Raw genomic sequence first — 115,343 nt, 5'->3', positions numbered from 1 at the left:
CGGTTGTGCCGGTTATCCCTGTTAAGCCTGACACCATTGTTGCTCAGGCTAATCCGGTAAATCCAATGAGACGGGTAATAAAAGCAGATCCGGAAAAACCTGATTCATTAACAAATTATGGAAATCAGGTAAATCCTGCCAGGAGGACAAGACCGGCAAATCCGGTAAACAGGGATACTGTTGTAAGCACGGCTAAAAAGGTCATTAATGCAGAGACTGAGAAGCCCGTTGTTCCAGTCAGTCAGCCCAAACCTGTTGTTGCTGATAAACCGGTTAATCAGACACCGCCTGCAAATCCTGTTAGTCAGCCAAAACCGGCAAATCCTGTTCCAGAAACTAAACCGGCAAATCCTGTCAGTCAGCCCAGGCCAGCAAATCCTGTCAGTCAGCCAAAACCGGCAAATCCGGTAAGCCAGCCTAAACCTGTTGTAGCGGAAAAACCGGTAGCGCAGGAGAAGCCGGCAAATCCTGTAAGTCAGCCAAAACCATCAAATCCGGTCAGTCAGACCTATCCTGCAAATCAGGGAACTCAGAATTATCCTGCACCTGAGGCTAGCAGACTTCCGAGTTATCAGAGGTACGCCGGATCATCTTCAGGAATACACAGAAAATGGTATTGCGGGATTATCGAAGCCGGTTATGGACTCGGTGTAGGTGATTACGGAATCAATAATTTCAGGCTGAACTTTATAAACGGATTTAAAATTGGCAATTCCTCTCTTGGCCTTGGAATTGGGTACCGTCGTTATTTCACTGATAATAACACTGCTCCATACCTGGTTTCAAATAAATCTGAAGTGCCTGTATTCATTGATTTCAGAACACATTTCTCCGACAGGAAAGTTACTCCATACTTTGCACTCGGATTGGGTGGTAGTGCCAGTGCTGATACTACTATATCAGGTAAGGATAGATTATTTTTTACTACCTCTGGAGGAGTCTGGTTTAATTTGTCTGACAGATTTGCGGTTTTTGCAGGAATTGCATATGAGTTGCAGAAACTGGAATTCTCAGATACTAATCCATATACAGGCAATTACAGGAAAAATTCAAATTCAATAAGTCTGAATATCGGGATTGCTTTTTAGTCTTCGTTAAGTTCCTGAAAACCATTTCCTGAACTCGGAAACACGTACCCTGCTGATCAGAATCTTTTCAGGTATTGATACCTTTAGATTGACTGATAGTCTGTTATTGAACCAAAAGTCAACTTCCCTTATCGAATTCCGGGAAATAATGAACTGTCTGTTAGCTCTGAAAAACTCAAAGGGATTGAGCTCGGCAGCCAGTTCATCCATAGTATTATCAAGCACAAAAGTGCCGTCAGGAGTAATAGCCTTAACCAGTCCATCCTCAATATGAATATAGGCTATATCTTTTGCAAGTAAGGGTATCAGTCTGCTTCCTTTTGCAGGAACAAGAAAATGAGTTTTGTACTGCTTCCCTTTGGTAAGGGAAGTTATCAACTGCTGAATGTCAATCTGCCCTGAAGGCTCACCTTTCATGCGTTTCAGCTTTTCCAAAGCCTTTTCTACTTTCTGACGTGTGATTGGTTTTAACAGATAATCGATACTGTTTACATTGAAGGCCTTAATAGCGTACTCATCATATGCCGTTGTGAAAATGATCGGGCATAAAATGTTAACTCGTTCGAATATTTTAAAAGCGGAGCCATCGGCCAGGTGAATATCCATGAACACTAGTTCAGGCTGAGGAGAGGCCTCAAACCACTCTATAGTAGCCTGAATAGTATCGAGTACTGTAATAACCTGAATGTCTTTTATATCAAGCAGGATCCTTTGCAGGTGATCTGCCGCAAGGGTTTCATCTTCAATTATTATCGCTCTCATGAAACAGAAGCTTTAATCAGAGGAATTATCACTTTAAACTCATTATCTTCCTGAAGAATCTGTATCTCTCTTTCGCCCAGAAGCTGAAACTGCCTGGTCAGATTGGTTAGTCCGATCCCGGTTCCGTCTTCCTGAGTGAGTTTATTCTGTACCTGGTTTCTGACAACCAGTTCGGCATTCCCTGTTGTTTCAATGAAAATTGTAAGCGGTTTCTTAATGCTTATCTCGTTGTGTTTTACGGCGTTTTCGACCAAAGTTTGTATTGTAAGCGGAGGTAACTCCAATTGCAGGTACATTTCCTGAATATTTGTGTTGATTTTCAGGTTTGGTCCATACCTCATCTCTATCAGAAAAAGGTACGATTCGGTAAACTCAATTTCCTCACTAAGAGAAACTGTTTTTTTCTTATTGCTCTGTAGGGTATAGCGGAGCACCTGAGAGAGGTGATTAACATATTCTTCTGCAGTGTCGGGAGACTTTCTGATGAGAGTATTAATACCGCTCAGCGTATTGAATAGAAAATGAGGACTTAGATTATTTTTTAAAGATTCAAACTGGCTTTCCAGACTTTCACTTCGCAGTTTTTCAATTTCAAGTTCGTATGACTGCTTCTTATAAATCAACCGGATAATGAAGATGGACCCGAGTACTAAAGCTGCGCTGAAGAAATTTCTTAGAAGAAGTTCGTCATGATGATTACGCGAATCTCTTTCAAAGCCTATGAATGGTTTAATGCCATTGAAGATGAGAACAAGTACAACAACAAGTAATGAACTCAATAAAACAGCAGTCAGGATATTTGAAAATTTCATATCCCTCTGTCTTGAAAAAGGCCTGAGGATGTAATAGTTGAGTGTAAACAACAGGAAGGCAACAATGAAAGTGTTCAAAAACTCAATTGCTGCAAGACCGACATCAAATCGTTCTCTTCCGTGACCGTCGTTATCATCAAAAAAAACAGAGAGCAGAAGCGGAAAATGGATTGTCGAACAAATCACCAGCGACAGCAGAAATGCAATACCAAAATATTTCCTTGTTAAACCTGATTCCATAATTTCCAAAGGTATTGAATTAAGGTAACGGTTATGAGAAAATTAGCGTCAAGCATACAAAATAGCTTATGAAACTACAATTTCAATTCTTAAGCTGTATCTCCTTAATGGGTCTGTCATTTCGCCACTGTTTTGCATTTAAACACCATTCCTGTACTCTTCAATTCGTACATATGACTGTTCATTTGCCTTTTTATTCGCTTCATTAAAATATTCTGAAACCGGATTGTGTGTTTGCTTTAGTTTTGATATATAATGTCAAATGCAAAAGACGTGTTTTTAGCAAAAGTTGAAATTTAACAGATAAATCAAGAAAAATGAAAAGGAACTTTAAATTAATGCTTTTCTGCCTATTCCTGCCATCAGTGTTCATGGGATCAGCAATTGCTCAGGAAAAGGAAAATCCTTCTGATACATTAAGAAAGGGAGCCATAAAGATCTTCCTCGATTGTCAGAGTTGTGATATAAACTACACACGTGAACAATTAACCTTTGTGAATTTTGTCAGGGATGTCAAAGAGGCTCAGGTATATATACTGATAACCCAGCAAAACGCAGGCAGCGGAGGTTCACAGTTTACATTTAACTTTCAGGGACTTGAAAGATTTAATGGGAAGAATGATACACTGGTCTATACAAGTAATCCGGACGAAACAACTGCAATTGTCAGGGAAAAAAAGACTAATATGCTTCAAATGGGACTAATGAATTATGTAGCAAGAACTCCGTTATTTAACGAGATTGAGATAATTCATAACTCAGAGCTCGGGCAGGAAGAAGTAACAGACAAATGGAATAACTGGGTGTTTTCGCTTTCTACAGAACCTCAGTATCAGTCTGAAGAATCAGATAAACAACTTGATTTGAGGAACAGTATTGAAGTAACGAAAGTTACCCCGGATATCAAGATTGAAATAGAAATGGATCAGGAGTATAGCAAAAGGAGGGTCATAGATGAAGATGGAGAAGAAAATACCTATGTTTCAAATCAATTTCAGGGTGATAATCTTATAGTTAAAAGCCTGGGCGATCATTGGTCGGCTGGTGCAATGCTGAATATAGGATCCTCTACAAGGGAAAACTACGACCTCAGGACTGACTTCCTTCCGGCTATTGAATACGATCTTTTCCCTTATTCAGAAGCCACTCACAGACAATTGAGGTTTTTATATAGTGCAGGGATTCAGTACAATAATTACACAGATTCAACTATCTATAACCTTACAAGCGAGAACCTTTTTAAGCAGGAGCTCAATATCGCATTCCAGGTCCAGAAGAAATGGGGATCAATTAATCTCTCATTGCAAGGTTCGAATTATTTCAATGATTTTTCAAAGAACAGAGTTGAACTGAATTCCAATGTTAACCTGAGGATATTCAAGGGGCTGACATTACAGATCTCAGGAGGTATAGCACATATTAACGACCAGGTTAACCTTAAAAAAGGAGACATATCTGAAGCTGACAGATTGCTAGAACTAAGAGAGCTTTCAACTGAGTACAGGATACGAGGAGGAATCGGATTGAGATATACCTTTGGTTCAATTTACAATAATGTAGTCAATCCGAGGTTCGGTTTCGGTGGCGGTGGCGGTGCACCTCCGCCGGACCATGATTAATCCGCAGAATTTTTGCTGTCAGCAATAGCTAATTATTTATCAGGTTTCTTATAAGTTGGTTTAATTCAGAATCGGGATGGTTAATTATTAACTGTCCCTTTTCTGTTATTACTTTTCTTATCAGCGAGGTGAATTTCTGTTTATAAATTTGTAGATTTGATTTATGGTATTTTAATACCGGAAATGATCAATAGGTAAATCATTTAACAACAGGAAATTATGAAAAAGTTATTTGGAGTAGTCATCAGTCTCTTCTTTTTACTGCCTGTAAACCTGCAATCACAAGGTTCTCAACAGGATATTAAAGGAAGTAAAGATCATCCAATGATATCGAGAATGCCTGATTTCTGGATTTCAGAGTATAAGGAAAGCGAATTTGACAGCTATAAATTCATTGGCGGGGATAAGAAACCTTTAGTTATCGAAGGTCATAAATACTCCATATTGTACAAGCTGAATAATGGGGCAACAGATCCAGGAGCATTGAAAATAGGAAGAAACATGCAGGATGCCCTTAAAAAAATAGGTGGGAAGATTATCCTTGATGACAGCTTCAACAAATTATCGACAATCGTTGTTCAAAAAGATAATAAGGAGACCTGGATTGAAGTCAGATGCTATAGTGGTATTATGTTCCGGCTTACAATAGTTGAGAAAGAGATTATGCAGCAGGAAGTGGTTGCAGACGCAAATGCTATGGGTGATGACATTAATAAAACTGGGCATGTTTCCGTTTATGGAATTTTCTTCGATAGCGGAAAGTCAGAAATAAAGCCGGAGTCGGATAAAGCTCTGGAACAGATATCACTTCTTCTTAAGGATAATGCAACATTAAATCTTTATGTAGTCGGACATACAGATAATGTCGGGACAATAGATTCCAATATGAAACTTTCGAAAGAACGCGCCGATGCAGTTGCAAACATCCTGACTTCCAAATATGGCATTTCCGGGGCTCGTCTGAAATCATACGGTGTAGCCTCATTGGCCCCGGTGGCATCAAACGATACAGAAGAGGGCAGGGCAAAAAACAGAAGAGTGGAACTGGTAAAACAGTAGAATCAGCGCTGAATCCCCCCCGGGGCCGTCACTTAGAAAATCGGCACCTGCGGCCCCGGACGCTTGGCTGTTATAAAATCTATATGAGAAAAATAAATATTTTGATTTCTGCAATTATTTTAACTGTTGCATTGTCGTGCAACAGTAACAAAGAGTCAAAGAAACAGGCATCTGCTATCAGGCAGGTATGGAGTGTTGAGCAGGCTCAGAAATGGAAAGACCAGGCTGGCTGGCTCAGAGGCTCAAATTTCAATCCGAGTACAGCCATAAACCAGCTTGAGACCTGGCAGGCGGAATCATTTGACACAGTAACTATTGACAGGGAGCTTAAATGGGCTTCAGATATAGGAATGAACTGCATGCGGGTCTACCTCCACCATGTTGCATGGGAAGTTGACAAAGATGGATTTAAGGGAAGGATGGATAAGTACCTTAAGATAGCTGACAGTCACGGTATCAAAACAATTTTTGTTTTTTTTGATGATTGCTGGAATCCGGAATATCAGGCAGGAAAACAGCCTGAACCGAAACCGGGTGTTCATAATTCAGGCTGGGTTCGCGACCCGGGAGACCTTCTTTACCGCGATTCCACTCTTATGATTGTACTGGAAACATATGTTAAGGATGTTCTTACCACATTCAGAAACGATGACAGGATTGCCTTGTGGGATATGTACAATGAGCCCGGAAACTCAGGATATGGTAACAAATCGATACCACTTCTTGAGAAAGCTTTTGAATGGGGCTGGGAAGTACGACCCTCACAACCTCTTTCCTCAGGGGTATGGAGTTTACGGCTATCAGATTTGAATAAAATCCAGATTGAGAATTCGGATATAATAACATATCACAACTATGATAGTCCCGAGAAACACTTGAAAGCTATTGATACACTAAGGCTTTATGGTCGTCCACTGGTATGCACCGAGTATATGGCCCGTCGTAATAATAGTCTGTTTACAAATATTATGCCTATTCTTAAAGAGAATAATATCGGGGCAATAAACTGGGGATTGGTTTCCGGGAAATCAAATACCAAGTATGCATGGGATGAGCCAATACCTGATGGATCAGACCCCCCCTTGTGGTTCCATGAGATTTTTCGTCCTGATGGCACTCCATACAAACAGGAGGAAGTCGATCTGATAAAGAGTCTTACATTGAACAGGTAAAAGAATCACTTATGATCAAAGTATTAATAATAAGTGTTATAACTACACTTATTTTTTCCTTAACTGGTAATAAACTTCTGGGTCAGGTTGAACCTATTACTTTTCAGGAGGAAGGAAAATACAGCAACCCTGTTGTTCCATACAGCCTGCCTGATCCTACAATAATCAAAGCTGCTGATGGTTTCTTTTACCTCTATGCCACCGAAGATATCCGCAATACACCAATTCACAAATCATCCGACCTGGTAAACTGGAAGCTTGTCGGAACGGCATTCACAGCTGAAACCCGTCCGACATTTGAACCTAAAGGCGGGATCTGGGCCCCTGATATTAATATTATTGATGGCAGATATGTTCTGTACTATTCAATGTCGGTTTGGGGTGGGGAGATGACATGCGGCATTGGAGTGGCAGTAAGTGATAAGCCTGAGGGTCCGTTTAAAGACCTGGGAAAACTGATACGGAGCAATGAGATAGGGGTTCAGAATTCGATAGATCCGTTTTATATTGAAGATGAAGGCAGGAAATACATTTTCTGGGGCAGTTTTCATGGGATCTATGCTATCGAATTAAGCGAAGACGGCCTGGCACTAAGACCAGGCGCAGAAAAGATACTGGTTGCAGGTTCGGCATACGAAGGGACATATATTCTTAAAAAAGGAAAATATTATTATCTGTTTGCTTCAACCGGAACCTGCTGTGAAGGAGTAAAAAGTACATATAAAACCGTTGTTGGACGGTCCAGCAAGCTGTTTGGTCCATACCTCGATAAACAGGGCAAAAGTATGAACGACAACTTTCATGAGATTCTGATCGGGGGGAATGAACGTTTTGTCGGGACCGGTCACAATTCGGAAATAGTTGAGGATCAAATGGCTAAGACATGGATCTTATACCATGCAGTTGATAAAACAAATCCTAAAGGCAGAGTCCTCTTACTTGATGAAGTTAAGTGGAAGGATGAATGGCCATACGTTGAAGGAAACAGTCCGGCTCTCAGCTATACAAAACCAGTATTTACACAGATCTCTTTGATATCACCGGCGTCAAGAGCAGATAAAGCATTTGATGCCTGGTATAAAAACTTTGATATAGAATCAGTTAAGGGCTTTTTCTGGGATAATGCCGAAATGATGGAAGTCGTTCTGGATGCTTATGAGGTTACTAAAGATCCAAAGTACAGGACAATGTTTGAGGCAATGTATAAAAACTTTGTTGCAAAAAATGGTGCCGACTGGCAGAACAACAAGTACAACGATGACATTGCATGGGCTGTTCTGGTGAGTATAAGAGGCTATCTTCTGACTGGTAACACAACTTATAAGGAGAGAGCGAAAGATCAGTTCGATAAAATGTGGACAAGGGCATTTACCAACTCTTATGGCGGAGGACTCCTCTGGTATCATACAAAAACTACGAAAAACTCATGTATAAACGGACCCGCAATGGTTGCCTGCTGTTACCTTGCGAAAGCAACAGGAGACAGTACCTATTATGATAAAGCAATCGCACTGTATACCTGGTCAAAGCTCTATCTGTTCGATGCCGAGACCGGTAAGCTAAATGATAATGTTGATCTGGATTTAAAGACCGGGCAACTCAAGATCAGCACCTGGAGTTCAACTTATAACCAGGGGACATATCTGGGTGCCGCCACAATGCTTTATAAATACACAAAAGAGAACAGCTATTTGACAGAAGCACAGAGAATTGCACTTTACATCAGGGATACGATGTATAGCAAAAATGTAATGAATAATGAGTATAACGGAAATGATCTTCCCGGATTCAAGGGAATATTTGCACGATATGCAAGAATGTATACTGTTGATTTAAATAAAACAGATCTTGTAGAATGGCTTCATCTGAATGCTGAAACAGCCTGGGACAACCGTAACTCTCAGGATCTTATACATACCAGATGGGCGACAAAGACAGATGAAACAAAACCTGAATCTGCTTTCGGATGTTCAACTGCAGTATCACTTTTTATTAATGTCCTTCCTTTCACAACAATCGAATAATTAATCAGGTTCGGTTACTGAATCTTCAATTCTGACAGTTCACCACTGACTTTGGTTGGTTCACTGATTTAATTCTGGCTGATGTTAGTTCAGAGCTTATTTTTGGCGGATAACCAAAGAAGTTATTTATTATGAATTCCATTAGTAAAATCGCCAAAGGTTTAATCGATATAGTTACGATAGTGGCAATGATCGGATGCTGGGTCACAACAGAGAGTGTAAAGGGACACAGGGGCGGATCCAGGAGCGAACAGGAGATAGCGAACAGTTTTTCATGGGGTACATTACACAGTATTTTTTCTATAGTATTTAGCCTTCTGATTATCATTCATCTTTTCCAGCACTGGAAATTCATCAAAGGGATGGTCTTAAAGAGTCTTTACTCTAAGAATATTGTTACTACGATAACCTTAATAACATTTATTGTGACAGTTGTGAGCTTCCTGGTTTACCTCACAGGATTTAACGATTCAAAAGGTGAATTTCATGGTACAGTCGCCAATATATTTCTGATTTCCGGCTGTGTTCACCTTGTTCTCAATTTAAAGAAGTTCCTTTCCCTTTTTGAGGGAATATTAATCAGGGAAGGGTCCTTATTACATGATTATATTACAGGTATTTATACCCCGGGATTTGAAACTGTATTAACTTCTCTGTTTAAACGGGATGATAAGTTAAACAGGTAACCTGATGGCTAATCTATTCGTGGAATAAACAGGGTTTGTTTTATGTCTATCAAAAGAATTAAGATTGTTAATTAATAAAAGTATCGTATGGAGACCAAAGAAAAAAAATCATTTGTTCATTACATTCGTCTGTTTCACAGGTATCTGGGATTCTTTTTTGTTGGATTTGTAATAATATATGCAATGGCTGGGATCTCACTTATTTTCAGAGATACAGACTTCCTGAAAAAAGAAAAAACTGTTAAGACAACGGTGCCTGCTGATACTAAACCTGCTGATCTGGGTACTGCGCTCAGGTTGCGGGAATTCAAAATACTAAAAACTGAAGGAGATATAGTATATTTCCAGGGCGGAACATTTAATACAGCAACCGGAACTGCTGAAATGACTGTTAAAGAACTTATTTTCCCATTAAACCGGTTTGCGAATATTCATAAAACAGCCAGTAAAAATCCATTTCACTGGGTTACTCTGGCCTTCGGAATTGTAATGTTATTTCTTGCTGTTTCATCTTTCTGGATGTTTAACGCTAAGTCGAAGGTTTTCCGTAATGGTTTATATGTTATACTGGCCGGATTTGTTTTTGCGATATTACTTTTACTATTTTACAAGTAGAAAAATTCCGGCATTATTCACCTTAAGAAGAATAAAATGTCAAAAAAAAGTATTGTTGCACTGGTACTGACAGCTGTAAGTATTCTTACAGCAGCAGGTCAGTCTAAGGATCCATTGCTTTTCCCGAAAGATAACTTTACAGTTGAAACAAAGATTGTCAGGACAAGTACCGGTGATAAGCAGGTTACATACAGATCTTATTTACACATTCCGTATGTCGCTAACCCTGTTGACAAGGATTATCAGAGCCTCAATGTAAATGTCCCGGTTAAGGTTGATGAGATAACTGTCGATGCCGGTAATGCTCCTATACTTTTCAATATAGGAGTAGGTGGCTATATGTCGGTAAATAATGCACGAACAGGAGGAGCTGGTGGTCCTGGCGGACAGGGCGGTCCGGGAGGAAGTACAGGAGTGAGCGGCAAGGCTGATCTGGCACTCGCTGCAGGATTTGTGGTTGTATCTCCGGGATGCCGCGGACGTGATAATAAAGCCCCTGATGGTACCTATTACGGAAAGGCGCCTGCAGCAATTGTTGACCTTAAGGCAGCAATCCGTTATATACGTCATAATAAAGGTGTAATGCCGGGCAATCCTGATTGGATTATTTCAACCGGGGTGAGTGCCGGAGGAGCTCTCTCTGCACTTCTGGGTGCTTCCGGAAACAGTCCGCTCTACGATTCATACCTTAAAGAGATCGGTGCTGCAGATGCAAAAGACGATATTTTTGGCAGTGCCTGTTTTTGTCCGATAACAGATCTCGAGCATGCCGATGGTGCTTACGAATGGATGTATGGAACGACTCCGGGAAGATCAGGCCTTGCTGATCAGGAGCTTTCAAAACAACTCAAAGCCCTTTATGCTGAGTATCAGGTCTCACTGAAACTACAGGGTAAAAACGGCTTTGGAATACTTACTGCAGACAATTACGATAAATATCTTCTTCAGTATTATATGATCCCATCTGCCAATAAGTATCTGAAATCACTTACTGAAGAAAAACGCAATGAATATCTGGCGAAGAATACCTGGATCACCTGGAGTGATAACGGAGCTTCATTCTCATTTACTGATTATGTTACACATGTTGGAAGAATGAAAGGGTTGCCTGCTTTTGACGATTTTGCGATGAAGCAGCCGGAGCCGGTTTTGTTCGGAAATAAGAACACAGATGCCCGACATTTTACAAATTTCAGTCTGAGGCAGGCTTCAGGTAATAAGAATGCAGAGACAGAAGGAGAAGTAAAAACACTTGTGAACCTGATGAATGCCATGTATTTCATAGGTCAGAACAGCAGCAGCTGCACAAATAACTGGTGGTTGAGGCAGGGTACCTCAGATAATCATACATCTCAGACGGTTATTGTTAATCTTGCCACAAGTCTTGAGAACCAGAAAAGAAATGTGAATACCTTTTTGTATTGGGATGCAGGGCATGGCGCCGATCAGGATGCTGAGGAATTCATAGCATGGATGTCAAAGCTGACTGGGTTTTCTGTATCTGGCAAAGCCGGTAAGTAATTACTCATTTTTATGCAGGGTTGACAGTGATAATATCTAACAAATTGTCTTATTTTTAGGATAATAAGTTAATAGATTATCACTATGACAAAAAGAAGGGACTTTATTAAGAAGAGCGTACTGGGCTCTGCTGGTATTGCTATTGGCGGCATGGGGTTCAGTTCAAAATCTTATAATTCCATTATTGGTGCCAGCGAACGCATTAATATCGGAGTTATTGGTATCAGAAACCAGGGTACCGTACACATAAATACATGGTGCAGCTTAAAGGATAAGCAGAATGTGGTGATAAAAGCGCTTTGTGATACTGATGAAAAGCTTTTCGATCCGGGTTCTAAAATCGTTTTTGATAAGACCGGTCTTAAGCCTCTGACAGAATGGGATATCCATAAGGTACTCGATGACAAGGAAATTGACGCAGTGTCGGTAGTCGTTCCCAATCACTGGCATGCATTAGCCACAATATGGGCCTGTCAGGCAGGCAAGCATGTTTATGTGGAGAAGCCGGCTTCGCATAACATATGGGAAGGACGTAAAATGATAGAGGCAGCACGTAAATATAATGTCAGGGTGCAGGTTGGATTTCAAAGCCGTTCGGGAATTAATATGCAGCAGGCATTAAAATTCCTTCATGACGGAGGTATCGGTGAAGTTTATATGGCCAGGGGTCTTTGCTATAAACTGCGTGATTCATATGGCACTGCAAAAGACAGCATTCCTCCCGATACATTTCATTATGACCGCTGGCTGGGACCGGCAACTTATCGCCCGTACAATGAAAAAAGAAGCCATTACTGCTGGCACTGGTTCTGGGATACCGGAAATGGCGACACAGGCAACCAGGGCCCGCATCAGTTTGACATTGCCCGTCTGGGACTTGGTAAAAAAGAACACCCGGTTTCAGTCTATTCAGCAGGAGGCATATACGGTTTCAGAAAAGATGACCCTACTCCCGAAAACAGAACACCGGGAACAATGGTTTACGGAGGTGTTGAGGCATACGGGCATGATAAGTCGATGCAGGAAACTCCGAATTTACAGACGAGCGTGCTTAAATATGCCGACGGCAAGATACTCGAGTTTGAAACCAGGGGAAGGTATACAAATATGGAATCAAGTTCGGATATATCTGTTGGCAACATCTTCTACGGAACAGATGGATATCTTGAAATAAAAGATGAATCCGCCAGACCCTGGAAGGCTTTCCGAAAACGGGAGAAAGAGCCTTTTGCAGGTACCACCAAGAATCCTGAATCAGACAAAAAAGATCAGGATATAATTGCAGATCACTTCTCTAACTTTATTGAGGGAATACGCTCGGGCAATAATGAAAATCTAAGATGCGATATCTCTGAAGGCTTTTATTCAACAGCACTTCCTCACCTTGCAAACATATCTTACAGGCTTGGACGTGAATTAAAGTTTATCGGGGATCAGGAAAAATTTGCCGCTGATCCGGAAGCTGATAAATTGCTTACAAGAGAATATCGCAAACCCTATGTAGTTCCTGAAATAATATAAATATAAAGAGTATCTGCTATGTTTAGATCTAAATGGATTCTGAGTTTTAAAATAGTGATAATAAGTGCACTAACTTTAATCTCATTTGCCGTAAATGCTAATGTTGTCAATCTTACCACGGAATACACCAAAACTCCGATCGGGATAGATGTTGCTGCCCCGAGGTTTGCATGGCAGATGACTTCGATGCCAGGCGAAAGAGGTCTTTTTCAGACTGCTTACCAGATCGTTGTAAAGGATCCGGGCAATAAAGTTATATGGGACTCCGGAAAAGTTACCGGCAGAAATTCTGTTGGTATCACCTATGCCGGACCAGAACTAAAACCGGCAACCCGTTATGAGTGGACTGTAACAGTCTGGGACCAGAAATCCAAATCCTCATCTGCTTCATCGTGGTTTGAAACCGGACTTGGCAGAAGTGGTTGTGAACTGGGAGCATGGAGTGGAGCAACCTGGATTGGCGGAGGCAATGAAGACCTTGTTTTATACTCCCCTTACCTGATAATTTTTAACGTGAAGTATGGGATTGCAATTGAACCCGGTAGCACTAAAGCATCATTTGTCTATGGAGCCAACGATCCTCGACTGATGGATAAAAATATGAATATCTATCAGGTTGAAAAGAAACGAAATGAGAGTTATTTAAAAGTGGAGCTTGACATCTCAGGCGTTGATGGTTCTGAAACCGGAATGGCCAGGTTTAACATCTACAGGGCTGGTTATAAGGATACAGATTCTCCTGAGAAACCAATCAGGTCATTCGATATTAAGACTCAATTCATAAATATTGCAAATAAGAATCAGGAACACAAGGTTCAGTTCTCAAGCGTTTTTGGACAGATTTCCCTGACACTTGATGGCGCTCAGGATTTTATAGTTGTGCCTGCCGCTCCTGCTAATCAGGCTTCAACTCAGGCAGGACCTCCTCAATTTGGTGGGCGTCAGACGGGTGCTTCATTTAATCTTAACCCTGTCGGAAGTGGCGGCAACTATATCCCTTACGGGATGCTGTGCGAGATGGGATTCTCTGCAGATCCGGGTCAGCGGGCCACGTTTTCTAACCTTGTGGTAAGCAATAACCGGTTCCCTAACAACACTCTTTTCGAAGAAAACCTGTTTAGTCTGCCATATACAGGAATTTATTCAGAATACACTAAGGATGCCACCTCAGGCGTTAAGGTCTCCGGTGGAAAGTGGGTTATCGATGGCGGGGCTAATGGTATCCTGATAACAGCAGATCCCAGCCGGAATTCAGCACCAATGCTTCGCACTGAATTCACAACCAGCCTCAAAACTATAAAAGATGCAAGGTTGTATGTTACTGCCAGAGGTATTTATGAGGTATTCATTAACGGGAAGAGAGTAGGGGATGACTATTATAATCCCGGACTGACTCAATATAATATTACTCACCTCTACCAGACTTATGATGTAACAAATCTCATTACAAGCGGCGATAATGCAATTGGTGCCATGCTAAGTGAAGGATGGTGGAGCGGTCTGCTCAGCTTCGGTAATATATGGAACCACTTTGGCGACAGACAGTCGCTGCTGGCAAAGCTGGTTATAACATATGCAGATGGATCAACCTCTTTAATTACAACTAACCCAAAAGACTGGAAATTCTATAACAAGGGTCCTGTTCTGTTCAGCAGTCTCGATATGGGTGAAGCCTATGACGCCACAAGGGAAGCTGCAACTGAAGGCTGGACAACACCAGCATTTGATGACAGCAGATGGAAGAGTGCTGTTGCTGTATCAACTGATGGTACAGCATTTAGCGGGAGTTCGACAGAAAGAGATGGTACAGTGACCAGCTTTGACTATCAGAATTTTTCACTTACCGGACAGATCGGAAATAATGCGGGAATCTTTAAAGTGGTACCTGCACAGAGTGTTAAAGAGGTGCGCAAAGGAGTTTTTGTTTATAATATGGGGCAAAACATTGTAGGTGTTCCGAAAATAACAATAACAAATGGCAACGCAGGAAGAAAACTAATTCTGAGGTTTTCTGAAATGCTTTATCCTGATCTGAAGGAATCAGGTAACAATGTTGGAATGATCATGACTGAAAATTACAGGGCAGCACTGAGTCAGGATATTTATACAATGAAAAACGGAGCACAGGTATATCAGCCAAAATTCACATCCCACGGATTTCAGTATATTGAGATTACCGGTATCGACAGTCCGCTTCCGCTGGAAGCTGTTCAAAGTGTCGCGATCAGCTCAGTAAGAGAACTTTCTGCCGATTATTCCACATCGAATCCCAAGGTCAACCAGCTATGGTCTAATCTTGTATGGTCCAATATCGATAATTTCCTTACGATACCCACCGACTGTCCGCAGCGTAACGAGCGCATGGGCTGGTCAGGCGATCTCAACGTTTTTTCACGCACTGCCACTTATGTTTCGAACAGTAACCAGTTCCTGAGGAGGCATATGTTCGCCATGCGCGATGTCCAGTCGGCAAAAGGAAGATTCACCGATGTAGCTCCGGTTGGCGGAGGATTCGGAGGTGTGCTATGGGGAAGTGCTGGCATCGTTGTTCCCTGGGAGTCCTATCAGCAATATGGAGATATAGGAGTGCTGGCAGAACATTATCCTGCAATGGTAAGGTATATGGATTATCTTGAGACCACAATAGATCCGAAAACAGGTCTCAGCTCTGACGGCGCATTAGGCGACTGGCTAGGACCACAGAATAATCAGCTTGGACAACAGTTTCTTGTGACAGCATATCACGCTTATGATTTGGAGATTATGTCGAAAGTAGCTGAAGTTCTTGGTAAGACGGAAGATGTTACAAAATTCAGAACCTTATATGATAAACGTAAGGAGTTCTTTAATAAGACTTTTGTAAGCGCCGATAAAAAAGCCCTTGGGCTTATTGGCGGCAGGGGAGGTTTTGGCGGAGGCGGAGCAACTTCTGCACAACCTGAATTTAAAGTAGCTGATGTTCAGACTGCCTATTCGGTTGGTTTGGCAATGAACCTGTTTAATGAGGAGAATAAACCCTATATGATAAAAAACCTTGCTGCTGCAATCGGGCGCGAGAATAAAGATGATGGTGGAATTATGCGTCCCACTAACTCACTTATGACAGGTTTTATTGGTACAGCATGGATCAGCAAGGCTTTATCTGATAACGGTATGAGCAACCTAGCTTATAAAATCCTGCAGAATAATCAGTATCCTTCGTGGGTCTATGCAATCGACCAGGGAGCAACGTCGATCTGGGAAAGACTTAACGGATATACAGTTGAGAATGGCTTTGGCGGCAACAACAGCATGAACTCCTTTAATCATTATTCCTTCGGAGCTGTAGGGCAATGGATGATGGCTTATTCGCTTGGTATACAGCGTAATGAACCAGGATTCAGAAACTTTATACTGCAACCTGAACCAGATCCGACCGGGCAGATGACATGGGCTAGAGGCTACTATGATTCAATGTACGGGAAAATCAGCAGTTCCTGGAAAAAGGAGAATGGTGTGCTCACATATGAAGCAACAGTTCCTGCAAATACGACTGCTACTCTTTCACTTCCTGCTTCATCAGAAATAGGAATAAAGGAAAATGGTAAGCCGGTTAAGAAGGTGAAAGGAATTAAATTTCTGAAATATGAAAATGGGAAAGCCTATATAGAACTCGTATCCGGCTCGTATAAATTCACTTCTGAACTACAATAAACATTTTATATAATAATTAATATTTTAATCATGAAAAAATCATCGGTCACAAACTTTTGTTTTACTGTAATACTCCTTTTTTCCCTTATTGGAGTCAGCTATTCCCAGGCAACTTCATACACAGTTACTCTGGATAAACCTGTAAATGGAACTGTTAATGTTGATCCGCCTCTTCCTGCCGACGGGAAGTACCCGGCCGGAACTGTCCTCACCTTAACTGCTACACCCGATAAAGGATTCGTTATAGATGCTTTATTCCATATAGTAGCGAACGGACGCGGAACTTACCAGGAATCGATGAGTTCACCCTTCAAAGTAACGGTGGACAAAGACAAACGTATTGGTGCTTCATTTATTGAGAAATCAGCAGTTGATCATATCAATGTAATACAGGATGTTGTATATGCGAAACCGGGTAAAACAATTGAAATATGATGTTTATTCACCAAAAGGAGCAAAGAACCTTCCATGCATTATTATAATTCATGGCGGTGGCTGGACATCCAATACTGAGGATATAATGCGTGGTCTGGCAAGGGAACTTACCAAAGGCGGAAAGTATGTTGTATTCAGTATCGACTACCGTTGGGCGCGCAAACTCGACGGGGATCAGACAAATAATACAATGGCTAATCTGATTGAGGATGTCTACGGGGCAATTGCACATATCAGAGAGCATGCTGCAGAGTATGGCGGTGATCCTGATAAGATAGGTCTTACAGGCGACAGTGCCGGAGGTCATCTTTCGGCTGCCTGTTCAGTTATGGCAAATAAGATTGGAGACGGAGGATTTGGCAAAACAGCAGGTGTATTTGAGTTTATGCCGTCGTATCTGCCAAAAAATAAAACAGTCGGACAGCTAAGAACCGAGATGATGAATGCGATTAAGGCTGCTGCCCCTAGTTATGGTGTGTTTGGTGGTACTATGTTAAATACATTCTCAGAAGATCCTGCTGCAAATGACAGCTGGAGAGAAGCAATTTCCCCGATTAATAATATCCCCGATGCAAAAGAGAGATCAGTTCCCCAGTATCTTACACGCGGTACTAATGACGGATTGATAAGAGATGAAAATGTGAAAGCTTATGTTGACGCTTTAGTAAAGGCGGGCCAGACTGTTGAGTATGTTCAGGTCGGTGGTGCCGGTCATGCTTTCTTCGACTGGAAGCCTGATGAAAGGACTAAAGCCACCTTTATAAAATATGGTGTTTATTATGCTGCTGAAATGAAAGCATTCTTCAATTCAGTGTTTTATAATTAGAGAATATCGGGGATTCCTGCTGAAAGCCAGGGATCCCTCGCCGAAGCTCGGGATGACAAGTCATTTTTGGGTCATATAAGAAAAGAAGTGGCGATTCGCATGGATTTTCTCATTCTTAGGAGTTTTTCAGCGAATCGCCACTTCTTTTCTCCTTCATACCCAGATTCGTGTGTCATCCCGAGCCTCAGCGAGGGATCTCATTGAATGAGCAGGAATCATGGAACCATACTTACCCTCATTCCACAAAACTGTGGAGTCACTTTGAGCCTCAGCGAGGGATCTCATTGAATGAGCAGGAATCATGGAACCATACTTACCCTCATTCCACAAAACTGTGGAGTCACTTTGAGCCTCAGCGAGGGATCTTACTGATTGATCAGGAATCACATGGCCATACTTTCACCCATGCCACAAACCTGCGGAGTCACTCCGTTCCTCAGCAAGGAATCTCATTGAATGAGCTGGAATCATATAACTATCGGGGGATTTCTTAAAAGAGATTTTATTTTATTGACTTGATGAATTCACCTGCAGACATTACAGGTAATTTACTCTCTTTAAAATCGTTCTGATTTCTCGTAATTATAATATCCTGATCGTTTTCAATAGCTGTAAAGTATTGAATGGCGTCCTCAAAGTCACGAAACTCTGAATTGAGGGCCAGGTCCGTTATTTTGTCGTCAAGAGAGAGTACCTGAACAAGAACTTTGAAGGTTCTTAAAATATTTCTTACTTCAATTTCAGGATTCTGTCTTGATAAAATATAGTGAGCATCAGCAATGCAAAGTGAAGAAATTGAAAGCTTTATTTTTTTCTTGTCGGCAAGGGAAAATAGTTTTGCAGCCTCTGTATAAAAAGGCGTTCTATTTGCCAGAAGATCAAGAACTATATTGGTGTCGAGAAATAGTTTTTTCATGAATATTTTCTATTCAGGTAATCCGTACGATCCTTCTTATAATCATAATCTGCGGGAAGTGAAATTACTCCACTAAGACTTTTTACCAAAGGTGTGATCTCAATATCATCAGAATCAGGTTTTGTAACGGAGTCAAGATAAGATTCAATCATTTTTGAAAGACTGGTCTTGCGATGCTGAGCGTATCTCTTTGCCCTGGATATTACGTCATTATCAAGTTTTATCGTAAGTTTTGTGTCCATCATATTTATTATATATCCGTACAAATATACAAAAAATGTACGTATAATACAAATTTAGAGATTTATTAAATAAACAAAGGGTATTTGCAAATAACCATAATGATCTGCAAATACCCTAAGAATTTTATAAATCCGAAATCTCGAATAATTATTTCACAAACGAAGCTTTCATAAGATAATCAGCACTCTGTTTGATTCCTTCGAGTGATGTCTTAAGCATCTCAGCCTGAGCAGCCGGATCCATAGCTGGTCTTCCCATACCAGGAGCACCAGCCTGGCCTGCTGGTCTTGCCTGTCCTGGAGCACCACCCTGCTGACCTGGTTGTCCTGCAGGTCTTGCCTGACCCGGAGCACCGCCCTGAGGAGCTGCCTGCTGACCACCGGTAGCCTGTCTCTGCTTGTTCTGTTCCATTCTGGCCAGATTGGCTTCGAGCTGTTCTTTGGTCATTTTTGATTCCATTTCAACAAACCAGTCCTCATAACCATTTGCATAGAACTGCTTGAAAATAGCTTCATAATTTAATTTTCCGCTCTCGCCGACAACATATTCGTCTTTAATATGTAGAACTTTGAAACGGTTAGGATACTTTTTCAGATATGCAACAGGATCCTGTCCTCCAACCATAATCCAATAAACATCAAGCTGGAAGAATACTTTGTCGGGATCAGTATTGGCAATAAGGAAATCCTCATATAACTGACCTGTATTTGCTAATGTTGCGAACTCCGCATTATGGTTATGATAACCGAATTTAATGCCCCTTTTATTTGCCTCAGCGCCTATTTTATTCATCAGATCGCACTCTGCTTTTACGCCTTCAACAGTAAAAGCCCAGGTATACATGGGAAATACAACATATTTGCATCCCATTGCTTTATGATCATCAAATACCTTACTCCATGCTGCAACTGTTCCTTCAACATCTTTTACATCAAATTTGGCACGTGCATGGCTTGAAATGATATCAATTCCGTACTTCTCAGCAAGGGCAGCATACTCAGCAGGTGTTTTTCCTGCAACAAGACCTGTACCTGCATTGTAATTGGAAATTTCCATAACAACATATCCATCATCGGCCAGCGACTTGAATGAACCCTCAAGGTCAGACTCAAGTCCTTTAACAGAATATGTGGCTATTCCCAGGTGCTTCTTAGTCTGAGCATTCGATGTAACCGATAGCATCAAAACTGCTGCCAAAACCAAACAAGTAAATTTCTTCATAGTGTTTAAAAGTTTATTAATAATCCATTTTAAGAAAAACAGTAACTAACATCCGTTATGTTATACATAGGGATGATTGCAAATGTATTATTATAAAAGTATCACTCTTATTTTTTTAAGGTTCTTTAACTATAATTACTTTAGGAATTATCTTAAAAAAAATTGTTAAACTGATTCAATATTATTCAAATAGACTAAATTTAACCAATAACCGAAAATATTTATGAAAAAGTATCTTATAGTATTAGTTCTCCTGGCTATTATTCCACTAACCATGAGTGCTCAGTCTGCTAAAAGTATGCAGACAACATTGCCTCAGATCAGGCAGAACGGGGCGGTTAAGCAGATGTTCGTTGACGGCAGGCCATTTATCATGCTTTCAGGTGAATTGCATAACTCCAGTGCTTCAAGCATTGAGTATATGAAACCAGTCTGGGACAATATGAAAGCTATGCATCTTAACACTGTAGTGTCTACAGTGAGTTGGGAACTACTTGAACCTGAGGAGGGCAAGTTCAATTTTGATCTGGTGGATGCACAAATAGTGGAGGCTCGTAAGAGGGATATAAGACTAGTAATAATCTGGTTTGCATCATGGAAAAATGGCAGTTCAAATTATGCTCCTATGTGGGTCAAGACAAACCCGCAAAGGTTTCCGGTACAGGCCAGAAAAGCTGTAGCTTCCGGAAGAGGAAGCATATTCATTGAAAGAGACAGAACTATGCCTTTGAGCCCACTGGGCGAAACATCCATGCTTGCTGAAGCTAAAGCTTTTCGTGCACTTATGCGACATATCAAAGAGGTTGATCCTCAGCATACAGTTATAATGATGCAGGTTGATAACGAAATGGGCCTTCTCGGCGACAGCCGCGATCGTTCCAGTCTCGCAGATGCAGCATGGGCGAAACCAGTTCCGGCTCAGTTATTGAATTACTTTACAAAAAATAAGGCTACTCTTCTTCCTGAAATGCAGGAAGTATGGGGCCGCAATGGATATAAACATCAGGAACGTGGGCTGAAGTGTTTGGTCATGATGAGTGGGCGGAAGAGGTTTTTATGGCCTGGTATTATGCAGTTTATATTAATAAGGTTATTGTAGAAGGAAAAGCTGAGCTGAATCTTCCAATGTATGTTAATGCATGGCTTGGACCCCAGCCGGGCTCGGTTCTTCCGGGTGACTGGCCAAGCGGAGGACCGGTTGCAAGGGTAATGGATGTATGGCGTGCAGGGGCTCCTGCCAATGACCTTCTGGCACCTGATATATATGTTCAGGATTTCAAGGGCGTACTCGCTGAGTATTCGAGATCTGGTAATCCATTATGGATCCCGGAAGCAAGGGATCAGACCGGCAATCTTTTCTGGGCTGTCGGCCATCATTCTGCTTTGGGCTGGGCTATCTTTGGGATAGATGATCTCAATGAAAAGAGCCAGGTGGCAAAAGCATATGATCTGTTGGATGAAATGTTACCACAACTTGCAGCCTGGCAGTCCGAAGGCAAAGTGGATGGCGTGCTGCTTACTGAAGGTGAGGATAAACAGGTTATATCAATGGGTGGTTACACAATAACAATTTCCAGGCCCCGGCAATATGGATCAGCACCAGCAGCGGCAAATGTGCAAACCCCATTGGGACTGGGGGGCGTTACATTAAACAGCCGCGCCATGCCTGATGATACAAGACCGTTCGGTATGGTTATCAACACCGCACCTGATGAATTTCTTTTTGTCGGATCAAACTTTGTTCCATCATTTGCTGCAGATCCCCAGGAATCTGGTAAAGTTGCTATAGGGTGGATTGACGAAGGAACGTTCGTAACCGGTAATTGGATCGCAGGACGTCGTTTGAACGGCGACGAGGGGCGGCCTTCTTTAGGAAGCGGTAAAATAGAAATGCTTAAAATAAAAGTATTTAAGTATTAGTATCTTTAAGTTTTCTGACAACCCTGCCAAAGGGTGCAAGCAGAGTATTCCATGGTATCTCTGAAAGAACCATAAGGATAAGTATGTCAGGACCGAAGTAAGTTGTCGCCAGAACAATTGCCAGTCCGTTATTCATATATGCTGCAGTTACCGACATTGCAATTCTGCTATCCAGGTTGTCCCTGTAACTTATGAAATAGCCGATGGCGTGCAATATGATGAAAACAATATAAAGTATTACTGTTTTCCATATTAAGCTGACAGGATTATCGAGTATTATATTTCTCTGCGATGCAATAGCAACATAAACAAAGACAAAGAGCAGTATCACATTTGCAGATGTAAAGAAATGCTGATGCCTCTTAACTGTTGCCGGAAAATATCTCTTTGTGATCTGTGCCAGGAAAAGGGGAGTGAAAACCATTATTGCTATATCCCTGAGCATAAGGAATTCGTTTATATCAAGATTTTTGGTACCGATCATCCAGAACAAAAACGGTACCGTGAAAGGGGCAATAAGTTGTGTGACAAGAACAATGCTCATTGCAAGCGAGATATTCCCTTTAAGGATATCTGTGAGTGCAGGAGAAGAGACACCGGCTGGCATAGCTGTGAGGAGGAGAATACCAATAGCCAGTTGCTTGTCGAAAATATTAACTGCTAAATAAAAGAGGACCGGGATAATAATCATATAGACTAATGCAATGAAGATCATCCTTTTATAGTCCCTCATTTTCTCGATTATCTCGAGTGCGTCTATTTTCAGAAATACAAAGAACAGCATTAATGAGAGCAGGATTTTTGGCAGGTATTTCGGCGTTTCAAAAGGAAGAGGATTCCATAATCCGAACAAAATTCCAAGAATAAGGAAGATCCAGAAATGCTTTTCAATAAACTTGCTTATTCTCATTAGTGATCTCTGATCCGGTATTCCATCTTTACGGCATGCAAAATTATAACAATTATCAAAGTATTTATTACGAATTTCGAACAAATTGTCAGTACCGAAGACCGAAGTCAGAAGACCGAAGACCGGAGACCAAAGACAGAAATATCCGGTTATTTTATTTAAGTTAGCAACATAAATATTCAAAAATCATTGGAAGGATTATTTGATTACAGCCTCTGGGGATTATTCCTGGCCAGTTTTCTGGCAGCAACTGTTGTGCCTTTCAGTTCTGAAGCCTTACTCTCTTACCTTATCATTAGCGGAACAGATGCTTATACGGCTGTCCTGGTGGCTTCTGCCGGAAACTGGCTGGGAGGAATGAGCAGTTTTGGTATTGGTTATCTGGGTAAATGGCAGTGGATTGAAAAATACCTGAGGATAAAACGCGAAAGGATTGAAAAATGGCACAACCTGCTTTATAAACGGGGTGCAATCTTCGCATTCTTTTGCTGGCTTCCGGCTGTAGGTGATGTTATTGCTGTGGGACTTGGCCTGTTACGAACCAATATCTTTATAACTGCAATATCTATGCTGGCTGGTAAATTTCTGCGGTATGTGATATGGGGCTGGCTGACCGGATTAGTATTCTGATATTGACCAGATTATAATATTCCATTTGGCGCCGGAGCCGAAAAAATTATCTCTTATTTTTCCAGAATATTCTTCAGGTTAATGAGACCTTTTTCAAGATCTTTTCCCAGCATTTTCTTAAAGATCGGTGAGAACAGAGACATTGGAAATTTAGAGGGACTGTCAAATATCCACGTAACAGTTGATTCATTATCGCCCTGGTTTGTGATCTCAAATTTTGTTTTACCGGTATTTTGCATCGGACGGGAAAACCTGATTGCACATTCAATAGACTTCCCTTCCTTAATGGCTGTGATTTCCTGTTCCCCTGCACCTACATTCTTCATTGTACTGTCCCAGCTGTAGAGAAAACCAACTGTCCCATCAGTTCCTTTATGACTTTTTTTCATATTGGGATCAGCCATATTCCAAACACTGAAATTGTCCTGATTTTTTGTCATTTTAAGATATTCAAAAACCAATCCGGAATTCCTGTTTATTCTTATGGATTTTTCGATTCTCATGATATTGTTTTTAAATTTTTATACTTCGTTTAGCAGCCGATCTGCCCTGGTTTTGCATGTTCATAGTTCCACCATAAAGCAGGTGACCATGCAGATTTGCCTGTTCCATTATTTAGCATAAGCAAAATTTTTGGTTTTGTGGCAAGTGTTCTTTCGTTTGCAGTTTTCTTTGAAGGTTCTTTCTTCCCGTCGGGTTTGTAACCTGAAAGAATGGCAACTGCCAGTAATAGAGTCAGAGAGAATAATATTCGTTTCATAGCTAGTTGTATAAGTTATTAAATGTCATTGAAGAGAGATACATCTTGAAGTTCTCTTTTTACACAAACAATTCTGACTTATAAAAGTTTATCGTATTGTAGAGAATTTACAACTGGCAGTTAACTGTAAAAGTAAAAAAGTATCCTTCTCAAAGCACGATTCAGGTTGCATCCTAAAGATTATAATTCTCCTTAACCAAATTCATTAAGGAAACTGCTTCTTTATTTAGGTCAGTAATTAAAATATTATAGTTTATCAATGAACTAAGATAGTATATTACCTGATTATAAAACTGGTTAATCTTTACGGGGTCATTTATAAGTAATTCTACATTTTTCTGATTCTGAATTGAATCGATTGGATAAGCTCTGAGATATTTAAAATTCATAATTTCTTTTTCATAATTCAGGATCTTATTGAACTCGTCCAAACAAAACCCGGTGTTATATTTAACATTATCTGATGAGCTATAGTAATTCACGATACTGTCAGATATGGCAATATTACGGATAAGTCTTAGTCCTCCTGTTGATTTTAGCTGACTAATAGTCCTGTCTGAAATTGTGAAGAACGTTGCGGAGTTTAAATATTTTATCGCGAAAAAGTAGAAGTCATTTATAAAAGTTTCTCTATTTGGATTTTCAAGTACCAGCAATAATGAGTCAATCCCGGTGATTTGCTTTTTGATACTTGAATTAACTTCCCGAATCTGAATGGTGTCAGAGACCAGATCATTTATCAGACTCTCCATGTACTGCTTTTCTCTTTTCCTTTCAGACTGATCCTCACTTAGATTGTTTACAAAAAAACCTAAAGTAACTGCCAGAAAGAGCATGAAGAAATCGAAAAAGTAGTCTTTAACTTTCTTTTTTAAATTGCCGGTTTGTTTTTGGGGAACTTTTTTGTCTTCTGTTTTTGGATCGACTGAGTTTTCCATAAGAAGTTAATTTTTAGATAGGTATTGGGATATCACATAACGAAGCTATTGATAATATTTTATATTTCAGCTTATTGATTCAAAAAACCTGAGGATAGCATCATTTGTAAATTCAGTTCAATTCTCAATTATGTAAGGGCAGAAAATCTCAAAATCTGTATTAAGTTTAGCTTATCTAATCTCATCTGTCACCTATCTTATAATGGACAGTATATTGCACCTTACGAACCATCTCGAACCTGGAAAACAGGTTAATCAGACCAAGCTTTTTCTCCCTGTCGTCAAAATATGTCCATTCATCAATAAAGTGATAATCTTCAGACCATTCTTCAAAATAGCGACTTGTTGGTATACCAAATGTAAAAATTGCACCACCCTGCATACCCAACTGCCGTTTAAATTTCCATTGCATATAACGGCTTTTCATTTTATCAACCCAGTATCGATTTGTTACCTCACATACAAGTTCAGCACCTGTCAATTCATGATTGATAATTGACAGTAGTGTTTTTATATCATTCTCTTTCAGGTACATAAAAACACCTTCAGCGAGAATAAGATAAGGACCACCGGTTTTTACAATTCGGGACCATTCCGGATTCAGGATTGAGCCTTCAATAAAAACACGTCGTGAATTTTCCTTCATAAATCGACGCCGTAACTTTATTACTTCTGGGAAATCAATATCGAACCATCTTAGCTTACCGTTATCTATCCGTTCAAACCTTGTATCCAATCCGCATCCGATATTTATAACTGTACCTTCGGGATACTTAGATAAAAAATCTAAGGTGTATTTGTCAAAACGTCTGCTTCTAAGAGCCATTGATGCAGCCAGAAGTGAGTTGTATTTGTTATTCAGAATTTTTTTATGAACCGGATCATGTGAGCCAATAATTTCCTTCTTGATCATATTTATCATTTCTACCGCCTTCGTATCAATGATAATTGGATTCCTGCTCAAAGTTTCACGAGCTCTTGCATTAAGAGTTATAAGCATTGTCCCTGAAACATCCAGTAAAGAATTATATGGATTTTCCATACATTATCCCTGTATTATTTCATATTCAAAATCAATTATTACATTACCTTTTATCATTGCCCAAACCGGACAATATTTGTCTTCAGCCAGCTCAATAACCTTCTTCAAATCAGCTTCATTAACATCCGGGGATTTTATATGAATATTCATTAAGATACTCTTAAATCCTGTAGGATGGCCTTCGTTCCTTACACCATTTGCAGTAATTTCAAATCCTGAAATTGTTTTCTGCATCCTTCTAAGGAAAAGCAACATCGCACTTCCCACGCAACTTGATAAACTCAATAATAAAAGTTCGAGTGAGGTATATCCCAGATTATCTCCTAATGGAGGAATATAATCGATAGAAATCGGGCTATTCCCTTCTACTATGCCTGAAAAATTAAGCTTATCGTTTATAAGTTTTACCGATGCTGATAGTTGTTTCGACTTGTCTGTCATACTATTAAATTTAATAGAATTGTTTATTAATGAGAGAAATCAATTTAAGCTTTGAACCATGTTACATGGCTTGAATTACAACCATGGAATTTTTACAGTCTGGGTATATTCATCCCATTCTTTACCAAAGATCTTCGACAGGATTTGCTCTTCTTCAGGTGAAAATAATCTCGAACCAATATATACTATTATTCCTATAGGTATACCTAACCAGCTATTACAGAGTATGCCTGCCCACGGGAGTACAAGCAGTGCTACGCCTGCATATAACGGATGTTTTACTAAAGAATATGGTCCTGTTGTTATTAGCTCTTTGCGGGGTATTTTGGTAACTATTAAAAAGACTGACCATGCCCAGTTGATTATTCCAGGAAACAAAATAATAATTGAGATAATTGATAAAGTTGCTGACGGACCGCCAACGGTAAAATAGGAGGGATACAGAATATTCAGGATCAGACCAATTGTTAAAAAGGGGAGGGTAAGAAGTCCGATTTTTCTTCCGTTACCCACAAGTACTTTTAGTTTCATATAAATCTATTTTTTCGTTGATTTTTGATAATAGACGTAAATAAAACCGGGATGCTGCTATTTGTGAATTTTTATTTTCGACCTATAACTCTCCCACTTCGATACATTTTTTTAAATCATTTAAGAATCGAACCATGGGAGCGCCATCAATTACATCGTGGTCAGCTAAAATAGTCATATTCAGAATTTCTCTGATTTTAATTTCGTTGCCGGTTACGACAGGCTTTTTTAAAACGGAACCTATTCCAAACGACAGAGGATGAACTGATTTATGAATAAACCAGCCTTTTATCTCTCCCATCATTCCAACTGAAGTAATAGCAACATTCCCCATTTTTCTGTACGCAAACTTTGGGTTTCGAAGTATGGTTTTCCAAATACTCCTTCTGAGAAAACCAGGCAAAAAGTAATATAGGTCTTCAGCCAGAGTTGATTTCTTAGTTAAAACTATGTCGTTATCAGATAATTCCTGATTTTTTGCGTTTTCAATTTCTAATGTAATATCTGCGGCACTCTTGTTATTTGTTTTTTCCAGAACAAGAGGAATTGGCACTCTTCTGTCACCTATCTTTTTTTCTACCAGTATTGAAATATTAATATCATTAAAGATTATAAGCTTTCTTTTGTTGTAAAGGAATGCTGATGCTTCGGGATATTTCTGTAATACGCTGCTAATTGCCTTAATTAACCATCCGTTAAAGGACACATTAATGCCACTTCTTCTTAGTTCTTTTAGTTTCTTTCTGCTATCTGTAACATCGAATTCGAGCAGAGCACTAACATGATGTTTTTGAAGGCCAATCGAAAAAGTATCAAATGTTGCAATCCGCGATTTTGGGATAGTCCTGTAACTAAAAGAAGTACTCATTATTAAATATTAAATATCAGGCTGGTATCAAAATTATAAAAGAAATATTTCTTTTCTTTTAGTATAGGGATTTTTTCGGCTCTAACTTAATTTATTCTGAACCAATCGAAATCCACTGAACCGCCCGGGGTTTTTGTAGCGTAGTTGAACAGACCAAAACGATAGCCCATAAAGTGAGGCATAGAATATTCCATTTTCAGGGCTGTTCCTATCGGCTTCCATGTTTTACCATCGAGGCTGTAGAAGAAATGGGCTATATCGGTCTTATTCCTGAAATCGCATTCCGCTTTCAGGTAAATGGTCTTCTGTAACAGAGGAACAACTTCCGCTTCAACAGGCTTACCGGTCTGGGCATTGATCATCACTATTGATTTTGTTCCATTTGAATATTTAACACCCACAATCCCGAATTTTTTCTGAAGAAGGGTAAGTCCGGCGACATCACCCTCCTTCATATTAGATACATCCATACAGGTTGAACCGGAACACTGAGGTCCGAATGTACGCTGTGTAAGTGTGTTTCTTGCATTAACTAGGATTGTATCAATCCGGCCAGTTGTAAGCCGGAGATAACCCTTGCGCTTGTTTACTGACCACAGACTATTGTCAGGATTATGGTTCCACTGCCAGACAAGGGGAAGTGACAGATCTCCTTTTTTACGGTTGAATTCATCAGATGCAACAATGCCCGGGATCAAACCATTGTTTGCAGGAAGATCAAGTGTATCAGGCACTTTCCCGTCTACCCCGATTACAGGCCATCCATCTTCCCATTTCAGCGGAATAATATAAGGGATACGTCCCACTGAGCCATAATCGCGGAAAAGATACGCAAACCACCTGCCATCAGGTGTGTCAACAAGCCCCCCCTGGGCAACACCAAGATCCTGAAAAGCAAGTTTCCCTTCCCATGGACCGGTTATTTTGTCGGCACGGTGAATGACAACGGTTCTCATTCCGCCTCTGGGCCATGTTATATTAAAGAGAATATACTTGCCGTTAACCTTGAATAACTGCGATCCTTCTCCAAGTCCACTGTCTTTTCCTGATGGTAAACTTGAGTTTTCTATTATAACCTGATTTGTTCCTCCGGGTTTTACTCCTGATAAATCAGCGTTAAGCTCAACAAGAGTAAGCTTTTTATTACCAAAGATCAGGTATACACGTCCGTCATCATCGAAGAACAGTGTGTTATCATGAAAACTCGGACTGAAAGAAGATTCTTTCCATGGACCTTTTTCAATATCCTGCGTTGAATAAATATATGTCTTCCCCGTTGTCTGGGCAAAAGTTGAAACATAAAAAGTACCGTTGTGATAACGGATACAGCTGGCCCACGACCCTTTTCCGTAGGCGTTTCTGCCGTTGCTGAGGGTCAATGCATCAACAGTGTCGAGAACATTATAGGCATAATTTATTATTTTCCAGTTGATGAGATCTTTTGATTTCATTATAGGCACACCGGGTGCCATGTGCATTGTTGTGCTGCTCATATAATAGGAATCTCCGACACGAACAATTGAAATATCGGGGACATCGGCAAAGATTACAGGGTTTTGTTGTTGCTGTGACTGAGAATTGATAGTTGGAAGCAGCAATGTCGCAATGAGTATGAGTGTCCCAAAACAGTTCTTCTTCATGATAATCAAATTTTAAAGCATAAAAAAGTATAGAATTTACGGAATCTCAATTTCTGAAGGATCATCAGAACTCTCTTTTATAAACCACTGATCATCTGTAAACTGATCGCTGGTGATCCTGTCGATAGGCACCTTCATATATTTCCCTTCAGCAGAAACAGCTATGTCGCCGTTCGGGAGAACAATTTCTCCTGTACCTTCAAAAGAACGGGTTCCTTCACTTGTGACGCGTCCCACTATTTTCAGTTCCTGGCCAAGCGGGATAGGCTTCCTGTATCTCGTTTTAAGTTCGAGTGTCACACCCCATAGCTGTTCCTCTTTTCCGTTGCAGATAGATCTTGCAATTGTTTCATCGAGGATTGTGGCAGCTATTCCTCCGTGCATGCGTCCCGGATAACCCTGGTGCTGTTCGGAGGGATTGATAAAAGCAACAAGTTCATTTGCATCGGTTTCGAAGAACCTGGCATGAAGCCCGAAATCATTTCTCTCACCGCAGACAAAACACATTTTTGAAATGTGCTGTTTTCTCAGGACTTTATGTTTCATGTTACTACTATCGGTATAAAAAATAACAATTAAAGAAATTGAAGATTTTTACAATATTAGCAATTATGGAAAGAATATCCTCTGAAATTAGCTTACCGGAATTTGGTAAATTAGAAAAGCCCCGATAAATCGAGGCTTTTATTATAGTTCTTAAACATTGGGTTCCTTTTCAGGAAATCACTGAGCAACTTTTACACACATCAGCCTGCTCTTGTCCCTTACAAGTAGCATACCGTTTGAGAGTGCCAGAGGTGCCCAGTTCTGAGCTGCGCCACCCGTTCTTGAAGGGGCAGCTGTCTGATCTGTGCCTGTAGTTTCTGCCGGTTTCAGAACCTCTGCTGTTGCGAGAGGCTTGAATCCTTCAGGTGATGGTTCTATCACATAGAGGCTTCTAATGCCGTCTGTAGCAAGAATAACTCCGTCGGCAAGGATCATGCTGCCCTTATCGAAAAGTGGTTCACGCATCGTTTTCCACATAATCTTACCATCTTCACTCATACAAACAAGGCCATCCTTACGTTCATTGTTTGTAAACTGAGCATAAAAGTAACCATTGTGGAAAATGGGTGGTTTTGTGTGCTCACCAAATTCTGCAGTCTTATAGAGTTCCTTTACATTGAATTTGTCGCCTGTTTTCTCAATCTGTATCATTGCAGCACCAGCGTTGTATCCGCCAACAATCAGGATCCTGTTTTTACCTGCATCAAATGCACTCGATGAAGGAATCCAGCAACTCCAGTTTGAATAAGTCCACAGTACTGCTCCGTTTTTCGGATTAATACCAACAACATTGCTCGGTGTCGCAGTGGCACCACGACCACTTGATGCTGTAATCATAACAACCTGATCTTCGCCGTTGATCTTTGCAATTGAAGGACTAACGAATCCGACTGCACCAAGATTAGCTGTTTTCCAGATTACATCACCTGTAAGTTTATTATATGCAACTACTCCTGCTTCAGGAGCCTGCGATGCTATAATCAACATATTGCCGTAGATTAATGGGCACTGGGCAATTGCCCATACAGGGAATTTGCCTCCGCCCTGCAAACCACTGAATCCACCCTCAGATTTACTTGCTGGCTGACCGCCAAAGTCAGTCCACACATTTTTAATCCAGACTGGTTTGTAAGTTTTAATATCAAAGCAATATAAATCTCCGTTATGGCCGCAGGAATAAACATATTTATCATCTACTGCCGGGACACTTCTTGAGCCGGGGAATTCAACAGACATCGGAGCTTCATATGCAAACTTCCAGATCTCTTTCCCGGTTTTCATATCAAAACAACGCATAATATCTCCTGTTTTGTCATCCCTGTCTAATAAATAGGCTTTGCCATCTTTAATAACCGGACCACCATAGCCGACTCCAATACTGGCTGTCCAGAGGACTTCTGGTCCTGTCGCAGGCCAGGTGCGCAATATTCCCTTCTGGGGTGATGTGCTGTTTCTATCAGGACCAAGGAACTGAGGCCAGTCCTGAGCGAAAAGATTTGAAATGCAGGCGAATAATACTACTGCGGTGAAGATCAGGTTGAATTTTTTCATAGTTATAGTTTAAAAATTATTATGTATTTCACTGAATGTTTTATTAAAAGTATAAATCAGACCAACATTCCAAAGGAGATCATATTCAGCCGGGATATTTGATTTCAGGGGTTTATTTATCAATGCCGAGACAGAAAGCGGAAAGTTCTTCTTACTTATTGAGAATGTTCCGTTTAAATACACTCCATCCTTGTCATCCATTTTCAGGTAGTATATTTCCGGACCAATCCTGGCAATAGTATTCTTTGCAACAGGGATGTTTGAAATACTTGGTCTGATAGAGAACATGTAAGTGTTTCTGGTTATAAATTTTTCTATACCACGTGTATAGAAAAGATACATTCCAGCCCCCAGATATTTATTGATTTGATAGTTAGGAGCTATTGCACCTGCCAGATACCTTGTTGTTCTTATAATTTCCTGTGAAGTTCCGGTGGATGTATAAGAAATGATGGACTTATAAGATAATGAGTGATTTGCATGAAATGTCACTTTAAACTTATCACCGATAGATCCGTAATATCTCAACCAGAAAACCATTGCCCATGGTTTTCCTTCAAGGGAATATCTAAACTGGGGTTCAAAAGTCAGTTTTCTTCCCATTTTCATGTCAAATACAGCTGCAGGCTTTCCCAGAGTCAGATTCGGGATTGTAGAGATCCCTTTACTTTGAATAGTAACTGCTCCACCAAAATTATATGTTTTGGCAGTTGTGCTGTCTGAGTTCTGGGCTGATAAAATCCAGGATAAACTGAACAGATACAGAATGACAATCATTCTGTACCTGGTATTATATTTTACGTTAACCGTCATATTCTTTTAAATTGTGCAACATGCATACGGGTTAAATACCATTTGGTTGAAGTTTATCTCCCATTTTCACTGCCTTTTCAATAACGTCAAGTCTGGCTTTCCTGGGATCAGTTTTGCCTACAGGTTTGCCATCAGACTGGATATCAAGGATCATGTTCGTTTTGGGAGTGTAAACAGGCCATTTAGGCAGACCTTCAGCATTAGGATTGCCGGTCTTTGCGAAGTTTACCCAATAGGCGTTCATAATCCTGGCGACCTCCTTATCCTCCGGTGGCACGGTTGCCCCCTGCGGAGCTCTGAGATTTTCAAACACATATGAGACGTCGGTTCCATGTCCGGGGCCAAACCGCATCCTTTCCTTCATGGCAGCAGGTACGTAAGAGAATAGAAAAATGTAAGCCTTATCGCCCCTGTCGGCAAAAGCACTTGCTGTAAAGCGGGCAGGCTCTGCCCATACCTTGTCAGTATTAAACTTTGTTTGTACCTCAGCGAATTCTTTTTTGCCATCTGGATCATAGGCAGCTTTTGCCTCGTCTTTTAGTTGTCCGAAAAGTGAAAACAGTTCTTCTTTTGAACTGCTTGCATTAACAAATGGTCCCCCTATTTCAGCACTGTTACACCCGATCATCAGAGGAACATGTGCCTGTCTGCCAGCCTTATATGCACTTTCGGAAGTCTCTGTAACAAATTTGCCGTCGAGTATAGGTCCTGAATAGATCCGCGGACCACCTTGTCCGTCATTTTCCTGTCCGCCGTCAACAATCTCTTCAACTTTCAGTGCACGAAGTTTGGCCAGTGCAGCGGCATCTGTACCCTCGATGCCATGTTTACGGGCAAAGTTTATTCCGATCGTTTCAGCTGAAACAGGGTAGTATGGAGATGCATTTTCTTTGCTGATAGGTCTGCCAATCAAAACACCGTCGCGGCCACCGCCGGAATGGCTGATAGCCTTATGGAAAAGTCCTTTTGCATCAGGAATTGTTAAGAGTGAATGTATTGAAACACCACCTGCTGAGAAACCGAAGATTGTTACATTTTTAGGATCTCCCCCGAATGCTGCGATGTTTTGCTGTACCCATCTGAGGGCCGCTATCTGATCCATAAATGCGTAACTGCCCTTGGGTTCCTCGGGATGCTCCCTGCTAAGTGCAGGGAATGCAAAATGACCGAGACGTCCCAGACGATAGTTTATGGATATAAGGATAACTCCTTTACTGGTAAATGTTGCACCTGAAAGTCCAGAGCCGTTGCCTCCCACAAATGCACCTCCATGGATCCAGAACATAACCGGCAGTTTTGCGCCCTGTTTGGCACCAGACGGTCTCCAGATATTAAGAAACAGGCAATCTTCCGACGAGCCCTCAGCAATTGTTCCGGCACCCCTGGGAAAACCTGCCTGGGCACAATTTGGTCCATATTTGGTCGCATCACGCACTCCCTGCCATGGCTCCACAGGTTGCGGCGGACGCCAGCGGAATTCTCCTACCGGAGGGGCTGCATAAGGAATGCCTTTAAAGCTTTCCACATCGCCTTCTTTTACACCTCTTACTGTTCCGTAAGCTGTGCTCACAGTTGGTGATCCTGTCGGAGCTGTTGTTTCAGCTTTCTGTTGCGCCTGCAACGTAAAGCTTATTATTATAGCTAAACCAACTATTGCTCTCTTCATATTGATAATTATTAATTAGTTACATAACTGAATAAGTATTTTGAGGTATCTAGTCCAATCCTTTTTTCTTTAACCAGGCAGACATTAAGTCAGCTATCTCAACATTGTTTAAATCTGAAAACGGGAAATGGGTATTGCCTTTTACCCCGATTTCAGGCAGATGAACCACTGTTACATCGCCGCCATGTTTGTTAACTGCATCTCTCCATAATCTGGCCATTTCAAGTCGGGCCCGCCATCCGTCCTGTCCGGTATTATTCATTGGTTTTTTGGGAATGAAATCACCATAGTAAACAATGATAGGTATTTTTGTAAGCTTCATAAAGTCTGTTAATGGCACTCCCAAGGCGGCCAGGGTTCCTCCTGCCATCGGGATAGGAGCAGGAACTTCACCTTCAGGAAAAATAAAGCCGCTTCCCGGTTCGTAAGAAACAATTGCTTTTATATTTTGATTTTTGATTACTGTTGCCCAGCCCATGCCGCCTGAATGGGAATGTGTTACAAGAATAGCCGGACCGATCTTATTGAATAGTGCCGATACGGCCTCTGCATTGACACTAATATCAATTGGACCGATGTTGGGCACCATCTGACGAAAATACTGATTCAGTGTCTCTGGGTCACGGGCAAACTGAACGCCTTCAAAATAGTCTGGCCAGATGCCTATACGAAAAGTACCAAACCACCCCTGCTCGTCAGGTGTTGGCTGAATGTTTGCTTCAGCTGTGCTGCGGCCGGCATTACCTCTTCTTGGCTGATCAATAAGATAAACACCGAAGCCTCTTCGAAGAAAAATATTCTGATAACCTTCCCGTCCGTCAGGTGTCGTCTCCCATGTTTTGGAAAACTGTCCGATACCATGCCACATTACCAGCGGATATTTGCGTGCTTCAACGGGAATCTGGTAGAAAACATATGCATGGTCACCGTGAAGGGTTTGTCCTGACGGAGATTGATTGTATTGATCGAAAGTTCCGGGATTGGTAACCACTGTCCCTCCAACGGCGAAACTGCCCTGTTCACTTATAATAATTGGATTCGTGGTCTTTGATTTCTGGCCTGTAGCCGGCAGTAGGATAGTTAATGCCAATATTAACTGGGCAGATTTTAAGAAATTTGGTTTCATTGTCATATTTACTAAATATGTTCTGGTTTGGTTCTCTCCAAATCATTTTACAAAGTTGAGGCAAATCTGAGGGGTTGACTTATACAGATTACTGTTTATTGTACCCCGATTACTGATTCTGATATTCAGAGGTATCCTGTTATATAAATTGATGTAGATTTGTATCAAAATAACTTTACAATGGATGAATTACTGATAATTGAGAACTTTTCTCAATTCAATACCCACAGAGGATACAAAATGCTTCATCCCCTGGCAAATATTGTTGATTTCGCCGACTCAAAACCAATCAAAAATGCAAGGGTGCATATTGATACTTACAGTGTTGCACTTAAAGAATCGGTTTGTGGAGACATAAAATATGGTGGTAATTATTACGATTACCAGGAAGGAACACTTGTATTCATGGCACCAGGTCAGGTGGTTGGCATTGACAATGATCCGGAGAATTTTCATCCCAAAGGCAGAGGTTTGTTCTTTCATCCCGATTTGTTAAGAGGAACCTCCCTTGTGCGCAGTATCAAGGAGTATACATTCTTTTCCTACAGTTCTAATGAAGCATTGCATATATCTGACCGGGAAAAGCAGTTGGTAAATGAGGTAATGAACAAGATAGAGTATGAATTAAATCAACCTATCGATAAGCATAGTAAAAGGCTGATTGTTAATAATATCGAGTTACTTCTCAATTACTGCATGAGATTCTACGACAGGCAGTTTATAACCCGCAGCGATGTAAATAAGGATATTCTTGTAAGGTTTGAAAACCTGCTTGATGATTATCTCAGATCTGAAAAGACTCAGACTATTGGTTTGCCAACAGTAAAATATTGTGCCGATCAGCTTCATCTTTCTCCGAATTATTTCGGTGATCTGATTAAAAAAGAGACCGGGAAAAGTGCCATTGACCACATTCAGCTGAAGCTTATAGAAATAGCCAAAGAAAGGGTTTTTGACACAAGTAAATCCATCAGTGAGATAGCCTATGAACTTGGATTTAAGCATCCCCAGCACTTCAGCCGTATGTTTAAGAATGAAACGGGACAGACACCGAATGAATACCGGTCGCTGAACTAGTAATCCGGTAATGGAGGACTGAGGAAGGACGGGGAGAAGAGGAGAGGGGGAGACTGGGAGACTGCAACTTTTAAAGGAATCTAAGATCAGGGCAATTTTAAATCATTTACGACTGTCGTCATATCCTCATTGAAAGATACTGTCGAATCAATGTTTTCTGCCATGCCATCAAAGTGATCCCTGTTAAGCCTGATAAGAATGGCATCAGGATTAGTATGGACCATGGCTTCAAAAGGGTACCGTATTATTCCGGGTGTATTGTAACCAACACCAAGCTCAATAAATACAGTTGATTTACCTTTCGTACCGGATATAAATTCATTATAGTTATCCTGTGATTTATACCATTTACTGTCCTGAACAAAATAATTATCCTTCCTAAGATTGACTTCCATATGTCCTCCGCAAACCGGACATTTTGGAACGAGAGATGATGGAATCCTGCAATCTATAGTCTCTGAAAGCATTTGTATTACAACCGTTTCATTGTAATACAACTTATCATGGCAGGCCCTCTCACACTGGAAGTATCCATAGTTACCCTGGACCTCAAAGAACCTAGAGTCCTCAACTCCTGCTTTCCTGAACTGCCCTTCAACGTTTGTTGTGATAGCAAAGTAGTCTTTAGAGGAGATTAACTCCATAAGCCTTAAGTATAGGTCCTTAACAGGTGTTTCAAACAGATTCAGGCTGATATGTTTTGCCCAGTAGGCCCATTTTTCTTCCTGGGTTCTGAATGGATAAAAGCTGGAGGTATAAAGATCCTTCATCCCGTATTTTTCAATGAATGGTTTAAAGTTCTCCGAGAACCTTTTTCCATCGTACTCTATCCCGGCAGCCGATGAGAGACCTGAACCAGCTCCAATCACAAGCTTTTCTGCTTTTTGAATTGACTTCGCTGCCTTTTCTACTCTCCTGTTATATCCTTCATTCATTTTTGCTTGCACTGTAAAAGTTTAAAGTAGATAGAGTAATCGGGATCTTTGAACACATTAAAAACAACAGCTTCAATTCCAGTGGCATGGTGTGAATTAAAGTAATCCCGGACCGTCGTGACTGCAATTTCTGCCGCCTGCTGATTCGGGAACCTGTATTCGCCTGTGGAGATGCAGCAAAAAGCAACACTCTTCAGATTGTTTCTATCAGCCAGGTTCAGACATGACCGATAACAGTCAGCCAGCTGATATTCTTCCTTTTGAGTCACTCCTTTACTGCCAATAATCGGTCCGACAGTGTGGATTACAAAATTTGACGGAAGATTGTACCCTGATGTAATTTTTGCTGATCCGGTTGGCTCAGGATAGCCATGAGTTTTCATTAATTCATTACATTCCAGTCTTAACTGAATCCCTGCTGCCGAATGTATAGCATTATCTATGCAGGAATGCAAAGGCACAAAACATCCAAGCATCTTACTGTTTGCGGCATTTACTATTGCATCAGTTTTAAGTCTTGTAATATCTCCCTGCCACAGTCCGATCCTTTTGTCGATAGGAGATACAATAACCTGGTTTATTTCGACTATCCCCTTTTCAAAAAGCTGAGATTGCAATTCCTTGTCCTGAGCTTTAAGTAGTTCTTCTGGTATCGGATCAGCTGTCCGGAGATTCATAAGGGTACGCATAAGTTGCCTTCTTCCAATCAGGTCTGATGGGATAATCAACTTACCATATCTGTGATATTCCCCTAGTAGGTAATTAAGCAGTTTATCAATGTTTTCCAGTGCCGGCATTAATTACCGCTGTTTTTAATAAATAGTCCGGCTCCCATGTCAGCACCCATTGTACCGGGTATGAGATGCAGAAAGTTACGTTTCGTTTGATCTTTTTCTATTTGCAGCGAACCTTCCTTTTTGATAATTACATCATTACCATATTTCAGTCTTTTCGTATCGGTAGGTTCTCCATAACCAAATGCTCCTCCTCCTTTGTTTACCAGGGAGTTATATCCAACAACAATTGAATTGGTTATTGTATAAGTTCTGTTTTCATCCCTCCCTACTTCCCAGAAGACATTATTGTTGCTGACCACATTATTATAGTATTTGAAATCCTCAGCTACAGTCCATGACCACACTGCTGCTCCATAGTTGTCGATCATCAGGTTGTGGTGCATTTCGCAACGCTCAGCCGGTTTGTCGGAGAACCAGAATACAACAGCATCCTTGCATTTGTAAAATACACAATGATCCACTACAATTCCCTGTCCGCTGGCTAATACTCCAAGATGATTCGGAATTACAAGTTCATCACCAACAAACAGACATTGAGTAATTCTCAGATCATCAAGATTTCTCCCTTCTCTCACGATAGGATAATTTCTTCTCACCATTCCTTCCTTTGGCCGTTCATGAACCGGTGTACCAAGTACTCTTAAGCCCCGAATTGTAACATAACTTGTTTCAATCTGGATCCCGTAAGAGGCACCTCCTATTGGATCCTGTCTTCCGTTAGGTTTAAAATCAAGAGGCATGGTTGACACAATAACAGGCATCTTTCCCGGATTCCAGTTTTCATCGTCCGGTAAAAGAGTTGCCCTTATAGTCAGTCTCTGATCTTTTGAAAAATGCCAGTTCACCGGATGAAATGTCACAGTAGCTGTAAGCCCGTAAATTCCTTCCGAAAGATAGATTGTAACAGCTCCAGTTCCATTGGATTCATTTACTCTTCTTGCAGCCTCTTTCAGGGTTTTCAGTGGTTGTTCCTTTGACCCTGCGTTCTGATCTTTCCCTGTATCAGGGTTAATATAGATGTCATTTTGTTGTGCTTTAGCAACAGTACTCATTACAAATGCCATAAGCAATATAATGATTAATGATTTTAATGTTTTCATGCGACAGATAATTTTTAAGTTTTATATTCTGACAATCACTTTTCCGTTAGCTTCGTTATTTTCCATAAATGAATGTGCCTGACCAATCTCATCCAGTGAAAATATTTTTGAGATAACGGGATGGAGTTTATGTTTGTTCAAATGTTCTAATATATCATATATTTTAACCTGCGTGGGATAATTACTGAAAAAGCCAGTCAGATAAACACCGGAAGGAATATCTTTTATAGGGTCAAAATTATTTAAAAATCCTTTTCCCCCCAATACTCCGGTGGAGCATATGATTCCATGATGCCTTACCAGTCCGGTTGATTCTTTAAGTGTTGCCGGACCGATCAATTCAAGTACTTTATGTACCCCATGCACATACAAACTTAAGAGCTGATCTTTCAGACTCCCATCATCGATCAATACGCTGTCTGCGCCCTGTTCTGTCAAAAGCTCACATTTATTTTTATCCCTTGTGGTAGCAACTACTTTAGCATTAATGCTTTTGGCAAGCTGGATTGCTGCAAGTCCAAGAGCACTTGACCCTCCCCGAATTAAAAGAATTTCTTCTGACTTAAGCTGAAGACTGTCAAACAGTGATCCCCAGGCTGTAAAATATGTCTCAGGAACGGCTGCCAGTTCTTCCCATCCGATCTTTGTCTCGATTCTGAATACATTTCTGAATGGGACCAGAGTGTACTCCGCATAACTCCCATCGAAGCTCCTGCCCATTCCCCCCATTAAAGCTACAATCCTCTGTCCTTTAATTAAATTACTGTCTGAAGGATCAGCAATTTCCCCGGCACATTCAATTCCCGGGATACGGGGCAGTTTTATATATGGTGCATCGGCTTCATACGCCCGCATAATGAGTTCTGAGCGATTCAGTCCGAATGCTTTTACTTTTATAAGCACCCATCCCTGTTTTACTTCCGGGACAGGAACTTCACTTATTTTTAGTTCTTCTGGCGAACACGATCTGTATAAAACGATTGCTTTCACATTGATGTATTTTTAACTGGCAATCTTTTTCCAGCATTGAGGATCTGTACCGTAAAAATCACCAGTATAACCGTAGGTTACAGCAGGACAGCCCCTGCAGAATCTTTTTAATTCGCAGAGAGAACATTTCTCAAACTTTGAGTAATCCCTGTATGAATCCATTCTTTCGCCGAGGAATATATCATATAAATTTTCAGTGAATACATTACCGATATTGCTCTCAAAACGCCGGCATGCATAAACGTCCCCTTTAGGAAGAATTGTGAGGTGACAATTAGCACAGTTGCAGCCCTCATAGACTACTTCCTCATTAAGGTTTTCAGGAATCCTGAAGAGTCCCTTCTCATGTAAAAAAAGAGTCCACAAATGATCTTTAAGGTTGAAACTTGTTCCGCTATCTTTGTATTGTTCAAACTTCTGCCAGCAAATTTCGAGCAGTTCCCGGTACTTTTCGGGTGTCAGGTGAGTGCTTTTTTCAAAGCTGGTTGGTGCATACCTGGCAAATGCAAAAACATTGACTTTATTTTCAACAACCAGGTCGATAATACCAGGCATTTCTGATGCGTTGATTCCAGAAACAGTTGTCATTATGGCACTTCTGATCCCTGCTTTATGAAGGCACTTTATTTTTTCTATTGTTATGTCGAAGGAACCTTTTTTTCTCATTGCATCATGAGTCTCCCTTAATCCGTCAATAGAAAGCTGATACCTCTCGCAACCGTGATCTTTCAACTTTTTGCATACTTCATCGTTGAGGTGAAAAGGGTTTCCAAGTATGGTGAAAGGAATATTATATGACCTGAACAGTTCCATTATGTCCCAGAAACGGCTGTGCAGTATCGGATCGCCACCAGTTATATAGAAATATGGTAACCGATTGGTCTTTTTGCACATATCCAGACAGTTTTTAAAAACAGATTCAATCTGTTCCCATGACATTTCTTTCAGCTCTGTATGCCTGTTCTCCGAGAAGATATAGCAATGCTGACAACGCTGGTCACAACTGTCTGTGATGTGCCACTGAAAAGCGAAATATTCCATTTCAGGAACCGCAGGATGAAGTTTTTGGTTTGCTGTCACCGTCACCGGCTCCACATGCAGAAGGTTTTGGCTCACTATCACTGGCACCACATGCAGAAGGTTTTGGCTCACTATCACCGGCTCCGCAAGATGATGGTTTTGGTTTGTCATCTTTTGAACCGCAGGAGGAACCACAACTTGAAGAATTCATTTTAGCACTACCGGAAGCCAGGTAGCTCTGGGCAGAAGTACGTGAAACATATTCACTATCACCTGTCCATCCTTTTACTTTGTTTAGATTGCTCATATATGTAATTTATTTGGTTATTATCGGCAATATTATGACAGAAAGATGCAATGTGCAAAGGGGTATCTTACGAACCTTATAGGTTAGAAATGTTGATTATCAGAATTTTACGAGCCTGATTTTAATATTATTTATACTGATTCTTTTATAGAGTAATAACTTAATTGTATTATTACTCTCTATTTGAGTATAACATTTATATTTGCACTATAAAATGTATTGTTATGAAAGAACTGGATCTGAAATTTCCGACATGTCCGATAAGAAATGTATTAGGCCGGTTTGCAGACAAATGGTCTTTACTGGTTTTATGCAACCTGCAAGCGCATGATAAGCTGAGATATACAGAAATAAAAAAATCCATCCCCGACATTTCACAAAAAATGCTGACAAGCACACTTAAACAGCTTGAACAGGATCATCTGGTGAAACGTAAAGCTTATGCTGAAATTCCTCCCCGGGTTGAGTATTCTCTTACAGAACTCGGATTAAGTCTGATGCCTATAATAGGGCAGATGATAGATTGGGCCCAGGTGCATTTTGAGGAGGTCACGAAATAAAATGTGAGAGAAGATTCACTCACCATCTCTCACATTAAATCTTTATAAATCTCAAGGATTATTGAATCCGGCTGATATATCTTTATTATTTAATATATCTTAATCCTTCGTCATAATTGAACAGAGCATAACCTTCTCCTTCCATGTAACCCGGAACATCTTCCTTCTGATTTGTAACAGCTTCATCTGATACAGGCGTTGAGAATGGCATTTTGCCTGATGGATTAAATTTGCCGGTTATAACATCAAGGAGGGCATCTGATGTAGTTCCGAAAGTAGCAAGCACCCCTATAATGTTTTTTGTCTTATCGTTATACACTTCATTTATTACCCAGGGATTGGTGTAATTAATTACAAGCACAGTCGGTTTTTTTGCTGTTAATTTATTAACATAAGGAACGTCAACTCCGCATTTGGAAAGTGATAGGGAGATAGGTGCCCCTGTGGATCCGAATAGTGCATTTCCAACCGGCTGAAGCCAGAGTATGAGTGCATCAGCTTTTGCAGGTGTATCTACAAATTCAACATCATATTTGTTGTCATTTGTCAGATAAACATTCGGGACTTCTGATACAGGTCCCCTGGCATTTCTCTGAAGCGACTCAAAATATATTTTTGTTTTTGGTTTCACCGGCAGTGCATCCTTCTCATTCCTGAGCAGGACAATCGATTTGCGCTGAGCCAGTGCGGCTCTTTCTTTGAACATGTCATTATTGACAATCTTCTCTGCATTATCAACATCAACATATGGATTCTCAAATAGGCCAAGGGTAAATTTTTCTTTTAAAAGAAGCAATACTGAGTTGTCGATATAACTGATATCTACCATCCCGGTATCGATAATGTGGATCAGCATAGCAGGATCAGATTCGCCTGAAAAAATGTTAACGCCTGCCTCAATTGCTTTCTTGTAGCGTTCCTCTTTCGTAAGGTTCTCAACTCCCCATGCCATTCCCGTTAAAGGACCTGTATCTGAATTAATGATTCCTTTGAATCCCATCTGAGTTCTGAGGACGTCGGTTATTACACCTTTGTTGAATGCAAATCCAACTTCTTCAAATTCAGTTCCTGAAGGAAGAGAATAGTACGGCATTATTGATGAAGTCCCTGCATCTATCGCAGCCTGGAAGGGGATAAGGTTGTTTTTGAACATTCCTCCCGGGTAGACTTCTTTTTTACCCCAGTCGAAGTGTGAATCCTGTCCGTCATCACCTGAACCTCCGCCCGGGAAGTGTTTTGTTGTTAGTGCCACTGATGAAGTTCCAAGGGTATCACCCTGAAATCCTTTTACAATCTGGGTAATCATATTGGCAACCCATTCTGCATTTTCGCCGAAGGTGCCATTCACTCTTGACCATCTTGGTTCGGTAGCAAGGTCAGCCATATACATATAACCTTTTCTAAGTCCTACTGCAGTCCATTCCTGACGTGCTATATCTGCAAACTCCCTGGTAAGGGGAAGATCGCGCATTGCTGACAGGCCAAGTTCACCCGGCCAGGAAGAGAACACTGTTGTTCCCACACTTGTTCCGAGCGATGCATTGGTTGTTATATTATTTCGCGGATTTGATGTAATAATTGCAGGGATCCCCAGAGGCTCGCTTTCGCAGAGTTCCTGAAGTTTGTTTGCCCATTCAGCTGTAATGCGGGCGCTTTCATTTGACCTGAGAATAAAATGGCGGTTATGAAATTCTGTTACTACCTTTTTTGTTCCACCTCCTGTGGCACCCATGGCTGCAATTCGTTCACCATTTCCTCCTGCTGCTCCCTGACGACCTCCTGCCGGTGGTCCTGCCTGTTCTCCTGCAGGTGCTCCCTCTCTGTTCCTGTTCTGTCCGAAGCCACCTTCACCACCGCCCTGTGAACGGCCGCCGCCTTCTGTCAGATCGCTGGCTTTCAGCTTTCCTTCCGATGCTTCAGCTGCCCTGGTACCCACCATATTTAGTGAGTTAATAAGCATAAATCCGGCCTTTTCTTCAACAGACATTTTTGACAGGAGATCCTTGCTTCTTTCTTCAGGAGTCAATCTCCAGTCCTCGTACTTGTCGAGATTTCCATTTTTGTTAAGATCTTTGAATTTAAGACCTCTTTTTTCGATTATTGAAACCGACCTGGTTCCCAGTACAGGCTGAGGTTTAATATCTTTTCCACCGGTACACGAAACAAACGCTGCCACCATAAGGCAGACAACAGAAATTGAATAGATTTTTTTCATGATCAGAATAGGTTTTTAGATAGACAGGAAACAGTATTGATTTATTCCTGATTAACCTGCAAAGTATTAAAATTATTTTGGATGTTATTTATTTCAGCAGAAAATACTTTCCGAAAGAGGTTTGAATTAAAATTTCATTATCCTCTTCCTGAACAACAGAATAGAACTCAAAGTCATAAGTATTCCGATGCCTGATAATATAAATATTTTTGGAAGAATTGCTTCCAATGGCAGGTTCCTCCAGAAGATATCATAAAATCCCTGGATACCCCAGTAGTTGACACTGAGGAAAGCAATCTTCTGAAGAATTACCGGCATTATAAACAGGGGGATCATACTGCCTCCTATCGCCGACATTATCAGAATAATTATTGTGCTGAGATTCTGGGCCTGCTGACGTGTTTTTGCAATGGCAGCCAGAAAGACTCCTAGACCGGAGACGGCAAAAGCCGTGGCAATTATCATCAGGATAAGCGCCGGAATGTTGATGCTCAGATCAAGGTTAAAGACGAGCCAGGCAAACAGGAACATTGCAGTGAGCTGCAATAGTGAAATAAAAAATGCAAACAGCATTTTCCCATAAAGTATTGAACTGACCTTCAGCGGTGAATAGAGCAATCTGTTTATGGTTCCGTTCTCCTTTTCTTCAAGTATGCTTGCTCCCACACCTGCAACGCTGAAGAGCAGCATTAGTATTGCAGTGCCTGCAACAGCCTGTATCAACCCAAGTTTAATATCATTTTTTTCGCCCACAACTGATGTCCACTTCAGACCTACTGCACTTTTTTTATCATTCATTGCACTTCTGATTATATTCTGCTGCAGGATCCCGATTTCCATTTCCCGCGACCTGTCATACAGCAGTTCAATCTGAGGTGCCTTCCCTGATGCCAGGGAATCCTGAAAACCTTTGTAAATTATTAAAGCTCCTGCATACTTTCCTTTAATAACCAGGTCCAGAGACTTCACAGTGTCTGACACAACAGTTTTTATGTCTTCGAGAGAATCTATCCTGTTAATTATCTCTTTTGAAGAGGTTGTCTGGTCAAGATCGGAAACCAGCAAGCCAACAGGCTCTGATCGGCCATCATAGGCACCGATGCTGCCATAAGCGAAAGCAAACAGGGTTATCAGAATAACAGGTAGCAGAAATGTCAGAATAACAGAACGCTGATCGTGGAAAAAAAGTGTAAGGTCTTTTTTGAATAGCTTAAACATAACTTAATCTCTTAGTTCTTTCCCTGTTAATTTCAGATAGATAGATTCCAGATTCGTTCCGCGTGTATAAATTCTTTCGATTACTCCGCCTGCATCCTGAATAAGGTTAGTCATCTTCGAAATTTCATTGCTGATATTCTCACAGTCTATTTCAAGTGTCTTTGTGGTACTGTCAAATCTGATCAATGGATTTGCTGTCAGAATAATGGATAAAGTACTGTCATTGAAGTCTGCCAGTTTTATTGTCAGAAGGTCTTTTGCATCACTTATTTTCCTTAGCTCTTTAAGTGTGCCCAGAGCTATTATACGGCCTACATCAATAATGGCAATCTTATCACAGAACCGCTCGGCTTCTTCCAGATAATGAGTTGTGTATATTATTGTCATCCCATCATTATGCAATCTCTCTATGACCTCAAAAATATGATTTCTGTTCTGGGGATCGACTCCTACCGTAGGCTCATCCAGAACCAGGATCCTGGGATTATGCAGCAGGGAACAGGCAATATTGATCCGGCGCTTCATTCCCCCTGAAAAGGTCTTAATCCTGTCATTTTTTCTGTTTACCAGATCCACTATCTCAAGGGTTCGGTTGACATTATTTACAAGCACCTGTTTCGGGATATCATATAAACCTCCCCAGAACATCAGATTCTCGTAAGCGGAAAGCTCCTCATACAGGGCAATTTCCTGCGGGACGACACCCATGATAAGCTTTATCGTATCACCATCATTATTAATGTTGACCCCGTCAATAATAACATCACCATTATCGGGCTTAACCAAAGTGTTCAGAATATTTACAATTGTTGATTTGCCGGCACCGTTTGGTCCCAGTATCCCAAAGATCTCCCCTTTATTGATACTGAAGCTCATATCTCTTACGGCTTCAATGTTTCCAAAGGATTTCGAAACAGATCTTACTTGTATCATTTTCGGGATTTTGGATTCAGCAATTTTACTTGTTTTAATACCCTGTTTGCAGCAAGTTTCCCGGTTAAAATTGACATGGGTACACCTGCAGGACTATAAGCCCATTGTCCGGCCTGATGAATTGAAGGTATCGGTGTGATTACTGAGCGATCGGAGAACTGAATTTTGTTAATCACCGGCATCTCCTTTTGAAAAGCCCATCCAGTTATACCCCCTTCGGAACTGCCAACTCTGTTTTCTATGCTCAGAGGTGAAAAAGAAAATCGTGAAATAATTTTGTCTTTTAACATCGGGTAGACAGAATCAGATATTACACTCAGAACACGATTCTCAAGTTCTGTTATGAACTCATCAAGCCAGCCGGCTTTCTGAATTTTGCTGAATAAATCATATTCAGCAAGAAAACTGATAATCAGGCCGGTTTTGCCGGGAGGTACCAGATCGGCGTCCTTTAGTCCGGGCACCGATATTTCGTAAGTATTTAATCTGGTAAATTTATCGAGCCAGGCAAGTATTTGTTCTTTATCAGTTTTTTCAAAATTCCTCAGCATGGAATCTAGCTCCTTCCTGTGAATTTCAGCAAGACCCACTTTTGAAGGAGTATAAAAGAAATGTCCGTGAGCAATTTTTCTGAAACTCTCAAGAGGCTGATCCACACCAAGGAACAGAGTAAACACAGAATCGCCTCCACGGTTTTTCAGCATCAGGCTTTTTGATTCTTCGAATTTCGTTTTGATTTTTGGAGCCAATCCTGCTGTTTCAGTTACTTTATAGAATGTTTTTAAATCAGCAGCCCATATCAGATTCTCATATTTATACGAGATATTGTTATGGTCTGTCACAAGACATTTTTCAGCATTAACTTCAGTAATTTTTATCTCTGTCTTTATTTCGCCGCCATATTCAATTACTTTGTTTTTCATTGCTTCCGATAGTTTTCCAACGCCACCTTTGGGATAGAAATAATCGAGATATAATGAAAAATAGCTCATCGCAAAAAAAGCAGGGGTGTTTTTGAAGAAATGCTGTGAGATAATATCCAGGAGAGATTGATTTTTTACAAATTTGCCTAAATAATCCTCAACCGGCATATTAAGCCGGTTTATCTTTCCGACTGTGGTAATAAATTTAGGCAGCCAGGGCAAGAGTTTTTTGAAAAGAAATGCCCTGTCATTCTTTAAATCTTTAAACACCGGATTATCAATGCCATAAAGAACATCCATGTGTTTCATTATCTTCCTTATATTTTTTAAAACCTCATCAATCTCTTCCTTGCTTTCAGGGTAAAACTTTACCAGGAGTTCCCTGTATTTTATTAAGCTGTCTATATTTTCGATATGTAAAATTTCATTTTCTATGCCAAGCGAAACCGGACTTTTTACAACTTCGAGCTGAATGCCCATGTCTTTCAGCATCGGGAAAATAATACCTGCATCCTCAAGGGCTCTTACGCCGGCATCAAAATAAAAGCCATCACGTGTGAATGAATTAACAAGTCCACCGCACTCCCTGTTTTTTTCGACGAGTAATACTTTTTGTCCCGCACGGGAGAGATAAGCTGCAGAAGTCAATCCTGCAATTCCTCCTCCGACAATTATCGTATTATATGAGTTCTCTGACATACTCTTTACTTTTCTCCCATAGTTCGTAAGCTACTTCTCTATCCAGAGCAGGAGGAGCAGGTTCTTCCTGAGTGGTTAAGTTATAAAATTTTCCGCTAACTCCTTCTGTCTCTTTTGAAACTCCAAGATAATACAATGCTTCGGCGGAAATCTGAGGTGATTTTAAAGATTTGTCAAGGAAATTCTTTTTAAACCAACGGTAGACCGGTCCGTTTTCCTGTCCCGTGTCGGTTTTTACTGCTCCCGGATGCATTGCATTAATTGATACGCCGGTATCTTTGAATTGTTCATCAAAAACTATCATTGATAATAGCTGGGCGAGTTTTGCTGAACCATAGCTTCCAAGGCCTGAATACTTACGTTTTTCCCAGTTCAGATCGTCGAGTCTCAATCCCCATGCTGCAAAACGGTGACCTTCAGAGTTAACCATAATAATCCTGGCTCTTTCCTGTGATTTAAGTTTTTCTGTTAAGAGGAAGTTTATAATAAATGAAGAAAGGTACTGAATAACAAATACTTTTTCAAAACCATCGGGAGTTACCTCTCTTTTTGTAAGGTATATACCGGCATTATGTATCAGTACATCAATTGGTTTGTCGAGCTTTGACAGTTCAAGAGCCACTCGGCGGATATCCTGCAAATTGCTCAGGTCTGCAATTTTATATTCGCAGTTTGCACCAAATTCTTGTTTTAACTCTTTACAGAGAGCTTCTGATTTTTGCAAGTTGCGATTAATACAAAGCAAATCAGCTCCGCAGGCAGCATATTTTCTGGCTGTATGGTAGCCGATGCCGGAAGTAGCTCCGGTGATTACGACAAGTTTATTTTTAAAGTCCTCGTCACAGATTTTGGGATCTGAACGGTTGTTTCTTATCATAGCAGAAATGTTCGACCATTCATATTCCCTGAAATATTTAAAGAATTTTTTATTTTTCCCCATAAGTTCTCCCTATCCAAACTTTTTGATTAAGAATTTTCTGTAAGCTTTCCCGAACCTTGGAATATTGTCGAAGATGTCACCCCACAAGTCATAATAATCTCTTTGCTCGGCAATTTTGCCCTCTTCATTCAGAGTCAAGCGGCTGGAGCCATAAAGGATAGAACTCGGATATTTTTTAAAACTAAGGGTCATTTCCCATTCCATAAGAATCACATTATTCTCCATGACAGCATTTACAATTCTCATTTTCAGGTCTTTTGACCGTTTTGTCAGGCGCTCGGTCATTGATGTAAATTCAACGATCCCGCGGATTTCCTGAATGGAATCCCTGAAATATATATTCTCATCATAATAGGGAAGAATGTGTGACCAGTCGGGTTTCCCTTCTGAACTGTATGTTTTGCTCCATAACTCCAAAACCAAATCTTTTGTAAGCATAAGTTATCAGATATTATGTTAACCGGTTATTATTAGCTAAAGCTGTATGTGACCAAGATAAGGAATTATATGCATTTGTAGAATCGCATATGAAAGTACCATTTTCTGCATCTTTGAAATAAATAAAAATCACTAAACTGCTATCAAAAAATTATGATAATAATCTTTATCGGTTTCTTTCTATTTTTAATGATAGGACTATACTGCCGGTAATTATAGCTGCAATAAAAATCAATGACCATTCTATTGGAATTTTATAAACATCGATAAGGAGCATTTTTATTCCAACAAAAACCAGTACTACTGCCAGACCATAACTCAATAACCAGAAACGATGCACTACGCCTGCAAGTGCAAAATAGAGAGAACGTAATCCAAGTATTGCAAACACATTTGAAGTATATACAATAAACTGATCCTGAGTTATTGCCAGTATCGCAGGAATGCTGTCAACTGCAAAAATAAGGTCGGTGGTTTCAATTAATATCAGGACTAAAAATAAAGGAGTTGCATATCTTTTGCCATCCAGTTTTACAATAAAATTATCTTCCTGAAGGTTAGGTGTTACAGGCATGATCTTTTTAAAGAAACTTATTACCGGATTTTTATCGGGTTCAATTTTTGCATTATTGTGGAAGAACATTTTATAGCCTGTATAGATCAGCAATGCACCAAAGAAATAGATTGTAAAATGGAATTTTTCAATGAGTGCAACCCCGGCAAAAATAAAAATCACGCGCATTATTAATGCTCCTAAAATACCCCAGAACAATACTTTATGCTGATATTTAGACGGGATCTGGAAATATGTGAAAATCATTATAAAGACAAAAATATTATCAATACTCAGTGCTTTTTCCACTAAATATCCTGTGAAAAACTCAAGTGCTTGTTGGCGGCCTTTCCAATAGAATATTATTGCATTGAAAATCAATGCGAGACAAACCCAGATTAATGTCCATGTTAATGCTTCCTTGATTGATACTTCATGAGTTTTTCTATGAAAAACACCCAGATCAAGTGCCAGCATGAGCAGCACAAAAGCATTGAAGAGTATCCAGAATATAATTGGTGTCTCCATGATTAATATTTTTAATCTTTTTTGTTAGTTAACGCACGATATTTCTTGACATCCCTTTGAAAATAAATCCATGAAAAGGAAGAACACTATACCAGTATATTCTACCCCACAAGCCTAATGGTCTGAAGGTTGCTTTCTGGTGCAGGATGTTTTCATCATCAATTCTGAATTCGAGCCAGGCTTCACCAGGCAGCTTCATTTCGGCAAATAGCAGCAATCTTTTTTCTTTCCTGTCGGCTATCAGAACCCTCCAGAAATCTAGAGCCTCCCCGGGTGAGATTTCTGTCTGGTTTTTCCTTCCCCTCCTCAGACCAACACCGCCAAACAGCTTATCAATAAAACCGCGGATTACCCAGAGCCAGTCGCCATAATACCAGCCGTTTTTCCCGCCTATTGACCATATTTTATCGAGAGCCCTGTCGCTGTCATTAAGCCGTAGTTTGCGGTAATCAAAAAAGCATCCGTGAACAGGGACTTCAGCATACCTTGCAATTCCATCATTCAGAGTATTGGATGTAAGTGCGTCTTTCCAGCTTGAAGGGACCTGGTTCAATTCAATCTTCTCAAAGGCTTCTTTGATAGCATCCTCATAACTGACAGGAGTAATTCCGAATAACTCTTTCAGGTTATTATCCTTACAGATAACCTCAACTTTCATACTGTCGACAAGGTTTTGTGCAAGTGAATAGGAGGTAGATGTAATGAAATATAACCAGTAAGACGACAGCTTGGGTGTCATAACCGGAACTATGCCAATCCATCGTTTTAAGCCCCTCACAGCTGCAAATCTCAGAAGCATCTGTTTATATGTCATGATATCTGGTCCGCCAATATCATAACTGTTATTAAATGTTGTTTCACTCAGCAGTACTCCTGAAAGGAACTCAATAACATTTCGTACTGCAATAGGCTGCGATCTGGTAGCGAGCCATCTCGGGGCAATCATTACAGGTAGTTTTTCAACCAGGTCGCGTATAATTTCGAAGGATGCACTACCGGAACCAATAATTATTCCTGCCCGGAGTGTTGTTAATGAATACGACCCGGATCCGAGTATTCTTTCTACATTCTTTCTGCTTGTCAGATGTTTGGATAATTTTTCCTCATTTACAATCCCGCTCAGGTAAATAACCTGAAGGGCTTTGGTCTGCTGAATGCAATTCTTAAAATTGACTGCAGATGTCTCCTCCATTGTTTCAAAATTGCCTGAGGAGGTAGACATCGAGTGAATAAGATAGTAAGCAGCATCGATGTCAGATGGAATTATGTTAAGAGTCTCAGGTTTTAAAAAATCTACTTCTATCACAGAAACAGAATCTGACCTGTACTTCGCTGAATCGAACCTGGCTTTATCGCGAACACAACAGATTACCTCATTTCCACTCCCTAATAAGACAGGTAATAATCTTTGTGCAATATAACCTGTTGCTCCTGTTAAAAGTATTCTCATTTGACTTTAATGTTTACGCTAACAATCATGTATGGCGAAAGGTTCTGACTAACACTCTTGTTTAGAGAGCCTGATTTTCATAAAGGTAAGCGTTTTGCAGATCAAAAGGTCATAAAATGACCATTGGTTTGAATAAGCAAAGCGAGAGTATTGGCTCTCGCTTTGTTTCAGCTCTGTGAAGGTGCCTGCCAGAAATTATTTACTCTACTTCTTCCGGGCTTTAATGAATTTCAAACCAATATTGAAATTCAATCCGCTGAGATCCTCATTTGTGACCTGGGTTATCCTGACATTTTCATTATTCTCTTCGAGTCCGGATACATACCTGTAACTTACTCCTGCAACCAGGGTTACTCTTCTGCTCAGATTGGCTTCAATGTTCAGACCAGGCTCCATAACAAAGAACGGGGCACCTGAAATATTCCAGAAGTTATCCAGAAGCCCTCTCTTCGGATTCTCATAGTCTTTTGTCGTTCCATAAGCCAGAAGCATCTGACCACTATAGTGCACAACCTCTCCCGGATTGAAGATATACTGTGCCATTCCTCCGAAGTATCCGTAGTTTACCCTTGGATGGCCAAGATTTACTCCTCCTGAAATGCCAATCAGGAAAGAACGGTTAATCAAAGCACCACCGTAGAATCCTACCAGGGTGCCAATATCGCCCTGTATAGAATTTATCTTCACTTCAGGGGTCCAGAGTTCATCAACTGTAAGATTATCCCTGAACAAGGATTTAAATGATTCTTCTTCCTGTCCTGATACATTTACAGAAAGGAACATAAGAGCAACAATCATAACTGAGATGATTTTGTTCATACTGACTTTTTGATTTTTAGTTTTTGTTTTCATTGTTTTTGTTTTTAAGTTCATATTAGTTAATGTGATGATTATTAAATTTTAGGAGCAGATTATCTTAGCTGGCTTTTTGTCTGATTTCTGTGAAAGAGGTGTTTGACTCTGCTGCAACCGGACTTAAAACAAGATTGGTTTCTGGTTCCGTTTTCTCTTTACGGATCATCTTCATCCCAAAGACTAGTCTTAATAGATTTACTCGGTAAATAAGCAGCCAGTAGAGTCCGGCTGTTATGGCGAAACTTGTCAGGGTGATCAATCCAAATTTCAGAAAAACAGGGATCTGGAGGCCAACCATGTTATATCCTACTACCACAATTACCGGTTGATGCAGAAGGTAAAAGGGGAATATTGCTTCATTTGCAAGTTTCCTGAATTTTGAATCCCTGTTGAGATAGTGTTTTGCAAAACCAAGGGCAGTAATTCCGCACGTAAGAGCTATAAAAATTGTGCAAACATCCCATATTATTTCACTGGTGCGCTCCGATCCCGCTAGCGGCGGAACACTGAACATTATAATTGTTACTGCAACTGTCTCTGCCAGATATAAAAACCGCTGCTTCCTGATAGACTCAGCTATATTTTTATTTGGCACCAATATAAAGCCCGACATGAAAAAGATTATATAGAATGTCATTGAAGCCCAGTCGTTAACGAGAGCGTTTGTGTTCACCTCGAAATAGTTGCGCAGTATAATCTGTGAGAGGAGCAAAGGGATTAACAGGACATTAAGTGCAAGCGGCTTTGTGACAACTCTTTCTGTTCTGACAATGAACTTCGCGAACCGTTCACTCCTTAACATTCCCAGGAAGGGTGAAATTACAAGTGCTATAAAAAATAAGTATACTATGAACCATAAATGGTGCCAGCTGAAATTACCCTGAGGATAAAAACCTTCAAACATATGAGTATAGAAATCGGGCAATGAGGTGTAAGATGAGGCTTTTTCAATATATACCTGTACGGGTACGAGAGTAAAAACCCCGACCATAATTGGAATAAAGAGTCGCTTGAACCTCTCTCCAAGATATTGGGCTGATGTTCTTTTCCCCAGTGCAAAGTATGTTCCTGCACCGGATATGAGAAATAACAGAGGCATTCTCCAGTAGTGCAGAAATGCCATAACATCCTGTAATAACCCGGCATATTGCTGATCATTCTTTACATGCCAGTCCCATGTATTGAATATCATTCCTATGTGGAACAGGAATACACTTAATATAAGAAGTATGCGTAACCAGTCAATGTAAAACTGACGTTCGGTTTTCTGATTTGTGCAAGTTGTCATTTTTGTCTGATTTAAATTTCATGACAAACATACACGTGCAATTTGAGGTGATTAGAATCAGCCTATCGGAACGATGTACGGCCCTATCGGATCATATGTTTTCAGAGATGATGCTGTTAATTAAATAACAGAGATAGAGATGATTACAGATTGGTTAATGATTTTCTGTATTCTGATGGAGTTTGTGAAGTAATTGTCTTAAATGCATTATTAAAGGAGGATTTTGAATTGTATCCTACCAGATCTGCCAGCTCTTCAACAGTAAGTTTTGAGTCCTTATCTTTCTCAATAAGTTTTTTCGCATGGGCTACGCGGTAACCTGCCAGCAATTCAAAAAAGTTCTTATTCAGTTTCTCGTTTATCACCTGTGAAACATGATGAGAACTTTCATTTATCTGTTTTGCAAGACCGCTAAGGGAAGCCAGGTTATTTGAAAAATAAGAGTTCCCTTCCATTTCCTTCTTGATCTTGGATAGTATCAGTTCTTTGTTTTCTTCAGAAAGGGATGATTTCTGATATTTCATTGTCGGGAAAGTGAGAAAAGAACCGGGCTGATAGAAGAATTCTGACCTGTTCAGTACCTGGTAGCTGGTGGAATATATCATGAAAGAAATATATGCAGCAATAAGGTATCCTCCTAAATCGCTACCCATGCCAAAATATAACTTGGTGGAAATATAAATGATAAAGATCAAAAGGAAGTGGATAAAGAAATTACGCAATACAATCAATCCTTCATTATCTGTATTAAATAAACTGTGACCAAGCGACCTGAATTTTTTTGTTATAACTATAATCACAGCAGTTAAGTAAATTACTAACTGAATTGCTGTCTGTTGGTTACAATAAGATCTTATACCCAGCGGATCATCAGGGATCCTGGCGGACACATCAAGCATATCCCAATCGGGATGCTTTGTCATTACGTATGAATTATATTTAAATTCGTTTGTCTGTACAAACTGAAATACCATATATAACAGCCAGAAAATTGCAATAATAAAATGTGGCCAGTCTTTTTTCTTCCTTTCGGGATTGAGACTTGTAACCACATACAGATATAGCAGTGGAGCAAAAGTAAAATTTGTTGGTTCGCTGAAATTTGTTATCGCCAGAACTTTAACGATATAACCTGTATTATTAAGCCACTCTTCAAAAATATTGAGCGACAGGAAAAGCAAAAGAAGACCCTGGTATAAATTAGCCTTCTTATCCTTTTGTCCTCTTTTTATAAAGAACCACGATAAAAACAGCCCCTGAAACACACCGAGGAAAATGAATACATCAATTACACTTATACTGATGTCTGTTCTCATGGGAGTATTTATAAAAGTATCCCGGCAGATTTTCCAACAATGTACCAAATTTAAAAATTTGTAATCAATTACCAGCAATTTTAAATGAATAGAGTATTATGAATGGTTTATGACTGGAAAATATTTTTAACAAAAAATTAAGATTTCCTAAACTATTTTTTAAAACTTAATTTTTTCAAAAAAAAAATCTGCATTTTATTTTTGCCTCCATTAAAAATATTACGGAGGATTTATTATGTTATCTCAGACTAAACATTTAAGATTCTTGATAACTTTCGTTGTATGCATGTTATCACTTTCCGGTTCAGCTGGAACAATGGCAGACAGTGTTATTCTCTACACCCCTTACACCAAAATCAGTGTTTCTCCGGGTCAATCTGTCGAATATACAGTCGATCTGATAAATAACACGAAGGAGATCATTACTGCTGATCTTTCTCTCAGAGGATTACCTTCTGGATGGAATTATAGTATAAAATACAGTGTATATAATATCAGGCAGTTATCAGTTCTCTCAGGCGATAAAAGGAGCATAAATCTCACCATAGCAGTACCTGTTAAAGTCAATAAGGGAAGCTATTTCATAAGGCTGGTTGCCGGAAATATCTGCGAATTGCCACTTACAATAACTGTGTCAGAACAGGGAACTTTTAAAACCGAGTTTTCGACTGATCAGGCTAACATCCAGGGTAATACTACATCGGTATTTACCTATCAGGCCCTGCTCAGAAACAGTACAGGAGAGAAGCAGCTCTACACTATAACGGGAGATGAACCTCCGGGATGGAATGTCGTTTTTAAATATAATGGCCAGCAGGTAACCTCCGTGGAAGTTAAAGAAAACAGCAATGCAAGTATTAATATAGAAGTTGATCCGCCTGATATGATAGAAGCAGGAACATACAGAATCCCTATTCATGCAGCAAATAACTCATCGTCAGCAGATCTTATTCTTGAGTCGGTTATCAAAGGATCATTCGGCATGGAGTTAACCACTCCGACTGGGTTGCTTAGCACATCGATTACTGCCGGCGATCAGAGACAGATAGAGCTTGTCGTCAGAAACACCGGTTCCTCTGAACTTAAAGGAGTTCAATTCTCAGCTGCTAATCCTGTGAACTGGGATGTGACCTTTGATCCAAAGAAAATAGATCTCATTCAGCCTGGTAAAAGTGCCCAGGTCTTTGCAACAGTAAAAGCAGCTAAAAATGCAATTGCAGGAGATTATGTAACAAATATCGAGGCCAAAACACCGGAAATCAGTGCAAAAGCTCAATTCAGAATCTCAGTTGAAACTTCAATGCTCTGGGGTTGGATGGGAGTTTTGATCATTGCAGCAGCATTAGGCAGCGTATACTATTTGTTCCGCAAGTATGGAAGGAGGTGATCAGTGGATCAAAGTATTATTGAACTGACCAGTCTGACAAAAAAATACGGGTCATTTACTGCAGTTGACGATCTCAATCTGACAATAAAAAAAGGGGAGATCTTTGGTCTGCTTGGCCCCAACGGGGCAGGCAAATCTACTACAATCCTTATGATGCTTGGGCTTACAGAACCAACATCCGGATCGGTAAGCGTGTGCGGAATCAATTCCACAACAAATCCGATTGAGGTAAAAAGAAAAGTAGGATATTTGCCTGAGGATGTGGGCTTTTACGACAATTACACGGGATTTGAAAACCTTCTTTATACTGCCCGTTTAAATTCAATGTCATTAAGCACTGCTAAAAAAGAGGCTGATCAACTTCTTGAAAAGGTTGGTCTGACAAATGAGAAGGAAAAGAAAGCAGGAAAGTATTCAAGGGGAATGAGGCAAAGGCTTGGATTGGCAGATGTGCTTATTAAAAAGCCCGAAGTTATAATTCTCGACGAACCGACTCTCGGCATTGATCCGAAAGGCGTTGAAGAGTTTCTTGAGCTGATCCTAAGCCTCAGCAGGGAAGAGGGCAGAACGGTCCTCCTGTCTTCTCATCATCTTCACCAGGTTCAGGAAATCTGCGACAGGATAGGACTGTTCGTCGGAGGCAGACTGATAGCTGAAGGCGATATTAAGTCGTTATCGCAGAAACTCTTTTCTGAGGAACTGATTAAGATCGAAGCAGGGATCAATAAAGATTTGCAAATTAAGGCAGATGCTGATCCGGGAGAGTCAGTCACAGATATTCTTGTTAATTCTTTGAAAGCTGTTACCGGTGTAATAAATGTTGATCCTGTTGGTAATGTTTTGCACATTGGTTGCAGCCACGATGTTACAGAAGAAATTGTTGAGACAATTGTCCGGTCGGGTACAGGTATCAGGTATCTCAACAAAAAGGAGTATGGATTGAATGATATCTATAATCGTTATTTTGAAGGAGTTGAAAGCCATGAGCAGCACATCAGATAATGTTCAGAGCGTTGAAGGACAAAATAGACCAGGTAAGAAACGTTTATTCGCCAGCTCTTCTTTTATTGCTTGGTTCAAAACTGATGAAAGAATAATTCATCCGTTCAGAGTGATCGTTGGCAAGGAAATGTCGGACCATATCCGCAGCTGGCGTTTTATAATATTGCTGTCGCTTATTGCACTTACCTGTCTGGCTTCAGTTTACACAGGATTAGCAGGAATTGGGGCAAAGTTAAATTCAACAGATTCAGGAAGTCCATATTTTTTTCTTTTATTATTCACTTCTTCAGATGGCACTCTGCCACCATTTTTTGTATTTGTGAGTTTTCTGGGACCTTTGCTGGGAATCAGTCTTGGATTTGACGCAATTAACTCCGAACAAACACATGGAACATTAAGCAGGATCTTAGCACAGCCAATTCATCGCGATTACATCATTAACGCAAAATTCCTCTCAGCGTTAAACATCATAAGCGTAATGTTCTTTTCACTTGGTTTTCTGGTGATGGGAGCAGGGCTAATACTAACTGGTATTCCTCCTACATCGGAAGAGTTTCTAAGGATTGTCTGCTTCCTTATGTTAAGTATTTTATACGTTTCATTCTGGCTTAATCTGTCCATCCTGTTTTCCGTAAGGTTTCGTCAGCCTGCAACATCGGCTTTGGCAGGAATAGCAGTATGGCTGTTTTTCACTGTCTTTTACAGCATAATTGTCAGTCTGATAGCCAGGGCTGCATCTCCATCGGAAACAGCTTCAGTTCAGCAGGTTGCAGGATATCAGGAGATGATTCTGAATATGTTGCGTGTTCTTCCAAGTCAGCTTTACAGTGATGCAACTACTACCCTGCTGGTGCCGACTGTAAGAAGTCTTGGTCCGTTGACAATGGAACAGATTGTGGGAGCCATTCCCGGGCCACTGCCACTCGGACAGAGCCTGTTACTTGTCTGGCCTCAGATCACAGGCCTGATTGCTTCCTCGATACTTTGTTTTGTGTTTTCCTATATCTCATTTATGAAGAAAGAGATCCGTTCTAGATGATAATGAAATTTAAAATATGAAGCTTCATCTTATTACTAATATTCAATAAACCAGTCATATATGGATATAGTTGTTAAGAATCTGACAAAAAAATTTGGTGCCCAGAAAGCTGTTGACAATATTTCGCTTAAGGTGGCAACAGGAGAGATCCTTGGATTTCTGGGTCCTAACGGAGCCGGGAAAACCACTACAATGAAAATATTAACAAATTTCATTTCAGCAGATGAAGGGGAGGTGTATATCGGTGGCATGTCGCTGAAAGAGGATCCGTACGAAATAAAAAAGCACATAGGGTACCTTCCCGAGAACAATCCTTTATATCAGGATATGGCAGTTATGGATTATCTGGAGTTTTGTGCGCTTATCCATGGTATCAATAAAAACCGTGTAAATACAAGGGTTGCTGAAATGATCAGGATTACAGGCCTGAACAAGGAAAAACATAAAAAAATAGGAGAACTTTCAAAAGGTTACAGGCAAAGAGTGGGGTTGGCACAGGCCATGATCCACGATCCTGAAATTCTGATACTTGATGAACCAACATCAGGCCTCGATCCGAACCAGATTGCTGAGATAAGAAAACTGATTCGCGAACTGGGACGGGAAAAAACGGTTATTCTCAGCACACATATCCTGCCGGAAGTTGAGGCTACATGCGACAGGATCTTCATTATCAATAAAGGCAGGATCGTTGCCGATGGTACTGCAGAGACTCTGAGAAAACAGGCGCAGGGAACAGACATTATCAGGGTGAGGATTGAAGATGGAGATGCCAACAAGGTATTTAAATCGCTTCAGGCTCTGAAGAATGTCAAAATAGTTGATTTTGCAGACCGTCAGATGAACAGGTTTGATGTACACTGCACAACAGAGGATGTTAAAAGACAGATTTTCAGAATGTGTGTTGATAACAAATGGGTCATGACAGAGATGACACCTCTTGAAACAAAACTTGAAGACATCTTCAGGGAACTTACTATGAATTAATAGCTGGAAATTATGAATACTTTCTGGATAATAACAAAACGTGAATTGAGTTCATTTTTTGATTCGCTTATAGCCTTTATAATGATTATACTTTTCCTTGGATTCACAGGATTTTTCACCTGGATCTCAGGTTCGGATATTTTCCTTATAGGGCAGGCCAGCCTCCGTTCATTCTTTGCAATTGCCTACTGGACCCTTTTCTTTTTCATACCAGCACTCACGATGAGAATGCTTGCTGAAGAAAAGAAATCAGGAACAATTGAAATGCTTCTTACCAAACCGGTAACTGACAGACAGGTAATTCTCGGAAAATACCTGGCAACACTGTTACTTATTGCTATAGCCCTTTTATTCACACTACCCTATGTTGTAACAGTAGCAAAAATCGGCAATATAGATGCCGGAGGAACAATCTGCGGTTACCTGGCTCTTTTGTTAATCAGTGCAGCATATGCAAGTATCGGACTATTCTCCAGCAGTATTACCAATAACCAGATTGTGGCTTTTCTTACAGCGTTGTTCATTGGAATATTCTTCCATTTTTTGTTCCAGATGATAGCCTCCGGAATGAAGGGGCTGGTCGGACAGATAATTAACTCATTCAGTATGACAGTTCATTTTGAAAGCCTCTCCCGTGGGGTGCTCGATTCGAAGGACCTGATCTATTTTGCATCGGTTATCTTCCTCGGTTTATTTCTTACTGAGGTTTCACTTTCAAAACGTAATGCATTTAACGGTTAAGTGGTAAAACTTCAAAATCAAGACTATTATGAAGAGTGTAAAAATATCGACTTATATACTACTGATAGTTGCAATAATTCTGATAGTAAACATTCTGTCGGATAATTACTTTTTCAGAATTGATCTTACCGAAGGAAGAGAATTTACGCTGAGTAAAGCTACCCGGAATATTCTGAGCAATCTTGAAGAACCGGTTACAATTAATGCATACTTTTCAAATGATCTTCCTGCTAATATTGGCAATATTTCAGGAAACCTGAAGGATATGTTAATTGAATATAGCCAACGTTCGGCTGGTATGGTTGTTTACAGGTTCATCAATCCAAATGAGAAGGAAACTCTTGAACAGGAAGCTGTTAAAAACGGTATTCAGCCTGTTATGATCAATGTAAGGGAAAAAGACCAGGTAAAACAGCAGAAAGCTTTTATGGGAGCAGTTGTTTCTGTTGGTGACAGAAAAGAAGTAATCCCTTTTTTCCAGCCCGGTGCAGCAATGGAATATGCGTTATCAACAGCTATCAAAAAACTGTCTGTCACGTTTAAGCCGGGGGTAGCATTTATTGAAGGCCATGGTGAGCCGGCACTTAATGAAATAAGTCAGGCTTATTCCCATCTGAGTGTTTTGTACCAGGTTGAATCATATAAACTTACAGATACTGCTGAAATACCTGCCAATTTCAAGACAATTGCAATTGTCAGACCAACTGATACTATTCCACCCATGCAGCTTAAAAGACTCGATAGCTTTCTTGCCCGTGGTGGAAATATCTTTCTTGCTCTGAACAGGGTTGATGGTGATTTTTCAACAACAACCGGCAAGCCGGTAAGCAATGGTATGGAAAACTGGCTTTTGCAGAAAGGTTTAAGCATTTCTGACAACTTTATTGTTGATGCGAGTTGTGGTGCTGTAAATGTTCAGCAACAGCAGGGTAATTTCATGATGTCTACACAGATCTCATTCCCTTATTTGCCTGTTATCAAGAAGTTTGGACAGAATCCTGTTGTTAAAGGACTTGAGTCGGTAAATCTGCAATTCGCCAGTCCGATAACATTCACTGGTGATACAACGAAAAAATTCATTCCACTGGCTTATACTTCTGAAAAATCAGGCAGCCTGAGAGCTCCTTTATATTTTGATATTCAGAAGCAATGGACACAGAATGACTTCCCAATGTCCGATTTGGTTGTGGCAGGAATTGTTGAAGGGAAACTGTCAGGCGACATGAATTCCAGGCTGATAGTTGTATCAGATGGAGATTTTGCGGTAAACGGGCAACAGAGAGGAGTACAACTCCCTCCTGATAATGTAAGCCTCCTTGTTAACTCAATTGATTGGCTTTCTGATGAGACCGGACTAATTGATCTGAGAACAAAAGAGGTAACATCAAGACCTATTAAAGAGGTAGCTGATGGCACGAGGGCATTTCTCAAGTGGTTTAATTTCATTGCTCCGGTAGTCCTGATCCTGGTATATGGGCTTATAAGGATGCAGGTCAACCGCAATAAACGCATTAAAAGAATGGAGGTAAATTATGAGTAAGAGGTTTGATAACAAAAAGCTGATTTATGTTCTTGGTATCCTGGTGGTTATTCTCTTATTTACTTTTGTTTTTAAGGTTCCCAAAGATAATGCCACACTTAAAGGATCACTTGTTGATCTCGATACCACTGCAGTTACTAAAATCATACTTTATCCAAAGACAAGTACCGGAGAACCTTTTGAATTTGTAAAAGAAAAAGACAGATGGACAGTAAGACAGGGTAATATAATCTCCAATCCTGCATCAGGATCAGTTCAGAACATATTCAATGATATTATCTCAATAAAACCACAGAGCCTTGCAGCAGTTGATGAGGCACGTTGGAAAGAATTTGAACTTACCGACAGCCTCGCAGTACGAGTGAAATTTTTAAATAGTAAAGGCAAAAAGCTTACTGATATCCTGATAGGCAAATTAACCTATAAACAGGTAGCAAATCCATATGGGTATTCTGGGGGTAACAATATTGAAGGGACATCTTATGTAAGGGTTTATGGTGAAAAGGAAGTATATGCTGTTGACGGATTCCTTTCTTTTACATTTAATGGCAAATTCTCTGACTGGCGCGATAAGACCATATTCAGGTGCAGGAAGGAAGATATTCTCAATGTTAAATTTGTGTTTCCCGGTGACAGCAGTTATACTCTCACTAAAAAGGATGCAGGCTGGTTTGCCGGCAATGAGAAGGCAGATTCAACTACCGTTTCTAACTTCCTGAATTCATTGGCGAACCTAAACGGACAGGAATTTGCTGATGGTTTTAAACCTGTTTCGAATCCCGATTATCAGATCATTATAGAAGGTAATAATCTTTTGAATTCTTCAGTCAGATGCTATAGAAATGGTGCAGGAGAAAATTACGTTCTTGTTTCCAGTCTTAATCCTGAAAGTAACTTTTCCAGCAATCGGAATGGGTTATTCAGTCAGATCATAAAAGACAAAAATTATTTTATAAAGTAAAAGAAGATTCAGCAGGTCTTATTAAAGCTTTTTGATGCCCGGGGACTAAGTGCCGTAAGGGCTACGGTACTTATAATTTTACAATTTCGTAAAAGAGTCGCTGAAACCACTTGTATTTATGCTGAAATTATAAATTTTAGTTCCCGGATCTTTTACCTCAACAGTAACAATACCACTGTTTTGCAACAGAAAGATTCTGAACTGGCTGTAATCGTTATTGTTTTTTTCAATCATGATACCTCCCGAGCTATTCCATCTTCTGGTAGAAGTCATCTGAAGTTCCACTCCTTCAGAATTTGTCATTTTAATCTGAACAGGCTCACTGAATTTTTCAGAAGGGCTTGATTTTTTCATCTCATGGAGGAATATTCCGGCACTTTCCTTATTAACAAGCACCTCGGCATAGAGGTAGTTGTTGGTTTTCGTTGAATCTGAAAACACTCCTTCAGTAACGAATCTTACAAACTTTGTTCCCACTGTTTCTCCTTCCTTTGGCGCAAAAGAACTGATTATCCAGGGATTAGCCACAGGTTTAGGAGCAACCGTCTTAGGTTTAACATTTGAATCATTTGTGACTGGTTTTTTCTCTGGAGCTGGCGGATTGCTACAGCCGGAAAGAATAATGAGAAGGAGAAATATTAGTCTTTTGAACATGTAAAAAGTTTTAAATATGTAAATAGTATTATTTGTGCAATGTTTAATATTTTATCTGATTTAACAACAAATTACAGGTTTTTTCCGATTCATGATTTTAAAATTTAATGATTGACATAATTTCAAACCTGTTTTTTTAACTAGCGGTCGGATATTATCTTTACATTTCTGAACATGAATGGATTATCGCTTATTCTCAGGGTCTTGCCGCTAGCAACTGTCACTTTTGTGAGAACTACTTGCCTTGTTATGACATAGGGAAATTTTTCCACGTATGTATCGCTGATATATTCCGGATTAAAATTTCCAAAAATTGTGGGACCCTTGTAGTTTTCAGAATAATTTGAGTCTTCAATCCGGAGGTTTTCGATAGTGATCCGTTCAGGCATATAGCAGGTATAACCAAAATCATGTTGCCCTGAATAGGAGCCTCCAATAATATTTGTGCCTGTTGTTTTACCTGCAGAAGGAACAAGTACACAATTACTGATATAAAACTCTCCCTGCCAGGTACTTCCGTAATCCGAGCGCAGATTAATCAGGTTTCTTGAATATATTGTACAATTTTCCACTTTAAAGGTACCGCTTCCAATTGCGTTGATGCCCTGATGTCCGAGGGTTGAATTACGAATTGTGGCATTGGCTACTCCCATGTGGGCATCAAATCTTGATAAGATGCAATTGTCATAAAGAAGGTTTTTGCAGTAATTGGAACCAAATATTCCCCAGTACTTGTTGTCTCTGATGTCATTAGTCTGTGTGCAGTTGATAAATGACACATTGAGAGCCCGGTTTATTGATATGTCGTATGTTCCCATTGATACTGAAACTCCTGCAGCACCGATTGTTACATAAACTTTATGACCTGTGAGAATTGTATTACTGACCGTAACGTAGGCACAATCGCCGATATTAATGAAACCCCCATAAGGTGCTCCATGATCTCCTTCACCTGTTATCCGGTGTTCCATTCCGGTCAGCAGAACATTTGAACGCCTGATTGCTATTCCACGGCTGTAGTAATTATATTTCGATTCGGCGCTGTTGGCAATGGTGGTGAATAATCCTCCTTTGACAGTAAGTGGCGTTTCATCAATCGGAAGGGCGGTAATATCTGTTATCTGATCGAAATCCCAGATTATCGGTGCATTCATATCCACTTTACCATCCTTGTTAACTATAAATATATCCGTTTGAGATGAACCGTTATTCTGATTTGCTCCATACCTTATGTATCGTTTTACGTTGGAATTAGTGACGGTTACCAGACATGTCTGTGGAAAAGAAACATTAAGCTTGTCCTGGTTTCTATTAAGCGAAGTAATTCCTGAAGGTTTGAAACTCTGCAGACCTGAACTGACAATAAAAACATTTGCATTCCTGTTTTGTACTTCAGAATCGTCAATCACAAATGAAGCTTTTCCGAAATCGGTATCGGTCCTGATAACAGCTGAACGGTTCTTTCCGCTGATATAGTAAGTTGCATCATCGCTGGCTTTGACAGGTAGTCCCTGTTGATTTGCAACAGCATGTGCAGCTGCTATTGCGTCTATATCGTCTGTTTTGCCGTCGCCTATAGCTCCGAAGTCACTGTAGCTTACAAACCCGGCGCTCTTAAATTTAACCACATCCTCACGAGATACATTGATTAATAATTCCCCGTTCTCTCCTGTCCGGACGAGAGTTTTTTCATTTTCAGATGTTATTACAATATTATCGGTAAGGCCTTTGGTCTGGCTGTGTGAAACATTTAACACACTGGAAAACAGGAATAATATAAATATTTTTTTCATAAGAAGATTCATTAGTTTTATTCAGTCCAAATAGATTGTCAGATAATAAATCCGGGTGTATAGATAATCATAAGCTGTCAATTTTCACACATTAAAGCGACAAAAATTATTATTGAACATGTTGACTAAATAAATTTGATTAGCTTCATCTTTAATATAGAATCTTAAAGAATTGAATTATGACAATATTTAAGCTATTCATTGGGATAGTAATTTCCTGCTCTTTAAATATAACTTCAGTTTTTGCGCAAAACGGCGTTCAGATCCTGGACGGAAAAGGAGAAACGACGCCACAGTTATATAATCAATTTCTGAGCAGTGTACCCGATATACAGGTTGAAACCATCGTCGGGAATCTTCCTGAATTACCCCGTTATGTAAAAGGTATTTACAAAAATGGTACGAAAGGTCCTAATGTCAGAGTGATCTGGCCATCGCCTTCTGATAATTCCCAGGTACTTACAACCGGCACATTTACTATAACCGGGAAGGTCACAGGAACAGATATCCACCCAAAAGCATATGTAACAGTTAAAGCAGCTTCCGCACCTTCTGCCCCAAAAAGGAGTCTGGAAGCCTTCAGTCTCGATCAGGTTCTATTAAACGCCGATAGTCACAATCACAATACCAAATTTATAGAGAACCGCGATAAATTTTTGACAGGTCTTTCCAAAACCAATCCTGACAATTTCCTCTATATGTTTCGTAATGCCTTCGGTCAGAAACAGCCGGAAGGAGCAAAACCAATGGGCGTATGGGATAGTCAGCTGACTAAATTGCGCGGTCATGCCACAGGGCATTATCTCAGCGCCATTGCTCAGGCATATGCAGGCACCGGATACGATAAGTCGCTTCAGGCAAATTTTGCAGGTAAGATGGATTACATGGTGAATACTCTGTATGAATTATCACAAATGTCGGGAGAACCAAAAACAGAAGGAGGAGAACATGTGTCTGATCCAAGAGCTGTGAAACCGGGTCCGGGTAAACCGGACTTTGATTCTGATTTGAGTGAAAATGGTATCCGGACAGATTACTGGAACTGGGGAAAAGGTTTTATCAGTGCATATCCTCCGGATCAGTTTATAATGCTGGAAAAGGGAGCCACCTATGGAAGTTCTAATACTCAGATATGGGCACCATATTATACCCTTCATAAAAACCTGGCCGGTTTGATGGATATTTATGAAATCACCGGCAACAAGAAGGCTCTGGATATAGTAAAAGGTATGGCTGACTGGGTCTATGCGCGTCTGGGTCAGTTGCCCCAGGAGACACTTATAAGCATGTGGAACAGATATATTGCAGGTGAGTATGGGGGTATGAATGAAGCAATGGCGCGACTGTACCGTTTAACCAAAGAGCCCCGCTATCTGGAAGTTGCAAAACTATTTGATAACATTAAGGTGTTTTTTGGTGATGCTGAACATTCTCACGGACTGGCGAAGAATGTTGATTTGTTTCGGGGGTTACATGCCAACCAGCACATACCTCAGGTAATCGGGGCGCTTGAAACTTATCGTGTTTCAAATTCTCCTGAATACTACGACATAGCTTTTAATTTCTGGAATATTGCCACTAATGACTATATGTACAGTATAGGAGGGGTGGCAGGAGCGCGTAATCCTAATAATGCTGAATGCTTTACTGCCCAGCCGGCAACACTTTATGAAAATGGTTTCGCAGAAGGAGGGCAGAATGAAACGTGTGCCACCTATAATATGCTCAAACTTACCAGAGACCTGTTCCTATTTGATCAGAGTGCAGAGTTAATGGATTATTATGAGCGCGGACTCTATAATCATATTCTCGCTTCTGTTGCAGAAAACACCCCTGCAAATACTTATCATGTACCTCTCAGACCTGGTTCTGTTAAGCAGTTTGGGAATCCAAATATGACAGGTTTTACCTGTTGCAACGGTACGGCTCTTGAGAGTAATACAAAGTTTCAAAACTCAATTTATTTCAGAAGCGCCGACAACAAATCACTGTATGTGAACCTTTATATCGCTTCAACATTAAAATGGACAGAAAGGAATATAACTGTAACGCAAACAACATCTTATCCAAATGAAGACCGTACACGATTCTCAATAAAAGGCAATGGCAGGTTTGACATTAATGTACGCCTTCCGCACTGGGCCACAAATGGGTTTTTTGTGAAAATAAATGGTAAGAATATAAATGTTAAAGCTCTGCCGGGAAGCTATCTTACACTTAGCCGCAAATGGAAAGATGGTGACACTGTCGAACTGCAAATGCCGTTTAAGTTTTACCTGGAACCGCTTATGGATCAGCAGAATATTGCAAGTTTATTCTACGGACCGGTTCTTCTCGCAGCTCAGGAGACCGAACCTGTAACAGAATGGCATAAAGTAACTTTAAATGCAGAGGATATAAGTAAATCAATAACAGGTGACGCTGAGCAGCTACTGTTTAATATTGACGGTGTTGTATTTAAACCTTTTTATGAAACGTATGGGCGTCATTCAGTTTATCTGGATGTGACCCTGAGATAGCAAATAATTGTTTGGGTGAGATTACCGGAGAGGTATGATTATATTATAAGTTTTATTAAATTTGATGGAAACCAATCAAAATTCCTGTAAAGATGAGAGCAAACAGACGTACTTTTCTGAAAAAATCAATACTGGCCAGTGCCGGTATTGCAGTTGCACCGGCTTATATTAAAGGATTCCAGCAGGTAAAACCGAGCGACCGGATTAATGTCGGGGTTATCGGATTAAATGACCGTGGAGGATTGTATAGGGGAATGGGGCACACAGCCAATTTTACAAAGATAAAAGAGACAAGAGTTGCAGCTATCTGTGACTGTGTTGATTATCTCTTCCCAAAAGCAATCGCCGATATAGAAGGTCTGGGAGGTGAAAAGCCCAAAACTTTCGTTGATTATCGCAAGATGCTGGAAGATAAAGATCTGGATGTTATTTCAATAGCCACACCGGGCTACTGGCATGCTCTAATGGCAGTCAACGCCTGCCAGGCCGGCAAGGATGTATATGTGGAAAAGCCAATATCATATAATGTTGACGAAGGAAGAAAAATGATTCAGGCAGCAAGAAAATATGATAAAATCGTTCAGGCTGGAACTCAACGAAGATCAAACAGACTTTCACTTAAAGCAATTCAGCTCCTTAAAGAGGGAGTTATCGGGGATGTTTACATGGGACGCGGAACCGTTTACCGCACCCGACCGGATATTGGCAGAAAACCTGACACCGCAGTTCCTCAAGGTGTCAATTGGGATCTTTTCAGAGGGCCCGCACCAATGATTCCATTCAATGAAAACCACTTCATGTATAACTGGCACTGGTACTGGGACACCAGCACAGGTGAATTCGGCAATAATGGAATACATGTAATGGACATTATCAGACTCGGCATGAAAATCGATGAACATCCCAGGAAGATTTCATGCTGCGGTGGCTTTTACGCGTATAAAGAAACTTCAGATCAGGAGGTCCCTAACTTCCAGGTTGCAGCATTTGAATACTCAAATGGAGCCGTTATGGAACTGGAAGTCAGAAGTCTGCCTACGCCAAGTGAACCATACACCCACCTCTGGCTTGGGACCAAGGGCTATGCAATTATAGAGGGTGAGAATTTCCAGGTATTTCAGGGTGGCAGAGGGCCGGCAACAGCAGGAGGACAAACAGGTACTGCAGCATTTGCTACCGGAGCACGCCAGGACAGAACGGTTAAACCATCAATGGTGGTGACCGAAGCAGATCTTGAACCGAATCCAAGATGGGACGAAATCACAAAATCCGGAATTGATTATCATTTCCAGAATTTTGTCGATTGTGTAATTAGCCGTAAGAGGGAAAATCTGGTAGCTGAAATTGAGAGCGGCCATATGTCGACAGCAATGATGCATCTGGGAAATATAGCATATCGTACTGGCAGAAAACTGGAGTTTGATACTAAAACCGAGAAATTTTTAAACGACAAGGAAGCTAATGCTTACCTGTCTCGCCCTGATGGAGGAAGGAAACCCTTTAATATGCCAATTGAAGTATAAAGGTCCATACTGATGGAATCAATTATAACCTGGTATGAAAGTACCAGGTTTTTTTATGTTAAATGAATTATCTAATTGTAATGAGTCGGACAGTGGAGAAATGTGTAACTGATTTATAAGTGATGTTAGGTATCGTGATCATCATTTTTTTCATATATTTAAATGTTAAAACATAAAGACCATAAAACCTATGAAACCAACAAGAAGAGACTTTCTTAAATCAGCGGGTGCACTTACTGCAGGTGCTTTTTTTATCCCCAACCTTATAAGTAATTCACCAGCGAACAGGCTTAATGTTGCAGTTATTGGTGTTGGCGGACAAGGCCAGGCTAACTGGAGCAGACTGATCAATCAAAAGGATCCTACATGGAATGAAAACATAGTAGGATTATGCGATGTTGATGTCAGCAGGGCTGCTGTAGGTTTTAAAGCAATGCCAGACGCCAGACGCTTCAGAGATTTCAGAGTGATGTTAGATAAGATGCACAAAGAAATTGATGCAGTTATGGTCTGTACACCTGACCATGTTCATTTCCCTGCTGCAATGGCGGCAATGGAACTTGGCAAACATGTTATTGTTGAAAAACCCCTTGCTCATAATATCTGGCAATTAAGGACTCTGCAGAAAGCAGCCAAACATTATAAGGTAGTTACTCAATTGGCTAACCAGGGACATGCCACCAATGGTATTCGTCAGGTTAAGGAATGGTATGAAGCCGGCATATTGGGTAATGTAACCGAAGTTATAGCATGGTTTGACGGACCGGACTTTGGCAAAGGAAAGTATTTCGACAAGCCTGAAAGTTTTCCGCCGGCAGAACAGCCTGTTCCTGAATATTTAGACTGGGATCTTTGGTTAGGTCCAGCAGCATACCGTCCGTACAATGGCATTTATGCTCCAAAAACATGGCGTGGCTGGTTCGATTTCGGCAATGGTGAAATGGGAGACTGGTGTTGCCACACCCTCGATGCCCCTTTCTGGTCGTTGGATTTAGGAATGCCTAAAGTTACTGAAACAGAGTTCAAGACCCCCGTTCCGGATAACGGATTTGTTTCTGACAAAGCCATAATACGTTGGGATTTTCCGGCACGAGGGAATAAGGTTCCTGTAACAATGCGATGGTACGAAGGAGGATTGAAGCCTGAGAACCGTCCGGAATGGAACCTTGAGAAGCTGCCGGGAAGCGGTATGATAATGGTAGGAGATAAGCATTGTCTTATGACAGGAGGTCGTCCGAATAATCCTGTTATCTTATTGCCGGGCAAAGAATGGACCGAGTTTCAGAAAACTCTGCCGGCACCGACAATACCAAGAGTCTTTGAGGAAAATCCGCAGCGCGAATGGTGTGAAGCCATTAAGAATAATACACTGCCCGGCTCAAATTTCGACTATTCCACAAGATTGGTCGAAATGGCATTAACAGGAGTTCTGGCTCAAAGATTCAATACCCGTATAGAATATGATGCTGCAAATATGAAAGTCACCAATCATCCTGAACTGGCTGCCTATATTAAGGAACCGGTTCGCAAGGGATGGGAGTACGGGGAAAAACTCTGGAAATAATTATTCATAAAAAAGTGTGAGACTACCAGCCGGCAGTCTCACACTCTCACTCTGTGGTTTATTACGTTTGTTTATTTAGTATATGACAATCCTTCGCCAAATTTAAAGGCAGGATTTTCAGAATCGAATGGCACGTCTTCAAGCTGCTTTCTGACTGCATCCATCGATGAAGGGATCTCAAATGTGAGTTTTCCGATCGGATTGAATTTTCCGAACACAACATCCAGCAGTGCATTATCAAGGGCGTCAAAGATCATAATGGTTCCTTTTACAACCTGTTTTAAGTCAGCAGGCAATACGCAACTTGAACCTGAGGGATTGAAGGCAACAACAACAGGTTTGCCGGTTTTTGCGAGTACCTTTATGTTATCCCATTTTGCAGACGGGAATAAAATGTCAACATCCCTGGGTGCGAAAGGATTTGCATTTCCTCTCTGGGCTGCAGGGCCTCCTCCGAAACCTCTCTCTTCCTGTGTGGCTGCCCTGACAAGTATAAGATCTGCTTGTTTTGGATCATCTACCAGGGTTGCATATTTAGCTGCGATATCCCTGTCAATTCCGTCTACAAAAATCTTAATATTTTCTTTAGCAGGAAGAACACCATCATTGGTAAGCAGAACAATTGATTCAAGCTGAGCCTGATATCCCAGTTTCTGGTTTTTTTCACTCTGGACAGTATTTACTGCAGCTTCAGGATCGACATAAGGATTTTCAAAAAGTCCAAGTTTAAAGTGCCACTGAAGAATTCTTGCGGCAGCCTGATTTACTCTCTGTTCAGTTACTTTACCTTCTTTTACAAGGTCGATAACAAGGTTGTTATTTGTTTCACTGCCCATCTGGTCAACGCCGGCATTGATAATCATTTCCATGTTATCCTTCAATGTAGTTTTTCCCTGTAAACTTGGTTTGAGAGGACCACGGCTTACAACACCCCAGTCGGTACAGATTGCGCCTTTGAATCCCAACTGATTATAGAGTACTTCTGTTGACATGTGGTATGAATAATTCACATTGAGAGAATCAGAATAGGTCCCGCTGTAATAACCCATTGCAGCCAGGGCACCTTTTGCTATGCCTGTTTTCCAGGGAATAAGATGATAATCGATATTATTTCCCGGGTAAACAAGCCATTGTCCTGTACCCCCTTTGTGCGGACCTGAACCGGGCCAGTGTTTCAGATGAACCAGGATCTTATTAGCTCCGATGTTCTTACCCTGTGCCCCATCCATAAAGGCACCAAGCATTTCTGAAGTAAGGTTTGCATCTTCCGAAAAGCAGCCCATATTGCGGCTCCATCTTGGTTCAGTCATAACATCTATCTGGGGACCGAGTATCATATGTAACCCAACAGCGCGATATTCCTCGGCTACAACCTCTCCAAATTTTCTTACAATTGCTGTATCACGCGATGAAGTTATTCCAACCTGGCCTTCCTTGCTTGGCCACTGAGAGAAGTATTGTTTCCCGCTTACATGAGCACCTAATGTAGCCCCATGCCTCGGGTCGGTTGAAAACATTATAGGTACACCAAGTCTTGTAGCTTCAGCGATCTCCTGCATTTTATTCGACCATGTAGCGAATTCCCTTACAGGTGCAACACCATTATTGAGGATGTTTCGGAAGTTTTTTTCTTCGATAAATGATTTGGCAGTTGCAGTTCTTCTCATCTGTCCCATTGCCATTCCGCCGCCTGCCGGTGCCTGGCCGCCAGGACCAATCGGCCCTGCGTATTGTTCATTGGCGGCATTCGCCATTGCAGCTTTCTCCTCTTCAGTGAAATCGTATTTGACAATTCCGTCAGCAGGAACTGCTATATTGGGATGGAACATTAAACCAACTTTCTCTTCAAGTGTCATCTGGATGACAAGATCAGCGATCCTTTCGTCATCGGACAGTCTCCAGTCCTCATATTTGTCAAGTTTTCCATTTTTGTTCAGATCCCTGAATTGCAGACCTTTGTTCTTGATTATCTGCACGGATCTTGTCCCAAGTAACGGTTGTGCTTTCTGATTTGCATTGTCTGAACAGGAAATTACAATTCCAGTTACCAGAAGCAATTGTAAAATTGATAATAGGTGTCGGTTTGTTTTCATGTTTTTAAAGTTAGGTTAGTGTTAAAAAATGAATCAGGTTTATGGATTTAGACAAATTTTTTGGCAAATTTATTCCACATCCACAAATAATACTAAACATTATTTTCATGATTAATTCTGTTCAGGATCTGACTAGTATCATTTGAAAAACAGAATGTGAATGAGAGCTAACTCGCTCTCACTCTTTTTAAGGTTTATCAAGGTGTTGAATCAGGCTAAACAGCATTTTGGAAATCTGTTCAAGATTGTCTGTGAAAGTATTAAAGTCAGGTTGGTTTATTTCTGATATTTCAAACAAATATTCAAGAATTGCTGCACATTCAAAAGTGCTCCCTCTGGCAACGACCATAAAGTTCTTACGATCTTTATTACTGAAACGAGAAGAGCCTTCGGCTATGTTAAGCATGATGCTGAATGAGGCGCGTCGAAGTTGATCATTTGTTGTTTTGTCGAATTTTTTACCAACAATCAGTTTATTCATAGAAATGCAAAATGATTTTGCTTTCTGATAGACATCTAGTTTACAAAAATCGAACATAGCACGAGGGTTTAATGGTTAAAAAACTTTTAATTATGGTTGCGAGACCGTTAGTAAAGATAGAAAAATTTTAGTGTGGATGTGAGAGTGGGAGTGAGGAAAAAAGAAAAGAGATTGCTCCAGATTGCTCTCGCACTCGATAAAGAAAAGAAAGTGTGAGTGTGAGAGTGGGAGTGAGAAAACAGAACGAGTGTACTCGCTCTCGCTCACACACTCGCTCTGTTTTAGTACCCGGAACGGACAAAAGTTGCAACCGGAATTGAGATAGATCTCAGCATGTACCTTTAACTCTGCCGATCAACTTTACACCCCTCCAATTATTGATTGAGAGAAGCATCACCAATTCTTTCTCCCATTTTAACGGCATACGCCATTATTTTACCATCTGCGGGAGATCTTTCAGGCAGGCAGGGGTTGATCATCGCCAAGATTTTCATAAGGTTATTTAAAAGCGTATATCTCAATAGTCGACAGGTTGAATACCTTTGAAGCGTCTGCCTGACGGATGCCGCTTGCACTTTGCCCTGATGCTCCAGATTCATCGACTCTCATGCCGATAGCCGGAGACATTCCAGTCAGCCCGGAAGGTATGATCCTTACATAACGTCCCCTCGCCTGTACAGGGATGATAATGTTGGTCATTATCGAACTCATATTACTGTTATCATAACTCGCAACTTCCGTGTACTGAACATTGTCGTTACTTACCTCAATCCTGACATGATCCGGTCGGCCTCGCAGACTGTTCATACGGTTCCAGCGCAGCATTATCCTGTCGAAACTCGTGACACTGTCGAGATCCACTACAAAGGCTCCCTGTTCCGGCGACAGCGTAGCAAAGGTGTTCATGTCGGAGTCAATGAATGTCCTGCCTTCACCGGCATTTGCATGTCCGCCCGGTGTTACGTCCGTGGCGTTGAGAGGATCAGTGCCTCCTGACACTGTTTTGCCGCGGGCTATGTTATTGGATCCACCTTGTGGTACAGTTGTGTAGATGTTTGTTGCAGCCCTATAGCTTTTCCCATTAATCACGTTGTTGTAGCAGCTGACAGCGACAAAGGCTTTCCCTGACAGATCCGACCGGTTATACGAAATATCGATGTCGCGGCTCTCACCCGGGAAAAGGGTAAACAGGTTATCATCGTAGATGACAGGAGCCAAGCGTCCTGCGGTTGCTGCCTGTATATGCCTTAAGTTCAACAGCATATGCGATATTGTCAGTCGGATTGCTTACTCTGCAGGTCAGTATGTTCTTTCCGGAAGTTTTATTGAATGCCGGTTGCGTAACTTCCAGATCAACATTGGGAAGCTGATTCAGCAGGGTCATGTCAGGAGCCTGGTAAGTGCCTGACCTGTTCCAGGAGTGGCTTGCTCCTGCCACATCATTTCTCAATGGTTCGGCATAGGAGTTCAGGCTGAGCACCCTGCCATCCGCAGCCCTCAGTTCCAGCCGTATGAAATACACATCCGAAGGTGGAGCGGTCAATGCAGTCTGTATATCATCGTAATCCCATATTTCCGTGACTCCATAAGCTTCCGTTATCTTTCCGAAATAGTTGATCCGGTAAGGTTCATAGGAATTGTTTTCACCCTTTACCAGACCTATTGTCCTGGGGGATAACCTGTTTTTTCCCGAATCTGCATAATCAATTGCAGCGGGTGCGCCGTCAGCCCGGATATCTATTGTCTTTTCAAGTGTGTTGCTGATCCGGTTTCCCATGATGTCATAAACGTCCATCGTGGCCACAGCTCCCGGGTACTCTGCAAATGTATTATTGACAACATTGACGCACTTCCGGTACATGTTGTACATTATATGAACGGGTTCATTGCCTTTCCTTGCACCGTATGTGGTGCCATTTGGATTCATGTAATAGTCAAACTGGTTCCAGAACATAATGGGCCAGGCATTGTTGAGCATCCAGTTTATAAACCCGCTTGTGTTCAGGTACCGATTTGAATTCAAAGCTTCATACTGGGCCCTCTGCAGATCATATTGAAAGACCTGGGCCCGTGCAATGAATTCATCAAATGTAGAAGAGGCTCCGTATGAGCCGTCAATGAACAAAACATGCTGGCCAAGGTTATTGAAGCTGCCCCTGCAGACATGATAGTTCCACAGATTGTAATTCTCCGCGGAGTTGTACGGCCAAAGATTAGATTCAGGAAGTATCCTGCGCATGGTTTCCTGAACGGGGATGCTCCCTCCTCCACCCTCGGAGATGAATCCATACAAACCCCTGGGGTCAGAGTAATACCACGTGGGCGTCTGACTGTCGTATGTTGCATCCATATGCATGCCTCCGGTAACCCCGGTCAGGGTGGCGAGCTTGGCAGAGCCATTGTTGCAATTTGCACCGATCTCGAGCCAACGCAGGTTTGCTTCTATCTCAAAGTATTTCTGCTCGACATTCTGACCATTCACACCCTGGGCTTTAATGCTTGGAGGGTCGTCGCTTCCATTGAACCAGAGAAACATGCATGGATGCTGCCTGGCATTCCTCAGCTGGGCATACAATGATTCAAAAGCCACGAAACGCTCAGCTTTGGAGAACTCGCCCGGGCTCTGCCAGCGGTCGCAGCAGCACCAGCCCGTCATGAGCAGTATCCCGTTTTCATCCATGAGATCAAGCAGATTGTTGTCGAAGAATTTGCCTTCGTCACGGATCATGTTCATTCCCATGTATTTTACGTATTCCACAACTGCCTTGTTGGTTTCACGGTTATGGCGCAGGAACAGATCCGATGCACAATAACCTCCGCCTTTCAGCAACACAGGCCTGTGATTGACGTATATTTGCAGCATGTTCGCCAGGTGTGATGCCGATATCGAGTCGGAATTATTGTTGGCATACGGCGACACATTCACTTCGGCGCTTATTTCCCGTATGCCGAATCGGTGATGAAGCCTGTCACTTACAATACCATCAGCTGAGTATTCATAATCAACAGTGTACAGCGGTTGTTCACCGGAGAGATACGGCCACCAGAGCCGTGGATTTTCAATGTTCAATCCGGGAAAGTCTGAGGCTCTTAATTCAATCTCACTGTTGTATGCACCTGAAGGAACGTTAACAGGTTCTTTGGTGATTGTCGCAACTACCTTTCCTTCAGGATCCTTGATCACAGCGGTGAGTGATCCGCTTACCCCCTCCGCAGTGAAGTTGCTCACATCAACATATAAATTCAAACGGGCAGTTGAATGATCGACTGTTACCTTTGAGACTACGGCGGGATTTTCAAGTCTTGCACTTCCGGTGCAATGCAGAAAAACTTCGCCGGTCAGACCCATCATTGCGTCCGCAGGTTTGGGGTTCCAGTCAACCCAGTAGTATGTCAGGTCATCGCGGTACATGGGTTTTGTAACCTTTACCTTGATATTGTTTTTTACGCTTCCCGTTTTTACAAGATCCGTGACATCCAGGTCGTATGTGCGCATCGTCCCTATAAACTGATTTTTGTATTCCTCAAAATCCATGACACCTGTCAGAGTGCCGGAACCATCAGTATGGAAATCGGTCACCTCAGCACCAAAATCCAACAGGGTTTGTCCGTTCTTCAGATAGTTTTCATCTTTAATGTTGATGTACTTGTTGCTTACTTTTGTTCCGTTCACATATATCTCGCCTGTATAGCTTATGCCTTTGAACGTGAGGATGATTTTTTTTCCTGCTTCGCCTGAAGGAATCGTAAAATCGGTGCTGTACCACCAATGATTCTCAAAATCTCCTTCAGGTATCCTTGATAAATTATCATTGAAATATTCGTTTATCTCTCCATCGTTATCCGGCTGAAAAATGTCATCGTAAACACCGGCATCGACAAGGTTGCCCAGGACGGTTCCAGGAGCCACGGCCTTCAGCCAGTCAGAAGTAGAGTAGTCTACTGCTTTTGCTGCATCATCTTTAACAGCAATTGCATTAAGGGCAGGTGTTGTTGCAGACACAGCAGGTGCAATCTTCCATTCTGTCAGCTGACGCGAAAAAGGCTCGTCTTTTGTTGAGCAGCCAGGAGATACAGTAACTGCAATCAGCATGGCCAAAACTGTTTTAACACATCTTTTCAAACCAATATTTATCATAACATCATTATTTTGATTATTACAAAAGCCGGTCAATCTGACCACATTCAGCCGGTCTAAATTGACCACATCGAAGTTACTGATTTTTCAAAGAGTTTTCCCATCATAAAAAGTGGTTATACAAATCTATCTATTTTAATTCAAATTTCCATTTTCTTTATAATTCTCCCTGCCTTTTCTCAGAGATTCTCCCTTTAGTTCTATCCTGTGTGCATTATGAACGATCCTGTCAAGGATTGCATCAGCAATAGTTTTTTCTCCAATGACCTCATGCCAGCAGTTTACTGGTAGTTGGGAAGTTATTACTAATGATGCTTTGTTATGACGGTCTTCTATTATTTCCATCAGTGCAGAACGATTTTGATTATCTATTGGTAATAGTCCAAAGTCATCAAGGATAAGTAAGTCTTGCCGCTCTATTTTTGATATTTCACGTATATAAGAACCATCGGCCTTGCCCATCTTTAGCTTGGAAAATAGCTTTGCCATATTTGCATAATATACCTTAAACCCAAGAGTACATGCCTGATGCCCAAGTGCTGTAGCAAGGTAACTTTTCCCTATTCCGGTGCTTCCGGTTATAAGTATGTTCTCATGTTTTCTGATGTAAGTGCATTCTGCATAGCGTAGCATCTGGTTCCTGTCAAGATTACGGTTTGCCTCATAATCAATGCTCTCAATTGACGATTGATAGCGGAACCTTGCATTGCGCAGCCTTCTGTCAATATTACGGTTTTGACGGTCATCCCATTCCGCCTCCACTAACATACCTATCAGCTCATCAGCTGACAGGTTTGCAAGGTTATCATTCTCAAGGCTGGTTTCATAAGCCCTGGCCATTCCGAGCAGCCGGAGCTTCTTTATTCTGTCGAGTATTTCTTTTGTCATTCTCTTACTTTTTATATTATCGTTTTTACCTGTAATAGTTCTCACCTCTTATATTTTCATGAACCGGGATCTCTGACGTTAACTCCACATAAGTTAAAAAGTCATACTTGTTTTCCAGTATTGACTTAATTGCACCATAGGAGTAGTTTTCATATTCAATGGCTCTTCTGCAGGCATTTATCAGTCTTTCCCTGCCTACCTTGCGTTCGTAGCCTAGGACGCCCTGACACGCTTTATAAGCCTGCTCGGGATGGGTTTTACTTGCCATCAGACCTACAATGAACTCCCTGACTGATCCATCGATTGACTCTGCCCAGTTAAGAAAGCGGTCAGGGTTCCAGTCTGTCAGGTATTTATGCGTTGAAGCCAGATGCTCTTTATCGGTCGTATAGCCATATTGCCTGCGGTCTCTTTTATGGCGGGCCAAAAGAACATAATTGTAATAAATCTCAACATGGGTGGTCGAGTACATGATCTTTATCTTTTACCAATATATTGATATGGAGCGCTGTAATAGTGACGGTCTTCCTTCAGACAAACATGTCCATTTACAGATATTGTAGCTTGCTGATGCCGTTTAAATTCATAAAGTAACTCAGGAAGTGGATGTAGTACGGCTCGCTCCACATCCTCAAACAGATCTCTGCGGCTATATGGCCGCCCCGTCATCCTTGTATTATTATGAAGCTCAACTATCTCTCTTATTGCCTCGTTTAACTCCTCAAGAGTATGGAAGACTTTATTGTCCAGCACAGAGTAGATACGCCTGTAAGCAATCTTGACAGCTCCTTCAACAAGAGCTTTGTCTTTAGGTTTATAAGCCCGGGCGGGTAATATGGTGGTACTGTAATGCAAAGCAAAGTTCTCAAATGCCTGGTTTAATGTAGGCTCATAAAGACTGCTCTTAATTACAGCACTCTTAAGATTATCGGGAACAATTGCCATTGGCACACCTCCGTAATAAAATAAGGCATGCTCGCAACAGCTGATTAAATCTTCTTTGCGTTGGCTTAATGTTCCCTCAACATAGGTTAACTGACTTGCTCCAAGAATAGATATAAATACCTCTACATCTGTTATCTCGCCTGTTTCTTTATTAACCAGATGAAGCTTCTCCCCGGCATAATCAATATACATCTTATCGCCTGCAACATGCTCGATATGCATGACCGGTTTACTGCGGCGGAGCCACTGCTGGTAATGATGTTTGAACTGTGAAGGCTTAAAGCCATCGGGATGCATTGCTATATACCTTTCCCACTGAATCTGGCGTGTCATCCCTCTTTTCTTCAACTCTTTCTCTATGAGAGGAAATAAGGGTTCCAGAGCTTTATATTTTTCGCTGGGTTCCGGCATCAGATTGTCGCCAAACAACTGATCCAGTTCCAGGTCGCTCCGCTTGTCGACCTCCGCAAGATCCAGGCCAAGGCGGACATAAATTTTAAGGTATTTTTTAGGGTGTTGCGAGACACACCCGTCAGATCGCTGATCTTCAGCTTACTCTCGCCCTGCGCATAGAGCCGCAGCATTTGTCTTAGTTTACTCATGTCTGTCTTTTATTGGCCATAATCCCTCTGTTAATATAAAACCAACAGTAAGGATTATAACTTACTTTTTCAACATGAGAAAAACTCATCTCAGGTGGTCAGTTTGCTCCGGCGAAGGGTGGTCAGTTTAAACCGGCGCGAGGTGGTCAGTTTGACCGTTTTTTCCAGTTAATCTTTACGATTTGATTGATGACAATAATATTGATTTCTGGATTTATGGGCACCATCATGTTAATGTTGAAGAGTTTAGCATTGGGGAAACGAAAATGCTTACAAATCAGCTTGGATATTTAAGATATGATGAAAATAAGTATTTCACTAATGGAAAAATTATTTATATATAACTCGTTGATATTGATTATCTGTATATTATCATTATATTTGCACGATATCATAATTAATGATAGTGTGCAAATATAATGCTATTATATTAATATACAGTTATATAATGTAATATTCATAAAATGAATGAAGTAGTCAATTATATTAATGAGGTGCTTGGTACCAGGGTAACCTATAAAAAAATAGCACCTGAAAAGCTTAAGAATTTACCATTCTTCCTGGCTAAAGGCTACGATTTTGGTGAAATCAGACTGTACAACCTGAAGATAGTTCTTTTAAGCGTGAAAGATGATTTCACAACTGAAGTTCTCAGGACTCATCTTACTAAGGTACAAAGCATTTTAGATTCAGTCGTGGTTGCAGTTATTCCTCAGGTTGACGCATATAAAAGGTTGAGACTGATAGAAAAAAGAGTACCGTTTATTGTTCCTGGAAGACAAATGTATATGCCTGACCTTTTAATTTCTTTGAAAGAATACGGCAATAGTCAGGTAGAGGACCAGCAACCAGCAAATATGCAACCGGCCGCGCAACTTATTCTATTGTATCATTTACAGGTTGAACCTTTGGAAGGATTAAACCTTGGTACCATAGCTCAAAAGCTTGGCTATAACCCTATGACTATTACCCGGGCAGCATTTTACTTTCATAACACAGGTTTGTGTAAAATTGAAGGCACAAAAGAAAAGTTTCTGAAATTTGAGAAAACCAAACGTGAATTATGGGATATTGCTGAACCTAAGATGACAAATCCAATAAACAAGACACAGTTTTATACAGGTTATACCTTGGATCAGAACCTAAAGAAAGCAAATATTAATGCACTTGCTTATTATACAGAACTTAATGATGAACAAGTAGAGTTTTTTGCGATGCCCCCAGGTTATGGAAGGTTTATAGGAGGGGTGAATCTTAAACCCATTGATCCGATGGAAGGGAATGTATGTATTGAGGAGTGGAAATACGATCCTGCCTTGCTGACCAAGACAGAATATATTGATTCTCTCTCACTTTATTTGTGTTTCAGAGAGAACAAAAATGAACGTATTGAAATGGCACTTGAAAAACTAATAGAAAAATTCCCATGGTAAGAGGTATTAAGATTTTTCTGAATATTTTAAGGATTATACTAATAATTATGTAATTATTGGCGGCACTGCTTGTGATATTATTATTGAAGAGGCAGGTCTTGTTCCAAGAGCGACAAAAGATATCGATATCATATTAATTGTTGAAGCTCTGAGTTCTGATTTCGTAAAACAGTTCTGGAAATTTATTCAGGATGGAAACTATGAACGGAAAGAGAAAAGCTCTGATGAAAGGAAGTATTATCGTTTTACAAAACCAGAAAAATCAGACTTCCCGTATCAGATTGAACTATTTTCACGTAAACCTGATTTAGTTGATCTTGAAGAACCAGCATATCTTACTCCTATCCCGGTAGATGATGATCTTTCGAGTTTATCTGCAATTTTACTAAGTGATGATTATTATAATTATATGATTGAAATGAGCACTCTTGAAAATGGAATACATTTTGCCAATACTGAAGCTCTTATATGTCTGAAAGCTAAAGCCTTTTTGGAAATATCAGAACGAATAGCCAATGGTAGCACTGAGGATGCAAAGCAGCTACGAAAACATAAAGCCGATGTTTTCAGATTGGCAGTTATGCTTACTGAGGCTGACAATTTTAAATTGCCAGAAAAGATTAAGCAACAATTACAAACCTTCGTAAATACCATTTCTGAAGATCTTCCGGACAAAGCAATCTTTAAAGAAATGGGGTTAGGGAACATTGATGTAGAAAAAGTGTTCCGTCAGTTGATTATGAATTTTAGCCTGACAGCAAATGAGTAAACTATACAGTAAATATGATGTCGCTATTTCTCTGTGTAAGCAGGACGTCGACTTTGCAAAAAAAATAGTTGCTCAATTGAATCCTGGATTAGAATTGTTTTTTTATGAGGATAAACAGGAAGAATTAATCTCAAAATCGGGACCGGAAGAATTTGGAAAGATTTTTAAAGAGAGCTCAAGAGTTGTTGTTATTCTCTCCAGAAATGAATGGAGCGAATCATTTTATACCGAGATTGAAAAAAATGCCATTATTGACAGAACATCAGTAAAAAACCAAGGGTATAATTTCCTTATAGTCATTCCTATTGTACCTAATGAAATACCATCCTGGTATCCTTCCACGCGCATTTATTTAGATCCTCGTAGATTTTCCTTTGAAGAGCTGGCAAAGTTTATTGAATTCAAAGTAACTGAAGAGGGTGGAACTTTAAAACCAATAACTGTTGAAGACCGGTATCAAAATCTTTTAGAGAGAATTGAAGAAAAGAAGCGAAAAGTTCGTCTTCAGGAAACAAAGGAAGCTATTGAGCTGGCAAGAACAGAACATCAATTACTAAAAGATTGTTTTAACGAAAAGATCCTCTTTTTGGGGACTTCACATTTCGATACTAATTATAAATTTCCATTTGCAGGGAATAGTGAAACTGCTGAATTTGGAATCGGTGATTACCGTCTTCGATGTACGTTTGAAATACCTGATGAGTTAGCTCATAGAATTGTGACAACCCAGAATTTCTGTGTCTCTTTAGAAATATATAAAATAGCTGATGAAGGAGACATTACATTATCTTCAGAACGAAGAATATTCTATTATTCTGAAATGTTTAAGGGATGGGCATTAATTCATAATGCTGGATATAAAAGCCAATATGAATTATCGGTATTGTTTAGCAATAGTGACAACACTAAATACTATGATTTAATTCATCCTTTTTGTTCAGGGGACTTGGTCGATGCCTGGTTTCAAAGGTTACTAAAGGAATCTTCAGCTTCTATTGAACGATATTTATGAAAAGGATGAAAGAAAAGAATAATGCAAAACCCTTTCACAATACAAGTATTCCTGGTGATTGGGAAGTGAAACGATTAGGAGAAATATGCACAACATTTAGGAGTGGTTATGGGATTACGTCAGAAGAAATAAATGAAAATGGTGATTATGCTGTCTATGGAGGAAATGGCTTACGTGGTTACACTAACAATTATACGCACGAAGGAAACTACTTTTTGATTGGAAGACAGGGTGCACTTTGTGGAAATATTATCAGAGTATGTGGTAAAAATTATATCTCTGAACATGCAATTGCTGTAAAAACCGATAATAAAAATGATAATTCATTCCTTGCCTATAGACTTGATTTTCAAAATTTAAATAGACTTTCTGAATCTTCAGCTCAGCCTGGTTTATCTGTGGAAAAACTGATTAGACTTAAAATAGCTCTTCCTCCTCTCCCCGAACAAAAAGCCATTGCTCACATCCTTGGTTTGATGGACACAGCCATCAACAAAAACAATTCTCTTGTTGCTAAAATGGAATTGCAGAAAAAATGGCTGATGCAAAATTTATTGACAGGGAAGAAAAGGTTGAAGGGGTTTAGCTCTGAGTGGAAGGAATGTAGACTTGGTGATATTACTACAAATTTTTCAAGAAGGAATAAAGAGTTGATAGATGCAAAAGTATATTCAGTTACAAATACCAACGGATTTGTGTTGCAGTCTGAATATTTTGAAGGGAAAGTCTCAGGGGAAGATTTATCCAATTATAAAATAATAAAAAAGCACGAATTTGCTTACAATCCAGCAAGAATAAACGTTGGCTCATTAGCATATTTCGAGATGGAAATTGGTGTTATTAGTTCACTTTATGTCTGCTTTAAAACTAAAGGGGAAATTTTGGACTACTATCTTCATCAGTTTTTACAAATAGACCATACAAAATATAGAATCGAAACATTAGGGGAAGGTGGAGTAAGAGTCTATTTGTGGTATGATCTCTTCTCAAAAATTAAAATAAAACTACCTTGCCTTGAAGAACAAACCGCCATTGTTCAAGTGCTTCAGGCAGCTGACAAAGAAATTCAACTTCTTAAAGCCAAAACAGAAAAACTGAGGGATCAGAAAAAGGGGTTGATGCAAGTTTTGCTAACGGGGAAGAAAAGATTAACAGTTTAATCTATGAAATACCAAGTTTACGATTTAGGACAATTAAAAAGTGGACAACGAGTACAAGTTACACTTTCAGGGAATGCAGCTAATGTGCGTTTGATGGATAGTTCAAACTATCAAAGTTATAAATCAGGTAGAAGTCATAGGTATACTGGGGGATTAATTACAAGGTCACCAATAGTTTTAGGTATTCCAAGTTCAGGGCATTGGTATGTAACTGTAGACCTACAAGGTCTAAGGGGAACTGTAAGATCATCAATTCAAATTTTACCTTCTGCTCTGCCACAATACAATGAACCAGCACTATCGACAGTTCCCTCATTGGTTAGAAAAGAATACGGCGATGCTTATAATTTAGATCACACCGTTAAAAGCTATGATGTTTTTATCTCACACGCATCGGAAGATAAAGATGAAGTAGTTCGCCCTTTGGCCATTGCCCTGCAAGCAGAAGGATTAAGTGTTTGGTATGATGAATTTGAGATGCAAATAGGTGATAGTCTTAGAAGAAAAATAGATAAAGGACTTGCAAACAGTCGCTTTGGTATAGTGGTTTTGTCAAAAGACTTTATAAAAAAAGGATGGACTAATTATGAATTAGATGGAATTATTACGAAAGTGGTCAGTGGAGAGCAAATCATGTTACCAATTTGGCATAATATAACTAAAAAAGAAGTAATAGATTTTTCCCCTTCATTAGCTGATAAATTGGCTAGAAATACATCAGCGTATACTGTTGAGGAAATTGCAGCCGAAATTTCTGAAGTAATTAACAATTCAAAGCATTTATAATATTTAGAGACTACCCAGAGAAAATACAAGATTTGGAAGAAGAATAGTCACAAGAAAAGTCAATATGAAATGGAAAGGATAATTTTACACTAATATTAAGAAAAAATGAGTAGAAAAGAAAGACATGTAGTACCAAACCCTGATGGTGGGTGGGACTCCAAACGAGAACATGCTGAAAGAGCCTCTAAACATTTCGAAACTAAGGAAGATGCAATGCAATGGAGCAGAGAAAAAAGCAACTCAGAAGGATCAGAACTGATTCCACACAGAAAAGACGGGACTATTCAAAATCCAGATAGCCATGGCAACGACCCTAATCCTCCAAAAGACAAATGATAAAAATATTGGTAAGACAATTCTCTTTTTCGTTGTTAATATTCTCTGTAGAATGAAAATAAGATAATGAACACACCAAGTTTCAAAGAAGACCATATAAGCCAGGTACCTGCTTTACAATTGCTGCAAAAGCTGGGATACATTTATTTGAGTCCGTCAGAATGCGAAAAACTTCGTGGTGGTAAAACGAGTAATGTTTTACTTGATGACATTCTGCGCAAACAGTTGAAGGAGATCAACTCAGATAAAAGAATTAGTTCAACAAAAACTACTTATATCAGCGATGCTAATATTGAAAACGGAATTCGTGCATTAAAAGAATTGCCGATGAACGAAGGTTACATAGCCGCCAGCGAAACGGTTTATGACCTTATTACTTTGGGAAAGGCATTTGAACAGAATTTTGACGGGGATAAAAAAAGCATAACACTTCAGTACATTGACTGGAATCCGGAAACATTTTTAAGTAATAATGCATTTCATGTAACAGAAGAATACAGCGTAATGCGCAGTAACAGTAAAGAGCATTACCGGCCTGATCTGGTTTTGTTCGTTAATGGTATACCATTGTGTGTAATTGAGTGTAAGCGACCTGATATGAAAGAGCCGTTAGCACAGGCAATAAGTCAGCACTTACGAAGTCAGCAGGAAGATGGAATCAGGGCTCTATATGTGTATGCACAGGTTATTTTGAGCATTGCCACACAGGAAGCAGCTTATGCCACAAATGCAACTCCTGAGAAATTTTGGTCAAAGTGGGAAGAAAAATTTACAACGGAAGAGGAGGAAGAAAAATACTTAAAAGATTTACTGGAGATTAAAAACCGACCATTAGGTATTGAACAGAAAGATAAATTGTTCAGCGAACGGTTTAAGTATGTGAGGCAATACTTTGATGATCTGGAAACAGAAAATATTCTTCCGACAATCCAGGATAAATATTTGTTCGGGTTATGTCGTCCGGAAAGGTTGATGGATATTATTTTCAACTTCATTCTGTTCGATAACGGAGAGAAAAAGGTTGCCCGGTATCAACAGTTTTTTGCGATAAAAAAATCAATGAAACGGATCCTTCAGTTTAAAGAGGGAAGACGACAGGGTGGGGTGATATGGCATACTCAGGGCAGTGGAAAATCACTGACTATGGTAATGCTGGCTCAGGCAATTGCTTTGGAAAAATCGATCCGTAACCCCAAAATAGTACTGGTAACGGATAGGACGGATCTGGATAATCAAATTACTGGTACATTCAGGAAATGTGGGAAATTTGTTGAGAATGCCACAACAGGGCAGCGATTGGTTGAACTGTTGGAAAGTAAAAGTGATTCAGTTGTGACCACCATCATAAATAAATTTGTGGCAGCCATAAAAAAAATAACAAAGCCATTGGAGAGCCATGATATTTTTGTCCTTGTTGATGAAGGTCACCGGACCCAGCATGGAACTTTCAATATTGAGATGCAAAAGACATTACCCAATGCCTGTTTTATTGCAATGACCGGAACACCCCTCTTCAAAAAGGATAAAAGTACTGCTGCAAAATTCGGCGGCATTATTGATGCATATACTGTTGATCAGGCTGTAAAAGATAAAGCTGTAGTTCCATTATTGTACGAAGGAAGACTAGCACGGCAAAACGTAAATGTTAGTCCTCTTGATACATTCTTTGGAATGGTGGCTGAACCATTGACAGATTATCAGAAAGCTGATTTTAAGAAGAAATTCAGCAGGGCTGATCAGTTGAATGGGGCTGAACAGAAGATCTATGCGACTTCATGGAATATTAGTCTGCACTTTCGTGATAACTGGCAGGGAACACCATTCAAGGCACAATTGGTTTGCGATAAAAAAGTAAATGCCATACGTTACAATGAATTTCTGAATGAAATAGGGATAGTAAGCAGTGTAGTTTTGATTTCGTCAATTGATGAAAGAGAAGGCGAAGAGAGTGCTTATGAAAAATCCACCGATAAAGAAAACCGTTTTTGGAAGAAGATGATGGACGAACATGGCAATTCTAAATCTTATGAGAAGAACATCATCAGCCGTTTCAAGAATCAGAAAGACCCGGAAATAATTATTGTTGTAGATAAACTTCTTACGGGTTTTGATGAACCAAAAAATACAGTTTTATATCTTACCAGGAATTTACGTGGACATAAACTATTGCAGGCAATCGCCAGGGTTAATCGTGTTTATTCTGATAAAGAATTTGGGTACATCATTGACTATTACGGAGTAATTGAAAATCTTGATGATGCAATGCAGATGTATTCTTCGTTTGAAGATTTCGATAACGACGACCTGATTGGTACACTCACCAACATCAATGATGAAATTCACAAATTACCTCAGAAACATTCAGAGTTATGGGATCTATTTAAAACAGTCTCAAATAAACGGGATGCAGAAGCTTATCAGCTGTTACTTAAGGATGAAGCTATAAGGGTTTTGTTTTATGATAAGCTGGCAGCATTCGCAAAATGTTTAAAACTGGCTTTCTCCTCTCTCCGGTTCTATAAAGATGTTGATGAAAAAACGATAAATCGTTACAAAGAAGATTTGACTATGTTCCTGAAACTTCGTGTGGCCGTTGTAGAAAGGTACTCTGACGAAATTGACTACAAACTATATGAAGGACAAATTCAAAAATTAATTGATACTCATATCACTACGGATAAAGTGGAAGTTATTACTGAGTTGGTGAACATCTTTGAAAAAGACAAGTTTCAGGAAGAGCTTGTAAAAACAATAGGCAAAGCAGCTAAAGCCGATAAGATCGCAAGTCGGACTTCAAAACACATTTCAGAGAAAATGGATGAAGATCCTGCATTCTATAAAAAGTTTTCTCAGATGCTGCAGGAAGCAATTCTGGAATATGAAGCAAATCGCATAAACGAAACTATCTATTTAAACAGAGTTCAGGAAATAATGAATAATGTTTTAGCGCACACTGACAGTGATATACCAGAAGCATTAAGTGAAAATGATGTTGCCAAAGCATTTTACGGGTTATGTGTAGAAGCCCTAAAAGATAATATTCAGGATTCTATTGTCAGAAGAGAAATCTCAACTCATGCAGCTTTACGCATTGATATGCTAATTCAAAGTGCTGTGTTGGATAATAATAAACCAATTATTGACTGGCAATTTAAAACCAACATAACCGGAAAATTGCAGATCGAAATCGGAGATTATCTGATTGATGAAGTGAGGGACAAATACCACCTCAATCTCTCATTTGGAGACATGGATGAGATCTCTAACAAATGTATTGATGTTGCTAAAATCCGTTATAGGTAATGAAATCTGCAATTCAATTCGGTTCAAAGCAAATAGATTTTCATCTGGAATATTCCAATAGAAAAACCTTAGGGATAACTGTAAAACCGGATCTGTCAGTTTTAGTAAAAGCCCCTGGTGATACAACGCTGGAAAAAGTCGAAGAGAAACTTAGAAAGAAAGCATCTTGGATAATCAGGCAACAAAGTTTCTTCCTTACTTTCCATCCAAAGACACCTGCAAAAAAATTTGTAGGAGGCGAAACGCATTTATATCTCGGCAGACAATACCGTTTGAGTATCGTGCAAAAAAAACTGGAATCAGTAAAGTTGAAAGGAAAGTTTATTGAAGTGGCAACATTAGATAAACTACGAGTCAGGCAGTTGGTAAATGGTTGGTATTTAGGAAATGCGAAGATCAAGTTTCGATCAATAGCCCAACCAATTATAGACAGATTCAAAATATATGAGGTTGAACCGTCATCAATTGTATTAAGAGATATGCCAACCCGTTGGGGAAGCTGTACACCAAAAGGTAAAATCATTCTGAACCCAGAATTGATCAAGGCACCTAAAGGTTGTATTGAATATGTTATTATTCATGAACTTTGCCATCTGGTTCATCACGATCATACTCAAAGATTTATTGACTTACAAACGAAAGAAATGAAGGACTGGGAAAAATGGAAAATGAAATTGGAGAAACTGCTCGCTTAAACTCTGAAAAAATGGTGAAAAAATCCAAAATGATAATTAAGAATTCTGTTTTGTCGACTAAAGGACCAGGACAGAGAAGAAAGGTGAGCACAAAAAAACGAAAAATATACCCCATCCCTGAGGAAGATACTTTCATGCCAATTGATGAAGATTCGGAGGAGATTAAATACACCACCAAAAAAAACATATCTTAGCATTTGTCATGAAAAGGAATTTATTAATCTTATCGTTTTTATTTTTTTCAATAGCTCAGACTTATTGTCAAAAGTTCAAAAATGTCAGAATAATCGAGCCAGATTTTTCCGAGACTGCAGTTTTCGTAAATGATTCCATTGGTACTGGTGTTTTACTGGAACACCAGACAGCGGTAAATACGAAAATTAAATATATGACAACGCAGTTGATTTTAGAATTTAAAATGTGTTGTTCCACTGTTTCTGTGGATTCTTTAAATTCACAGTTTATTGTCCGGGTCTCAGATAATTCAATTAATCCATCTGACCTGGTAAGTATTGTCAAAATGAAAATTGAAAACACCAAAAGAGTCTGGAACACTTCAAACTCTGAAAAGTTGGAGTTCAAAGCAAAAAAGTACGGGACCAACTCATACTTAATTACTGTTCCTCGGTTTACTCCTGGTCAATATGGAATTTGTTTTAAGAATAGTAATTCTGTTAATCTTTTTGGAGTAAAGCTTATAAACTAGTATTATTGAATTTAAACAAAAGCGTTCAAAATTATAATAGAGAGATCTTCAGATGAGGATCTCTTTTTTTTCATTTCCCCGAAAATTATTGTGGTAAGAAAAAGACCCTACAGCACTAATGCGAGTAGTAAAAATAAGGTAGTAGAACTCAATATTCACGTTGTACAGAAATGTTTCTGAAGGAAAGTAAAAGTTAACACTTATTACAGGAGAGCTGTCACAAGTGGTAACAGCACGGTTTATTCAAACTTCGTAATGATTAAGGTATTTGATCAAATAAACCTTCCAACAACAGATATTAAAACAAGCTACTGTAAAGGTTCAACGGTTAACATAAATGTAGTTAACCCAGCTTATCTTAGTTACAAATGGTATGATTCAGGGCACGCTTATTTAATGGATGGTACAAAATACACCTTAAGCAGCATTACCACGGGTAATACTGTTTACGTTAAGAGTCTCGATCTGAACGGTTGTTTAAGCGATTACCTGGAGCAGAAAATTATCGTTGATAACGTGGAAGCAAGCTTTACCCCTGACATAACTACAGTTACAATTGGAGATGCAATCAAGTTTACCAACACAAGTGTTAATGCCAGCAGTTATTCCTGGAACTTCTTTGAGGGTGATATTATATCTGAACAAAACCCGGTGCATTATTATAACGTACTGGGTGTTAATTCCAAAAAATTCAGTGTTCAGTTGACTGTAAAAAGTCCGGGGGGGTGCATTGATTCTGTTTTGAAAGATGAGATAATTACGGTAATTAATGATATTACCGGCATCGAGAAAAATAAGGAAGTTACGTTCTCCAGCTATCCTAATCCGGTAAGCGAAAATCTATCACTTAAAAGCAATGAAAGAATAAAAACCGTTAAGATTTTCAATATTTCAGGTACGATGATAGAGTCTCTAATCTTTGACAGCGAAACTGTCACAATTGATTTCAGCTCACTGAAATCAGATATATATATTCTGGAAATCAACGGTTTCAGAGATTCAAAGAAAAGTGTTAAAATCATAAAAAAATGAAACAGTTAAAGCTTTGCATAGTACTTTTTGTTTTGGTTGGTCAATTTTTTTTCTCATCGTGCGATAACCGGGAAGATTATTTTATTGATGTTAACAAAGCCCCTTCTCTAACGCTAGTTAAAAACGGCGTCCTGCTTGAGGGAAACGCACTTTCGGATTCTCTCAAGATCGGGGTACCCTTGTCCTTGCAATACTTTATCCAGGATGAAGAGAAAATAACATTGAAGGTCTCTCAGGAGCAACCAAAAAATACTTTTGAGGTTGGTACTGAATTAATTAGCTTCACAGGAGTGACAGAAGGACAAAATATCTTTAGCCTGTGCGCTAGAGACTCTTTTAATGAAGAAGCAAAGTTTTCTATAACATTTACAGTTTTTCGAAATATAGCCCCGGTAGCAAAGTTTTCCGTTAAGAAAATAGGCGTTTCAAGTCCATACGAATATGAAGTGGATGCTTCGGCATCTTATGATAAAGATGCAAGGTTCAGCGGGAAAATTACAGAGTATGAGTACACGCTTGCAAATTATAAATTTAGTTCTCCTCTGAATAAGGTGCGTTATGTTTTTGGTAGTGCAGGGCAGAAGCAGATTCGTGTCCGGGTTAAGGATAATAACGGAGATTGGTCAAATCAGATATCTGAATACGTGGTTTTAAATTGATTTTTTGGGTTGAGTTTTAATAATATTGCAAAGAAAGAATTACCCATTAAGTGCTGCTTCTTTTGTCTCGCTTCGTTTTTCACTGATCACTCTTTTTGGAAGTATTGTGTTGCTTTCAAACAGAGTCAGGATTGATTGAACTCTTAAGCTTATTTCGTTTTCTAATTGTTTATTCAATTCCATTCCAACAATCTGTGTTCACCCTGTAATGAGCGTATTTCAGTAACATCCTGACTTACTTCAATAGTACCTTTATATTCGCTTTGTTCATCTCGAAGAGCAAAATAACGAATGTGTATAAAACGACCTTTCATTTGTATCCAAAAATCAGCATGGCCATTTTGTCCATTTCGGAAGGCAGTAATAATTTCATTTACAATATGCACACTTTCCGGAGGATGACAATTTTGTACTTTTCTGCCAATAATGGCTTTCGAACGAGGGAAAATACGGTCTTTAGCACCTGAAAAATATTGAACTTCATCGTTCTCATCAATAAATGTAATATCGACAGGCAAATTGTTTAACAACATTATCACTTGTTCAGAACTAAGAAACCCTGTACCCAGGTTGATCTTTCCGTTTAGACTGAAAGATGCCATGTTTGTGTTGTATTTTCTGTCAGGTTGTTCGATAAAGCACCACTTGGTATCATAACTTTGTTCCATCATTTCTATCCAAGCTTTTTCAGGTATTGCCCTGAGAGCTACTGGAAATACGATTTGTTCTTCCCTGAAAACAATGGGAAGTACAACAAAAAATAATTTCCCTATTTCCTTATTCAACAGCTCTTTATCGGGAAGTGTGTCCTGTAAGATTACATCAAGTACTTTCAGACTCCGGCGAAAATCATCGTGAAATGACCACATTAGTTGCAAACAGCGATATTGTGGAAATGCTTTTTCTATGTATGGGAATAGGATATTTTCTTTTTTAATATAATGCAGCTCATAAGTCTTTAACTGCTCCACATGTTGCATGAGTTTATGTCTTAAAGTAGAAAAATTCTGATTTTCACCATTGAAGAAAACCTTGATTACAGATTTTAACTTAGTCATTATTTTTTGAACCTCACGGTTTTCGAGCATCAGATAATACAGGAAATGACCTTCTCCCGGTTTTTCCCATTGATAAGCAGAAAGCGACTTATAAAAAACATTTATAATCTTGCCGACATTGGCTTTAACAATTTCATTAGGGATACCCTCTGAAAGCATTATATCAAGTACCTGCATTGTCTCCGCTGGTGTAACTGTATTGATTATCTGCTTATATTTTTCAATGAGCATTCTGCCGTCTTCACCACTTATAAGACGTCTCGAGAAATCTGCCAGTGCCGCAATCCGATCTCCGCTGTTGTTTATAATTTCTGACATGTTTAAAAAAAGTTTAACCTTTATAAAAATATACTAAAACTAAGTTTTCTCTGTCCTTTAACACCCAATGATCAATTTTAAGGCTGATTGCTTTGTCAATCAGCGGGGCAGGAAGAAACGGGGATGTTAACTTGTAAATCTTTCCCTGATTAAGATGGGTCAGGTCAGAAATAACCTGGTTTACAGGCTGCTCACCAGCTGCAAGCATCTCTCTTATGTCAAATTTTTTCTCAATAAGTGTTTCTTCAAACCATAGTGGCTTTTTAGTGTTATAAGCTGTTTCATCACCTGTATTTATCAACTCCTGACCAACTTCTTTCCTCAGAAGATTTATCAAATCACCTGTTTTAACATTTCCAATACTGGCTGCCTGTTGGAGAGTTGCGATTTTTGCAACAGTTCTCCGGAGCAGTGGATTCTTTAATTTGCTGAATGCAGGGACATGCTTAATTAAAACCTCTTCAAGATGAGGATATGCTTCAATAAGTTCCAAAACTTTCGTCTTTGGTGTTATTATCAATTGTGTCTTTTCCATTGCTATTTTTTGTAAGATAAAATCCTTTGATCTCCTTCAAGTTTTCTGTAACCTGAAATATCATGAGAAACTTCAAGAGTCCCCAGGTAATCTCCCTTGTCATTTCTCAGAGCGAAATAATTTATATGTATCATTTTGTGTCCTGAATTAATCCAGAAAGGTGCCTGATCTTCTCTTCCGCTTTTAAAATCCTCTATAATTTTGTCTACAATATGTGCACTTGCAGGAGGATGACAATGTCTCACATCTCTGTTCAGTATTGCCCGGTTTCTTTGAAAAATTCTCTCTTTCCCCTGAGAAAAGTATTTTACTTTATCATCTCTGTCAACAAATGTCATGTCGACCGGCAAGGTATTTAAAATTGCAAGAAGCTCTTCAACAGTAAAACTTCCTGATGGAAGTTGAATATTCTGACCTGTTTTATTCAATTCATTTACAGAATCTTCTTTGGCCCATACTGGTTTCCACTCTTTTTGAGGGTCATACAGGCAAAAACCGATCTGCAATGACTGTTTACTGATCTCATACCAGTCTGATTCAGTAAGTATATCCAATGCCATTGGATATAGGATCTCTTCCTCTTTTTTAGTCATATCAACCACTCCTTGAATTGCCGGGAAAAGTACTATCTCCGATGACGCAATCAATTCCTCCCTTGTTATCGACGGTGTCTGTAATAATTCAATACTACCTTTTATTAATTCCCTTATTTCGTCATGCTTTCCCCACATAACTTTCGGGGGACCAGTGATTCCCTGGCTTTCTAGAAATGGGAATAACAAATATTCTTTTCTTCGATATAGTTTATCAACATCAAAAAGGCTGTTGAATAGTCCCCTGAGTTTAAGAATAACTGCTTCAATATTTACCGCTTTATCGATAGAGATTTCGTTAAGCAGGATATCAATTTCCAAAGCTACCTTTTTAAGTTCGCTGTTTTCATGGATCATTACATCCACAGGGTGACCATCCGGGATTTTCTTCGAGGAAGATAAATCAATATTCCCGTCAAGAACACCTGAATGGGCGTCACAAAGTTTTAAAACCTCTTCCTCAGGAAGCCCTTCACTTATCAATTCCTGTTCAACTTCCACAACCTCTCCATAAGGTATCTGACTAAGACTTTCAAGCAGTTTCTCTCTTACTGCTTCCTGATATTCCCCGGTGTGCAGTTTTAAAATCAGTTCTTTAAGTTTCTTTTTTCTTTCAGTTGAATTGTTTATCAGTTCACTCATATCATATCAGATTAATTTGTTGCAATATATTATCATAAATTTTCAGTTAACCATCGCCATATTAATCGCGATGAATCAGTTGGTTTAATAATCTGCCTTTTTTCTGATTTTAAGCCATACTATGAAGCCTGAAATAAGAATAAACAGGACAATGAGACCTGTAAGTGGAACTACGAGTACGTAAAAGTCTCCGATTATTGACTGATAAATTCGTCCGGTATGAATTTCTAAGGCCACGTTCCATAGCGACATTGGAGATTCACTGATTACCTTTTCAGGTAAGGGTGCAAATCTCTGCACTCCATAGATATCAACAGCTCCCCTGTCGTAATCAAAATAATATTCCTGGTTTTTAAAATCGCGCGTGAAGCCTGAAACAAGAAAATCACCAATTGGTCTGCCTATTCCGGAAGGAACGGAGTAGGGTTGCTTTTTAATGTAATCGAAAATCTCACCTGATTGTGAGTTCCATGAGAATAAGCCCTCAAAAGAACCGATCAGGTATTTATATGTATCAATTTTTTCAAATACAGTCACCCCCATTACGCTTACAGGTGGTTGAAATCTATATTGTTTGAGCTCTGTTTTGAAATTGTCATCGGAATAATAGAAAGCATCCATAGTGCTGACAATAAACCTGTTGATCTCCTGATCATAATAAATCCTGCGCAACTGGTCGAACCATGGATTTGGAGTTGCCAGTTCTGTAAAGGGGATCTTTCCAACTCTCGAATTAGCAATCGAAATCAGGAGTGGTGGTCGTAAAAACATCCCTGTTGTGGTATTCAGTATCAGAACAGCCAAGGCTATCCAGCCAATTTTATTATGCCATTTAATATTCCACCTGTTCGAGTTCCTCAATTTTATTTTTAGTGCAACGGGCTTCTTGTTCTTCCTCAGGATGATCCTGTTTACGAATACAATAAAACCTGTTATTGTAAGAAAGGCAAAAACAAGAGCGGCCAAATCGACAATTATTTTCCCTGCTGTTCCATATATTTCGCCGCTATGGATAACCCAAAAGGTCTTAAAAAGGCCGGTTTTATTATCATAATTCTCCGGAGGAGGAAGCTGAGAAACACTGAAGTGAGTCAGATCTGTGGTTCTTAATAGGTAAGAACGTGTTAAAACAAAAATTGTATCCTGTTTTTGAATAATATCCACAATGACTTTTTCTTTTACTGGCAAAGCGACTGAAATCCATTTGTCATCATTGTAATTAAATGTGTATAAACCTGAAAAGGTGCCGGCAAGAAGCTTATGACCGGAAGTTATGATCATTTGAAAAATCTTGCGGTTGTCGATACCTTTAGGGACTCCGGCACTAAAGTTTTTAAAATCTGTAAAACTGCTGTCGGTAAGCCAGATTCCAATATTACCATAAACAAATATGCTGTCAGATGAAATTTTTAATGTCGATTTAACTGCGGCATTGTTCCAGTTTTGATATCTGTACTCTTTGGGAAGAAGTTTCCTATTTACATCAATGAAGGATAATGCTTCCCTGTGATTAAGTATTATTCCTGAAAAAACGTAACTTAATATTACAAGGGCAAATATTACTCCCAGCCATTTATGGTACTTTCTGAAAAATTTTATCATCTATAAGCGAAGATTTATTTGTTGCTAAATGAAAATTTTAATTGGTATTCTTTATTAATTTCTGGAATTATGTAGTAAGATGAAGGGACAACCACCTTTTTATGATTGTCCCTTTGTTTTTCGTATTAATTCCTGGATAATTGTGAGCTATCCAAAGAATGGCCTGTTCATAAAACTAATTTGCTGGTAATAGGTCCTTAGTTTTAGTTTTTGCAGGAGTAAAAATTCCGATAACACCCTTCAAACCTACACTCATCACAATATTATAGAAGAATGCTAGAAAACCTATTAATAAGAGTGTCCCGCAAATCGCAGCCAGTATCATCATCAGATTGAATTCCCCGTTTAGATAAAGAGAACGTCTTAACATACCTTTCAGTCCTGCCATGCCCATAAATGCTCCCATTCCTACACCGCCAATAAGATGGCACCAGAAATGAACATTGACAAGTTTCTGACTGTATACCTTGGCTCCGTTTGTAAGAATCGGGAATAGAAGATAAATGGCTGAATACAGGGTCATCGTTAGTCCAACAAGTATAGCCACATGTACATGAGGTCCCACCACCCACTGGGTATTGTGAAGTATCCTGTTCAAACCAACATCAGCCTGCATAATACCTGCGGGTACAGCAAGTGCAAATCCAAGTAATCCCCCAAGAAGGAATTTCAACGGATTTGTCATTTTCAAAGGTCTTGCACTCCAGAGAGTGGCAAGAGTTATAAAGAAAGCAAGACCCTGCGTGATCAGTTCGAATGCAGTAACCATCTCTCCCGATAATACTTTTAACATTGCAGGCTGTGCCTGATCTGAGAGAAGATGATGCGACCATACTGTCCATGATACCACAAGCTCAACGAGCAATGCAGCACGGGCAATATTTTGCATGAAAAGAGGTTTCCCACTTATCATCATGGCCAGAAGATACCAAGTACCTGCCACAAAAATCAATACCAGCCCGTCGGCAATAAGATCGAGCCCCCACCAGAACCAGTTTTTATATAACAGTGCATCAATAGCTGTCGATTTAAGGTCAAACCCTAAAATGGCTGCAACCATAAACACAAGTATAAGGATTCCAGTAAAAAGTATAATTGCAGTATTAAGAGCTACATCAACACTTCCTCTTGCTACAGCTGCAACGGGAAGCGATACAAGATGCTCTTTCTTGTTTTTTGTAAACAGGTTTCTGAATCCTGTTATTCCAAGAGCTGAAGCAAGCAAAGCTTTTGATGGTTGCTTATCCCATCCTTCAGGGGTATAGGTTATTGTTTTAAAAATGTTAATTACAAAGAATGCACTTCCCAACATTACAAGAGCAATCCCGACAATAAAAAATGTACCGCCCCAAACACTGAACTGTGTGAAGTCAGCAGGCAGCGGCCAGTAAAGAGTATAAAGCGGTGCATAATGGCTTACGAATCCCGCAAACCAGAAAATAAAGGTTCCGACAGCAACCAGAATAAAAGTCCAGTTTCCAAGTTTAATACTCCACAATGGTTTTTTCATTAAGAATGGAACAAGGAAAAGGAATGCTCCGAAAACGATAGAGTATGTTGAGCCGAAGATCCCAACCAGCGGATGTGCTGTAAGAATTGCAAAAAACTGAGGTTCAGTAATAAAAGGAAAGGGCTTAACTTCATATAGCCTCATTAGCATCCCTTCTATAACAACGAAACCGAAATAGATAAGGCCAACAACAACAAACCTGAGTGTAAGTTTCTGCATAGGAGTAAGAGTTTCAGACTTGAAAAGTCCTTCCTCCCCATTAATAAAAGTCTTGATAAAACTCATATATTTTAATTTAAAGATTTGTAAATAATCAATATTAGTTTGTTGTATTTGCGGGGATTACCTGAACAGCATCTTTCAAAATCATAAAGACCCCTTTTGGACCCGAATACTCTGTTGAGCGTATGGTATAAATACCTTCACGGTCGAATTGCCATAAGAGATCATTTCTGTGACCGGGAACCACCTGCATCTGGAACATCATACTGTTATCGTTTCTGAAAAGTCCGAAACCATAAGTCAGATCTTCCGATTGCACATCGAAAAGGACTTTGTCATTAACATTGATAACCAATTTTTCTGAAGGCATAATGAACTGATGATCCTTAACTTTTATTACAAATGTTTTGTCGGGTTTGTAATCCGACCTGTTTAGATCCATCTCTGCCCATGGGATTGTGTTGAATGTAATGAGATGAAGTGATACGCCAAGAACTGTGAGAAACCCGACAAACGTATAAAATATTGCCGGCTTAACCGCAAGTCCTTTCCCTTTGCCTGTTACTTTAATTGCAAACCAAGCAACCAACAGAATGATGACTATACAATAGAATGTATAGGCCAGGGTCTGTCCTGTTAAAACAACTTTTGAATCAACCATATAACTGTTTTTAGTTAGATAAATAATTTATATATAATTTGTATGAAAGATTTAAATATTGTACAAAAACTATTTTTGTTTTATAATAAGGTTAGCTAACGATGTTTCCTTCAGTATCTTGAGTATATTGTTTCTGGATTCATCCCATAAATCGTGGATTGCACATTTGTTATCGAAAGGACATGTTTGAAATCCAAGAACGCATTTATTAAAACCTTCAAGACCTTCAGTCAATTCTATAATGTCAGCAATAAAGATCGTACTTGCATCCCTGGCTAATTCAAAACCTCCCTTCCTGCCACGTGAGCTATTAATAAACCCATTTTTTGAAAGATTTGTGAGAACCTGCCTCAGATACTGATATGGGATACCCAATTGTGAATTAAGGAAGTCTGCTGACAGATTTTCATCACAATGGTTAGCCATATATGATAAGATATTTAGTGAGTAGGATGTGGTTTTACTGAAATTCATAAAATGATACCTCTTTATAGCATTTAATGCAAAAGTATTTAATATTTTTTAGCCAGCAAGTTTATTGTTAATTATTTCACAGATAAATTTTCTGAGAAAATTGTATCCATTGAAAAATCAAAGAATTGTTGAAAATTAGCTAGTGCAAATTAACAGTTCCAGAACATAAGTTGTTTGATATGAGCAACAAGAGTATGCTAATCTGCTTGATTTAGTCAAGCTTGTCAAGTTTTGAATGTATCCCCAACTTCTAATATAAGTGTGAAGTCACAAAGGGAAGAAACTGATTTTCGTGATTTATATTAAAATTTATTTATAAAAACTTGCGCAGTAAGGAAATTATAGTTTATCTTTGTGAGCGAATATTCACTTACTTATTTAAATAATATGTTGAAATGAAAATTACAAGGTATCAAAAACAAGAAATAAAAGACACTCCTCATAAGATTGATGTCAGGGAGATGTATAACAAAGAATCGGCACAGGCAATGTTGATGGCATTAAAACCTGGTGAAAGTTTGAAACCACATAAAACACCTGTAGATGTTTTCTTTTTCATCGTTGAAGGCCATCCGACAATCCATATTGGGAATGAAAGTGAAGTTTGCGAGGCAGACGCACTTATTGAAAGCCCGGCCGATATTGTTCATTATATTAGCAATGGGTCTGACCATCTAGCCAGAATTCTTGTTGTAAAAGCACCAAGACCAGTAAGTTTGACTAAAGTGCTTTAAAAATCGTACGAAATAGTAGAATATAATCCTTAAATATTTACGATAAAAAATTTATACTTAAATGGAAATTACTCCTCGTCAATTTGAGATTATTGAAGCCGCCGGCAGAATACTTACAGCATCAGGCGTAAGCGGATTGACCATAAAAAACCTGGCTAAAGAAATGCAATTCTCAGAAAGCGCAATCTACCGGCATTTTGCAAGCAAGGAGGAAATTATTGTTGCCATGCTTAATTTTTTGGCTGACAGTATTGACAGCAGATTAACAAACGTAATTAAGTTATCAGATCCCGAAGAAAAATTTAAAGTATTATTCTCCGAGCAAATCGGCTTCTTTAAAAAGAATCCACATTTTGTTGTTGCCGTCTTCTCAGATGGACTGATGGAAGAAAGCCAGCTTATCAATGAAACTCTGTTGAAATTAATGAATGTAAAAACTAAACACTTAATGCCATTAATAATGGAAGGACAGCAAAAAGGAATATTTACAAATGCAATTAATACCGACGAACTAATACATATTATTATGGGAACGTTCAAACTTCAGATGTTTAAATGGCGGATTGCAAATTTTCAATTTGATATAACACGGAGCGGAGATAATATGGTACAATCTATTCTTACTTTAATTAAAACTAAGCAAAAATGAGACAAACATTTACAAATTCAGTAGCTTTAGTACTAGCGGTTTTTGGACTGGTTACATTATTCCTTAGTAGTTCTGTGATTTTTGATCTGTTTGGTGTCAGAGCCAAAGAAGGAAATTATGTTTTGTTTGTGGTATGGGCAAATTTTCTTAGTAGCATACTCTATCTGTTTGCTGCATACGGATTCATAAAAACCAAAAAATGGACTATTCATCTTCTAGGCTTTTCAGCAATACTTCTCTTAGTAGCATTTATTGGATTGATGATTCATATCAATTCGGGTGGTATTTATGAAACTAAAACAATTGGTGCAATGATTTTTAGAATAACACTTACTCTGGTTTTTTCAATCCTTGCATATTTCATTATAAGCTATTTTGAAAGAATTTTCCGTAAGAGAGTTAGTAAGGAGGTATAAAAAAATTTAATAATTAAAGTTAGTGAATATTAACTAACATTTACAAAAAATGGAATTGAGAATAACAGATATGGTCGCAGCAGCTGGCAAGATTATTAATGAATCTGGAATAAATTCTTTATCAATTGAAGAATTGGCTAGAGAAATGAAAATAGATCATTCTTTACTTAATCTTTATTTAAAGAAAGATGATGATATCCTGATGTTGATATTACTAAGTCTGGAAAATGAAATAAAACAATTTATTAAGGATACTCGAACCGAGCATGGGTCGCCGGAAGAAGAACTACAACTCCTGTTTGAAAACATGTATAAGTTATTGAGAAACAAGCCTTACTATTTGTCCGTTATTTTTTCAACAGAGTTAAAGGATAAGACTACAGGGCTGCAGATCGCTTTATTAAGAATCAAGATTTCTGTGAGCACCAATTTATTGAATGTTATAAATCATGGAAAAAAAGAAACTGTATTTAAAACCAGACAAACATCAAGGACATTGGTTAATAACATCTTAGGAAGTTTTCGTTCGTTCATGAACGAACAGCGTCTGATTAACAAAATGGTAAAAGATTTAGAGATCCTGAAAGTAATAGAAGATTAGAATCAACAGGGAAACATTAATTTATAAACAATCATACAAATGGTTAAACACAGGTGCAAACAAAAAGAAAAGGAAATAAATAGAGTCCTATTAATACTGGTAATACTTTTAATGAATATTACCGCAAGGGCTCAAACATTATCTCTTGAGCAATGCATTGATACTGCTTTGCTCTATAACCGTAATATTCAGTTGGCGCAGCATGACGTGAACATTTCCACTGAAAAAAACAAGGAGATTAAAGGGAATCTGCTTCCAAAACTTAACGGAATAGCCGATTATCGTTATTATACCGACCTGCCGTATCAGTTAATGCCGGCGGCAGCTTTCGGCGGACCGGAGGGTACATATAAAGAGGTTCAGTTTGGTGTCCCGCAAAGCCTGAATGCCAATCTGCAGCTTACCGTGCCCCTTTTTAACAGCACAGCTATTAGTGCAGTAAAAAGCACACGAATTGCCACTGAACTGTCGGAAATTCAAAAGTCAAAAACGGATGAAGAAGTAGTATTGGAAGTTTCGAATGCATACTATAATGCCCAGGTTCTTTTAACACAGATATCATTCCTCGACAGCAATATTATTAACACCGGTAAACTGGTGAAAACAACAATTTTGTTATACCAGCAACAGATAGTTAGAGGGACAGATGTGGACAGGCTGAAATTGCAGGTTGAGCAAATAACCACTCAAAGAAGTACAGTGATTTCGCAGTACCAACAGGTATTGAATTCACTTAAATTTCTTATGGGAAAACCAATTTCAGATTCCATCGAGGTATTAAATACCGAAAAAACAATTGTCAAGCCAGGTTTTAAATCTCAGATTACTACAGAGGTTCTTCTTATTGATAAGAAAATTGAATTCAATAACTCAGAGTTAAGCGGTCTTAGGAATTTGAGATTGCCTACCCTGAGCGCTTATGGAGTATATGGAACAAACGGTTTTGGTACCACTGGCAGCAATAGCTTTTTCAATTTTCATCCGGTAGGATATGTCGGCGCCCAGTTATCGGTTCCACTGTTTAATGGCCGGATTACCCAACATAAGATTGTGGCTAAAAAAATAGAAATTGAGAAATCGAATATTCAGAAAGAACTTGTAACTGAAAAATCAAAGCTTGACCTGAGAAACGCCGAAATGCAATATTCGCTTGCAACAAAGAATATCTCTGTTGTAAGTTCTCAAATAGATCTGGCAAAAAGGATTTATGACAACACCGTACTGCAAAATCAGCAAGGAGTAGCAAGCATTACAGATTTGTTACTGGCAGATAATGCACTTCGCGAATCGCAGCAAAACTATCTGGTTGCTTTAATCAATCTGCACAGGGCAGAACTGGAATACAAAAGAGTAACAGGTAACCTGATTACAAATAAGAATTAAAAACTAAGAATAAACAATCATGAAGAAAACGATTATTTACATAGTGTTGGCATTAGCTTTAATAGCCATCGTGATAGTTCGCCTGAAAGGCAATAAAGAAACCACTGAAAACAGGGTTTATCAATACAACAAAGAGGTGGCCATTAACGTGCAGGCCCTCACTTTGAAACCTGAAAGTGTGAACAATAATGTTTCTTATCCGGGAACTTTTGAACCCAATAAAGAAACTAAAGTCAGCGCAGATATACAGGGAAAAATAAACCTGGTTTTAGTTGATATTGGAAGTAGTGTAAAAAAAGGAGAGGCTTTAATTCAATTAGACAACTCCTTATTGAAACTTCAACTGCAAACTGTTGAAATTCAGATTGAAGGGCTGGAAGCCGATGTGAAAAGGTATAGGATACTTGCTCAGGCGGATGCAATTCAGGGTGTTCAGTTGGAAAAGACGGAACTGGCTCTGAAATCGGCCCATGTACAAAAGGCTACATTAATGGAGCAGATTAATAAGACCACCATAATGGCCCCTTTTAGCGGGATTGTTACAGCGAAACTTACCGAAGAAGGCGCTTTTGCCGCACCGGGAATTCCATTACTGCAAATTACTGATATCTCTTATTTGAAGTTTACTGTAAATGTCCCGGAAAACGAATTGTCTCAATTTGAGCTAAATCAAATTTATACGCTCACTGCAGATGTATATCCTGAAACTGCATTGTCGGGGAAAGTTATTATGACCGGCAGCAAAGCCAATATGGGAAATAGCTTTCCTGTGCAGTTTTCAGTTAAGAACACAACTGATTTAAAAATCAAATCAGGCATGTTTGGCAGTGTACAACTAAAAAATAATAGTGATGAAAAACTTATCATTATTCCGGCTTCCTCCGTTGTCGGGACAAACATTCAACCACAGGTTTATATCGTAAATAACGGTAAGGCTATTCTTAAAAATATTACCATTTCAACAAGGTTTCAGAATAAAGTAGTAGTGTCAGGCGGATTAACCAGAGGCGAGGTGATAATAACCAACGGATTTATTAACCTTTTTGACGGGGCAAATGTATCAGTAAGCAATTAAGAATCAGGAATAATGAATATTACTAAAATATCAATCAATCGCCCTTCGCTGATAATAGTTCTTTTCAGCGTATTCGCCTTATTGGGAATAATAGGCTTCAAAAACCTTGGGTATGAACTGTTGCCTGACTTTAACCAGCCGGTAGTAGTAATAAAAACAATGTATCCTGGTGCTGAACCCAATGAAGTGGAAACCTCCGTCTCCAGAAAAATTGAAGATGCTTTGTCGAATCTCGAAGGTGTTGATTACCTTGAGACCAAGTCGATGCCCAATGCCTCTGTTATTATCGCCAACCTGAAATATGGTACGGATCTGAACATTGCTATGCAGGATGCCCAGCGCTATATCGATAATATCCGCAAAGACCTGCCTGCAGATATTTTAAGCCCGGTTATGAGTAAGGTCTCGCCAAACGATCTGCCCATCATTTCGATAAGCGCAACGAGCAGCCTGCCTGCTACAGAGTTCTATCAAAAAATGAAAGATGATTATCTTCCACAGATCCAGCAATTAAAAGGAGTGGCAGAAATAACCCTGCTTGGTGGCGAAGAACGGGAAATCCAGGTTAAGGCAAATCAGGATAAACTTAAACTGTATAAAATATCACTTTCCCAGGTTGTGGAGGCTATTAACCGCTCAGGAATTGATTTGCCTGCGGGTAAAGCACAAACTGATAAAGAAAACAATTCAGTCCGTTTAACCGGTAAATTTTCATCAGTTAATGATATAATGAATGTTCAGGTGGCTATGCCTGCACCGGGAATACCGGTTTATGTAAAAGATGTTGCTTCTGTGATTGACGGTATAAGGGAAATAAGCTCCGTAAGCAGGTATAACGGAGTAAACGGAATTGGCCTGTTGTTGAAGAAACAAGGTGATGCCAATGCCGTGGATGTTTCAAAATTAGTTCACGCAAAGCTTAAACAGATTGAAAGTGCAAACTCACAATACAGTGTAAAATTCGATGTCGCCGATGATTCAACAGACATGACTATTGCCGCAGTAAATTCGGTGGTTGATGACCTTATTTTAGCGGTTATTTTAGTATCACTGGTAATGTTCTTGTTTTTAAGAAGTTACCGGAATTCATTGATTGTATTAATTGCAATTCCTACCTCATTAATTACCGCGTTTGCCGTAATGTGGCTGATGGGTTTCACCCTGAACCTGATGACCTTGTTGGCCATGTCGTTAATTATTGGGATTCTGGTGGATGATGCCATTGTAATTCTGGAAAATATCCAGCGTCACCTCGATATGGGCAAAGATAAAGGAACCGCAGCATTGGAGGGACGTATGGAAATTGGTTTTTCTGCCATTTCAATTACCCTCGTCGATGTTGTTGTGTTCTTACCCATTCTGTTTTTGCAGGTATTTGTGGCTGATATGTTGAAACAATTTTCAATCGTTGTAATCACATCCACTCTAACCAGCTTATTGGTAGGTTTTACCCTTGTGCCCTGGCTGGCTTCGCGGATTGGTAAAAAGGAAGACTTAAAACCGACCAACTTCATAAATCGTTTTCTGCTTTGGTTTGAAAGACAATTAACAGCATTTATCGATTGGTATGGCCGTCAGTTAGTTTGGGTTCTCAGCCATAAAATTGCCTTTACAGGAATAGTAGTTTTTCTGCTGATTATGACCGTTGTGATAATGAAACAAGGCATCATAGGCAAAGAGATGATGTCGACAGGTGATCAGGGGAAGTTCCGGCTAAATCTTGAATATGATAAAACTACAACCGTTCAGGAGAACAATATCAGAACACAGAAAGTAGAGAACTTTATCCTTCAGCAACCTGAAGTGGCAACACTATTCAGCAATATTTCCGGGCCAAGTACAGGCATCGGAAGTTTAGGAGTTGGTTCGGCCAATCTATCAGAATTTACAATTCAGCTGAAGACTGAAAAGGAAAGAAAAATCAAAACCGAGCCGTTTATGAAATCGCTCCGCGAGGGGCTTAAGAAAGAGTTTCCGGGAGTTAACTTTTCAATGGCAGTTTTAGGCTTGCTGCCAAAGCAGGCTCCCATCAAGATAACCCTGAGCGGAAGCGATCTGGCTCTGGTGATGAAAACAGGGAATGAACTGAAAGCAGTAATTGAAAAAATACCGGGTGCCGATAATGTTCAGTTATCAGTCGAAGAAGGAAGCCCTGAGTACAAGGTGATACCTGATAAAGATAAGATGCAGCGCCTGGGATTAACAACTGCATACGTCGGGTTAAATTTAAGAACCGCCTTCACAGGAAACGATGATGCCACACTTACCGAAGATGGAACAGAATATCCTATCAGAATATGGCTGGATGACTTTGACCGGAAAAATTACGAAGATGTACAACGTCTTTCCATCGTAAATCCAATGAACATACCAATCGAAGTTTCACAATTCGCAGAAGTCATGCAGGATAATTCTCCTTCGTTGCTTGAAAGATTAGACAGACAACCATCCATAACACTGACATCTGAATCATTTGGAAGACCATCTGGCACATTAGCTGATGAAGCAATAAGCTTTTTGAAAACTCAACCATTGCCTGAAGGCGTGAAATTAACCTGGGGAGCAGATATCAAGACACAGAATGAAAGTTTTAAAGCCTTGGGTTCGGTTCTTCTAATCTCGTTTATATTGATTTACCTGATCATGGTAGCTCTCTATGATAGCTATATTTATCCGTTTGTAGCCTTATTTGCAATACCGATGGCAGCAATTGGGGCTTTCCTGGCTTTAAACCTATCATTAAACCATTTAACATTGTTTGCTCAACTTGGTCTGATTATGCTCATGGGTCTGGTAACAAAAAATGCCATCCTGATTGTAGATTTTACTAATCAGCTAAAAGCCCGGGGCAAACATTATAAAGAGGCGTTGATCATTGCAGGAAAGGAGCGTATGCGGCCAATTTTAATGACCACACTCGCTATGGCCATCGGAATGTTACCCATTGCTTTAGCTAAGGGTACAGCAAGTGAATGGAAAAACGGTCTGGCCTGGGTTATCATCGGAGGACTGTTGTCATCAATGATTCTGTCGGTTTATCTGGTACCTATGGTTTACTACGTTGTTGATACAATTAAAGAAAGAATTACAAAAAGAAAAGAAAATTAAGATGAAGAGAGCATTATGTATCCTAAAGGCATTTTTTCTTATCCTGCTACTTTCTTCATTTAACAGTGATAAGGACGTTACGTTCAATTTTACAGTAGAAGTAAATGAGCTTCGAAATTCAGATGGCACAGTACAATTTGCTTTGTACAACAGGGCGGATGCATTCCCGGATGAACATTTTAAAAAGTATTTAAAGGTACTTACAGGGAAGATAATTAATGGTTCATCATCAGTGACATTTGAGAACTTACCGGAAGGGAAATATGCTGTAAATGTTTTGCATGATGAAAATACTGATGGCAAGATAAGCAAAGGTCTTATTTTCCCGAAGGAGGGAATTGGGTTTTCCAATTATGAGTCATTAGGATTTTCAAACCGGCCTTCTTTTGACAAAGCATACATCAATTTGTCAGGCGATTTGAAAATCCGTGTGAAAATAATCTACCTCTCGAAAAAATAATAACGGTATAATTTTCATTTATCCGATGATCTTATGAGAATACTGCTTTTTATAATTGCACTGACTTGTGTCTCCTGTACGGATATGTTCGATTATTCTCCTTATATCGTTGATTTTTCTCCGGAGAACAGTTCTGTAAATGCAAGTAATATTGAAAAGCTGAAAGGACAGACTACTGATGATACAATAACAATTGCGGTGACAGGCGATACGCACCGGGCGTATGATGAAACAGCATCATTTGTCGATTATGTAAGCAGAATGCCGCGGATCGATCTGTTGATACATACAGGTGATTTTTCTGATTTCGGTTTGCCAAAGCAGTATGAATGGATAAACAATATTTTACTGAGACTGAAAAGCCCATATTTTGTCACTATTGGAAATCATGACCTTGTCGGGAATGGCAGCTATGCCTATGAGAAGATGTTTGGTGAAATGAATTTCAGCTTTATATACAGCACTGTAAAATTTATATTCATTAATACAAATAGCAGGGAATACAAATTTAATGGGTTAGTGCCTGACATTAAATGGCTTGGGAACGAACTTGAGCCTGATAACGAATTTAGTAAAGCTGTGGTGGTTTTCCACACACCTCCTTTTGACGAAGATTTTGATAGCTCCCTTGAAACAGAATTTCATTCAATGATTGCCAAGTATGACAATGTTTTGTTCACCCTGCATGGTCATTCTCACAGACATGAGATAACTCTACCTTATCAGGATAGTATTCCCTATATAAACACGTATGGTGTACAGCAACAAAGCTTTTATATTATTCAAATCTCAAATGATGAATTCAATATTGAAACGGTGGTCTTTTAACGCAGGATTAATTGTGATCTTGTTCTTTGCATTTCCAGGGAATGCAGACAGCCAGAGCTCAATGCTTACTGATTCATCGCGGTTTAGGAAGTTTCTTCCTGATTACGTCAAATTTCAGTATGCAGGGGGAATTGGATTTATATCTACAGGAGCCGGTTATACTTTTTTTAATGATAAGCTGGATGTCTCTTTTTTTTATAGTTATATCCCGTACTTGATTTCGGAGGATGACCTGCATAGCGTGAGTTTACAGTTTACTTCACGATTTTTACAATATAAGCTCACTGAAAATACTGAGGTATTACCTCTAAATATCGGCTTCTTCATTCATCATACATTTGGCAACAAATATTGGATAAGTCAGCCGGCACACTATCCCGATAATTATTACTGGTGGGCCCCGGGAAGAAATGCGGGTTTATTTATTGGGGGTGAAATTAAAACCAGACTCCTATCAGGTATAACTCCTGCCTCAGGAACTGCATTTTATTTTCGTGTGGGAAGCAGAGTTTTATATCTGATGAATATGGTTGGTAATAATGAAATTCCTTTGGATGAAGTGCTGGAACTTGGATTCGGGTTGGCTATTTATCGTTAATATTTGATACATGTAGACATGAAAAAATTCATTCTTGTAGTATTAATTCCAGTTACTTATGTAGTTTCTGCCTTTGGACAGGTCCGGGATTCCATTCCCGGAATTGGCCTTATGGAATTATCCCAGGTAAATCAGGGGAATAGCTATGTTACTTTCCCAACTGATATTGGAAACATTGAACCTTTGTGGTTTGAGGTGAATATAGTTCCGAATTTTTATCTCAGAGAAAGTAAAAACTCCCGATTAATGGGTGTCCTGACACCACAAATTATCCTCCGTATGTATCAGGAGAGGTCATATCCTGTGCGCACACCAAGTTATATACCTCAGGTTACATTATATTATATGTTAAATGGGGGAGAAGATGGAACAAAATTTAGTCTTTTCGGACGCTACGCACATCATTCCAACGGGCAGGATGGCGATTTTTTTCTGGAAAATGGTGAGGGAAATGTAACGTCCGGAGATTTTTCTACTAACTATCTGGAGTCAGGTTTAATTATAACAAATATAAATACCCGATTCAATGCATATCAGTTTTTAAAAGTTCTATTGAAATTCATCCACAGGCATGGAGCGGGAAAAAGTTGGAAGGAATCTACAGTAACATTCGCTGGCATAATACAATTTCAATATATAAGCTTCCATCCAAAAGTGATCTGAATACTAAGAAGAGACCAGATATTTCAGTTAAAGGCGAATCGACATGGATGTTTGGTAAGTTGAATAACTGGGATGCAGTTTCATTTAAAAGACTCAATCTCAGCCTGACTTTTTATTATCATCCGAAATTTCTTGAGGACATTGGGTTCTTTGCTCAATACTATCATGGGTCTGATTATTACAATATCTATTTCAGTCACCGGTTGGATATTCTTCGGTTTGGGTTAATGACTGAAAAGTTAAGATTTTGATTTCACTGTTATTTTCAAAAACAATTTTAAGCAAAACTATGGAAACTGCCAGATTTCAATCACTCAACAAAGTTATAGAACTCATTTCTGTTGACAGGGAACGAACAAATATTCTAAGAAAACCAGAGCAAAAAGCACTGGCATTTTTAGTTCAGCGTATTCCTTCGTGGATAAGTTCGGATATGCTTACAGGTATTGGATTTGGAGGCAATATTCTTACTTTTTTGAGTTTTTTCCTACTATCGGCATAAAGAACGGAAATGGTACGGGTTCGCACTCGACATCACAGTTGATTGGTTAGGAGTTATTTTAATGGGGCTGGGTTTTGTTGTTTATACTAAGGGGCCTTGGGAAATTGTTGGATTTGGCTTTGTGGTATTGTATGGTTGGGAAATGATCACCACTTCGGTTCGATACAAAGTTACAGGCAAATACTCTATTGATTCTGGTCTCTTTTGGCCCCACCGAGGTTCGAATTATCATCTCTTTGATTTTATTGGGAGAAGTGCTTTTTAAGGGATCAATTCAGTATGTCTCTCTGTTAGTCACAGTTATCTTGTTAGTAATGAATATTATAGATACTGGTAAGCTATTGAAGCTTGCAAATGAATACGATAATAATGAAAAGAAAAGAACAAATACCGGAAAATCGCCTGAGAAATTGCTTGTATTTATAAAAGCTCAGTTCTCAGCATTTCTAGGTGGAGCTGTGGATTACTTCATTATGGTTCTCTTCACCCAGATATTTAATTTGCATTATACAATTAGTATTGCCATAGGCGGGGTGATTGGAGCCATTGTAAATTTTAGCTTAAATAAAAAATGGACTTTCTATTCCAAGGATATTCCTTATAAAAATCCAATGTCAGCGCAGTTAATGAAATTTGTTCTCGTTGTAGTTAACAGTATTCTGTTAAAGTCTTCAGGCACATATCTTATTACAACATTTCTGGGATTCGATTACAGAATCAGCCGTATTGCAACCGATTTATTTGTATCAATTGTTTTAACTATACTATGCAAAAAATACTGGGTTTTTAGAAAATGGAATTATCATAAAACAGAATATGGCAGTATGTAATCAATCTGAGAAATTTCCAAAAAACTATTCGTTTAGCATGAACTTCAAAAAAGTCATTACTCAGTTTATTTATTTCCTTACATCTTTGATTTGTTTGTCTCAAACAATTCAAAAGAGGTTTTTAATGGAGTTGTAGTCGATGCTCAGACTAATGAGCCTATGGCTTATGTATATATCTATTTACCAGATTATGGAGATGGAACCATAACGGATTTAAAGGGAGGTTTTACACTCACAATAAAAAACTTTTTACCTTCTAAAAACAAGGTTATAGCGTCATATGTCGGATATAAATCTGAAATTATTTTTTTATCGAAGAATACTAAAAATATATTAATTAAAATGGATCCGGCGGTCCAAGTTTTGCAGGAAGTGGTTGTGAGAAAACAAAAATATCAAAATAGGAATAATCCTGCAGTTGATTTAATTGAAAAAAGTAATTGCCAATAAAAAGCAAAATAGCATTGAGGCTTGACTACTTCGAAAATGAGAAATATGAAAAAGTTCAATTTGCAATCAACGACATAACTCAGGATTATCAGAAGAAAAAATCTTCAGACATTTTCAGTTTGTGTTCGAAAATATAGATTCAGTTAAAAACAATGGGAAAAAAGATCTTGCCGATATATTTGAAAGAAGCAATATCGAACTATTCCTATCAGCGTTCGCCAAAGAAAGTAAAAGAAGTATAATAGCACATAAAGTTGTTACAATTCCTGGAGTTGATAATAAAGGGATTGAAGAAAACATCAAATATTTATACCAGGACATTAACATCTACAATGAAAATATTTTATTAGTATCCAATCAGTTCCTGAGCCCTATTGCCTCTTCAGCAACAACTTTTACCGTTATTATATTGTAGATACCATAAACTCGGGCAGCGAAAAATGTACCCGAATGTATTTTGGGTCGCGAAATAAAAAATGATTTTCTTTTTCAGGGTTATTTATATATAACAACGGATGGCAGCTATGCAATTAAAAGAGTTGAAATGTCTGTAAATAAAGATATTAACCTGAATTGGGTAACTGACATAAAGATTATTCAAAGAGTTTGAAAAGAGCAGGTAATAATAATTTGATACTGTCTACAGATCAAACCTCAGTAAATTTTGGAATTAATAAGAAAAGCAGGGGACTATTTGGCCAAAAAGTTTGTCAAATACACTAATTACAGTTTCAGTCCACCGAAAATGAAAAACTATTGTTCAAGGGGAAAAGGTCAAAATCACAGATAGTGCGATGGATCGCAACAAACAATACTGGGAAAGATCACCGATACCACTCAAAAAATCGAGGCGGGCACATATACTGCAATGGACAGTATTTTAAATGTTCCGGCCTTTAAAGAATAAAAGAATGTTGCAACCCTTGTATTGTTTGGATATACTGGGTTGAGCCGTTCAGAAATCGGACCAGAGATCGAACCTTTATATGTCCAATCCAATCGAAGAAGTTTTCGGTTGAGATTTGGAGGTAGGACTAACTTGAAGAATTCAATAAGCAGTTTGAGTTTAGGGACCTATAGATCCTACGGCTTTACCGATCAACGCTTTAAGTGGTATTACCTGGGAGGCACATGGTCGTTCATGAGAGAAAGACATCATGCAATTCCCTGCAAAAAACTTAAAAATCAGCATTGAGAACGAAACTCAGCTTCAGGGTCAGCAAATGAAATTTCTGATGGAAGACAATTTTCTCTTATCAATCAAAAGAGGGGTGAATGATAAAATTTTCTATAATAAAACATTTAACAATAGAAAATCTTAATGAATTCAGGAGTAATTTTTCATACACTCTGAGATACGGATTTACTAACCAGGCACGGAGGGACATCTTTATTTCAATTCTGCAGATTATTTATCGCAATGTAACGATGTAACCAAGCTTGGTATCTCTGAATTCTATATCAGAATTTGAGATTCGCACCAAACGAAAAATTTTATCAGGGTAAACTTGCCGGATCCCAATAATGGGAAAATACCCCGTTTTCGAATTGCGGTACATTGCCGGTTCAACAGCCTGGAGGAATGGTTACAACTATCAGAACCTGCGTTTTCTATCCGTAAGAGATTCTATTTCTCTGTTCTGGGCTATTCGGATTCTCATTGGGTGGCGGAAAAATTTTCTGAAAAGTGCCTTATCAATTGTTGAGATATACCCCAGGCAAACTAAATCCTACTCTATCAGATAGAGAGTCATACAATATAATGAATTTTCTTGAGTTTGTAACAGACCAACATATGTCCTTGTTAATTGATCATTCTTATGGATCTTTTTTCTTAATAAAATTCCGGTCATAAATGGTTTGAAATTAAAAGTAGTTACTTTAAAAGCATTGTATGGCAATGTTACCAAGACAATGATCGCCGCTGCAAACCGATCTGTTCAGTTATGGTAGAGACAAACGGTACTCCAAATACCTATACACTTGGTAAAACTCCCACCCCACATTGAAGGAAGCATTAGGTCAACAATATCTTCAAATTCTTCAGGGTTGATCTCGTTAGACGGTTTACATATCTGGATAATCCAAATGTGTCTGAATGGCATAAGGATGAGATTTCAGATTTGATTTCTAAAAATATTTAATAAAGTGCAATGAAATATCACTTATAACAGGAATTTTATTTAATTATCAATCTGTATGGTACTCGGGCCCCAAACATCCTACCCTTTGCCGCCAAAGACTGATAAAATGTTGTTCTACCTTCAGAGGTCGTTTAATACAAACACAATAATTTTTGAAGCAATTTCTCAGCAGATAATATTCTGAATAGTAGAAGGCCTGCTAAAGATGTATTGGAAAGGTATGAAGAGGATGGCAATCTTTACGGGTTGTCTTTTATTCAGCGGAAGATTTTGGACTGAAATAATAACTGATGGATGAAACAAAATCTTCATTCCTGTTGATAAATAACCCAGATTCAGCCGGATTGAAATTATCATCCACAAAAAAATCAATAACAAAGGCAATTACAAGGCTTATTCAGAAATAAATAATCAACTCTCTGAGCTTGAAGATGTATTTATTAAGGCAGCCAATAATACATGAGGTATACCAATATCATTCGAATATATTGGGAATTTCAGGTATATCGACTAAATGGCAAGAAAAATACTAGAAAGAATAATTCTGTAAAGATCAGAAAGA

Annotated in this window: 101 protein-coding genes and 4 pseudogenes (1 of these 105 running past the window's edge); 54 read left to right on the top strand and 51 right to left on the bottom strand. The window is 39.5% G+C overall.

Translation table 11 applies throughout. The annotated features are described in order from the left end of the window. A protein-coding gene (locus tag IPJ16_16990) for a hypothetical protein (protein MBK7628862.1) crosses the window boundary here: on the top strand, positions 1–1,088 show its 3' end. Its footprint begins 1,099 nt before the window's first position; only the last 1,088 of its 2,187 coding nucleotides appear in the window; its start codon lies off the left edge, out of view; it ends in the stop codon at positions 1,086–1,088. A 6-nt stretch (positions 1,089–1,094) separates the two neighbouring features. Here the strand turns inward: IPJ16_16990 and IPJ16_16985 are convergent, their stop codons facing one another. Continuing rightward, complete coding sequence (locus IPJ16_16985) at positions 1,095–1,850, bottom strand: response regulator transcription factor (GenBank protein MBK7628861.1); 756 nt, start codon at positions 1,848–1,850, stop codon at positions 1,095–1,097. Then, positions 1,847–2,902, bottom strand: a complete 1,056-nt coding sequence (locus IPJ16_16980) for a histidine kinase (GenBank protein ID MBK7628860.1) — start codon at positions 2,900–2,902, stop codon at positions 1,847–1,849. The genes IPJ16_16985 and IPJ16_16980 overlap by 4 nt, the downstream gene beginning before the upstream one ends. Positions 2,903–3,219: 317 nt before the next feature. On the opposite strand from IPJ16_16980, the gene IPJ16_16975 reads away from it, so the two are divergent. The 11 genes and pseudogenes from IPJ16_16975 (at position 3,220) to IPJ16_16925 (ending at position 18,567) form a co-directional block, all read left to right on the top strand. Beyond that, a complete protein-coding gene (locus tag IPJ16_16975; GenBank protein MBK7628859.1) occupies positions 3,220–4,521 on the top strand; it encodes a hypothetical protein in 1,302 nt (433 codons plus the stop codon). 216 nt (positions 4,522–4,737) lie between these two features. Then, entirely contained in the window at positions 4,738–5,580 is an 843-nt protein-coding gene (locus tag IPJ16_16970; GenBank protein ID MBK7628858.1) for an OmpA family protein, read from the top strand. Between the two features lie 83 nt (positions 5,581–5,663). Beyond that, positions 5,664–6,752, top strand: coding sequence for a 1,4-beta-xylanase (locus IPJ16_16965; GenBank protein MBK7628857.1), 1,089 nt, complete (start codon positions 5,664–5,666; stop codon positions 6,750–6,752). A gap of 11 nt (positions 6,753–6,763) precedes the next feature. Further along, positions 6,764–8,776, top strand: a complete 2,013-nt coding sequence (locus tag IPJ16_16960; GenBank protein MBK7628856.1) for a family 43 glycosylhydrolase — start codon at positions 6,764–6,766, stop codon at positions 8,774–8,776. A 131-nt stretch (positions 8,777–8,907) separates the two neighbouring features. Then, positions 8,908–9,462 carry a hypothetical protein gene (locus IPJ16_16955; GenBank protein MBK7628855.1) on the top strand — a complete coding sequence of 185 codons (555 nt, stop codon included), beginning with the start codon at positions 8,908–8,910 and terminating at the stop codon, positions 9,460–9,462. Positions 9,463–9,549: 87 nt separating this feature from the next. Further along, the gene (locus IPJ16_16950) at positions 9,550–10,077 is read left to right on the top strand and encodes a hypothetical protein (protein MBK7628854.1); all 528 of its coding nucleotides are present in this window, start codon (positions 9,550–9,552) and stop codon (positions 10,075–10,077) included. Positions 10,078–10,113: 36 nt separating this feature from the next. Then, on the top strand, positions 10,114–11,598 hold the full coding sequence (locus tag IPJ16_16945) for an alpha/beta hydrolase (protein ID MBK7628853.1): 1,485 nt from the start codon (positions 10,114–10,116) through the stop codon (positions 11,596–11,598). Between the two features lie 84 nt (positions 11,599–11,682). Then, on the top strand, positions 11,683–13,119 hold the full coding sequence (locus IPJ16_16940; GenBank protein ID MBK7628852.1) for a Gfo/Idh/MocA family oxidoreductase: 1,437 nt from the start codon (positions 11,683–11,685) through the stop codon (positions 13,117–13,119). Positions 13,120–13,137: 18 nt separating this feature from the next. Next, a complete protein-coding gene (locus tag IPJ16_16935; protein MBK7628851.1) occupies positions 13,138–16,812 on the top strand; it encodes a family 78 glycoside hydrolase catalytic domain in 3,675 nt (1,224 codons plus the stop codon). Positions 16,813–16,842: 30 nt separating this feature from the next. After that, positions 16,843–18,073: pseudogene (locus IPJ16_16930) on the top strand (alpha/beta hydrolase). A 167-nt stretch (positions 18,074–18,240) separates the two neighbouring features. Next, positions 18,241–18,567, top strand: coding sequence for a hypothetical protein (locus tag IPJ16_16925; GenBank protein MBK7628850.1), 327 nt, complete (start codon positions 18,241–18,243; stop codon positions 18,565–18,567). 8 nt (positions 18,568–18,575) lie between these two features. Here IPJ16_16925 and IPJ16_16920 read toward each other — a convergent pair whose 3' ends face one another. From IPJ16_16920 to IPJ16_16910, 3 genes are all read right to left on the bottom strand, one after another. Next, on the bottom strand, positions 18,576–18,989 hold the full coding sequence (locus tag IPJ16_16920; GenBank protein ID MBK7628849.1) for a PIN domain-containing protein: 414 nt from the start codon (positions 18,987–18,989) through the stop codon (positions 18,576–18,578). After that, positions 18,986–19,231 carry a hypothetical protein gene (locus tag IPJ16_16915; GenBank protein ID MBK7628848.1) on the bottom strand — a complete coding sequence of 82 codons (246 nt, stop codon included), beginning with the start codon at positions 19,229–19,231 and terminating at the stop codon, positions 18,986–18,988. Before IPJ16_16915 ends, IPJ16_16920 begins: the two co-directional genes overlap by 4 nt. A gap of 148 nt (positions 19,232–19,379) precedes the next feature. Then, positions 19,380–20,453 (bottom strand): TIM barrel protein, encoded by a 1,074-nt coding sequence (locus tag IPJ16_16910; protein ID MBK7628847.1) that lies wholly within the window; start codon positions 20,451–20,453, stop codon positions 19,380–19,382. A gap of 223 nt (positions 20,454–20,676) precedes the next feature. Between IPJ16_16910 and IPJ16_16905 the strand changes: the two genes are divergently transcribed. After that, on the top strand, positions 20,677–21,552 hold the full coding sequence (locus tag IPJ16_16905) for a beta-galactosidase (protein MBK7628846.1): 876 nt from the start codon (positions 20,677–20,679) through the stop codon (positions 21,550–21,552). Next, positions 21,510–22,373 (top strand): DUF5597 domain-containing protein, encoded by an 864-nt coding sequence (locus IPJ16_16900; protein ID MBK7628845.1) that lies wholly within the window; start codon positions 21,510–21,512, stop codon positions 22,371–22,373. The genes IPJ16_16905 and IPJ16_16900 overlap by 43 nt, the downstream gene beginning before the upstream one ends. On the opposite strand, the gene IPJ16_16895 is transcribed toward IPJ16_16900, so the two are convergent. After that, a complete protein-coding gene (locus IPJ16_16895; GenBank protein ID MBK7628844.1) occupies positions 22,363–23,283 on the bottom strand; it encodes a bile acid:sodium symporter in 921 nt (306 codons plus the stop codon). The two genes, IPJ16_16900 and IPJ16_16895, sit on opposite strands and share 11 nt — an antisense overlap. A 189-nt stretch (positions 23,284–23,472) precedes the next feature. Here IPJ16_16895 and IPJ16_16890 point away from each other — a divergent pair, with 189 nt between their 5' ends. Next, positions 23,473–23,913: a DedA family protein gene (locus tag IPJ16_16890; GenBank protein ID MBK7628843.1), complete on the top strand. Its 441-nt coding sequence runs from the start codon at positions 23,473–23,475 to the stop codon at positions 23,911–23,913. Positions 23,914–23,966: 53 nt separating this feature from the next. On the opposite strand, the gene IPJ16_16885 is transcribed toward IPJ16_16890, so the two are convergent. The 13 genes from IPJ16_16885 to IPJ16_16825 all read right to left on the bottom strand — a co-directional run bounded on the left by IPJ16_16885 (position 23,967) and on the right by IPJ16_16825 (position 35,835). Next, positions 23,967–24,416, bottom strand: a complete 450-nt coding sequence (locus IPJ16_16885; protein ID MBK7628842.1) for an SRPBCC family protein — start codon at positions 24,414–24,416, stop codon at positions 23,967–23,969. Between the two features lie 29 nt (positions 24,417–24,445). Continuing rightward, positions 24,446–24,673 (bottom strand): hypothetical protein, encoded by a 228-nt coding sequence (locus IPJ16_16880; protein ID MBK7628841.1) that lies wholly within the window; start codon positions 24,671–24,673, stop codon positions 24,446–24,448. Positions 24,674–24,846: 173 nt separating this feature from the next. Beyond that, a complete protein-coding gene (locus IPJ16_16875) occupies positions 24,847–25,611 on the bottom strand; it encodes a hypothetical protein (protein MBK7628840.1) in 765 nt (254 codons plus the stop codon). Between the two features lie 181 nt (positions 25,612–25,792). Then, positions 25,793–26,653 carry a class I SAM-dependent methyltransferase gene (locus IPJ16_16870; GenBank protein ID MBK7628839.1) on the bottom strand — a complete coding sequence of 287 codons (861 nt, stop codon included), beginning with the start codon at positions 26,651–26,653 and terminating at the stop codon, positions 25,793–25,795. Positions 26,654–26,656: 3 nt separating this feature from the next. Further along, positions 26,657–27,094, bottom strand: coding sequence for an OsmC family protein (locus IPJ16_16865; GenBank protein ID MBK7628838.1), 438 nt, complete (start codon positions 27,092–27,094; stop codon positions 26,657–26,659). Positions 27,095–27,169: 75 nt separating this feature from the next. Next, positions 27,170–27,625, bottom strand: a complete 456-nt coding sequence (locus IPJ16_16860) for an isoprenylcysteine carboxylmethyltransferase family protein (protein MBK7628837.1) — start codon at positions 27,623–27,625, stop codon at positions 27,170–27,172. Positions 27,626–27,707: 82 nt separating this feature from the next. Beyond that, positions 27,708–28,493 carry a 2-oxo acid dehydrogenase subunit E2 gene (locus IPJ16_16855; protein MBK7628836.1) on the bottom strand — a complete coding sequence of 262 codons (786 nt, stop codon included), beginning with the start codon at positions 28,491–28,493 and terminating at the stop codon, positions 27,708–27,710. 86 nt (positions 28,494–28,579) lie between these two features. Continuing rightward, the gene (locus IPJ16_16850) at positions 28,580–30,133 is read right to left on the bottom strand and encodes a glycoside hydrolase 43 family protein (GenBank protein MBK7628835.1); all 1,554 of its coding nucleotides are present in this window, start codon (positions 30,131–30,133) and stop codon (positions 28,580–28,582) included. A gap of 36 nt (positions 30,134–30,169) precedes the next feature. Continuing rightward, positions 30,170–30,679, bottom strand: a complete 510-nt coding sequence (locus IPJ16_16845; GenBank protein MBK7628834.1) for a PaaI family thioesterase — start codon at positions 30,677–30,679, stop codon at positions 30,170–30,172. A 177-nt stretch (positions 30,680–30,856) separates the two neighbouring features. Next, a complete protein-coding gene (locus tag IPJ16_16840) occupies positions 30,857–32,230 on the bottom strand; it encodes a PQQ-binding-like beta-propeller repeat protein (protein MBK7628833.1) in 1,374 nt (457 codons plus the stop codon). Positions 32,231–32,239: 9 nt separating this feature from the next. After that, a complete protein-coding gene (locus tag IPJ16_16835; GenBank protein ID MBK7628832.1) occupies positions 32,240–33,043 on the bottom strand; it encodes a hypothetical protein in 804 nt (267 codons plus the stop codon). A gap of 31 nt (positions 33,044–33,074) precedes the next feature. Further along, positions 33,075–34,709: a carboxylesterase family protein gene (locus IPJ16_16830; GenBank protein ID MBK7628831.1), complete on the bottom strand. Its 1,635-nt coding sequence runs from the start codon at positions 34,707–34,709 to the stop codon at positions 33,075–33,077. Positions 34,710–34,758: 49 nt separating this feature from the next. After that, on the bottom strand, positions 34,759–35,835 hold the full coding sequence (locus tag IPJ16_16825) for an alpha/beta fold hydrolase (GenBank protein ID MBK7628830.1): 1,077 nt from the start codon (positions 35,833–35,835) through the stop codon (positions 34,759–34,761). A 180-nt stretch (positions 35,836–36,015) separates the two neighbouring features. On the opposite strand from IPJ16_16825, the gene IPJ16_16820 reads away from it, so the two are divergent. Then, positions 36,016–36,912 carry an AraC family transcriptional regulator gene (locus IPJ16_16820; GenBank protein MBK7628829.1) on the top strand — a complete coding sequence of 299 codons (897 nt, stop codon included), beginning with the start codon at positions 36,016–36,018 and terminating at the stop codon, positions 36,910–36,912. A gap of 86 nt (positions 36,913–36,998) precedes the next feature. Here the strand turns inward: IPJ16_16820 and IPJ16_16815 are convergent, their stop codons facing one another. From IPJ16_16815 to IPJ16_16790, 6 genes are read right to left on the bottom strand one after another with little or no spacing between them, the layout of a single operon-like run. Then, positions 36,999–37,847: a Sir2 silent information regulator family NAD-dependent deacetylase gene (locus IPJ16_16815; GenBank protein ID MBK7628828.1), complete on the bottom strand. Its 849-nt coding sequence runs from the start codon at positions 37,845–37,847 to the stop codon at positions 36,999–37,001. Next, a complete protein-coding gene (locus IPJ16_16810) occupies positions 37,844–38,644 on the bottom strand; it encodes a protein-ADP-ribose hydrolase (protein MBK7628827.1) in 801 nt (266 codons plus the stop codon). Before IPJ16_16810 ends, IPJ16_16815 begins: the two co-directional genes overlap by 4 nt. Beyond that, complete coding sequence (locus IPJ16_16805; GenBank protein MBK7628826.1) at positions 38,644–39,744, bottom strand: hypothetical protein; 1,101 nt, start codon at positions 39,742–39,744, stop codon at positions 38,644–38,646. Before IPJ16_16805 ends, IPJ16_16810 begins: the two co-directional genes overlap by 1 nt. 21 nt (positions 39,745–39,765) lie before the next feature. Continuing rightward, on the bottom strand, positions 39,766–40,734 hold the full coding sequence (locus IPJ16_16800; protein ID MBK7628825.1) for a zinc-binding dehydrogenase: 969 nt from the start codon (positions 40,732–40,734) through the stop codon (positions 39,766–39,768). Between the two features lie 12 nt (positions 40,735–40,746). Continuing rightward, positions 40,747–41,775 carry a radical SAM/SPASM domain protein, ACGX system gene (gene acgM, locus IPJ16_16795; GenBank protein MBK7628824.1) on the bottom strand — a complete coding sequence of 343 codons (1,029 nt, stop codon included), beginning with the start codon at positions 41,773–41,775 and terminating at the stop codon, positions 40,747–40,749. A gap of 1 nt (position 41,776) precedes the next feature. Continuing rightward, on the bottom strand, positions 41,777–41,965 hold the full coding sequence (locus tag IPJ16_16790) for a hypothetical protein (protein ID MBK7628823.1): 189 nt from the start codon (positions 41,963–41,965) through the stop codon (positions 41,777–41,779). Between the two features lie 320 nt (positions 41,966–42,285). Here IPJ16_16790 and IPJ16_16785 point away from each other — a divergent pair, with 320 nt between their 5' ends. Beyond that, positions 42,286–42,621: a helix-turn-helix transcriptional regulator gene (locus tag IPJ16_16785; protein MBK7628822.1), complete on the top strand. Its 336-nt coding sequence runs from the start codon at positions 42,286–42,288 to the stop codon at positions 42,619–42,621. 85 nt (positions 42,622–42,706) lie between these two features. On the opposite strand, the gene IPJ16_16780 is transcribed toward IPJ16_16785, so the two are convergent. The 11 genes from IPJ16_16780 to IPJ16_16730 all read right to left on the bottom strand — a co-directional run bounded on the left by IPJ16_16780 (position 42,707) and on the right by IPJ16_16730 (position 55,977). Beyond that, complete coding sequence (locus tag IPJ16_16780) at positions 42,707–44,800, bottom strand: glycoside hydrolase family 3 C-terminal domain-containing protein (protein ID MBK7628821.1); 2,094 nt, start codon at positions 44,798–44,800, stop codon at positions 42,707–42,709. Positions 44,801–44,962: 162 nt separating this feature from the next. After that, the gene (locus IPJ16_16775) at positions 44,963–46,054 is read right to left on the bottom strand and encodes an ABC transporter permease (protein ID MBK7628820.1); all 1,092 of its coding nucleotides are present in this window, start codon (positions 46,052–46,054) and stop codon (positions 44,963–44,965) included. 3 nt (positions 46,055–46,057) lie between these two features. After that, positions 46,058–46,987: an ABC transporter ATP-binding protein gene (locus tag IPJ16_16770; protein MBK7628819.1), complete on the bottom strand. Its 930-nt coding sequence runs from the start codon at positions 46,985–46,987 to the stop codon at positions 46,058–46,060. Next, entirely contained in the window at positions 46,984–48,609 is a 1,626-nt protein-coding gene (locus IPJ16_16765) for an NAD(P)/FAD-dependent oxidoreductase (protein ID MBK7628818.1), read from the bottom strand. The genes IPJ16_16770 and IPJ16_16765 overlap by 4 nt, the downstream gene beginning before the upstream one ends. Continuing rightward, the gene (locus tag IPJ16_16760; GenBank protein MBK7628817.1) at positions 48,590–49,549 is read right to left on the bottom strand and encodes an SDR family NAD(P)-dependent oxidoreductase; all 960 of its coding nucleotides are present in this window, start codon (positions 49,547–49,549) and stop codon (positions 48,590–48,592) included. The genes IPJ16_16765 and IPJ16_16760 overlap by 20 nt, the downstream gene beginning before the upstream one ends. A gap of 9 nt (positions 49,550–49,558) precedes the next feature. Continuing rightward, on the bottom strand, positions 49,559–49,987 hold the full coding sequence (locus IPJ16_16755) for a nuclear transport factor 2 family protein (GenBank protein MBK7628816.1): 429 nt from the start codon (positions 49,985–49,987) through the stop codon (positions 49,559–49,561). 166 nt (positions 49,988–50,153) lie between these two features. Further along, a complete protein-coding gene (locus IPJ16_16750; GenBank protein MBK7628815.1) occupies positions 50,154–51,068 on the bottom strand; it encodes a TerC family protein in 915 nt (304 codons plus the stop codon). 28 nt (positions 51,069–51,096) lie between these two features. Continuing rightward, complete coding sequence (locus IPJ16_16745) at positions 51,097–52,518, bottom strand: SDR family oxidoreductase (GenBank protein MBK7628814.1); 1,422 nt, start codon at positions 52,516–52,518, stop codon at positions 51,097–51,099. 204 nt (positions 52,519–52,722) lie between these two features. Beyond that, the gene (locus tag IPJ16_16740) at positions 52,723–53,370 is read right to left on the bottom strand and encodes a hypothetical protein (protein MBK7628813.1); all 648 of its coding nucleotides are present in this window, start codon (positions 53,368–53,370) and stop codon (positions 52,723–52,725) included. Positions 53,371–53,434: 64 nt separating this feature from the next. Then, on the bottom strand, positions 53,435–54,661 hold the full coding sequence (locus IPJ16_16735; protein MBK7628812.1) for an acyltransferase family protein: 1,227 nt from the start codon (positions 54,659–54,661) through the stop codon (positions 53,435–53,437). Positions 54,662–54,804: 143 nt separating this feature from the next. Beyond that, positions 54,805–55,977 (bottom strand): AraC family transcriptional regulator, encoded by a 1,173-nt coding sequence (locus IPJ16_16730; protein MBK7628811.1) that lies wholly within the window; start codon positions 55,975–55,977, stop codon positions 54,805–54,807. Positions 55,978–56,263: 286 nt separating this feature from the next. Between IPJ16_16730 and IPJ16_16725 the strand changes: the two genes are divergently transcribed. Genes IPJ16_16725 through IPJ16_16695 form a run of 7 tightly spaced genes read left to right on the top strand, consistent with a single transcriptional unit; the run spans position 56,264 to position 63,634 of the window. Then, entirely contained in the window at positions 56,264–57,364 is a 1,101-nt protein-coding gene (locus IPJ16_16725) for a hypothetical protein (protein MBK7628810.1), read from the top strand. Between the two features lie 3 nt (positions 57,365–57,367). Continuing rightward, a complete protein-coding gene (locus tag IPJ16_16720) occupies positions 57,368–58,366 on the top strand; it encodes an ABC transporter ATP-binding protein (protein ID MBK7628809.1) in 999 nt (332 codons plus the stop codon). After that, positions 58,347–59,405: an ABC transporter permease gene (locus tag IPJ16_16715; protein MBK7628808.1), complete on the top strand. Its 1,059-nt coding sequence runs from the start codon at positions 58,347–58,349 to the stop codon at positions 59,403–59,405. Before IPJ16_16720 ends, IPJ16_16715 begins: the two co-directional genes overlap by 20 nt. Positions 59,406–59,465: 60 nt before the next feature. Then, entirely contained in the window at positions 59,466–60,392 is a 927-nt protein-coding gene (locus IPJ16_16710; protein ID MBK7628807.1) for an ATP-binding cassette domain-containing protein, read from the top strand. 12 nt (positions 60,393–60,404) lie between these two features. Continuing rightward, positions 60,405–61,133 (top strand): ABC transporter permease subunit, encoded by a 729-nt coding sequence (locus IPJ16_16705; GenBank protein ID MBK7628806.1) that lies wholly within the window; start codon positions 60,405–60,407, stop codon positions 61,131–61,133. A 28-nt stretch (positions 61,134–61,161) separates the two neighbouring features. Beyond that, positions 61,162–62,673, top strand: coding sequence for a Gldg family protein (locus tag IPJ16_16700; GenBank protein MBK7628805.1), 1,512 nt, complete (start codon positions 61,162–61,164; stop codon positions 62,671–62,673). Next, positions 62,666–63,634, top strand: a complete 969-nt coding sequence (locus tag IPJ16_16695; protein MBK7628804.1) for a DUF4340 domain-containing protein — start codon at positions 62,666–62,668, stop codon at positions 63,632–63,634. Before IPJ16_16700 ends, IPJ16_16695 begins: the two co-directional genes overlap by 8 nt. 78 nt (positions 63,635–63,712) lie before the next feature. Here the strand turns inward: IPJ16_16695 and IPJ16_16690 are convergent, their stop codons facing one another. Then, positions 63,713–64,288 carry a hypothetical protein gene (locus tag IPJ16_16690; GenBank protein MBK7628803.1) on the bottom strand — a complete coding sequence of 192 codons (576 nt, stop codon included), beginning with the start codon at positions 64,286–64,288 and terminating at the stop codon, positions 63,713–63,715. 140 nt (positions 64,289–64,428) lie between these two features. Next, positions 64,429–66,081 carry a hypothetical protein gene (locus tag IPJ16_16685; GenBank protein MBK7628802.1) on the bottom strand — a complete coding sequence of 551 codons (1,653 nt, stop codon included), beginning with the start codon at positions 66,079–66,081 and terminating at the stop codon, positions 64,429–64,431. A gap of 179 nt (positions 66,082–66,260) precedes the next feature. Here IPJ16_16685 and IPJ16_16680 point away from each other — a divergent pair, with 179 nt between their 5' ends. The 3 genes from IPJ16_16680 to IPJ16_16670 all read left to right on the top strand — a co-directional run bounded on the left by IPJ16_16680 (position 66,261) and on the right by IPJ16_16670 (position 71,687). Continuing rightward, positions 66,261–68,600 (top strand): glycoside hydrolase family 127 protein, encoded by a 2,340-nt coding sequence (locus IPJ16_16680; protein ID MBK7628801.1) that lies wholly within the window; start codon positions 66,261–66,263, stop codon positions 68,598–68,600. Positions 68,601–68,692: 92 nt separating this feature from the next. Further along, the gene (locus tag IPJ16_16675) at positions 68,693–70,123 is read left to right on the top strand and encodes a Gfo/Idh/MocA family oxidoreductase (protein ID MBK7628800.1); all 1,431 of its coding nucleotides are present in this window, start codon (positions 68,693–68,695) and stop codon (positions 70,121–70,123) included. 190 nt (positions 70,124–70,313) lie between these two features. Beyond that, the gene (locus IPJ16_16670; GenBank protein MBK7628799.1) at positions 70,314–71,687 is read left to right on the top strand and encodes a Gfo/Idh/MocA family oxidoreductase; all 1,374 of its coding nucleotides are present in this window, start codon (positions 70,314–70,316) and stop codon (positions 71,685–71,687) included. A 71-nt stretch (positions 71,688–71,758) separates the two neighbouring features. Here the strand turns inward: IPJ16_16670 and IPJ16_16665 are convergent, their stop codons facing one another. From IPJ16_16665 to IPJ16_16640, 6 genes and pseudogenes are all read right to left on the bottom strand, one after another. Beyond that, positions 71,759–73,780 carry a glycoside hydrolase family 3 C-terminal domain-containing protein gene (locus IPJ16_16665; protein MBK7628798.1) on the bottom strand — a complete coding sequence of 674 codons (2,022 nt, stop codon included), beginning with the start codon at positions 73,778–73,780 and terminating at the stop codon, positions 71,759–71,761. Positions 73,781–73,967: 187 nt separating this feature from the next. Continuing rightward, a complete protein-coding gene (locus tag IPJ16_16660; protein MBK7628797.1) occupies positions 73,968–74,318 on the bottom strand; it encodes a four helix bundle protein in 351 nt (116 codons plus the stop codon). A gap of 441 nt (positions 74,319–74,759) precedes the next feature. Then, positions 74,760–75,524 (bottom strand): discoidin domain-containing protein, encoded by a 765-nt coding sequence (locus IPJ16_16655; GenBank protein MBK7628796.1) that lies wholly within the window; start codon positions 75,522–75,524, stop codon positions 74,760–74,762. Beyond that, entirely contained in the window at positions 75,457–78,399 is a 2,943-nt protein-coding gene (locus IPJ16_16650; protein MBK7628795.1) for a hypothetical protein, read from the bottom strand. The genes IPJ16_16655 and IPJ16_16650 overlap by 68 nt, the downstream gene beginning before the upstream one ends. A 135-nt stretch (positions 78,400–78,534) precedes the next feature. Then, positions 78,535–79,287 carry an ATP-binding protein gene (locus IPJ16_16645; GenBank protein MBK7628794.1) on the bottom strand — a complete coding sequence of 251 codons (753 nt, stop codon included), beginning with the start codon at positions 79,285–79,287 and terminating at the stop codon, positions 78,535–78,537. Between the two features lie 25 nt (positions 79,288–79,312). Continuing rightward, positions 79,313–80,816: pseudogene (locus IPJ16_16640) on the bottom strand (IS21 family transposase). Positions 80,817–81,298: 482 nt separating this feature from the next. Here IPJ16_16640 and IPJ16_16635 point away from each other — a divergent pair. The 12 genes and pseudogenes from IPJ16_16635 (at position 81,299) to IPJ16_16580 (ending at position 92,725) form a co-directional block, all read left to right on the top strand. Then, positions 81,299–82,267: a hypothetical protein gene (locus tag IPJ16_16635; GenBank protein ID MBK7628793.1), complete on the top strand. Its 969-nt coding sequence runs from the start codon at positions 81,299–81,301 to the stop codon at positions 82,265–82,267. Beyond that, positions 82,261–83,036 (top strand): annotated as a pseudogene (locus IPJ16_16630) (hypothetical protein). Before IPJ16_16635 ends, IPJ16_16630 begins: the two are co-directional and overlap by 7 nt. Continuing rightward, the gene (locus tag IPJ16_16625) at positions 83,029–84,048 is read left to right on the top strand and encodes a hypothetical protein (GenBank protein MBK7628792.1); all 1,020 of its coding nucleotides are present in this window, start codon (positions 83,029–83,031) and stop codon (positions 84,046–84,048) included. The pseudogene IPJ16_16630 and the gene IPJ16_16625 overlap by 8 nt, the downstream one beginning before the upstream one ends. A 5-nt stretch (positions 84,049–84,053) precedes the next feature. After that, positions 84,054–85,208, top strand: coding sequence for a restriction endonuclease subunit S (locus IPJ16_16620; protein MBK7628791.1), 1,155 nt, complete (start codon positions 84,054–84,056; stop codon positions 85,206–85,208). Between the two features lie 3 nt (positions 85,209–85,211). Next, complete coding sequence (locus tag IPJ16_16615) at positions 85,212–85,994, top strand: DUF1883 domain-containing protein (protein ID MBK7628790.1); 783 nt, start codon at positions 85,212–85,214, stop codon at positions 85,992–85,994. 105 nt (positions 85,995–86,099) lie between these two features. Next, the gene (locus IPJ16_16610) at positions 86,100–86,330 is read left to right on the top strand and encodes a DUF2188 domain-containing protein (GenBank protein ID MBK7628789.1); all 231 of its coding nucleotides are present in this window, start codon (positions 86,100–86,102) and stop codon (positions 86,328–86,330) included. Positions 86,331–86,396: 66 nt separating this feature from the next. Beyond that, positions 86,397–89,633, top strand: a complete 3,237-nt coding sequence (locus IPJ16_16605; protein MBK7628788.1) for a type I restriction endonuclease subunit R — start codon at positions 86,397–86,399, stop codon at positions 89,631–89,633. Beyond that, positions 89,633–90,328: a M48 family metallopeptidase gene (locus IPJ16_16600; protein MBK7628787.1), complete on the top strand. Its 696-nt coding sequence runs from the start codon at positions 89,633–89,635 to the stop codon at positions 90,326–90,328. Before IPJ16_16605 ends, IPJ16_16600 begins: the two co-directional genes overlap by 1 nt. Beyond that, on the top strand, positions 90,295–90,522 hold the full coding sequence (locus IPJ16_16595) for a hypothetical protein (protein MBK7628786.1): 228 nt from the start codon (positions 90,295–90,297) through the stop codon (positions 90,520–90,522). The genes IPJ16_16600 and IPJ16_16595 overlap by 34 nt, the downstream gene beginning before the upstream one ends. A gap of 8 nt (positions 90,523–90,530) precedes the next feature. Further along, complete coding sequence (locus tag IPJ16_16590) at positions 90,531–91,034, top strand: hypothetical protein (GenBank protein MBK7628785.1); 504 nt, start codon at positions 90,531–90,533, stop codon at positions 91,032–91,034. A 255-nt stretch (positions 91,035–91,289) separates the two neighbouring features. Further along, positions 91,290–92,066, top strand: a complete 777-nt coding sequence (locus IPJ16_16585) for a T9SS type A sorting domain-containing protein (protein MBK7628784.1) — start codon at positions 91,290–91,292, stop codon at positions 92,064–92,066. Further along, positions 92,063–92,725 carry a hypothetical protein gene (locus IPJ16_16580; protein MBK7628783.1) on the top strand — a complete coding sequence of 221 codons (663 nt, stop codon included), beginning with the start codon at positions 92,063–92,065 and terminating at the stop codon, positions 92,723–92,725. Before IPJ16_16585 ends, IPJ16_16580 begins: the two co-directional genes overlap by 4 nt. A gap of 173 nt (positions 92,726–92,898) precedes the next feature. Here the strand turns inward: IPJ16_16580 and IPJ16_16575 are convergent, their stop codons facing one another. The 7 genes from IPJ16_16575 to IPJ16_16545 form a co-directional block, all read right to left on the bottom strand. Further along, entirely contained in the window at positions 92,899–94,101 is a 1,203-nt protein-coding gene (locus tag IPJ16_16575; protein MBK7628782.1) for a DUF438 domain-containing protein, read from the bottom strand. 13 nt (positions 94,102–94,114) lie between these two features. After that, positions 94,115–94,636 carry a DUF1858 domain-containing protein gene (locus IPJ16_16570; GenBank protein MBK7628781.1) on the bottom strand — a complete coding sequence of 174 codons (522 nt, stop codon included), beginning with the start codon at positions 94,634–94,636 and terminating at the stop codon, positions 94,115–94,117. A 2-nt stretch (positions 94,637–94,638) separates the two neighbouring features. Beyond that, positions 94,639–95,871, bottom strand: coding sequence for a DUF438 domain-containing protein (locus IPJ16_16565; protein MBK7628780.1), 1,233 nt, complete (start codon positions 95,869–95,871; stop codon positions 94,639–94,641). A gap of 84 nt (positions 95,872–95,955) precedes the next feature. Beyond that, positions 95,956–97,473: a PepSY domain-containing protein gene (locus tag IPJ16_16560; GenBank protein MBK7628779.1), complete on the bottom strand. Its 1,518-nt coding sequence runs from the start codon at positions 97,471–97,473 to the stop codon at positions 95,956–95,958. Positions 97,474–97,648: 175 nt separating this feature from the next. Then, complete coding sequence (locus tag IPJ16_16555) at positions 97,649–99,268, bottom strand: cbb3-type cytochrome c oxidase subunit I (GenBank protein ID MBK7628778.1); 1,620 nt, start codon at positions 99,266–99,268, stop codon at positions 97,649–97,651. Between the two features lie 34 nt (positions 99,269–99,302). Continuing rightward, complete coding sequence (locus IPJ16_16550) at positions 99,303–99,866, bottom strand: cytochrome C oxidase subunit II (GenBank protein ID MBK7628777.1); 564 nt, start codon at positions 99,864–99,866, stop codon at positions 99,303–99,305. Positions 99,867–99,935: 69 nt separating this feature from the next. Then, on the bottom strand, positions 99,936–100,340 hold the full coding sequence (locus IPJ16_16545) for an Rrf2 family transcriptional regulator (protein MBK7628776.1): 405 nt from the start codon (positions 100,338–100,340) through the stop codon (positions 99,936–99,938). Between the two features lie 395 nt (positions 100,341–100,735). Here IPJ16_16545 and IPJ16_16540 point away from each other — a divergent pair, with 395 nt between their 5' ends. From IPJ16_16540 to IPJ16_16470, 15 genes and pseudogenes are all read left to right on the top strand, one after another. Continuing rightward, positions 100,736–101,074 carry a cupin domain-containing protein gene (locus IPJ16_16540; protein MBK7628775.1) on the top strand — a complete coding sequence of 113 codons (339 nt, stop codon included), beginning with the start codon at positions 100,736–100,738 and terminating at the stop codon, positions 101,072–101,074. 61 nt (positions 101,075–101,135) lie between these two features. Further along, on the top strand, positions 101,136–101,723 hold the full coding sequence (locus IPJ16_16535) for a TetR/AcrR family transcriptional regulator (protein ID MBK7628774.1): 588 nt from the start codon (positions 101,136–101,138) through the stop codon (positions 101,721–101,723). Then, a complete protein-coding gene (locus tag IPJ16_16530) occupies positions 101,720–102,139 on the top strand; it encodes a hypothetical protein (GenBank protein MBK7628773.1) in 420 nt (139 codons plus the stop codon). The genes IPJ16_16535 and IPJ16_16530 overlap by 4 nt, the downstream gene beginning before the upstream one ends. 49 nt (positions 102,140–102,188) lie before the next feature. Continuing rightward, positions 102,189–102,740: a hypothetical protein gene (locus tag IPJ16_16525; protein MBK7628772.1), complete on the top strand. Its 552-nt coding sequence runs from the start codon at positions 102,189–102,191 to the stop codon at positions 102,738–102,740. Between the two features lie 39 nt (positions 102,741–102,779). Beyond that, positions 102,780–104,123: a TolC family protein gene (locus tag IPJ16_16520; protein MBK7628771.1), complete on the top strand. Its 1,344-nt coding sequence runs from the start codon at positions 102,780–102,782 to the stop codon at positions 104,121–104,123. Positions 104,124–104,142: 19 nt separating this feature from the next. Beyond that, a complete protein-coding gene (locus tag IPJ16_16515) occupies positions 104,143–105,198 on the top strand; it encodes an efflux RND transporter periplasmic adaptor subunit (GenBank protein MBK7628770.1) in 1,056 nt (351 codons plus the stop codon). Between the two features lie 12 nt (positions 105,199–105,210). Beyond that, positions 105,211–108,306 (top strand): efflux RND transporter permease subunit, encoded by a 3,096-nt coding sequence (locus IPJ16_16510; GenBank protein ID MBK7628769.1) that lies wholly within the window; start codon positions 105,211–105,213, stop codon positions 108,304–108,306. Position 108,307: 1 nt separating this feature from the next. After that, entirely contained in the window at positions 108,308–108,766 is a 459-nt protein-coding gene (locus IPJ16_16505; protein ID MBK7628768.1) for a DUF2141 domain-containing protein, read from the top strand. A gap of 33 nt (positions 108,767–108,799) precedes the next feature. Further along, positions 108,800–109,594, top strand: coding sequence for a metallophosphoesterase (locus IPJ16_16500; protein ID MBK7628767.1), 795 nt, complete (start codon positions 108,800–108,802; stop codon positions 109,592–109,594). Further along, on the top strand, positions 109,560–110,192 hold the full coding sequence (locus IPJ16_16495; GenBank protein MBK7628766.1) for a hypothetical protein: 633 nt from the start codon (positions 109,560–109,562) through the stop codon (positions 110,190–110,192). The genes IPJ16_16500 and IPJ16_16495 overlap by 35 nt, the downstream gene beginning before the upstream one ends. Before the next feature lie 18 nt (positions 110,193–110,210). After that, a pseudogene (locus IPJ16_16490) lies at positions 110,211–111,106 on the top strand (hypothetical protein). 38 nt (positions 111,107–111,144) lie between these two features. After that, positions 111,145–111,357 carry a hypothetical protein gene (locus IPJ16_16485; GenBank protein ID MBK7628765.1) on the top strand — a complete coding sequence of 71 codons (213 nt, stop codon included), beginning with the start codon at positions 111,145–111,147 and terminating at the stop codon, positions 111,355–111,357. Between the two features lie 314 nt (positions 111,358–111,671). Further along, a complete protein-coding gene (locus tag IPJ16_16480; GenBank protein ID MBK7628764.1) occupies positions 111,672–112,187 on the top strand; it encodes a GtrA family protein in 516 nt (171 codons plus the stop codon). A 90-nt stretch (positions 112,188–112,277) separates the two neighbouring features. After that, positions 112,278–112,637, top strand: coding sequence for a carboxypeptidase-like regulatory domain-containing protein (locus IPJ16_16475; protein ID MBK7628763.1), 360 nt, complete (start codon positions 112,278–112,280; stop codon positions 112,635–112,637). Positions 112,638–112,758: 121 nt separating this feature from the next. Beyond that, positions 112,759–113,052, top strand: coding sequence for a hypothetical protein (locus tag IPJ16_16470; GenBank protein ID MBK7628762.1), 294 nt, complete (start codon positions 112,759–112,761; stop codon positions 113,050–113,052). Positions 113,053–115,343 lie beyond the last annotated feature (2,291 nt).

The organism is Bacteroidales bacterium, from assembly GCA_016709865.1.
Lineage (GTDB): Bacteria > Bacteroidota > Bacteroidia > Bacteroidales > VadinHA17 > LD21.
The sequence above is the reverse complement of the archived record's forward strand: the minus strand, read 5'-3'. Positions and strand labels throughout refer to the sequence as shown.

What these genes read in the sequence shown, in the direction of transcription:
- IPJ16_16985 (MBK7628861.1), bottom strand. Translation starts at nt 1,850, where the DNA reads ATGAGAGCGATAATAATTGAAGATGAAACCCTTGCGGCAGATCACCTG.
- IPJ16_16980 (MBK7628860.1), bottom strand. Translation starts at nt 2,902, where the DNA reads ATGGAATCAGGTTTAACAAGGAAATATTTTGGTATTGCATTTCTGCTG.
- IPJ16_16975 (MBK7628859.1), top strand. Translation starts at nt 3,220, where the DNA reads ATGAAAAGGAACTTTAAATTAATGCTTTTCTGCCTATTCCTGCCATCA.
- IPJ16_16965 (MBK7628857.1), top strand. Translation starts at nt 5,664, where the DNA reads ATGAGAAAAATAAATATTTTGATTTCTGCAATTATTTTAACTGTTGCA.
- IPJ16_16960 (MBK7628856.1), top strand. Translation starts at nt 6,764, where the DNA reads ATGATCAAAGTATTAATAATAAGTGTTATAACTACACTTATTTTTTCC.
- IPJ16_16955 (MBK7628855.1), top strand. Translation starts at nt 8,908, where the DNA reads ATGAATTCCATTAGTAAAATCGCCAAAGGTTTAATCGATATAGTTACG.
- IPJ16_16950 (MBK7628854.1), top strand. Translation starts at nt 9,550, where the DNA reads ATGGAGACCAAAGAAAAAAAATCATTTGTTCATTACATTCGTCTGTTT.
- IPJ16_16945 (MBK7628853.1), top strand. Translation starts at nt 10,114, where the DNA reads ATGTCAAAAAAAAGTATTGTTGCACTGGTACTGACAGCTGTAAGTATT.
- IPJ16_16940 (MBK7628852.1), top strand. Translation starts at nt 11,683, where the DNA reads ATGACAAAAAGAAGGGACTTTATTAAGAAGAGCGTACTGGGCTCTGCT.
- IPJ16_16935 (MBK7628851.1), top strand. Translation starts at nt 13,138, where the DNA reads ATGTTTAGATCTAAATGGATTCTGAGTTTTAAAATAGTGATAATAAGT.
- IPJ16_16920 (MBK7628849.1), bottom strand. Translation starts at nt 18,989, where the DNA reads ATGAAAAAACTATTTCTCGACACCAATATAGTTCTTGATCTTCTGGCA.
- IPJ16_16915 (MBK7628848.1), bottom strand. Translation starts at nt 19,231, where the DNA reads ATGGACACAAAACTTACGATAAAACTTGATAATGACGTAATATCCAGG.
- IPJ16_16910 (MBK7628847.1), bottom strand. Translation starts at nt 20,453, where the DNA reads ATGAAGAAATTTACTTGTTTGGTTTTGGCAGCAGTTTTGATGCTATCG.
- IPJ16_16905 (MBK7628846.1), top strand. Translation starts at nt 20,677, where the DNA reads ATGAAAAAGTATCTTATAGTATTAGTTCTCCTGGCTATTATTCCACTA.
- IPJ16_16900 (MBK7628845.1), top strand. Translation starts at nt 21,510, where the DNA reads ATGGCCTGGTATTATGCAGTTTATATTAATAAGGTTATTGTAGAAGGA.
- IPJ16_16895 (MBK7628844.1), bottom strand. Translation starts at nt 23,283, where the DNA reads ATGAGAATAAGCAAGTTTATTGAAAAGCATTTCTGGATCTTCCTTATT.
- IPJ16_16885 (MBK7628842.1), bottom strand. Translation starts at nt 24,416, where the DNA reads ATGAGAATCGAAAAATCCATAAGAATAAACAGGAATTCCGGATTGGTT.
- IPJ16_16880 (MBK7628841.1), bottom strand. Translation starts at nt 24,673, where the DNA reads ATGAAACGAATATTATTCTCTCTGACTCTATTACTGGCAGTTGCCATT.
- IPJ16_16875 (MBK7628840.1), bottom strand. Translation starts at nt 25,611, where the DNA reads ATGGAAAACTCAGTCGATCCAAAAACAGAAGACAAAAAAGTTCCCCAA.
- IPJ16_16870 (MBK7628839.1), bottom strand. Translation starts at nt 26,653, where the DNA reads ATGGAAAATCCATATAATTCTTTACTGGATGTTTCAGGGACAATGCTT.
- IPJ16_16865 (MBK7628838.1), bottom strand. Translation starts at nt 27,094, where the DNA reads ATGACAGACAAGTCGAAACAACTATCAGCATCGGTAAAACTTATAAAC.
- IPJ16_16860 (MBK7628837.1), bottom strand. Translation starts at nt 27,625, where the DNA reads ATGAAACTAAAAGTACTTGTGGGTAACGGAAGAAAAATCGGACTTCTT.
- IPJ16_16855 (MBK7628836.1), bottom strand. Translation starts at nt 28,493, where the DNA reads ATGAGTACTTCTTTTAGTTACAGGACTATCCCAAAATCGCGGATTGCA.
- IPJ16_16850 (MBK7628835.1), bottom strand. Translation starts at nt 30,133, where the DNA reads ATGAAGAAGAACTGTTTTGGGACACTCATACTCATTGCGACATTGCTG.
- IPJ16_16845 (MBK7628834.1), bottom strand. Translation starts at nt 30,679, where the DNA reads ATGAAACATAAAGTCCTGAGAAAACAGCACATTTCAAAAATGTGTTTT.
- IPJ16_16840 (MBK7628833.1), bottom strand. Translation starts at nt 32,230, where the DNA reads ATGAAAAAATTCAACCTGATCTTCACCGCAGTAGTATTATTCGCCTGC.
- IPJ16_16835 (MBK7628832.1), bottom strand. Translation starts at nt 33,043, where the DNA reads ATGACGGTTAACGTAAAATATAATACCAGGTACAGAATGATTGTCATT.
- IPJ16_16830 (MBK7628831.1), bottom strand. Translation starts at nt 34,709, where the DNA reads ATGAAGAGAGCAATAGTTGGTTTAGCTATAATAATAAGCTTTACGTTG.
- IPJ16_16825 (MBK7628830.1), bottom strand. Translation starts at nt 35,835, where the DNA reads ATGAAACCAAATTTCTTAAAATCTGCCCAGTTAATATTGGCATTAACT.
- IPJ16_16820 (MBK7628829.1), top strand. Translation starts at nt 36,016, where the DNA reads ATGGATGAATTACTGATAATTGAGAACTTTTCTCAATTCAATACCCAC.
- IPJ16_16815 (MBK7628828.1), bottom strand. Translation starts at nt 37,847, where the DNA reads ATGAATGAAGGATATAACAGGAGAGTAGAAAAGGCAGCGAAGTCAATT.
- IPJ16_16810 (MBK7628827.1), bottom strand. Translation starts at nt 38,644, where the DNA reads ATGCCGGCACTGGAAAACATTGATAAACTGCTTAATTACCTACTAGGG.
- IPJ16_16805 (MBK7628826.1), bottom strand. Translation starts at nt 39,744, where the DNA reads ATGAAAACATTAAAATCATTAATCATTATATTGCTTATGGCATTTGTA.
- acgM (MBK7628824.1), bottom strand. Translation starts at nt 41,775, where the DNA reads ATGGAATATTTCGCTTTTCAGTGGCACATCACAGACAGTTGTGACCAG.
- IPJ16_16790 (MBK7628823.1), bottom strand. Translation starts at nt 41,965, where the DNA reads ATGAATTCTTCAAGTTGTGGTTCCTCCTGCGGTTCAAAAGATGACAAA.
- IPJ16_16785 (MBK7628822.1), top strand. Translation starts at nt 42,286, where the DNA reads ATGAAAGAACTGGATCTGAAATTTCCGACATGTCCGATAAGAAATGTA.
- IPJ16_16780 (MBK7628821.1), bottom strand. Translation starts at nt 44,800, where the DNA reads ATGGTGGCAGCGTTTGTTTCGTGTACCGGTGGAAAAGATATTAAACCT.
- IPJ16_16775 (MBK7628820.1), bottom strand. Translation starts at nt 46,054, where the DNA reads ATGTTTAAGCTATTCAAAAAAGACCTTACACTTTTTTTCCACGATCAG.
- IPJ16_16770 (MBK7628819.1), bottom strand. Translation starts at nt 46,987, where the DNA reads ATGATACAAGTAAGATCTGTTTCGAAATCCTTTGGAAACATTGAAGCC.
- IPJ16_16765 (MBK7628818.1), bottom strand. Translation starts at nt 48,609, where the DNA reads ATGTCAGAGAACTCATATAATACGATAATTGTCGGAGGAGGAATTGCA.
- IPJ16_16760 (MBK7628817.1), bottom strand. Translation starts at nt 49,549, where the DNA reads ATGGGGAAAAATAAAAAATTCTTTAAATATTTCAGGGAATATGAATGG.
- IPJ16_16755 (MBK7628816.1), bottom strand. Translation starts at nt 49,987, where the DNA reads ATGCTTACAAAAGATTTGGTTTTGGAGTTATGGAGCAAAACATACAGT.
- IPJ16_16750 (MBK7628815.1), bottom strand. Translation starts at nt 51,068, where the DNA reads ATGGAGACACCAATTATATTCTGGATACTCTTCAATGCTTTTGTGCTG.
- IPJ16_16745 (MBK7628814.1), bottom strand. Translation starts at nt 52,518, where the DNA reads ATGAGAATACTTTTAACAGGAGCAACAGGTTATATTGCACAAAGATTA.
- IPJ16_16740 (MBK7628813.1), bottom strand. Translation starts at nt 53,370, where the DNA reads ATGAAAACAAAAACTAAAAATCAAAAAGTCAGTATGAACAAAATCATC.
- IPJ16_16735 (MBK7628812.1), bottom strand. Translation starts at nt 54,661, where the DNA reads ATGACAACTTGCACAAATCAGAAAACCGAACGTCAGTTTTACATTGAC.
- IPJ16_16730 (MBK7628811.1), bottom strand. Translation starts at nt 55,977, where the DNA reads ATGAGAACAGACATCAGTATAAGTGTAATTGATGTATTCATTTTCCTC.
- IPJ16_16725 (MBK7628810.1), top strand. Translation starts at nt 56,264, where the DNA reads ATGTTATCACTTTCCGGTTCAGCTGGAACAATGGCAGACAGTGTTATT.
- IPJ16_16715 (MBK7628808.1), top strand. Translation starts at nt 58,347, where the DNA reads ATGAGCAGCACATCAGATAATGTTCAGAGCGTTGAAGGACAAAATAGA.
- IPJ16_16710 (MBK7628807.1), top strand. Translation starts at nt 59,466, where the DNA reads ATGGATATAGTTGTTAAGAATCTGACAAAAAAATTTGGTGCCCAGAAA.
- IPJ16_16705 (MBK7628806.1), top strand. Translation starts at nt 60,405, where the DNA reads ATGAATACTTTCTGGATAATAACAAAACGTGAATTGAGTTCATTTTTT.
- IPJ16_16700 (MBK7628805.1), top strand. Translation starts at nt 61,162, where the DNA reads ATGAAGAGTGTAAAAATATCGACTTATATACTACTGATAGTTGCAATA.
- IPJ16_16695 (MBK7628804.1), top strand. Translation starts at nt 62,666, where the DNA reads ATGAGTAAGAGGTTTGATAACAAAAAGCTGATTTATGTTCTTGGTATC.
- IPJ16_16690 (MBK7628803.1), bottom strand. Translation starts at nt 64,288, where the DNA reads ATGTTCAAAAGACTAATATTTCTCCTTCTCATTATTCTTTCCGGCTGT.
- IPJ16_16685 (MBK7628802.1), bottom strand. Translation starts at nt 66,081, where the DNA reads ATGAAAAAAATATTTATATTATTCCTGTTTTCCAGTGTGTTAAATGTT.
- IPJ16_16680 (MBK7628801.1), top strand. Translation starts at nt 66,261, where the DNA reads ATGACAATATTTAAGCTATTCATTGGGATAGTAATTTCCTGCTCTTTA.
- IPJ16_16675 (MBK7628800.1), top strand. Translation starts at nt 68,693, where the DNA reads ATGAGAGCAAACAGACGTACTTTTCTGAAAAAATCAATACTGGCCAGT.
- IPJ16_16670 (MBK7628799.1), top strand. Translation starts at nt 70,314, where the DNA reads ATGAAACCAACAAGAAGAGACTTTCTTAAATCAGCGGGTGCACTTACT.
- IPJ16_16665 (MBK7628798.1), bottom strand. Translation starts at nt 73,780, where the DNA reads ATGAAAACAAACCGACACCTATTATCAATTTTACAATTGCTTCTGGTA.
- IPJ16_16660 (MBK7628797.1), bottom strand. Translation starts at nt 74,318, where the DNA reads ATGTTCGATTTTTGTAAACTAGATGTCTATCAGAAAGCAAAATCATTT.
- IPJ16_16655 (MBK7628796.1), bottom strand. Translation starts at nt 75,524, where the DNA reads ATGCTGTTGAACTTAAGGCATATACAGGCAGCAACCGCAGGACGCTTG.
- IPJ16_16650 (MBK7628795.1), bottom strand. Translation starts at nt 78,399, where the DNA reads ATGATAAATATTGGTTTGAAAAGATGTGTTAAAACAGTTTTGGCCATG.
- IPJ16_16645 (MBK7628794.1), bottom strand. Translation starts at nt 79,287, where the DNA reads ATGACAAAAGAAATACTCGACAGAATAAAGAAGCTCCGGCTGCTCGGA.
- IPJ16_16635 (MBK7628793.1), top strand. Translation starts at nt 81,299, where the DNA reads ATGAATGAAGTAGTCAATTATATTAATGAGGTGCTTGGTACCAGGGTA.
- IPJ16_16625 (MBK7628792.1), top strand. Translation starts at nt 83,029, where the DNA reads ATGAGTAAACTATACAGTAAATATGATGTCGCTATTTCTCTGTGTAAG.
- IPJ16_16620 (MBK7628791.1), top strand. Translation starts at nt 84,054, where the DNA reads ATGAAAGAAAAGAATAATGCAAAACCCTTTCACAATACAAGTATTCCT.
- IPJ16_16615 (MBK7628790.1), top strand. Translation starts at nt 85,212, where the DNA reads ATGAAATACCAAGTTTACGATTTAGGACAATTAAAAAGTGGACAACGA.
- IPJ16_16610 (MBK7628789.1), top strand. Translation starts at nt 86,100, where the DNA reads ATGAGTAGAAAAGAAAGACATGTAGTACCAAACCCTGATGGTGGGTGG.
- IPJ16_16605 (MBK7628788.1), top strand. Translation starts at nt 86,397, where the DNA reads ATGAACACACCAAGTTTCAAAGAAGACCATATAAGCCAGGTACCTGCT.
- IPJ16_16600 (MBK7628787.1), top strand. Translation starts at nt 89,633, where the DNA reads ATGAAATCTGCAATTCAATTCGGTTCAAAGCAAATAGATTTTCATCTG.
- IPJ16_16595 (MBK7628786.1), top strand. Translation starts at nt 90,295, where the DNA reads ATGGAAAATGAAATTGGAGAAACTGCTCGCTTAAACTCTGAAAAAATG.
- IPJ16_16590 (MBK7628785.1), top strand. Translation starts at nt 90,531, where the DNA reads ATGAAAAGGAATTTATTAATCTTATCGTTTTTATTTTTTTCAATAGCT.
- IPJ16_16585 (MBK7628784.1), top strand. Translation starts at nt 91,290, where the DNA reads ATGATTAAGGTATTTGATCAAATAAACCTTCCAACAACAGATATTAAA.
- IPJ16_16580 (MBK7628783.1), top strand. Translation starts at nt 92,063, where the DNA reads ATGAAACAGTTAAAGCTTTGCATAGTACTTTTTGTTTTGGTTGGTCAA.
- IPJ16_16575 (MBK7628782.1), bottom strand. Translation starts at nt 94,101, where the DNA reads ATGTCAGAAATTATAAACAACAGCGGAGATCGGATTGCGGCACTGGCA.
- IPJ16_16570 (MBK7628781.1), bottom strand. Translation starts at nt 94,636, where the DNA reads ATGGAAAAGACACAATTGATAATAACACCAAAGACGAAAGTTTTGGAA.
- IPJ16_16565 (MBK7628780.1), bottom strand. Translation starts at nt 95,871, where the DNA reads ATGAGTGAACTGATAAACAATTCAACTGAAAGAAAAAAGAAACTTAAA.
- IPJ16_16560 (MBK7628779.1), bottom strand. Translation starts at nt 97,473, where the DNA reads ATGATAAAATTTTTCAGAAAGTACCATAAATGGCTGGGAGTAATATTT.
- IPJ16_16555 (MBK7628778.1), bottom strand. Translation starts at nt 99,268, where the DNA reads ATGAGTTTTATCAAGACTTTTATTAATGGGGAGGAAGGACTTTTCAAG.
- IPJ16_16550 (MBK7628777.1), bottom strand. Translation starts at nt 99,866, where the DNA reads ATGGTTGATTCAAAAGTTGTTTTAACAGGACAGACCCTGGCCTATACA.
- IPJ16_16545 (MBK7628776.1), bottom strand. Translation starts at nt 100,340, where the DNA reads ATGAATTTCAGTAAAACCACATCCTACTCACTAAATATCTTATCATAT.
- IPJ16_16540 (MBK7628775.1), top strand. Translation starts at nt 100,736, where the DNA reads ATGAAAATTACAAGGTATCAAAAACAAGAAATAAAAGACACTCCTCAT.
- IPJ16_16535 (MBK7628774.1), top strand. Translation starts at nt 101,136, where the DNA reads ATGGAAATTACTCCTCGTCAATTTGAGATTATTGAAGCCGCCGGCAGA.
- IPJ16_16530 (MBK7628773.1), top strand. Translation starts at nt 101,720, where the DNA reads ATGAGACAAACATTTACAAATTCAGTAGCTTTAGTACTAGCGGTTTTT.
- IPJ16_16525 (MBK7628772.1), top strand. Translation starts at nt 102,189, where the DNA reads ATGGAATTGAGAATAACAGATATGGTCGCAGCAGCTGGCAAGATTATT.
- IPJ16_16520 (MBK7628771.1), top strand. Translation starts at nt 102,780, where the DNA reads ATGGTTAAACACAGGTGCAAACAAAAAGAAAAGGAAATAAATAGAGTC.
- IPJ16_16515 (MBK7628770.1), top strand. Translation starts at nt 104,143, where the DNA reads ATGAAGAAAACGATTATTTACATAGTGTTGGCATTAGCTTTAATAGCC.
- IPJ16_16510 (MBK7628769.1), top strand. Translation starts at nt 105,211, where the DNA reads ATGAATATTACTAAAATATCAATCAATCGCCCTTCGCTGATAATAGTT.
- IPJ16_16505 (MBK7628768.1), top strand. Translation starts at nt 108,308, where the DNA reads ATGAAGAGAGCATTATGTATCCTAAAGGCATTTTTTCTTATCCTGCTA.
- IPJ16_16500 (MBK7628767.1), top strand. Translation starts at nt 108,800, where the DNA reads ATGAGAATACTGCTTTTTATAATTGCACTGACTTGTGTCTCCTGTACG.
- IPJ16_16495 (MBK7628766.1), top strand. Translation starts at nt 109,560, where the DNA reads ATGATGAATTCAATATTGAAACGGTGGTCTTTTAACGCAGGATTAATT.
- IPJ16_16485 (MBK7628765.1), top strand. Translation starts at nt 111,145, where the DNA reads ATGGAAACTGCCAGATTTCAATCACTCAACAAAGTTATAGAACTCATT.
- IPJ16_16480 (MBK7628764.1), top strand. Translation starts at nt 111,672, where the DNA reads ATGAATATTATAGATACTGGTAAGCTATTGAAGCTTGCAAATGAATAC.